The 115,343-nt window shown below is 59.7% G+C and carries 105 protein-coding genes and 2 pseudogenes (1 of these 107 running past the window's edge); 53 read left to right on the forward strand and 54 right to left on the reverse strand.

Annotated features, from left to right (window positions below; all coding sequences use genetic code 11):
• Positions 1-81: 81 nt before the first annotated feature.
• Together PI739_RS16205 and PI739_RS16210 are read right to left on the reverse strand one after the other, a co-directional pair.
• A complete protein-coding gene (locus tag PI739_RS16205; protein ID WP_176556720.1) occupies positions 82-1,305 on the reverse strand; it encodes a CaiB/BaiF CoA transferase family protein in 1,224 nt (407 codons plus the stop codon).
• Positions 1,306-1,314: 9 nt separating this feature from the next.
• A complete protein-coding gene (locus PI739_RS16210) occupies positions 1,315-2,496 on the reverse strand; it encodes an acyl-CoA dehydrogenase (protein ID WP_003368026.1) in 1,182 nt (393 codons plus the stop codon).
• Positions 2,497-2,649: 153 nt separating this feature from the next.
• On the opposite strand from PI739_RS16210, the gene PI739_RS16215 reads away from it, so the two are divergent.
• From PI739_RS16215 to PI739_RS16260, 10 genes are all read left to right on the forward strand, one after another.
• Positions 2,650-3,573 (forward strand): LysR family transcriptional regulator, encoded by a 924-nt coding sequence (locus PI739_RS16215; protein ID WP_054082243.1) that lies wholly within the window; start codon positions 2,650-2,652, stop codon positions 3,571-3,573.
• A gap of 405 nt (positions 3,574-3,978) precedes the next feature.
• Positions 3,979-5,100, forward strand: coding sequence for a Re/Si-specific NAD(P)(+) transhydrogenase subunit alpha (locus PI739_RS16220; protein ID WP_054082244.1), 1,122 nt, complete (start codon positions 3,979-3,981; stop codon positions 5,098-5,100).
• 10 nt (positions 5,101-5,110) lie between these two features.
• Positions 5,111-5,434 carry an NAD(P) transhydrogenase subunit alpha part 2 gene (locus tag PI739_RS16225; protein WP_002555867.1) on the forward strand — a complete coding sequence of 108 codons (324 nt, stop codon included), beginning with the start codon at positions 5,111-5,113 and terminating at the stop codon, positions 5,432-5,434.
• Entirely contained in the window at positions 5,431-6,885 is a 1,455-nt protein-coding gene (locus PI739_RS16230; protein ID WP_003432845.1) for an NAD(P)(+) transhydrogenase (Re/Si-specific) subunit beta, read from the forward strand. The genes PI739_RS16225 and PI739_RS16230 overlap by 4 nt, the downstream gene beginning before the upstream one ends.
• A gap of 179 nt (positions 6,886-7,064) precedes the next feature.
• Positions 7,065-8,558 carry a succinyl-CoA:acetate CoA-transferase ScpC gene (locus tag PI739_RS16235; RefSeq protein ID WP_003368016.1) on the forward strand — a complete coding sequence of 498 codons (1,494 nt, stop codon included), beginning with the start codon at positions 7,065-7,067 and terminating at the stop codon, positions 8,556-8,558.
• 320 nt (positions 8,559-8,878) lie between these two features.
• Positions 8,879-9,094: a DUF1127 domain-containing protein gene (locus tag PI739_RS16240; protein WP_002555870.1), complete on the forward strand. Its 216-nt coding sequence runs from the start codon at positions 8,879-8,881 to the stop codon at positions 9,092-9,094.
• 312 nt (positions 9,095-9,406) lie between these two features.
• Entirely contained in the window at positions 9,407-9,724 is a 318-nt protein-coding gene (locus PI739_RS16245; RefSeq protein WP_003368015.1) for a DUF2388 domain-containing protein, read from the forward strand.
• 86 nt (positions 9,725-9,810) lie between these two features.
• Positions 9,811-10,116 (forward strand): DUF2388 domain-containing protein, encoded by a 306-nt coding sequence (locus PI739_RS16250; RefSeq protein WP_003368014.1) that lies wholly within the window; start codon positions 9,811-9,813, stop codon positions 10,114-10,116.
• 38 nt (positions 10,117-10,154) lie between these two features.
• Positions 10,155-10,475: a DUF2388 domain-containing protein gene (locus PI739_RS16255; protein ID WP_003368012.1), complete on the forward strand. Its 321-nt coding sequence runs from the start codon at positions 10,155-10,157 to the stop codon at positions 10,473-10,475.
• Positions 10,472-12,433: a DUF7844 domain-containing protein gene (locus tag PI739_RS16260; RefSeq protein ID WP_054082245.1), complete on the forward strand. Its 1,962-nt coding sequence runs from the start codon at positions 10,472-10,474 to the stop codon at positions 12,431-12,433. Before PI739_RS16255 ends, PI739_RS16260 begins: the two co-directional genes overlap by 4 nt.
• On the opposite strand, the gene PI739_RS16265 is transcribed toward PI739_RS16260, so the two are convergent.
• The 5 genes from PI739_RS16265 to PI739_RS16285 form a co-directional block, all read right to left on the reverse strand.
• On the reverse strand, positions 12,434-12,811 hold the full coding sequence (locus tag PI739_RS16265; RefSeq protein ID WP_003432843.1) for an SCP2 sterol-binding domain-containing protein: 378 nt from the start codon (positions 12,809-12,811) through the stop codon (positions 12,434-12,436). It abuts the gene before it with no gap.
• Between the two features lie 165 nt (positions 12,812-12,976).
• Complete coding sequence (locus tag PI739_RS16270) at positions 12,977-13,420, reverse strand: hypothetical protein (RefSeq protein ID WP_003432842.1); 444 nt, start codon at positions 13,418-13,420, stop codon at positions 12,977-12,979.
• Between the two features lie 247 nt (positions 13,421-13,667).
• Positions 13,668-13,943, reverse strand: a complete 276-nt coding sequence (locus PI739_RS16275; protein ID WP_003316110.1) for an HU family DNA-binding protein — start codon at positions 13,941-13,943, stop codon at positions 13,668-13,670.
• 192 nt (positions 13,944-14,135) lie between these two features.
• A complete protein-coding gene (locus PI739_RS16280) occupies positions 14,136-15,284 on the reverse strand; it encodes an NAD(P)/FAD-dependent oxidoreductase (protein ID WP_054082246.1) in 1,149 nt (382 codons plus the stop codon).
• A 63-nt stretch (positions 15,285-15,347) separates the two neighbouring features.
• The gene (locus tag PI739_RS16285) at positions 15,348-15,515 is read right to left on the reverse strand and encodes a rubredoxin (protein WP_002555879.1); all 168 of its coding nucleotides are present in this window, start codon (positions 15,513-15,515) and stop codon (positions 15,348-15,350) included.
• A gap of 188 nt (positions 15,516-15,703) precedes the next feature.
• Here PI739_RS16285 and PI739_RS16290 point away from each other — a divergent pair, with 188 nt between their 5' ends.
• The 5 genes from PI739_RS16290 to PI739_RS16310 all read left to right on the forward strand — a co-directional run bounded on the left by PI739_RS16290 (position 15,704) and on the right by PI739_RS16310 (position 20,835).
• On the forward strand, positions 15,704-16,264 hold the full coding sequence (locus PI739_RS16290) for a chorismate--pyruvate lyase family protein (RefSeq protein ID WP_054082247.1): 561 nt from the start codon (positions 15,704-15,706) through the stop codon (positions 16,262-16,264).
• Positions 16,264-17,157: a 4-hydroxybenzoate octaprenyltransferase gene (ubiA, locus tag PI739_RS16295; RefSeq protein ID WP_054082248.1), complete on the forward strand. Its 894-nt coding sequence runs from the start codon at positions 16,264-16,266 to the stop codon at positions 17,155-17,157. The genes PI739_RS16290 and ubiA overlap by 1 nt, the downstream gene beginning before the upstream one ends.
• Before the next feature lie 164 nt (positions 17,158-17,321).
• The gene (gene phoB, locus PI739_RS16300) at positions 17,322-18,011 is read left to right on the forward strand and encodes a phosphate regulon transcriptional regulator PhoB (protein ID WP_002555882.1); all 690 of its coding nucleotides are present in this window, start codon (positions 17,322-17,324) and stop codon (positions 18,009-18,011) included.
• 96 nt (positions 18,012-18,107) lie between these two features.
• Positions 18,108-19,394, forward strand: coding sequence for a phosphate regulon sensor histidine kinase PhoR (phoR, locus tag PI739_RS16305; protein WP_230082027.1), 1,287 nt, complete (start codon positions 18,108-18,110; stop codon positions 19,392-19,394).
• Between the two features lie 100 nt (positions 19,395-19,494).
• Entirely contained in the window at positions 19,495-20,835 is a 1,341-nt protein-coding gene (locus PI739_RS16310; RefSeq protein WP_003367992.1) for a hemolysin family protein, read from the forward strand.
• A gap of 61 nt (positions 20,836-20,896) precedes the next feature.
• Here the strand turns inward: PI739_RS16310 and PI739_RS16315 are convergent, their stop codons facing one another.
• From PI739_RS16315 to PI739_RS16350, 8 genes are all read right to left on the reverse strand, one after another.
• Positions 20,897-21,799, reverse strand: coding sequence for a peptidoglycan DD-metalloendopeptidase family protein (locus PI739_RS16315; RefSeq protein WP_003367990.1), 903 nt, complete (start codon positions 21,797-21,799; stop codon positions 20,897-20,899).
• Positions 21,800-21,989: 190 nt separating this feature from the next.
• Positions 21,990-22,877 carry a response regulator gene (locus PI739_RS16320; RefSeq protein WP_003432838.1) on the reverse strand — a complete coding sequence of 296 codons (888 nt, stop codon included), beginning with the start codon at positions 22,875-22,877 and terminating at the stop codon, positions 21,990-21,992.
• Positions 22,878-23,081: 204 nt separating this feature from the next.
• Positions 23,082-23,843: a phosphate signaling complex protein PhoU gene (phoU, locus tag PI739_RS16325; RefSeq protein ID WP_002555887.1), complete on the reverse strand. Its 762-nt coding sequence runs from the start codon at positions 23,841-23,843 to the stop codon at positions 23,082-23,084.
• 70 nt (positions 23,844-23,913) lie between these two features.
• Positions 23,914-24,747, reverse strand: a complete 834-nt coding sequence (pstB, locus tag PI739_RS16330; RefSeq protein WP_003401255.1) for a phosphate ABC transporter ATP-binding protein PstB — start codon at positions 24,745-24,747, stop codon at positions 23,914-23,916.
• A gap of 66 nt (positions 24,748-24,813) precedes the next feature.
• On the reverse strand, positions 24,814-26,430 hold the full coding sequence (gene pstA, locus PI739_RS16335; RefSeq protein ID WP_271352174.1) for a phosphate ABC transporter permease PstA: 1,617 nt from the start codon (positions 26,428-26,430) through the stop codon (positions 24,814-24,816).
• Positions 26,431-26,499: 69 nt separating this feature from the next.
• Positions 26,500-28,785: an ABC transporter permease subunit gene (locus PI739_RS16340; protein WP_054082249.1), complete on the reverse strand. Its 2,286-nt coding sequence runs from the start codon at positions 28,783-28,785 to the stop codon at positions 26,500-26,502.
• 142 nt (positions 28,786-28,927) lie between these two features.
• Positions 28,928-29,926 (reverse strand): phosphate ABC transporter substrate-binding protein PstS, encoded by a 999-nt coding sequence (locus PI739_RS16345; protein WP_003367977.1) that lies wholly within the window; start codon positions 29,924-29,926, stop codon positions 28,928-28,930.
• A gap of 166 nt (positions 29,927-30,092) precedes the next feature.
• The gene (locus tag PI739_RS16350) at positions 30,093-31,382 is read right to left on the reverse strand and encodes an MFS transporter (protein WP_058416447.1); all 1,290 of its coding nucleotides are present in this window, start codon (positions 31,380-31,382) and stop codon (positions 30,093-30,095) included.
• Positions 31,383-31,813: 431 nt separating this feature from the next.
• Between PI739_RS16350 and PI739_RS16355 the strand changes: the two genes are divergently transcribed.
• Together PI739_RS16355 and PI739_RS16360 are read left to right on the forward strand one after the other, a co-directional pair.
• Positions 31,814-32,215, forward strand: a complete 402-nt coding sequence (locus PI739_RS16355) for an acyl-CoA thioesterase (RefSeq protein ID WP_003316086.1) — start codon at positions 31,814-31,816, stop codon at positions 32,213-32,215.
• Positions 32,216-32,306: 91 nt separating this feature from the next.
• The gene (locus tag PI739_RS16360; protein WP_003432833.1) at positions 32,307-33,218 is read left to right on the forward strand and encodes a D-hexose-6-phosphate mutarotase; all 912 of its coding nucleotides are present in this window, start codon (positions 32,307-32,309) and stop codon (positions 33,216-33,218) included.
• Positions 33,219-33,238: 20 nt separating this feature from the next.
• Here PI739_RS16360 and PI739_RS16365 read toward each other — a convergent pair whose 3' ends face one another.
• The 4 genes from PI739_RS16365 to purE all read right to left on the reverse strand — a co-directional run bounded on the left by PI739_RS16365 (position 33,239) and on the right by purE (position 36,030).
• Positions 33,239-33,781, reverse strand: a complete 543-nt coding sequence (locus PI739_RS16365; RefSeq protein WP_003367971.1) for a DUF3299 domain-containing protein — start codon at positions 33,779-33,781, stop codon at positions 33,239-33,241.
• Between the two features lie 83 nt (positions 33,782-33,864).
• Positions 33,865-34,110: a GlsB/YeaQ/YmgE family stress response membrane protein gene (locus PI739_RS16370; RefSeq protein WP_002555896.1), complete on the reverse strand. Its 246-nt coding sequence runs from the start codon at positions 34,108-34,110 to the stop codon at positions 33,865-33,867.
• A 336-nt stretch (positions 34,111-34,446) separates the two neighbouring features.
• Positions 34,447-35,529, reverse strand: a complete 1,083-nt coding sequence (locus PI739_RS16375; RefSeq protein ID WP_003349746.1) for a 5-(carboxyamino)imidazole ribonucleotide synthase — start codon at positions 35,527-35,529, stop codon at positions 34,447-34,449.
• 9 nt (positions 35,530-35,538) lie between these two features.
• Positions 35,539-36,030, reverse strand: coding sequence for a 5-(carboxyamino)imidazole ribonucleotide mutase (gene purE, locus PI739_RS16380; protein WP_003340324.1), 492 nt, complete (start codon positions 36,028-36,030; stop codon positions 35,539-35,541).
• A gap of 353 nt (positions 36,031-36,383) precedes the next feature.
• Between purE and PI739_RS16385 the strand changes: the two genes are divergently transcribed.
• Complete coding sequence (locus PI739_RS16385; protein WP_271352046.1) at positions 36,384-37,016, forward strand: zinc metalloprotease; 633 nt, start codon at positions 36,384-36,386, stop codon at positions 37,014-37,016.
• A gap of 43 nt (positions 37,017-37,059) precedes the next feature.
• On the opposite strand, the gene PI739_RS16390 is transcribed toward PI739_RS16385, so the two are convergent.
• Positions 37,060-37,971: a LysR substrate-binding domain-containing protein gene (locus PI739_RS16390; protein WP_003367967.1), complete on the reverse strand. Its 912-nt coding sequence runs from the start codon at positions 37,969-37,971 to the stop codon at positions 37,060-37,062.
• A 315-nt stretch (positions 37,972-38,286) separates the two neighbouring features.
• On the opposite strand from PI739_RS16390, the gene aspA reads away from it, so the two are divergent.
• The 3 genes from aspA (at position 38,287) to PI739_RS16405 (ending at position 42,479) form a co-directional block, all read left to right on the forward strand.
• On the forward strand, positions 38,287-39,711 hold the full coding sequence (gene aspA / locus PI739_RS16395) for an aspartate ammonia-lyase (protein WP_003367966.1): 1,425 nt from the start codon (positions 38,287-38,289) through the stop codon (positions 39,709-39,711).
• Positions 39,712-39,993: 282 nt separating this feature from the next.
• Positions 39,994-41,445 (forward strand): alanine/glycine:cation symporter family protein, encoded by a 1,452-nt coding sequence (locus tag PI739_RS16400; protein WP_003367965.1) that lies wholly within the window; start codon positions 39,994-39,996, stop codon positions 41,443-41,445.
• Between the two features lie 29 nt (positions 41,446-41,474).
• Positions 41,475-42,479: an asparaginase gene (locus PI739_RS16405; protein ID WP_271352047.1), complete on the forward strand. Its 1,005-nt coding sequence runs from the start codon at positions 41,475-41,477 to the stop codon at positions 42,477-42,479.
• Positions 42,480-42,534: 55 nt separating this feature from the next.
• Here the strand turns inward: PI739_RS16405 and PI739_RS16410 are convergent, their stop codons facing one another.
• The 3 genes from PI739_RS16410 to pdxR all read right to left on the reverse strand — a co-directional run bounded on the left by PI739_RS16410 (position 42,535) and on the right by pdxR (position 46,370).
• Positions 42,535-43,422: a bestrophin family protein gene (locus PI739_RS16410; RefSeq protein ID WP_003316074.1), complete on the reverse strand. Its 888-nt coding sequence runs from the start codon at positions 43,420-43,422 to the stop codon at positions 42,535-42,537.
• Positions 43,423-43,541: 119 nt separating this feature from the next.
• Entirely contained in the window at positions 43,542-44,753 is a 1,212-nt protein-coding gene (locus PI739_RS16415) for a YeeE/YedE family protein (protein ID WP_003432829.1), read from the reverse strand.
• Positions 44,754-44,807: 54 nt separating this feature from the next.
• Positions 44,808-46,370 carry a MocR-like pyridoxine biosynthesis transcription factor PdxR gene (gene pdxR / locus PI739_RS16420; RefSeq protein ID WP_072365330.1) on the reverse strand — a complete coding sequence of 521 codons (1,563 nt, stop codon included), beginning with the start codon at positions 46,368-46,370 and terminating at the stop codon, positions 44,808-44,810.
• A gap of 89 nt (positions 46,371-46,459) precedes the next feature.
• Between pdxR and PI739_RS16425 the strand changes: the two genes are divergently transcribed.
• Genes PI739_RS16425 through PI739_RS16435 form a run of 3 tightly spaced genes read left to right on the forward strand, consistent with a single transcriptional unit; the run spans position 46,460 to position 48,225 of the window.
• Positions 46,460-47,098, forward strand: a complete 639-nt coding sequence (locus PI739_RS16425; RefSeq protein ID WP_003367958.1) for an FMN-binding negative transcriptional regulator — start codon at positions 46,460-46,462, stop codon at positions 47,096-47,098.
• Positions 47,095-47,541 carry a GNAT family N-acetyltransferase gene (locus PI739_RS16430; protein ID WP_003367956.1) on the forward strand — a complete coding sequence of 149 codons (447 nt, stop codon included), beginning with the start codon at positions 47,095-47,097 and terminating at the stop codon, positions 47,539-47,541. The genes PI739_RS16425 and PI739_RS16430 overlap by 4 nt, the downstream gene beginning before the upstream one ends.
• Positions 47,542-47,556: 15 nt before the next feature.
• Positions 47,557-48,225 carry a GNAT family N-acetyltransferase gene (locus PI739_RS16435; protein WP_054082254.1) on the forward strand — a complete coding sequence of 223 codons (669 nt, stop codon included), beginning with the start codon at positions 47,557-47,559 and terminating at the stop codon, positions 48,223-48,225.
• A gap of 151 nt (positions 48,226-48,376) precedes the next feature.
• On the opposite strand, the gene oadA is transcribed toward PI739_RS16435, so the two are convergent.
• Together oadA and PI739_RS16445 are read right to left on the reverse strand one after the other, a co-directional pair.
• Positions 48,377-50,185, reverse strand: coding sequence for a sodium-extruding oxaloacetate decarboxylase subunit alpha (gene oadA, locus PI739_RS16440; protein ID WP_003432826.1), 1,809 nt, complete (start codon positions 50,183-50,185; stop codon positions 48,377-48,379).
• 11 nt (positions 50,186-50,196) lie between these two features.
• Positions 50,197-51,612: an acetyl-CoA carboxylase biotin carboxylase subunit gene (locus PI739_RS16445; protein ID WP_003367950.1), complete on the reverse strand. Its 1,416-nt coding sequence runs from the start codon at positions 51,610-51,612 to the stop codon at positions 50,197-50,199.
• 160 nt (positions 51,613-51,772) lie between these two features.
• On the opposite strand from PI739_RS16445, the gene PI739_RS16450 reads away from it, so the two are divergent.
• Positions 51,773-52,723, forward strand: a complete 951-nt coding sequence (locus PI739_RS16450; RefSeq protein WP_054082255.1) for a LysR family transcriptional regulator — start codon at positions 51,773-51,775, stop codon at positions 52,721-52,723.
• Here the strand turns inward: PI739_RS16450 and PI739_RS16455 are convergent.
• Entirely contained in the window at positions 52,677-52,862 is a 186-nt protein-coding gene (locus PI739_RS16455) for a PA3496 family putative envelope integrity protein (RefSeq protein ID WP_003316061.1), read from the reverse strand. The genes PI739_RS16450 and PI739_RS16455 overlap by 47 nt on opposite strands.
• 254 nt (positions 52,863-53,116) lie before the next feature.
• On the opposite strand from PI739_RS16455, the gene PI739_RS16460 reads away from it, so the two are divergent.
• Entirely contained in the window at positions 53,117-53,428 is a 312-nt protein-coding gene (locus tag PI739_RS16460; protein WP_003432821.1) for a hypothetical protein, read from the forward strand.
• A gap of 302 nt (positions 53,429-53,730) precedes the next feature.
• Here PI739_RS16460 and hexR read toward each other — a convergent pair whose 3' ends face one another.
• Positions 53,731-54,597, reverse strand: a complete 867-nt coding sequence (gene hexR / locus PI739_RS16465; RefSeq protein ID WP_003401299.1) for a transcriptional regulator HexR — start codon at positions 54,595-54,597, stop codon at positions 53,731-53,733.
• A gap of 307 nt (positions 54,598-54,904) precedes the next feature.
• On the opposite strand from hexR, the gene uvrD reads away from it, so the two are divergent.
• The 3 genes from uvrD (at position 54,905) to PI739_RS16480 (ending at position 58,671) form a co-directional block, all read left to right on the forward strand.
• Positions 54,905-57,088 (forward strand): DNA helicase II, encoded by a 2,184-nt coding sequence (gene uvrD, locus PI739_RS16470; RefSeq protein WP_003367943.1) that lies wholly within the window; start codon positions 54,905-54,907, stop codon positions 57,086-57,088.
• A 202-nt stretch (positions 57,089-57,290) separates the two neighbouring features.
• The gene (locus PI739_RS16475; protein WP_003432820.1) at positions 57,291-58,133 is read left to right on the forward strand and encodes a Tim44 domain-containing protein; all 843 of its coding nucleotides are present in this window, start codon (positions 57,291-57,293) and stop codon (positions 58,131-58,133) included.
• Positions 58,134-58,263: 130 nt separating this feature from the next.
• Positions 58,264-58,671: an SMI1/KNR4 family protein gene (locus PI739_RS16480; protein ID WP_003316056.1), complete on the forward strand. Its 408-nt coding sequence runs from the start codon at positions 58,264-58,266 to the stop codon at positions 58,669-58,671.
• Positions 58,672-58,709: 38 nt separating this feature from the next.
• Here the strand turns inward: PI739_RS16480 and PI739_RS16485 are convergent, their stop codons facing one another.
• Positions 58,710-60,473, reverse strand: coding sequence for a cation:proton antiporter (locus tag PI739_RS16485; protein WP_003432818.1), 1,764 nt, complete (start codon positions 60,471-60,473; stop codon positions 58,710-58,712).
• Between the two features lie 291 nt (positions 60,474-60,764).
• Between PI739_RS16485 and PI739_RS16490 the strand changes: the two genes are divergently transcribed.
• On the forward strand, positions 60,765-61,250 hold the full coding sequence (locus tag PI739_RS16490; RefSeq protein ID WP_003367933.1) for an acyl-CoA thioesterase: 486 nt from the start codon (positions 60,765-60,767) through the stop codon (positions 61,248-61,250).
• A gap of 46 nt (positions 61,251-61,296) precedes the next feature.
• On the opposite strand, the gene pdxY is transcribed toward PI739_RS16490, so the two are convergent.
• On the reverse strand, positions 61,297-62,163 hold the full coding sequence (pdxY, locus tag PI739_RS16495) for a pyridoxal kinase PdxY (protein WP_054082256.1): 867 nt from the start codon (positions 62,161-62,163) through the stop codon (positions 61,297-61,299).
• Between the two features lie 118 nt (positions 62,164-62,281).
• Here pdxY and PI739_RS16500 point away from each other — a divergent pair, with 118 nt between their 5' ends.
• Positions 62,282-62,674 (forward strand): DUF3301 domain-containing protein, encoded by a 393-nt coding sequence (locus PI739_RS16500; protein ID WP_003367929.1) that lies wholly within the window; start codon positions 62,282-62,284, stop codon positions 62,672-62,674.
• A 135-nt stretch (positions 62,675-62,809) separates the two neighbouring features.
• On the opposite strand, the gene PI739_RS16505 is transcribed toward PI739_RS16500, so the two are convergent.
• Positions 62,810-63,781, reverse strand: a complete 972-nt coding sequence (locus tag PI739_RS16505) for a CobW family GTP-binding protein (RefSeq protein WP_054082349.1) — start codon at positions 63,779-63,781, stop codon at positions 62,810-62,812.
• 52 nt (positions 63,782-63,833) lie between these two features.
• On the opposite strand from PI739_RS16505, the gene PI739_RS16510 reads away from it, so the two are divergent.
• Positions 63,834-64,208 (forward strand): hypothetical protein, encoded by a 375-nt coding sequence (locus PI739_RS16510; RefSeq protein ID WP_003367925.1) that lies wholly within the window; start codon positions 63,834-63,836, stop codon positions 64,206-64,208.
• Between the two features lie 3 nt (positions 64,209-64,211).
• Here the strand turns inward: PI739_RS16510 and PI739_RS16515 are convergent, their stop codons facing one another.
• Complete coding sequence (locus tag PI739_RS16515; RefSeq protein WP_054082257.1) at positions 64,212-64,862, reverse strand: DUF1826 domain-containing protein; 651 nt, start codon at positions 64,860-64,862, stop codon at positions 64,212-64,214.
• On the reverse strand, positions 64,862-66,070 hold the full coding sequence (zigA, locus tag PI739_RS16520; protein WP_054082258.1) for a zinc metallochaperone GTPase ZigA: 1,209 nt from the start codon (positions 66,068-66,070) through the stop codon (positions 64,862-64,864). Before zigA ends, PI739_RS16515 begins: the two co-directional genes overlap by 1 nt.
• Positions 66,071-66,210: 140 nt before the next feature.
• Here zigA and PI739_RS16525 point away from each other — a divergent pair, with 140 nt between their 5' ends.
• Complete coding sequence (locus tag PI739_RS16525) at positions 66,211-66,594, forward strand: hypothetical protein (protein ID WP_042930495.1); 384 nt, start codon at positions 66,211-66,213, stop codon at positions 66,592-66,594.
• 5 nt (positions 66,595-66,599) lie between these two features.
• Here the strand turns inward: PI739_RS16525 and PI739_RS16530 are convergent, their stop codons facing one another.
• Positions 66,600-67,826: an N-acetylmuramoyl-L-alanine amidase gene (locus tag PI739_RS16530; protein WP_054082259.1), complete on the reverse strand. Its 1,227-nt coding sequence runs from the start codon at positions 67,824-67,826 to the stop codon at positions 66,600-66,602.
• Positions 67,827-68,026: 200 nt separating this feature from the next.
• Positions 68,027-68,548 carry a DUF3617 domain-containing protein gene (locus PI739_RS16535; RefSeq protein WP_003367913.1) on the reverse strand — a complete coding sequence of 174 codons (522 nt, stop codon included), beginning with the start codon at positions 68,546-68,548 and terminating at the stop codon, positions 68,027-68,029.
• 169 nt (positions 68,549-68,717) lie between these two features.
• Between PI739_RS16535 and cls the strand changes: the two genes are divergently transcribed.
• Complete coding sequence (cls, locus tag PI739_RS16540) at positions 68,718-70,157, forward strand: cardiolipin synthase (RefSeq protein ID WP_054082260.1); 1,440 nt, start codon at positions 68,718-68,720, stop codon at positions 70,155-70,157.
• 46 nt (positions 70,158-70,203) lie between these two features.
• Here cls and cfaB read toward each other — a convergent pair whose 3' ends face one another.
• From cfaB to hflK (PI739_RS16565), 5 genes are all read right to left on the reverse strand, one after another.
• On the reverse strand, positions 70,204-71,391 hold the full coding sequence (gene cfaB, locus PI739_RS16545; protein ID WP_042930494.1) for a C17 cyclopropane fatty acid synthase CfaB: 1,188 nt from the start codon (positions 71,389-71,391) through the stop codon (positions 70,204-70,206).
• Positions 71,392-71,627: 236 nt separating this feature from the next.
• On the reverse strand, positions 71,628-73,592 hold the full coding sequence (locus PI739_RS16550) for a heavy metal translocating P-type ATPase (protein ID WP_103735949.1): 1,965 nt from the start codon (positions 73,590-73,592) through the stop codon (positions 71,628-71,630).
• Entirely contained in the window at positions 73,589-74,659 is a 1,071-nt protein-coding gene (gene hflK / locus PI739_RS16555; protein ID WP_044310261.1) for a protease modulator HflK, read from the reverse strand. Before hflK (PI739_RS16555) ends, PI739_RS16550 begins: the two co-directional genes overlap by 4 nt.
• Positions 74,656-75,693, reverse strand: a complete 1,038-nt coding sequence (gene hflC / locus PI739_RS16560; protein WP_003432786.1) for a protease modulator HflC — start codon at positions 75,691-75,693, stop codon at positions 74,656-74,658. The genes hflK (PI739_RS16555) and hflC overlap by 4 nt, the downstream gene beginning before the upstream one ends.
• 11 nt (positions 75,694-75,704) lie before the next feature.
• Entirely contained in the window at positions 75,705-77,651 is a 1,947-nt protein-coding gene (gene hflK, locus PI739_RS16565; protein ID WP_054082263.1) for a protease modulator HflK, read from the reverse strand.
• 528 nt (positions 77,652-78,179) lie between these two features.
• On the opposite strand from hflK (PI739_RS16565), the gene PI739_RS16570 reads away from it, so the two are divergent.
• The 3 genes from PI739_RS16570 (at position 78,180) to PI739_RS16580 (ending at position 83,454) form a co-directional block, all read left to right on the forward strand.
• On the forward strand, positions 78,180-79,799 hold the full coding sequence (locus PI739_RS16570; RefSeq protein WP_003432784.1) for a glucan biosynthesis protein D: 1,620 nt from the start codon (positions 78,180-78,182) through the stop codon (positions 79,797-79,799).
• A 391-nt stretch (positions 79,800-80,190) separates the two neighbouring features.
• Complete coding sequence (locus PI739_RS16575) at positions 80,191-81,474, forward strand: hypothetical protein (protein ID WP_271352048.1); 1,284 nt, start codon at positions 80,191-80,193, stop codon at positions 81,472-81,474.
• A gap of 96 nt (positions 81,475-81,570) precedes the next feature.
• On the forward strand, positions 81,571-83,454 hold the full coding sequence (locus tag PI739_RS16580; RefSeq protein ID WP_054082265.1) for an acyltransferase family protein: 1,884 nt from the start codon (positions 81,571-81,573) through the stop codon (positions 83,452-83,454).
• 129 nt (positions 83,455-83,583) lie between these two features.
• Here PI739_RS16580 and PI739_RS16585 read toward each other — a convergent pair whose 3' ends face one another.
• From PI739_RS16585 to PI739_RS16615, 9 genes and pseudogenes are all read right to left on the reverse strand, one after another.
• Entirely contained in the window at positions 83,584-84,222 is a 639-nt protein-coding gene (locus PI739_RS16585) for a response regulator transcription factor (RefSeq protein WP_003367896.1), read from the reverse strand.
• A complete protein-coding gene (locus PI739_RS16590) occupies positions 84,222-85,289 on the reverse strand; it encodes a sensor histidine kinase (protein WP_054082350.1) in 1,068 nt (355 codons plus the stop codon). Before PI739_RS16590 ends, PI739_RS16585 begins: the two co-directional genes overlap by 1 nt.
• Positions 85,290-85,340: 51 nt before the next feature.
• Positions 85,341-86,645 (reverse strand): ABC transporter ATP-binding protein, encoded by a 1,305-nt coding sequence (locus PI739_RS16595; RefSeq protein WP_176556722.1) that lies wholly within the window; start codon positions 86,643-86,645, stop codon positions 85,341-85,343.
• Positions 86,646-86,667: 22 nt separating this feature from the next.
• Positions 86,668-88,422 (reverse strand): ABC transporter permease, encoded by a 1,755-nt coding sequence (locus PI739_RS16600; RefSeq protein WP_003367892.1) that lies wholly within the window; start codon positions 88,420-88,422, stop codon positions 86,668-86,670.
• Between the two features lie 574 nt (positions 88,423-88,996).
• Complete coding sequence (locus PI739_RS24905; RefSeq protein WP_408637178.1) at positions 88,997-89,860, reverse strand: methyl-accepting chemotaxis protein; 864 nt, start codon at positions 89,858-89,860, stop codon at positions 88,997-88,999.
• A gap of 39 nt (positions 89,861-89,899) precedes the next feature.
• Positions 89,900-90,919 (reverse strand): annotated as a pseudogene (locus tag PI739_RS24910) (methyl-accepting chemotaxis protein); the annotation flags it as partial.
• A 181-nt stretch (positions 90,920-91,100) separates the two neighbouring features.
• The gene (locus PI739_RS24915; protein ID WP_373458264.1) at positions 91,101-91,970 is read right to left on the reverse strand and encodes a methyl-accepting chemotaxis protein; all 870 of its coding nucleotides are present in this window, start codon (positions 91,968-91,970) and stop codon (positions 91,101-91,103) included.
• Positions 91,971-93,131: pseudogene (locus tag PI739_RS24920) on the reverse strand (HAMP domain-containing protein); the annotation flags it as partial.
• Positions 93,132-93,545: 414 nt separating this feature from the next.
• Entirely contained in the window at positions 93,546-93,770 is a 225-nt protein-coding gene (locus tag PI739_RS16615; RefSeq protein ID WP_003316018.1) for a DUF6555 family protein, read from the reverse strand.
• A 429-nt stretch (positions 93,771-94,199) separates the two neighbouring features.
• On the opposite strand from PI739_RS16615, the gene PI739_RS16620 reads away from it, so the two are divergent.
• From PI739_RS16620 to PI739_RS16630, 3 genes are all read left to right on the forward strand, one after another.
• Positions 94,200-95,081, forward strand: coding sequence for a manganese catalase family protein (locus PI739_RS16620; protein WP_003367889.1), 882 nt, complete (start codon positions 94,200-94,202; stop codon positions 95,079-95,081).
• A gap of 35 nt (positions 95,082-95,116) precedes the next feature.
• Positions 95,117-95,314 (forward strand): hypothetical protein, encoded by a 198-nt coding sequence (locus tag PI739_RS16625; RefSeq protein ID WP_054082269.1) that lies wholly within the window; start codon positions 95,117-95,119, stop codon positions 95,312-95,314.
• A gap of 105 nt (positions 95,315-95,419) precedes the next feature.
• Entirely contained in the window at positions 95,420-95,917 is a 498-nt protein-coding gene (locus PI739_RS16630; protein WP_003367887.1) for a YciE/YciF ferroxidase family protein, read from the forward strand.
• Positions 95,918-95,985: 68 nt separating this feature from the next.
• On the opposite strand, the gene PI739_RS16635 is transcribed toward PI739_RS16630, so the two are convergent.
• A complete protein-coding gene (locus tag PI739_RS16635) occupies positions 95,986-96,504 on the reverse strand; it encodes a DUF4142 domain-containing protein (protein WP_003367886.1) in 519 nt (172 codons plus the stop codon).
• Between the two features lie 333 nt (positions 96,505-96,837).
• On the opposite strand from PI739_RS16635, the gene PI739_RS16640 reads away from it, so the two are divergent.
• The 13 genes from PI739_RS16640 (at position 96,838) to PI739_RS16700 (ending at position 110,019) form a co-directional block, all read left to right on the forward strand.
• The gene (locus tag PI739_RS16640; RefSeq protein WP_054082351.1) at positions 96,838-98,289 is read left to right on the forward strand and encodes an iron-containing redox enzyme family protein; all 1,452 of its coding nucleotides are present in this window, start codon (positions 96,838-96,840) and stop codon (positions 98,287-98,289) included.
• Complete coding sequence (locus PI739_RS16645) at positions 98,286-99,233, forward strand: methyltransferase (protein ID WP_054082270.1); 948 nt, start codon at positions 98,286-98,288, stop codon at positions 99,231-99,233. Before PI739_RS16640 ends, PI739_RS16645 begins: the two co-directional genes overlap by 4 nt.
• Positions 99,234-99,392: 159 nt before the next feature.
• Complete coding sequence (locus tag PI739_RS16650) at positions 99,393-99,806, forward strand: VOC family protein (RefSeq protein WP_003367882.1); 414 nt, start codon at positions 99,393-99,395, stop codon at positions 99,804-99,806.
• Positions 99,807-100,081: 275 nt separating this feature from the next.
• On the forward strand, positions 100,082-100,861 hold the full coding sequence (locus PI739_RS16655; protein ID WP_003367881.1) for an ABC transporter ATP-binding protein: 780 nt from the start codon (positions 100,082-100,084) through the stop codon (positions 100,859-100,861).
• Position 100,862: 1 nt separating this feature from the next.
• A complete protein-coding gene (locus PI739_RS16660; RefSeq protein ID WP_003367879.1) occupies positions 100,863-101,813 on the forward strand; it encodes an ABC transporter substrate-binding protein in 951 nt (316 codons plus the stop codon).
• Positions 101,810-102,853, forward strand: a complete 1,044-nt coding sequence (locus PI739_RS16665; protein ID WP_003367877.1) for a FecCD family ABC transporter permease — start codon at positions 101,810-101,812, stop codon at positions 102,851-102,853. The genes PI739_RS16660 and PI739_RS16665 overlap by 4 nt, the downstream gene beginning before the upstream one ends.
• 185 nt (positions 102,854-103,038) lie before the next feature.
• Complete coding sequence (locus PI739_RS16670; protein ID WP_054082271.1) at positions 103,039-104,367, forward strand: UDP-glucose dehydrogenase family protein; 1,329 nt, start codon at positions 103,039-103,041, stop codon at positions 104,365-104,367.
• Positions 104,364-105,359, forward strand: a complete 996-nt coding sequence (locus PI739_RS16675) for an NAD-dependent epimerase (protein WP_054082272.1) — start codon at positions 104,364-104,366, stop codon at positions 105,357-105,359. Before PI739_RS16670 ends, PI739_RS16675 begins: the two co-directional genes overlap by 4 nt.
• A gap of 11 nt (positions 105,360-105,370) precedes the next feature.
• The gene (locus PI739_RS16680; RefSeq protein WP_054082273.1) at positions 105,371-106,114 is read left to right on the forward strand and encodes a glycosyltransferase family 2 protein; all 744 of its coding nucleotides are present in this window, start codon (positions 105,371-105,373) and stop codon (positions 106,112-106,114) included.
• On the forward strand, positions 106,111-106,395 hold the full coding sequence (locus PI739_RS16685) for a lipid-A-disaccharide synthase N-terminal domain-containing protein (protein WP_003367870.1): 285 nt from the start codon (positions 106,111-106,113) through the stop codon (positions 106,393-106,395). Before PI739_RS16680 ends, PI739_RS16685 begins: the two co-directional genes overlap by 4 nt.
• A complete protein-coding gene (locus PI739_RS16690; RefSeq protein ID WP_054082274.1) occupies positions 106,392-107,921 on the forward strand; it encodes an ArnT family glycosyltransferase in 1,530 nt (509 codons plus the stop codon). The genes PI739_RS16685 and PI739_RS16690 overlap by 4 nt, the downstream gene beginning before the upstream one ends.
• Positions 107,922-107,962: 41 nt before the next feature.
• Complete coding sequence (locus PI739_RS16695; RefSeq protein WP_054082275.1) at positions 107,963-108,943, forward strand: SdiA-regulated domain-containing protein; 981 nt, start codon at positions 107,963-107,965, stop codon at positions 108,941-108,943.
• Positions 108,944-109,293: 350 nt separating this feature from the next.
• Entirely contained in the window at positions 109,294-110,019 is a 726-nt protein-coding gene (locus PI739_RS16700; protein WP_054082276.1) for an NAD-dependent epimerase/dehydratase family protein, read from the forward strand.
• A gap of 108 nt (positions 110,020-110,127) precedes the next feature.
• Here the strand turns inward: PI739_RS16700 and glmS are convergent, their stop codons facing one another.
• The 5 genes from glmS to atpD form a co-directional block, all read right to left on the reverse strand.
• Positions 110,128-111,963, reverse strand: coding sequence for a glutamine--fructose-6-phosphate transaminase (isomerizing) (glmS, locus tag PI739_RS16705; protein WP_003401403.1), 1,836 nt, complete (start codon positions 111,961-111,963; stop codon positions 110,128-110,130).
• 9 nt (positions 111,964-111,972) lie between these two features.
• On the reverse strand, positions 111,973-112,740 hold the full coding sequence (locus tag PI739_RS16710; protein ID WP_003367861.1) for a DeoR/GlpR family DNA-binding transcription regulator: 768 nt from the start codon (positions 112,738-112,740) through the stop codon (positions 111,973-111,975).
• A 333-nt stretch (positions 112,741-113,073) separates the two neighbouring features.
• Positions 113,074-114,441 (reverse strand): bifunctional UDP-N-acetylglucosamine diphosphorylase/glucosamine-1-phosphate N-acetyltransferase GlmU, encoded by a 1,368-nt coding sequence (gene glmU / locus PI739_RS16715; protein ID WP_003367859.1) that lies wholly within the window; start codon positions 114,439-114,441, stop codon positions 113,074-113,076.
• 125 nt (positions 114,442-114,566) lie between these two features.
• Positions 114,567-114,992 carry a F0F1 ATP synthase subunit epsilon gene (locus PI739_RS16720; RefSeq protein ID WP_003413751.1) on the reverse strand — a complete coding sequence of 142 codons (426 nt, stop codon included), beginning with the start codon at positions 114,990-114,992 and terminating at the stop codon, positions 114,567-114,569.
• A gap of 43 nt (positions 114,993-115,035) precedes the next feature.
• On the reverse strand, positions 115,036-115,343 hold the end of the coding sequence (atpD, locus tag PI739_RS16725) for a F0F1 ATP synthase subunit beta (protein WP_002555982.1). The gene runs 1,072 nt beyond the window's last position; 308 of the gene's 1,380 nt are visible here — the last part of the coding sequence; its start codon lies beyond the right edge, outside the window; it ends in the stop codon at positions 115,036-115,038.

The raw sequence follows: 115,343 nt of genomic DNA on the forward strand, positions 1-115,343 counted from the left end.
AATTTCAAAATCGCCGAAATTAACCTTAAAGGCCCCCTGGCTATATAGAAGAGCTCTTCGCAAACGCTTTCTTCTATATAGCTACAGCACCCCCGCCTCGCGCAGCACAGTGATCTCTTCCTCACCAATCCCCAGCAGCGCCTGCAGCACTTGCGCCGTATGCTCTCCCAGCAAGGGCGGCGCCCTTGTGTATTCGACTGGCGTTTCGGACAGCCGAATAGGGCTGGCCACCTGCGGAACACGCCCGGCCAGCACATGAGGGAGCTCTATGGCCAAACCCCGCGCCACCACGTGCGGATCGGCGAACACCTGAGCCAGATCATTGACCGGCCCGCAGGGCACACCGGCTGCCTCCAGCTCACTGACCCACTGGGCAGTGGCCTTGAACACTGTCACTTGGCGAATCAACGGAATCAGCTCGGCACGATGAGCTACTCGCAGTTTGTTGGTCAGGAAGCGAGGATCTTCCGCCCACTGCGGCTGCCCCGCCACAGCGGCAAACTTCCTGAACTGACTGTCATTGCCGACAGTCAGGATCAGGTCGCCATCGGCAGTGGGAAAATCCTGATAGGGCACGATGTTGGGATGAGCATTTCCCAAACGCTTGGGCGCTATTCCGGTAGTCAGGTAGTTCATGCCCTGATTGGCCAGACAGGCCACCTGTACATCCAGCAGCGCCATATCAATGTACTGGCCGATATCGCTTTGATCACGATGGGCCAGAGCGGCGAGAATGGCCGTCGTCGAATACAGACCCGTCAGGATGTCGGTCAATGCGACGCCGACCTTCACCGGCCCCGCACCCTCCTCACCATCAGGCAAGCCGGTAAGACTCATCAAGCCACCCAGCGCCTGAATCATGAAATCGTAACCCGGACGCCGCGCATACGGCCCGCTTTGCCCAAAGCCGGTAATGGAGCAATAGATCAGCCTCGGGTTGACCACCTTCAGCGACTCGTAATCCAGCCCGTAAGCCGCCAGCCCGTCGACCTTGAAGTTTTCGATCACGATGTCGGACTTCGCCGCCAGCTCGCGCACCAGCCTTTGCCCTTCAGGGCGCGTGAAGTCGATAGTGACTGACTGTTTATTACGATTGGCGGACAGGTAATAGGCCGCCTCGGTAGTGTTCTGCCCCGCAGCATCCTGAAGGAACGGCGGCCCCCATGAGCGAGTGTCATCGCCGCCCCCTGGGCGCTCGACCTTGATCACATCGGCGCCAAGGTCAGCAAGGATCTGTCCGGCCCATGGCCCGGCCAGGACTCTCGACAGGTCGAGCACCCGGATATGCGAAAGCGCGCCCATGATCAGCCCTCCTTAATAGAAAGCCTGAATGCCGGTCTGCGCACGCCCCAGAATCAACGCATGCACGTCGTGCGTGCCTTCGTAGGTATTCACAACCTCCAGGTTGACCAGATGCCTGGCGATGCCGAACTCATCCGAGATGCCATTGCCGCCCAGCATGTCGCGAGCCATGCGCGCGATATCCAGCGATTTGCCGCACGAGTTGCGCTTCATGATCGAGGTGATCTCCACGGCAGCCGTACCTTCGTCCTTCATGCGCCCCAGACGCAGGCAACCCTGCAAGGCCAGAGTGATTTCGGTCTGCATGTCTGCCAGCTTCTTCTGGATCAGCTGATTGGCCGCCAACGGACGGCCGAATTGCTGGCGGTCCAGGGTGTACTGCCGCGCGGTGTGCCAGCAGAACTCTGCAGCACCCAGCGCGCCCCAGGAAATGCCATACCGTGCCGAGTTGAGGCAGGTGAACGGCCCCTTCAGACCGCGCACGTCGGGGAAGATGTTCTCTTCGGGCACGAACACGTTATCCATGACGATCTCGCCGGTGATCGATGCGCGCAAACCGACCTTGCCGTGGATGGCCGGAGCGCTCAGGCCCGCCCAGCCTTTTTCGAGAACGAAACCGCGGATATCGCCGGCATCGTCCTTGGCCCACACTACGAACACATCAGCGATCGGGCTGTTGGTGATCCACATCTTGCTGCCGCTCAAGCGGTAACCACCCTCGACGCTCCGGGCGCGGGTGATCATCGCTCCAGGGTCGGACCCATGATCGGGCTCGGTCAGGCCGAAGCAACCGATCCATTCGCCAGAAGCCAGTTTGGGCAGGTACTTCTGTTTCTGGGCCTGCGTACCGAACTCGTTGATCGGCACCATGACCAGCGAGGACTGCACACTCATCATCGAACGGTAGCCCGAATCGATACGTTCGACTTCACGCGCGATCAGCCCATAACACACGTAATTCAGACCGCTGCCACCGAACTCTTCCGGGATGGTCGCCCCCAAGAGCCCCACCTCGCCCATCTCGCGAAAGATGGCCGGGTCGGTTTTCTCGTGACGGAATGCTTCCAGCACGCGCGGGGCCAGCTTGCTCTGGGCGAACTGCTCGGCCGTGTCGCGGACCATGCGCTCTTCTTCGGTGAGCTGTTGATCCAGCAACAAGGGGTCAATCCAGTTAAAGCTTGCCTTACCGCTCATGCCAGTTCCTCGCGTTCAGATGAAATCCTGCAGTGATCCTAGTCCTGGCCCATGCCAGCGACAAACGAGGTTTTATCAAGCGTGTGTGCTAATTTCTCACTCCGAGACACATAAAGGCGCTCCAAAACAAAAATACCAGTGAGAAGAAAGTACATGAGACGCAAGATACCCAGCACGACTGCACTGGTCAGCTTCGAGGCAGCCGCCCGCCACGAGAGCTTCACCAAGGCCGCTCATGAGCTGTCCCTCACGCAAGGCGCCGTGTGTCGGCAAATCGGCGGGCTGGAAGAGTTTCTCGGCGTCGAGCTGTTCCGGCGTTCGCGCAGGGGCGTAAAGCTCACGGAAGCCGGGCTTTCCTATAGCCGTCGTGTTTCCCAGCAACTGGACGCGGTCGAGCGCGACACACTGTCGGTCATGGGCCAACAAGGCGCCAATGCCATCGAGCTCGCCGTGGTGCCGACCTTCGGCACTCAGTGGCTGCTGCCGCGCCTGAAGGACTTCCAGCACAAGCATCCCGACGTCACGGTCCACCTGACCAACCGCACCCGCCCATTCCTGTTTGCCGACACCGACTTCGATGCCGCCATTTATTTTGGCGATGCGGACTGGTCCGGCACCCAGTCGCATCGACTGATGAGCGAAAACTCCATGCCGGTCTGCAGCCCCTCTTTTCTTGAAGGTCGCGACAGTCTGGGAGCACGTGAACTGGCCGAACTGCCGCTGCTGCAACAGACCACCCGGCCCTACGCCTGGCGCCAATGGTTCAATGCGCAGGATCTGGATGTCGCGCGCGACATGACCGGTCCGCGCTACGAGCTGTTCTCGATGCTGGCGCAGGCGGCCATGCATGACATGGGCGTTGCTCTGATTCCTCCCTTCCTCATTCAACGCGAACTGCAGGAAAAGCGTCTGGTGATCGCGAACACTCGGTCGCTGCCCGGCAGTAAGGCCTATCACCTGATGATTCCTGAGCGCAAAGTTGAATCGGCATCGCTGACTGCGTTTCGTGACTGGCTGATCGAACAGGCCAGGGCTTACCAGTTGCCCCAGGAAAAATCCGACCCATATCTCAGGTAGCCCATAGCTGTTGGCACCTACAGATATAAACTTATGTCGCCCTTAAATAACTTCCGATCGCGCACAGAAAACGGGACATAACCCTTTATTTATAGGGTCTATAGGTCGATACGGCGCATTTATCGGATTTTCGGCAGAAAAACTTTTATCACCTGTTTTTCGTAAGGAATATCGTCGCAGCCCATACAGACAAAGGGCCCTGTCGAATAAGTGCGACAATAGGTCACAGTGTGACTTGTAGTTCACCTATAGTTTCGTTACAGAATGTATTGAAGCCTGCAAACTTCGCCTGCAAAATGCCCCGCCCCTGCTGCAAAGGGGTGTGCTGATTGGCCAAGCCAGACGCACCAGCCGTAGTGCACTGGCCTACATACGAACGATAAAAAATCGCGCAGGAGATTTGTCGTGCACATTGGCGTTCCTCTCGAAACACAAGCGGGCGAAACCCGGGTAGCTGCTACTCCGGAAACCATCAAAAAGCTGATCAGCCAGGGTCACCGGGTTACGGTGCAAAGCGGCGCAGGCCTTCATGCCAGCTTTCCAGACAGCGCTTACGAGGCTGCTGGCGCGGTGATCGGTGACACGCACCAGACCTATGCGGCCGAACTGATTCTCAAGGTCGTCGCACCTGACGAAGAGGCGCTGAGCCTGATCAAAAGCGGCTCGGTGGTCATCGGCATGCTCAACCCCTTCAACAACGAACTGATCGGCAAGATGGCCGCACGTGGCATTACCGCGTTCGCCCTGGAAGCCGCGCCGCGCACATCGCGGGCGCAAAGCCTTGATGTGCTGTCTTCGCAAGCCAACATTGCGGGCTATAAGGCAGTACTGCTCGCCTCGCATCACTACCCGCGCTTCATGCCTATGCTGATGACCGCTGCCGGCACCGTCAAAGCTGCCCGGGTGCTGATCCTCGGCGCAGGCGTTGCCGGCCTGCAGGCCATTGCCACCGCCAAAAGACTTGGCGCCGTGGTAGAAGCTTCGGATGTGCGTCCGGCAGTGAAGGAGCAGATCGAGTCGCTGGGCGCGAAATTCATTGATGTGCCCTACGAGACCGACGAAGAGCGCGAATGCGCCGAAGGCGTTGGTGGCTACGCGCGCCCGATGCCGGCCAGCTGGATGCAACGCCAGGCCGCCGCCGTGCATGAGCGCGCGAAACTGTCGGACATCGTCATCACGACCGCACTCATTCCCGGCCGCAAGGCCCCGGTGCTGCTCGGCGCAGAAACCGTGGCGCAGATGAAGCCCGGCTCGGTGGTGATTGACCTGGCCGCTGCACAAGGCGGCAACTGCCCGCTGACCGTTGCCGATCAAGTGGTTGTCGAGCACGGCGTGACCATCGTGGGCCACACCAACCTGCCCGCTCTGGTCGCTGCCGATGCATCGGCGCTCTACGCCCGCAACCTGCTGGACTTCATGAAGCTGCTGTTCGACAAGGACGGCACATTCTCGATCAACCTCGAAGACGACATCGTCGCCGCATGCCTGATGTGCCGCGACGGGCAAGTTGTCCGCAAGAACGGCTGAGGACACACCAATGGAAGAGCTGATTTCCCCCGGCGTCTACAACCTGATCATTTTCGTACTGGCGATTTATGTCGGCTACCACGTGGTCTGGAACGTCACGCCTGCGCTGCACACGCCACTCATGGCGGTCACCAATGCCATCTCTGCCATCGTTATCGTAGGTGCCATGCTAGCCGCCGCGCTCACGGTCACACCGCTGGGCAAGACCATGGGCACGCTGGCGGTCGCACTGGCAGCCGTGAACGTGTTTGGCGGGTTTCTGGTCACTCGGCGGATGCTGGAAATGTTCAGGAAAAAGGCCCCCAAGGCAAAGGATGAGGCGCCCAAGTCATGAGCATGAATCTGGTTACCCTGCTGTACCTGATCGCATCGATCTGCTTCATCCAGGCACTCAAAGGCTTGTCGCACCCGACCACCTCGCGCCGTGGCAACCTGTTCGGCATGCTCGGCATGGGCCTGGCGGTCATCACCACGATCGGCCTGGTCTTCAAGCTCGCGGCACTGTCTACCGCTGAAGGGACCAGCGCGGGCATCGGCTACATCGTAGTCGGCCTGCTGGTGGGCGGAACCGCTGGCTCGATCATGGCCAAGCGCGTCGAAATGACCAAAATGCCGGAGCTGGTGGCGTTCATGCACAGCATGATCGGCCTGGCCGCGGTGTTCATCGCTATCGCTGCAGTCGTCGAACCTCAATCACTGGGCATCGTTCGCAATCTGGGCGATGCGATTCCGGCCGGCAACCGTTTGGAGCTGTTCCTCGGGGCAGCCATCGGTGCGATCACCTTCTCGGGTTCGGTCATCGCTTTCGGCAAACTCTCGGGCAAGTACAAATTTCGCCTCTTTCAAGGCGCACCGGTACAGTTTTCCGGCCAGCACACGCTCAACCTGGTCCTTGGCCTGGCCACGCTGTTCTTCGGCCTGACCTTCATGTTCACCGGCAGCCTCACTGCCTTTGCGATCATGCTGGCGCTGGCCTTCGTCATCGGTGTGTTGCTGATCATCCCGATTGGCGGGGCCGACATGCCGGTAGTGGTGTCGATGCTCAACAGCTATTCGGGCTGGGCAGCCGCCGGTATCGGCTTTTCGCTGAACAACTCGATGCTGATCATCGCAGGCTCGCTGGTGGGCTCCTCGGGCGCGATTCTCTCCTACATCATGTGCAAGGCGATGAACCGCTCGTTCTTCAACGTGATCGGCGGCGGCTTCGGCGGCGCAACGGACTCGGCAGGCCCGGCGGGTGCGAAGGAAGCACGCCCGGTGAAGTCCGGCTCGGCAGACGACGCAACCTTCTTGCTGACCAACGCCGACACGGTGATCATCGTGCCCGGTTACGGCCTGGCAGTGGCTCGCGCCCAGCACGCGCTCAAGGAACTGACCGAGAAGCTCGTACACCGCGGCGTCACCGTGAAGTACGCCATTCACCCGGTGGCCGGACGCATGCCCGGGCACATGAACGTGCTGCTGGCCGAAGCCGAAGTGCCTTACGACCAAGTGTTCGAGATGGACGACATCAACTCCGAATTCGGTCAGGCCGATGTGGTGCTGGTGCTCGGTGCCAACGACGTGGTCAACCCGGCCGCCAAGAACGATCCGAAATCCCCTATCGCCGGGATGCCCATCCTGGAGGCGTTCAAGGCCAAGACCATCATCGTCAACAAACGCTCGATGGCCAGTGGTTACGCAGGTCTGGATAACGAATTGTTCTACCTGGATAAAACCATGATGGTGTTCGGAGACGCCAAAAAGGTGATCGAGGACATGGTGAAGGCCGTCGAAAACGCCTAGCCTGACCCCGCTCCATTGAAGCCCCGGCTCGCTTGGCGACCGGGGCTTTTTACATTCCGCGTAACAGTGTTTTGCGCTGGAACCCGCTAATTAGAGCGGTCAAATGCGACCTTGGTAGCAGGACGAAGATCGGCCAAGGCTCTAGACTTGTCGTTCGCTTCTATCTACGAGACAGACCCATGTACCGTGACCGTATCCGCCGGCCCTCCCTGATGAGCAAGGTTATGAGCGCAGCCGACGCTGCCGCCTTGATTGAAGACGGCATGACCGTCGGCATGAGTGGCTTCACCCGTGCAGGCGAAGCCAAGGCTGTGCCCCACGCGCTGGCCGAGCGCGCCAAAGTGACGCCGCTGAAAATCAGCCTGATGACCGGCGCCAGTCTGGGCAATGATCTTGACAAGCAGCTGACCGAGTCCGGTGTACTGTCCCGGCGAATGCCCTTTCAGGTCGACAGCACGCTGCGCAAGGCGATCAACAACGGCACGGTGATGTTCATCGATCAGCATTTGTCCGACACCGTCGAGCTGCTGCGCAATCGACAGATCAAGGCGGTGGACCTGGCCGTGATCGAATGCGTGGCGATCACCGAAGAGGGCCATCTGGTGCTGAGCACCTCCGTGGGCAACTCGGCCAGCTTTGCCATCCTGGCCAAACAGGTCATCGTGGAAATCAACCTGTCCCAGCCACTCGAGCTTGAAGGTCTGCACGACATTTATATACCCAGCTACAGACCGACACGCCTGCCGATTCCAGTCCTGGAGGCAGATTCGCGTATCGGCAGCCACGCGGTGAAGATCGACCCGGCAAAAATAGTCGGCATTGTCATCAGCAACCAGCCTGACTCGCCCTCCACGGTAACGCCGCCTGACGCCGACACTCAGGCCATTGCCAATCATCTGGTGGAGTTCTTCAAGAAAGAAGTGCGCGAAGACCGGCTGACCGACAAGCTGATGCCGTTGCAGGCCGGGATAGGCAACATTGCCAACGCCGTGATGCACGGCCTGCTGGCGTCTCCCTTCACCGACCTGACGATGTACTCCGAGGTGCTGCAGGACTCGACATTCGACCTGTTCGATGCAGGCAAACTGACCTTTGCCTCGGGCAGCTCCATGACCTTGTCGGCGGCCAAGCACGCTGAGGTCTTTGCCGACTTCAATCGCTACAAATCCAGGCTGGTACTGCGCCCGCAGGAAATCTCCAACCACCCCGAGGTGATCCGTCGCCTGGGTATCATCGGGATCAATACCGCGCTGGAGTTCGACCTGTACGGCAATGTGAACTCCACCCACATCTGCGGCACACGCATGATGAACGGCATTGGCGGTTCCGGGGACTTCTCGCGTAACGCACACCTGGCGATCTTCGTCACCAAATCGATCGCCAAAGGTGGCGCGATCTCCAGCGTCGTGCCCATGGTCAGCCATGTCGACCACACCGAACACGATGTCGACATCCTGGTCACCGAGCAGGGCCTGGCGGACCTGCGCGGTCTGGCGCCACGCGAACGCGCCAGAGTAATCATCGATAACTGCGTGCATCCGGATTATCGCGATGCGCTGAACACCTATTTCAGTGCCGCTTGCGCCGTGGGCGGGCATACCCCGCACATCCTGCGCGAAGCACTGAGTTGGCACATCAACCTGGAAGAAACCGGGCGCATGCTGCCAGCCTGAACAGGACAGTTGGAAGTGAGCAAGCGCTTTTCCGATTCACTTTCAGCTGGCACCCGAGGGCTTATCGAAAAACTGTACTGCTGTACCGGTCATAAAACTGCCTTGAAAGGTCAAAATCACCACAATCGACCACAAAATGCACCCATAAAGTGCAGACCGGTACAGTTGCCCCATTTATGAACAAAACAGTGTCCAATCACAGTTAACTGAACCCTCACAATACAGGTGAACTGTGTCTATGGAAGCTGGACGCACGCGAGGAAAATGGGCACCAGTCAAGCAACTCACTTATCCCGCCACAAGCGGAAGGAAGTCACACCATGGAACGTACAATCAGTTCCGATCTGTTCAGCGAAAGCACCGTTACCACCGCAAAAGCCTCTCTGCCTCTGCGCGTATTCGCCAACCTGATGCTCTGGCAGCGTCGCCTGTCCAGCCGCCACCAGCTGGCCCGTCTGGATGCACGCCTGCTGGCTGACGCCGGTATCAGCGAATCCCAGCGTTACGAAGAGCTGAGCAAGCCGTTCTGGCGCTAAACATGCGCCCGCTGGTCCTTGACCTCTAGGTCTCCCACCAGCAACCCGAATTGCTTCATACAAAACCCGTCTCAGGCAACTGAGACGGGTTTTGTCGTTTCAGGGGCAGATTCAGAGCGCGCCGGCCAAACCAGTACAGATTTAACAAAATCAAAATACGGCAGGTACAGTCATCAAATATTGCAAACTGTGTAAGCCGAAACCGTCGACCTTCATGACAACTGCAGTATGGGTGGGATAGTCTAGCGCTCTACCTCAGCCCTTCGGCTTCACAGGCAGTCTGTGCCCACTTGTCCACAACGGAACTCGATCATGTCTCTGCTACGTAACCTTGGCGCTGTCTTTCTGTTGACCGCCGCAGCCGGTGCAAACGCCTCCAGCTTCATCGTCACCACTGACGCAGTGGTCGATGCCGTCAATGCATCGACCCGCGCGACCTCCAACGTGTCCTCTTCCCTGAAAGACGACAAGATCGTTCTTGCCGCCCGTGACGACGCCGCCAGCTTCGTGGCCAGCTCTGGCGACATCCGCAGCGCCCGCCTTGAAGGCGCGTTGCAGCACATCCGCCAGGTCCTGCCTGAACTGCAAGCCAGCGACAGCCAGCTGGCTCAGGCCATTCTGGCCATCTGACCGCTGCGCCCCGGCTACGTGCCGGGGTAGCTCTGGCCCGCGCATTGCGCTAGCCTTGGAGCCTGTTTTGCCGGTTCGTGAAAGTCATGCGTTTAGTGCACCTTCTGTATATCGCTCCCTTTGCCAGCCTGATGTACGTCAGTCAGGTTCAAGCGTTCGATACGACCACGCAAGGCCTGGTCAAGACCGCCTATGCCACCAGTCAGGTCTCGACAGGACCGTTCGATAACAAACTGATCATGGCTGCCCGGGACGATGCGGCTGCATTCATCGCCAGCGACGGAGAAATGCGTGGCGCCCGGCTTGAGTCAGCGCTGCACGCCCTGCGTCAGGCAGATGCAAAACTTCATGCCAGCGACCTTGAACTGGCGCAGGCAATCCTCGTCCAATAGCCACTTTCCCCTCTTCGCGTAACTGGAGACGTCACTACATGCGTACCCCGCTGATTGCTGCTTCCCTTGGCCTGCTCTTGCTGGCCGACTTTGCCCAGGCCCAGACTGTTGTGGCCACGAGCAACATCATCGTTCGTGCGTTCGGCCGTACCATCGATTTCACTTCCGACACCACCACATCGATCCGCGACTCCAAGGTCGTTCTCCAGGCCAAGGACGATGCTGCCAGCTACGTTGCCACCGGTGGTGATATCCACGGTGCCCAACTGGATGCTGCGTTCGACACGCTGCGTAGCCGCGTGCCGGAAGCGCGTGATGCAAGCGATCAGACCCTGGCTGAAGCAATCCTCGCATTGTGAGGCGGTTTCGCGCCTGGCTGCTTGCTGGCGCGCTGTCGCTGGTCGGTACGCATGCCTTTGCCAGCCTGAAGCTGGAACTGCACACCGACGGCCTTGATGCGCCCCAACAACAAGCCAGCCAGGCGCTGCTCGACGAAGCCCTGCACGCATTACCGCCCAGCTTCGTCGCAGCACTGGACCGCACCGTCGAGGTGAGCTGGTCCGCTGACATGCCGCAGAACGCCTACGGTCAGGCCGCCGGTCCCTATCAGCTGTACCTCAACAGCCACCTGCTGACGTCCTTGACGGACGGCTCGGCAGCCACCGCTCAGACGGGCCGGCCACACGGTACGGTGCGCCGGGAGCTGCTCGCTACTGTCCTGCACGAGCTGACCCACGTCTACGACCGCGCCCGCCTGTGGTCTCCCAGCGAGCGAGCGGCGATTTTTCGCTGCACATCACGTAGCAGTTCGCTGGGCAAGGTCGGTCTGCCTGACGACTGCCGCGGCCAGACCGAGCGCCGCTTCACCCTGAGTGACGATCCACGCCTGCTGGACCTGGCGGGCTGGCAGCAATATGTCGGACGTCGTGGCGAACGCGAGGAACATAACGGCCAGGTCGCCCGCAGCCCGGACATCTACGAAACCACCAGCCCGCTGGAGTTCGTGGCGGTGAACATGGAGTACTTCCTCCTCGATCCGGCCTACGCCTGCCGTCGCCCTGCCCTGTATGCCTATTACAAGGAGCGTTTTGGCTGGGCACCTGCAGCCCATAATGAATGCCCGACGTTTTACCCCTACCTGAATGCCGGCAGCGACTTCGGCCGAGAGCCACTGGGCAAGCTGGACCCGGAGCGGGTGTATGCGGTGGATTATCTGCTGGCCGAGGCGAACCAGAACTGGGCAAGCCGCTGGGGCCACAGCATGTTGCGCCTGGTGATTTGCAAACCCGGCCGCCCGCGTGGTCCGGATTGCCGACTGGACCTTGATCAGCACCTGGTGCTGTCGTACCGGGCGTTTGTCGGCGACGTGCAGCTGTCCAGCTGGGACGGCCTGATGGGGGCCTACCCGTCGCGCCTGTTCGTCCTGCCACTGGCGCAGGTCATCGATGAATACACCAAAACCGAGCTGCGCAGCCTGGCGTCGGTACCAATCAAGCTGTCGCGTCCGGAAATAGAAGGGCTCGTGCAGCACGCCGCCGAGATGCACTGGAGCTACGACGGCAACTACTACTTCCTCTCGAACAACTGCGCCGTTGAAAACCTGAAGCTGTTGCGCGCCGGTACGCACAACCCCAAGCTCGTCGGCCTGGACAGCATCTTGCCCAACGGTTTGCTTGAAGTCCTTGAAGGCCGCGGGCTGGCTGACACCAGTGTATTGGACGATCCCAAGGAAGCGCTGCGTCTGGGCTATCGGTTCGACTCCTACCGGGATCGCTATCAGGCGATGTTCGAAGTGCTGAAGAAGCACCTGCCGATCAAACAGAACAGCGTGGAAGACTGGATGGCACTGCCCGCCAGTGAGCGCAGCCAGTGGTTTGCTAAAGCAGACCTGCGTACCAGCGCTGCGATTCTGCTGCTGGAGCAGGCCAGCCTGCGCAGGCAACTGTTGTTGGCCCAGGACGAAGTGAAACAGAGCTATCTGGGTGCACGGGAGTTGAAAGACGGCAAGGTTTCCAACGCCACCAAAACGCTGCAGGAGATCCTCGCCAGCAGCGGGTTCCTCAGTCGGCCTGCCGAGCTGCTGGGCAGCGACGGGTACGGTTTGCCACAGGCAGGAGAATGGCAGCGTCTTGAAGCAGAAAGCAGTCAGCGCCAGAAGCAGCTCAAGCGCCTGACCGGTGATCTCGACAAGGAGGTGCGAGCCCTGCTGGAGCCTGAGCGCGCCAAAGAGATTGCCGCCAACGAAGCCAACCTCAAACAGGTGTCGGAGCACCTGAGGGCGTTGCACAAGGCTGCAGGCGGGCTGCAGCTGCCGTGATCAGGCTGCTTTCTTTTTCGGTTTGAGGTATTTGACCAGGCCCTGGAACCAGATCACCAGGGCCGGGTTGCCCTTGATCTGAATATCCTTGTCCTGAATGCCCTTCATGAACGCCAGCTGCTTGTTCTTCGCCTGGAGAGTATCAAAGCCAAAGGCTGCATCACGAAACACGATGGCAAAGGCCGGCTCTGCAACCGTACCACTTGCACTGCGGATCCGTTGCTCATGGACCACGAAGTGACGTGAAATCTTGCCATCTGCAGTCTGCAACTGAAAGGTCAGGTCCTTGCCAGCCAATTGCTGCTGGAACGCCGGATTGTTACGACTGGCGCGGGCCATCAGCAGGCCCAGCATCCACAACAGGAAACGAAATTTCATACACGGCCTCTGAACACGCGGGTTCCGACTCGGAATCGGCGTAGCAGTGTAGCGGGTTATCGGCGCAAAACCTGTAGGACAAAATGGATTTCGAGGGAGATCGGCACAAAACAGCCCTCGAATATGAGGATGCTGCTCCGCGTGGGGAGCAGCATCACACTGACATCAACGAATGCTGTTGATGCTGCCTTTGTTACCCGTGACCTTTACATCGACCTTCTTGAAGATGAAGTAGTCTTTGACGCTGACTTCGTAGCGCGGCGCAACAATCAGGTCGGCACCGGAGGATTTAACCGCCTTGAAGGCAGCTGCCGCTTTGGTCGTCGAGACAGGATCAGGCAACGCCAGACCCAGGCCGCCACCGCCAGCTGCACCACCGTAGGTCACGCCGTCGGCGAACTGATTATCGCCGCCGAAGCTCAGGAAGTTGAACAGCACGTTGGTGGACGACTCGCCGCTGATAGTGCCGCCAACCTTGACGTCAGCCTTCAGGTCGGTTTTGACCGTGCCTTCCAGCGGCGCGCTTGGCTGACTGACGTTGTAGCTCACACAACCGCTGGTTGTGGCGATCAGAGCCGCAACAGCAGCAAACTTCCATGGCTTTTTCATTCTGGATTTCCCAAGAGTAATTGAAGGGGTGCAGCAGGGGCGGCACTCTAAGGGAATCAGCAACAAGAAAAAGTCAGGCAAAGCTGGGGCTTTGGAAGGCAATTACACGCAATGGAGTAGGACAATTCTCACAGGGAGCGAGAGGCATCATCGGCGTCATACGGCAGAAACAAGAAACGGGCACCCAATCCGATTGGTGTGCCCGCCTGTGGGTCGTGCGCCTCCCGCCGAGGCGCACACCGGGGTATCAAGGGTTGACGCTGTCTTTCAGGGCTTTCCCCGGCTTGAAGGCAACCGTGTTGCTTGCCTTGATTTTGACCGGCTCCCCGGTCTGAGGGTTCTTGCCAGTGCGGGCGCCACGGTGGCGTTGCAGAAAAGTACCGAAACCTACCAGCGTGACACTGTCCTTGCGGTTCAGTGCGCCAGTAATCTCTTCAAGAATGGCATTGAGAACGCGATTGGATTGCTCTTTGGTGAGATCCGCCTTTTCAGCGATGGCGGCTGCAACTTCTGGTTTACGCATATGAAGCCTCTTTTACGGTTTTTTGTTTTTATGTCCCGCGCCGCTTTTGTAAAACAACGGCCACAAGGCGCCGCGACAGCTCTACGTAGCGGCAGACAAGACCGAGGATGGCATGCCGAACTGACCCGCGCCAGTGCATGAGCGCGGTTTATTGGCAGAAATACGGGGTCAATCCGACAAAATGACGAGAAATCACGCCAATAACGCGGGCAGCACCTTGTTGAGTGCGAGTTTTTCCATAACCGCAGCGCCTGTCAGGGCATAGCCCAGCAGATGGCCGTCGGCGTCGTGACACAGCGCTTTGATATCAGCGCCCTGCCCTTCGACGCTCCAGTGGCCATCGCTGCCACGCGGCGGCGGCGAAACCACCAGCGGGCAGGCTGGCGTCTTCACGGTGATCGGCATGGGCCCGTATTTGACTGAGGTCGGGTTTCCGGCCAGCGTCTGGGCCAAGGCACGAGCGCAGCTCATCAACGGCATCACGTAGAGCAGGTTGAGACCATCGACCTCAGCGCAATCACCCAGCGCGTGGATGTTGGCGTGGGAGGTTTGCAGCAGGCGGTCGACCAGAATGCCGCGCCCGGTCTGCAGGCCGGCAGCAGCGGCCAGCTCGATGCGAGGACGCAGGCCGATGGCTGAGACCACCAGATCGCAGTCAATCACCTGCCCGTCCGACAAGTGCGCTTGCAGGCCCTCGCCATTGCGATTCAGACGGGTCAGCACCGGCCCCAGATGGAAACGTGCACCCAGGCTTTCAAGGCCAGTTTTCACCGCAGCCGCCGCCTCAGGGGGCAACAGGGTCGGCATGACCTGTTCGCACGGCGCCACCAGATCCACTTCATAGCCGCCCAGGATCAGGTCGTTGGCGAATTCACAGCCAATGAGCCCTGCGCCGAGAATCAGCACCCGACGCTTGCCCGACGCAGCCGCACGGAAACGGGCGTAATCCTGAAGATCGTTGATCGAAAAAATCGCGTCGCCTGCATCGCCTTCCACCGGTACACGAATGGCTTCGGCGCCCCAGGCCAGCACCAGATCGCGGTAATACACCGCCTCTTCGCCGATCCACAGGCGTTTGTGCCCGGCATCGATCCCGCTGATGCGCGTGTGCGTGCGGATCTCGGCCTTGAGCTGATCGGCCATGGCGCCGGCTTCAGCCATGCTCAGGCCGTCGGCTTCCTTGTTTTTGCCAAAGCCGGTAGAGAGCATCGGCTTGGAGTAGGAACGGCCATCATCGGCCGTGATCAATAGCAGCGACGTGTCTGCGTCCAGCTTGCGAAACTCCCGAGCAAGGTTATACCCCGCAAGGCCGGTGCCGATGATGACGACAGGTGCGCTCATTGTCCTTTCCTATTTCACTGTGCCTGGTGCTCGTTGTTGCCAGCCCTTGTCTGCAGGCAGCAATCAACCGATTTCGATCATTTCAAAGTCCATCTTGCCCACGCCGCAATCCGGGCACAGCCAGTCTTCCGGCACATCCTGCCAGAGGGTGCCGGGCGCAATTCCGTCATCCGGCCAGCCATCGGCTTCGTTATAGATCAGGCCACAGACGATGCATTGCCATTTCTTCATGTCAGGTTCTCTCGTTTATCAGGCTCAATAGCGTACGACGGTCGGTTGCCGTCTTCTGAAGGGGCGTTGTACTGATCGACAGGCGCGGATGCAAGTCTGATTCTATAACTCAGGCTCTACCGACCGTCGGTCGAAACCGGCAATCATGCTAAGCTCGCGGCCTCGTTGGCTGCCGGAACTGGCTTACCGTGACCCAGCAATCCCCCGCATTCATTGGCCCTGTCTGGTTTGAGCGCGAGCAATTGATCGACGTGCCGGACCCGGTAATGCTCGACTGGTTGTTCAATCAGGACTCCCTCACTCGCCGCTTGGACCGTTTGTCTGATGGTCGTTTCAGCGTATTTCCGCAGTTTGAAGGCTGGCAGCCGTTGCGCCCTGATGAGTGCCTGGCGCTGGGCCTGCCAGAGGCTGGCGAGGGCTGGGTGCGCGAGGTGTATTTGCGCGGCAACGGCAAACACTGGGTGTTCGCGCGCAGCGTCGCCGCCCGTAGCGCCCTGCAGGATGGCGGCCTGAATATGGATGAGCTGGGCACTCGTTCTCTGGGTGAGTTGCTGTTCAGCGACCCGGCGTTCGTGCGCGGCACACTTGAGGTGTGTCATTACCCCGAGGCCTGGCTACCCGCTGCCGACGCAGCGCGCGGACTGTGGGCACGCCGCTCGCGATTCGATCGCGGCGCATTGAGCGTGCTGGTCGCCGAAGTTTTCCTGCCAGCCCTGTGCACTGCGATCCACGACAAGGACCACGCCTGATGTACCTGTCCCTCCTCAAATCCCTCAATCGTCTGAGCCCGCGCGCCTGGGACTTCATCCAGCTGACACGCATCGACAAGCCCATCGGCGTCTACCTGCTGCTGTGGCCGACCCTGTGGGCGGTCTGGATTGCAGGCAAGGGCGCTCCGTCGCTGCAGACCGTGTTCATTTTTGTGCTCGGCGTGTTTCTGATGCGGGCGGCAGGCTGTGTGATCAATGACTTCGCCGACCGCAAGGTGGACGGCCACGTCAAACGCACCGAGCAACGTCCGCTGGTCAGCGGCAAAGTCAGCTCCAGGGAAGCGCTGGTGCTGTTTGCGGTGCTGGTCGGCCTGAGCTTTGTGCTGGTGCTGTTTACCAACGCGACGACCATCTGGCTGTCGTTCGGCGGTCTCGCCCTGGCGGCCAGCTATCCGTTCATGAAGCGCTACACCTATTACCCGCAAGTGGTGCTGGGTGCTGCGTTCTCGTGGGGCATGCCGATGGCCTTCACCGCCGAAACCGGCGAGTTGCCCGCTGCAGCCTGGTTGCTGTACATCGCCAACCTGCTGTGGACGGTGGGCTACGACACCTACTATGCCATGGTCGATCGCGACGACGACCTGAAAATCGGCGTGAAATCCACCGCAGTACTGTTCGGCGATGCCGACCGGGTCATCATCCTGACCCTGCAAGGGCTGGCACTGGGCTGCCTGATACTGGCCGGTGCGCGCTTCGAACTGGGCGCGTGTTTCTACATCGGCCTGCTGGCAGCGGCAGGCTGTTTCGCCTGGGAATTCTGGAGCACCCGTGAGCGCGGGCGAGACGCCTGCTTCAAGGCCTTCCTGCACAACCACTGGGCCGGGCTGGCGATATTCCTGGGCATCGTCGCCGACTACGCGGTGCGCGGATAACGGCCACTGCCAGCCTGCGCACGACTGAAATAAATTCATGATCGCGAGGCCTGCGGGCCCCCGCAGCCTGTCAGCGTGCTAGCCTCATTCAGACCTGTCACACGACTGCAATAATTCCGTTATCTAATGCGCCCCAAGACAGTTAAATGACAAGAGGTTCGAGCATGGCTGGCAGGAGCATCCTGATCGTTGACGACGAAGCGCCAATTCGCGAAATGATCGCCGTTGCGTTGGAAATGGCTGGATACGACTGTATTGAAGCCGAAAACTCTCAGCAGGCCCACGCGATCATCGTGGACCGCAAGCCTGACCTGATTCTGCTCGACTGGATGCTGCCTGGCACATCCGGCATCGAACTGGCCCGGCGCCTCAAGCGTGATGAACTGACCGGGGACATCCCGATCATCATGCTCACCGCCAAGGGTGAAGAGGACAACAAGATCCAGGGCCTGGAAGTGGGCGCCGACGATTACATCACCAAGCCTTTCTCGCCCCGCGAACTGGTGGCGCGCCTCAAAGCCGTGCTGCGTCGTGCCGGCCCGACTGACGGCGAAGCGCCCATCGAAGTCGGCGGCCTGCTGCTCGACCCGATCAGCCACCGTGTCACCATCGACGGCAAACCCGCCGAAATGGGCCCGACCGAATACCGTCTGCTGCAGTTCTTCATGACCCACCAGGAGCGCGCCTACACCCGCGGTCAGTTGCTGGATCAGGTATGGGGCGGCAACGTCTACGTCGAAGAACGCACCGTCGATGTTCACATCCGCCGCCTGCGCAAGGCCTTGGGGGATGCGTATGAAAATCTGGTACAAACCGTGCGCGGCACTGGCTATCGTTTCTCGACCAAGAGCTGACAACCGCTGCGTCGATGCAAGGCAATGGCCAGTGCAGACCAGACAAGGATTTACCCCTAATTGAATCAAAATTGGCACGGCACTCTGATACGCCACATGTTGTTGCTGGTCACCGCCTGCCTGTTGGTCGGTCTGATCAGTGGGCAGTATGCCTGGAGCCTGGCCGCCGGACTGGGACTGTATCTGGCCTGGACCCTCAAGCAACTGTTACGCCTGCACGACTGGCTGAGCAGCCACAAGGCTGACGAGCCGCCTCCGGACGGTTATGGTCTGTGGGGCGAAGTCTTCGACAGCATCTACCACCTGCAACGTCGGGATCAGCGCGTCCGTGGCCGCCTTCAGGCCGTTATTGACCGCGTGCAGGAGTCCACCGCCGCGCTGCGTGATGCAGTGATCATGCTCGACAGCGATGGCAACCTGGAGTGGTGGAACCGTGCCGCTGAAACCCTGCTGGGCCTGAAGACGCCACAGGACAGCGGTCAACCCGTGACCAATCTGGTGCGGCATCCACGCTTCAAGGAATACTTTGCGCTGGGCGACTACAGCGAACCGCTGGAAATCCCGTCGCCAACCAACGATCGCCTGCGCATTCAGTTGCTGATCACCCGTTACGGCAACAACGAACACCTGATGCTGGTCCGCGATGTGACGCGCATCCATCAGTTGGAGCAGATGCGCAAAGACTTCGTCGCCAACGTGTCTCACGAGTTGCGGACACCGCTCACGGTGATCTTCGGCTATCTGGAAACGCTGCTCGACAACGTCGACGAGGTCAATCCGCGCTGGGTACGTGCGCTGCAACAGATGCATCAGCAAGGCGGGCGCATGCAGACGCTGCTCAATGATCTGCTGTTGCTGGCCAAGCTCGAGGCCACCGATTATCCGTCGGACAATCACCCGGTGGTCGTCAATACACTGCTCAAGACCATCACCGCCGATGCCAACGCGTTGTCGGGCAGCAAGAACCAGCAGATCCACCTCAGCCTGGAAAGCGACATGCGCCTCAAGGGCAGCGAAAGCGAGCTGCGCAGCGCGTTTTCCAACCTGATCTTCAATGCCGTGAAATACACACCGGCCGAGGGCGTGATCCGTATTCGCTGGTGGGCCGACGAACGGGGCGCGCACCTGAGCGTGCAGGATTCAGGGATCGGCATCGAGACCAAACACCTGCCGCGCCTGACCGAGCGCTTCTACCGGGTCGATACCAGCCGCGCGTCCAATACCGGCGGTACAGGGCTCGGTCTGGCCATCGTCAAACATGTGCTGCTGCGCCATCGCGGCAACCTCGAGATCAACAGTGTTCTCGGCAAGGGCAGTGTTTTTATCTGCCACTTTGCCAGCGCTCAGTTGTCCAAACCCGCGAGCGACGATTCAGACTACTAGGCAATCCTGCTTCGAGCCGCTACATTGCCGGGTTCATGGCGTCTTCTCTGACGTGACACGACCCTCTTCCTGATTAATACGGACCCTGCAAAACCCCATCATGGACCCTTCCCCTAGTTTTAACCTGTCTTCACTCTTCGCCGATTTCGGCATGATTCTTTTTGCTTTGTTCCTGGTCCTGCTCAACGGCTTTTTCGTTGCGGCAGAGTTCGCCATGGTCAAACTGCGCTCGACCAAGGTTGAAGCCATTGCCGACAAGAACGGCTGGCGCGGGCACATCCTGCGCAAGGTCCATGGCCAGCTGGACGCCTACCTTTCGGCCTGCCAGCTGGGTATCACCCTCGCCTCTCTGGGTCTGGGCTGGGTCGGTGAACCGGCCTTCGCGCACCTGCTGGAGCCGTTGCTCGCGGCGATGGGCGTGGACACGCCGGAATTGATCAAGGGCGTGTCGTTCTTTACCGCCTTCTTCATCATTTCCTATCTGCACATCGTGATCGGCGAGCTGGCCCCCAAATCCTGGGCGATCCGCAAGCCGGAGCTGCTGTCGCTGTGGACAGCGGCGCCGTTGTACTTCTTCTACTGGTTGATGTACCCGGCCATCTACCTGCTCAACGCCAGCGCCAACGCCATTCTGCGCATCGCTGGACAGGGTGAGCCCGGCCCGCACCATGAACACAGCTACAGCCGCGACGAACTGAAACTGATCCTGCACTCCAGCCGTGGCCAGGACCCCAGCGATCAGGGCATGCGCGTGCTGGCGTCGGCAGTGGAAATGGGCGAGCTGGAAGTGGTCGACTGGGCCAACTCCCGCGAAGACATGGTGTCGCTGGACTTCAATGCGCCGCTCAAGGAAATCCTCGCCTTGTTCCGCCGTCACAAATTCAGCCGTTATCCGCTGTATGACGCTGAACGTGGCGAGTTCGTCGGCCTGTTGCACATCAAGGACCTGCTGCTGGAGCTGGCAGCGCTGGACCATATTCCGGAGTCGTTCAACCTCGCCGAGCTGACCCGCCCGCTGGAACGTGTTTCCCGGCACATGCCTTTGTCACAGTTGCTCGAGCAGTTCCGCAAGGGTGGCGCGCACTTCGCCGTAGTAGAAGAAGCCGACGGCAAGATCGTGGGCTACCTGACCATGGAAGACGTGCTCGAAGTACTGGTGGGCGACATCCAGGACGAACACCGCAAGGTTGAACGCGGCATTCTCGCCTATCAGCCCGGCAAACTGCTGGTACGGGGCGATACGCCATTGTTCAAGATCGAGCGCCTGCTGGGCGTCGACCTGGATCACATCGAAGCCGAGACGCTGGCCGGTCTGATCTACGACACGCTCAAGCGTGTGCCGGAAGAAGAGGAACAGCTGGAAGTCGAAGGCCTGCGCATCATCATCAAAAAGATGAAAGGCCCGAAAATCGTTCTGGCCAAGGTACTGAAGCTGGACTGACCCGATCAGCGCCGCCTGCCCAAGGGCGGACGCAGGGCGTGGAGCTATGAATAGCTCCCCCTCAATTCCCGCCGACGGCGAAGTTGGGCAGACTCTGTACCGGTGTGGCGAATTCGTAGGGGATCGAGACCAGTTCGTTGCCCGAGTTGCGCTGCACGACGAAGTGCAGGTGCGGGCCGGTGCTGTTGCCGGTGTTGCCCGAACGTGCCAGCGCTGTTCCAACACTCACCCGTTGACCTTCCCTGACACTCACCGAGCCGCGCATCAGGTGCAGGTAGACGCCCATGGTGCCGTCGTCGTGCAGAATGCGCACAAAGTTGCCTGACGCATTCGAGCCGCGCCCTGACTGACTGTTTTCGATCTTCACCACCGTGCCGCCGCGCGCGGCAATGATCGGCGTGCCCTCCGGCATGGCGATGTCCATTGCATAGCGCCCCTTGACGCCGTAATGGCTGTATCGGCCATTCGGGCCCTGCGTCAGGCGAAACGGCCCGCCAATCCACGGCAGCGGGTATTTATAGGCTTGCACCGAGCCCTTGGGATCACCCAGGGTTGAAGTCAGCACCGAGGCGTAGTTCATCGGCTTGCTCCCCACCTTGGGGCTCAAGACCACCACGCGCTGGTTGCTGCGCGCAGGGATCGTGCGACGCAACGTTGCCGACGAGCCAGAGACCCCCAGCACGTTGGTCACACTGGAAAGCCTGAGTTCAACTTCGACCGGGGCGTACAGATCGTTGCGCACATACAGGCTGTGTACGCCCTTTTCACGCCTGACACTCAAGTGCACCTGGCCGTCGATACGCTCGACCATGCGGTCCCGAAACACCATGACCGATGCGCCGGGCGTCGGCCGGTCCGAAAAGGACACCACGCCATTGGCATCGGTGAATTTATAAATCGTGACAGCCCCGGCCGACTGCACAGTCAACGTCAGGGCAAACAGGATAAGCAGGCGTTCAAGCATCGGAGATGTTCGGGTTCAAGGGCACTGGGTGCCAAGCCTAGCAGCCTTGCAGGCAGAAGAGGACGCAAGGGTATCAATCGGACATGAATGAAGCGTCAAGGAAGGCGCGCCAGAGGCTCGGTACGCGGTGTCGTGTAACACCGCGCAAGGCTGACGCGCATGGGCATGCCACTCAGCTCAGAGGCAGGTATCAGGCGCCCGGGATGAAGTGCTTCTGCGCCGTGCCACGAGCAATCAGACGCGACAGGTAATCAAGCTTCTGCGCGTCGTGATCGACAAAGCGGAAGGTCACTTGCAACCATTCGCTGTCGGGCTTCTGCTCGAACGCGGCAACAGAGTGCAGATAGCCGTTCAGGCGTGCGACCTCGTTTTCCTCGCCCTGCTCCAGGTCCAGCACCGCGCTATCGAGTACCTGTGGCAGGTTTTCGCTGACGCGAATCACCAGTGTGGCGTCTTTCAGGGTGAGGGCCTTGATCACACACGACTGAGTGCCGTTGGGCAGGCGCAACTGGCCCTGGCCGCGACCGGTCGGCTCTGCCGATCTGACGGGTGCAGGGGCTGGCTTGGGAGCAGCGGCGGCGGCAACAGGCGCGGCACGAACCACTTCGGCCTTGCCACCGGTCAATGCGCTCAGCGAGTCATTGAGCGGCGAGTTCATGCGTGCCGGGGCTGTGGACATGACGGCGTCGAGCTTGCCGACTTTTGCCAGTGCTTTCTTGACCTTGGTCAGCAGCTGTTCATTGGTGAACGGCTTGCCGACAAAATCGGTCACACCGGCCTGAATGGCCTGCACAACGTTTTCCTTGTCACCACGGCTGGTCACCATGATGAACGGCACGGTTCTCAGGTAATTGTCTTGCTGACGGCACCATGTCAACAGCTCCAGGCCGGACATTTCTGGCATTTCCCAGTCGCACAGAATCAGGTCGAACGCCTCTTTGCCCAGCAACGTCTGAGCCTTGCGACCATTGACCGCGTCCTCGGTATGAATCCCGGGAAAATAATTGCGCAGCCCTTTCTTGACCAAGTCGCGAATGAAAGTCGCGTCATCCACCACCAATACACTGACCTTACTCATCGACGCTCCTGCGGGCGTGTTCACCTGGAGGCGAACTGCGGTATGCCAACACGCCCTTTGTTTCGGCAAGCATAGCGTTGACCGATAGCCAACTGCCATATTGATTGACTGCGCCGCGACATTTAATCCGCAGGCGACGGGAAATACTGATCTGCGTAACGAAAAACGCCCAGCGCGTGCTGGGCGTTTTTCTCGCAGGCAATCTTACTTATCGTCAGCGTCGCCCGGAACATTAGCGGTTTCGCTCGATATACCCTGCACTTCTTCCTTCATGCGCTTGAGACCCATGTGCCGCACGTCGGTCCCACGCACGAGATAGATCACCAGCTCGGAAATGTTGCGCGCATGGTCGCCGATTCGCTCCAGAGAGCGCAGCACCCAGATGACGTCCAGTACCCGGGAGATCGAGCGTGGATCTTCCATCATGTAGGTCGCCAGCTCGCGCAGGGCCGTCTTGTACTCGCGGTCGATGGTCTTGTCGTACTGCGCCACCGACAGGGCCAGCTCGGCGTCGAAACGGGCGAACGAATCCAGCGCATCGCGCACCATGTTGCGCACCTGATCGCCGATGTGACGTACCTCGACGTAGCCGCGTGGTGCCTCGCCCTCTTCGCAGAGCTTGATGGCACGGCGCGCGATCTTGGTCGCTTCATCACCAATGCGCTCCAGGTCGATCACCGACTTGGAAATGCTGATGATCAGGCGCAGGTCGGACGCCGCAGGCTGACGACGAGCCAGAATGCGCAGGCATTCCTCGTCGATGCTGCGCTCCATCTGATTGATCCGGTCGTCGACCTCGCGAACACGTTGGGCTAGACCGGAGTCTGCCTCGATCAGCGCTGTGACCGAATCGTTCACCTGCTTCTCGACCAGGCCACCCATTTCGAGCAAATGGCTGCGAACGTCTTCGAGTTCAGCGTTGAACTGTTGGGAAATGTGATGCGTATGGCTGTCTTTGTGGATCATGCTGGGTGTCCTTGGAACGTCCGGTTAATTGCGAAAACGCAGCGGTGGTTCAGGGCTGACGAAGCACGTACTACCCGTAACGACCGGTGATGTAGTCTTCTGTCTGTTTTTTTGCCGGGTTGGTGAACAAGGTATCCGTATCACCAAACTCGACAAGCTTGCCCATGTACATAAACGCGGTGTAATCCGACACCCGAGCCGCCTGCTGCATGTTGTGGGTAACGATCACAATGGTGTATTTCGATTTCAGTTCGTAGATCAGTTCTTCGACTTTAAGGGTCGAAATCGGATCGAGTGCCGAACAGGGTTCGTCGAGCAGCAGGACTTCCGGCTCCACGGCGATCGTTCGGGCAATGACCAGACGCTGCTGCTGCCCCCCGGACAAACCCAATGCCGACTCATGCAGTCGATCCTTGACTTCATCCCAGAGCGCAGCGGCTTTCAGCGCCCACTCGACAGCTTCATCGAGCACGCGCTTCTTGTTGATCCCCTGAATACGCAGCCCGTAGACCACGTTTTCATAAATCGTCTTGGGGAACGGATTGGGCTTCTGAAACACCATGCCGACGCGGCGACGCAACTCGGCGACTTCCTCGCCCTTGGTGTAGATGTTGTGCCCGTACAGGTTGATCGCACCCTCGACCCGGCAACCATCGACCAGGTCGTTCATGCGGTTGAAGCAGCGCAACAACGTCGATTTGCCACACCCGGACGGACCGATGAACGAGGTCACCTTCTGCTTCGGGATATTCAGGGCAATATCGAACAGCGCCTGCTTGTCGCCATAGAACAGATTCAGGCCCGGCACTTCGATGGCCACGCTCTCGTCGGCCAGATCCAGACGTTGCTTGTGACGCCTCAGGGCCGACATGTTCATGCCACTCGTCGGGCTTTCATGCTGCATGGATTGCTCCTGTGCGAACTGTTCGCGTCATCGCACGGCCGCGTTTGCCAAAGGGCGAATTCGGGATCAATTGTCGAGCGCCTTGTACTTTTCCCGCAAATGGTTACGGATGCTCACCGCCGACAGATTGAGCAAGGCGATGACCAGCACCAGCAGCAGCGCGGTGGCATACACCAGCGGGCGTGCGGCCTCGACGTTGGGGCTCTGGAAGCCGACGTCGTAAATGTGGAAACCCAGGTGCATGATCTTCTGATCGAGGTGCAGATAAGGATAGTTGCCGTCCAGCGGCAGCGACGGCGCCAGCTTGACGACGCCCACCAGCATCAAGGGCGCAACTTCCCCGGCGGCACGCGCTACCGCGAGGATGAGCCCGGTCATCATCGCCGGGCTGGCCATTGGCAGTACGATTTTCCACAGCGTCTCGGCCTTGGTTGCACCCAGTGCCAGCGAACCTTCACGCAGGGTCAGCGGAATGCGCGCCAGCCCTTCTTCCGTCGCCACGATCACCACCGGCACGGCAAGCAGTGCCAGGGTCAGCGAGGCCCATAAAAGGCCCGGCGTACCGAACGTCGGGGCCGGCAGCGCTTCAGGAAAGAACAGCCGATCCACCGAGCCGCCCAGCACATAGACGAAGAATCCCAGGCCAAACACGCCGTAGACAATCGCAGGCACACCGGCAAGGTTGTTCACAGCGATGCGAATCAACCGGGTAACCGGCCCCTGGCGCGCATACTCACGCAGGTAGACCGCCGCCAGCACACCGAACGGCGTGACGATCACGGCCATGATCAGGGTCATCATCACCGTGCCGAAGATCGCCGGGAAGATACCGCCCTCGGTGTTGGCTTCGCGTGGGTCGGCGCTGAGAAACTCCCACAGTTTCTCGAAGTAGAAGCCAAGCTTGGTCACCGTGCCCATCGCATTGGGCTGATAGGCACGCACCACTTTGCCCAGGCTGAGTTCGATCTCTTTGCCGTTGCCATCGCGCGCGGTCAGGCTGTCGCGATCAAAGGCCTGGTGCAGCCCGTCAAGGCGCGCCTCGATCACCTTGTAACGCGCATCCAGCTCGGCCCGCTCGGCAGCCATGTCCGCTTGCGCGGCGGCATCCAGTCGGCCATCGAGTTCCAGCTTGCGGGCCTGCAGGCGCAGGCGCTCGATACCGTGATTGATGGCACCAATGTCTTTCTTTTCCAGGCTGTAGAGCTCGTCAGCCAGCTTTTCGACGCGTTTGATGCGCTCTTGCAGGACCGGCCATGCCGCCTCGCCTTCGGCCACGACACGCCCGTCTTCCTTGACGTTGACCAGATAGCCGTAGAAATTGCCCCACTCGCGACGCTCCAGCGTCATCAGGTCTGCAGGCCGGCTCTGCACGGTCAGCCATTCGCCTACCACCCAGTTGAAGTCACTGGGGTTGAGATCGCGATTGCCGACCTTGAACAGCTCGCGGGTCATGAATTCCGGCCCTTGATCAGGCACCGGCAGGCCCGCGCTTTTCAGGCGCGCACGAGGTACTTGCTCCTGCTCGACCCGCTCGCCGACCAGAACGTTCGATTCCTGATTGGGCACCGCGTACTGCGCGCTCACCAGATCGGCGGGCCAGAAATGCCCAAGGCCACGCACGGCGATCACCGCCAACAGGCCGATGGTCATGATCACAGCGATGGATACGGCACCCGCACTCATCCAGACGCCGGGGGCGCCACTTTTGAACCAGTTCCTGAGGGAGTTCCGCTTCACCAACGCCTACCTTCCTTACAGCGACGAGTATTGCTTGCGCAGACGCTGACGAATCAGCTCTGCGAGGGTGTTCATCACGAAGGTGAACATCAACAGCACCAACGCCGCGAGAAACAGCACCCGATAATGGCTGCCGCCCACTTCCGACTCCGGCATCTCCACCGCGACATTGGCCGCCAGCGTACGCATGCCTTCAAACAGGTTCATGTCCATGATCGGCGTGTTACCGGTCGCCATCAGCACAATCATGGTTTCCCCCACGGCCCGGCCCATGCCGATCATCAAGGCGGAAAAGATGCCGGGGCTGGCGGTCAGGATCACCACCCGCGTCAGGGTCTGCCACGGCGTCGCGCCCAGTGCCAGCGAACCCAGCGTCAGGCTGCGCGGCACGCTGAACACGGCGTCTTCGGCAATCGAATAAATGTTGGGGATCACCGCGAATCCCATGGCGATGCCGACTACCAGTGCATTGCGCTGATCGTAGGTGATACCCAGGTGGTCACGAATCCAGGTGCTCATGTCACCCGCGAAGAACCAGTTCTCCAGATGCGGGCTCATGCTCAGTGAAAACCAGCCCACCAATAGCACGACCGGAATCAGAATCGCGCCTTCCCAGCCATCGGGAATACGCAAGCGAAACGAATCAGGCAGGCGGGTCCAGAAAAAGCCCACCAGCAAAATGCCGATCGGCGTAAGCAGCAACAGGCTGAAGATGCCGGGCAGATGCCCTTCCAGATATGGGGCCAGAAACAATCCGGCAAAAAAGCCGAGAATCACCGTCGGCATCGCTTCCATCAATTCGATCACCGGCTTGACCTTGCGGCGCATGCCCGGGGCCATGAAGTAGGCGGTGTAGATCGCGGCAGCCACGGCCAGCGGCGCGGCCAGCAGCATGGCGTAGAACGCCGCTTTCAGCGTGCCGTAGGTCAACGGCGCCAGGCTCAGCTTGGGCTCGAAGTCGGAGTTGGACGCCGTGGACTGCCAGATGTACTTGGGTTCATCGTAATTCTCGTACCAGACCTTGCCCCACAGCGAACTCCAGGAGACTTCCGGGTGCGGGTTGTCCAGCGTCAGCGGCAGCAGCTTGCCAGCGCTTTCAATCAGAATCCGGTTGGCGCGTGGCGATAACGCCAGAATACCGGGCCCCTCGGCGACCTTGTCGATCAGCAGGGTGCGGTGCGCTGTGCTGTGGAATACGCCCAGCTTGCCGGAAGCATCCAGAGCGATGAACCCCTTGCGGCGCTGCTCGGCCTTGATCTGCGCGATCGGTGCGCTGCCCAGGCTGAAATCGCGGATGCGCATCAGGCGCTGCTCACCGTCAGTGTCCCGGGCCATGAACCACTGGGACATACTGCCTTTCGAGTTGCCGATGATCAGCGAAATGCCGCCGACCAGTTGAGCGCTCGCCGTGATCTCGGCGTTGCCGTCTTCCAGCAATTTATAGCGGCCATTGAGGCTGCGATCGCGCAGGCTGAACACATCCGCCTGCGCGCGCCCGTTGATGACATACAACCATTGCTGACGCGGGTCGATGTAGATCGCCTTGACCGCTGCGGACATCTGCGGCAACTCGACACGCGTCTGCTCGCGGGTCATCTCGCCGGTCATCATGTTTTCTTTCTGTTCGAGCGAGATGACATGCAACTGAGTGCCGGTAGACCCTGCCAGCTTCAGGCTGTCGCCATCGGCACTGACGGTGACATGCTCGACCGCACGCCCGGCCTCATCCAGTACCAGGGGCGCTTCGCCGTAAGGCCAGGCCACGCTCGGGGTGATGGTTTTCTGATCGTTCGGGTAGGTCGTCAGGTAAGAATGCCTGAACACCAGCACCTGACCGTTGGACAAACCCAGGGCTATCAAGGGCGCGCCGGGCTGATCCTTGCCGATGGACGCAACGGACACGCCCGCAGGGAGCGGCAAGGCAATGCGCCGCAGCTCTGCGCCGTCCTCGCTGTTGAAAAAGACCACTTCGCCCTTGTCGGAAATGCGCATGCCGATCTGGTTCTGCTCTTCGATGGTAATCATCAGCGGAGCGCCGGCATCCTGCAGCCAGGCGGTATTCAGCGCAGGTTCGGCGGTCAGGCTGGCGCCTTTGAAGAGCGGCGCAACGACATAGGCCAGGTAGAAAAAGATCAGCGTAATGGCAGCCAGCACGGCAAGGCCGCCAATGGCGACGTACCAGTGAGTGAGCCGGTCGGTAAACGCACGGACACGACGCTTGCGCACCATCGCGGGCGTATTGAAATCAATACGCGCTGGAGGCGAGCTCTGGTCCATCGTCGATTTGAACAGCTCATTCATGCGCACACACCGTAGACGCCTTGTATGACAGAAACATTACAGCAAGGTGACGCAAGAAAGCCCGCTGCCTGCGAAACCGGCGGCGGACTGTTCAATTTGTATGCAGGCCAGTCCATTGAGCCCCGCTCCAACGCGTACGTGACTACTTTACCGCCACGCCGCCCGCGCCCTGCAGGCCAAGATCGGCCAGCGTCTTCTCGACGACACGGGCGGGCAGCGGGATGTAACCGTCCTTCATCACCACTTCCTGGCCCTGCCTCGACAGCACCAGTTTTACAAACTCGGCCTCCAGCGGCGCCAAGGGCTGGTTCGGCGCCTTGTTCACGTAGACATAAAGGAAGCGCGACAGTGGATAACTGCCGTTCAGGGTATTGGCTTCGCTGTCTTCGACAAACTCGCCCCCTTCCTTCTTCGCCAGCGGCACAGTTCTGACGTTGGATGTCTTGTAACCGATGCCCGAATAACCGATGCCGTTAAGCGAATTGCTGATCGCGCTGACCACCGAAGCAGAGCCGGGCTGCTCGTTGACGTTGGCCTTGAAGTCGCCTTTGCACAGCGCTTCTTCCTTGAAATAACCGTAGGTACCCGACACTGAGTTACGACCGAACAACTGGATCGGTTTGCCTGCCAGATCGCCGGTCACGCCGACATCGCCCCAGGTTTTCGCATCTGCCCTGGCGCCGCACAGGCGGGTCGCGGAAAAGATCGCGTCCACTTGCTGCAGGGTCAGGCCCTTGATCGGGTTGTCCTTGTGCACAAAAACCGCCAAAGCATCCACCGCGACCGGGATGGCAGTGGGCTTGTAGCCATGTTTCTGCTCGAAAGCCGACAGCTCGCCGTCCTTCATCCTGCGGCTCATCGGGCCCAGATTGGCCGTGCCCTCGGTCAGCGCGGGTGGCGCCGTGGAGGAGCCGGCCGCTTGAATCTGGATGTTCACGCTCGGGTATTCTTTCTTGTAGGCCTCGGCCCACAGGGTCATCAGATTTGCCAGGGTATCGGAGCCGACACTGGAGAGATTGCCCGACACACCGGAGGTCCTGGTATAGGCCTGGATGGCAGGGTCGACCGCAGCCAGCGTATTGGCTGCCGTCACTCCGGCGGCAACCAATGTCAGTGCAGTCATCAAACGCTTGAGTGTCATCCTTGCGCTCCTGGCAGGGTGTGTAGGTGTCCACGAGCCTTTTTGGGCCAGTCTTATGACTACTCTATGAATTGATTATGACAATAAGATGAAAAGGCTATCGACCTGTGCAGGTAGATAGCCTTTGGCTGTAGCGGTGCCCGAGCGATTCAGCAGCGGCTGATGATCAGCGCTTTCGGCTCAGCAAAAACACACCGATGGCCATGCCCAGACCGCAGAGGATCGCGACGTACCACGCCGGCCCCATCGGACTGCTCTTGAGCATGAAGGTCACGACCATCGGCGTCAGACCGCCGAAGATCGCGTACGCCAGGTTGTAGGAGAACGACAGCCCCGAGAAGCGCACCACAGGCGGGAATGCCTTGACCATGACGTAAGGAACTGCGCCGATCGTACCGACGAACAGACCGGTCACGGCATACAGCGGGAACAGCACTTCCGGATGGCTGCCGAGGATGTGATAGAACGTCCAGGAACTGACCAGCAAACCTGCGCTGCCCAGCAGAAACACCCAGCCTGCGCCCAAACGATCCGCCAGCGCGCCCGCAGCGATGCAACCCACGCTCAGGAAGACAATCGCCAGGCTGTTGGCTTTCAGCGCGGTAGCGGCCGGAAAGCCATAGATGGTTTGCAGGATGGTCGGTGTCATCAGGATCACGACGATGATGCCGGCAGACAGCAACCAGGTCATCAGCATCGACAGCGCCACGGCGCCACGATGATCACGCAGTACCGCCTTGAGCGGCACCTCTTCGGCCAGTGCCTTGCGCAGTTGCAGCTCGGCAAACACCGGCGTTTCATGCAGCAGGCGACGCAGATACACCGACATCAGGCCGAACACGCCACCCAGCAGGAAAGGGATACGCCATGCGTAATCCGATACCTCGACGGGGGTATAGATGCTGTTGATCGCCGTGGCGACCAGCGAGCCCAGCAGGATGCCCGCTGTCAGGCCCGCGGTCAGGGTGCCGCAGGCATACCCGACACGCCGTGCAGGCACATGCTCGGACACGAAGACCCACGCGCCAGGTACTTCACCGCCGATGGCGGCACCTTGAATGACGCGCATCAACAACAGCAGAATCGGCGCCCACATGCCGATCTGTGCGTAGGTCGGCAGCAGACCCATGATCAGGGTCGGCACCGCCATCATGAAAATGCTCAGCGTGAACATTTTCTTGCGCCCCAGCAGATCGCCGAAGTGCGCCATGATAATGCCGCCCAGGGGTCTCGCCAGATAACCGGCGGCGAAAATGCCGAACGTCTGCATCATGCGCAGCCAGTCGGGCATGTCCACCGGGAAAAACAGTTTGCCGACCACCGCCGCGAAAAACACGAAAATGATGAAGTCGTAGAACTCCAGCGCGCCACCCAGGGCCGACAGCGAAAGGGTTTTGTAATCGCTGCGAGTCAAAGGCCGCGCAGGCTGCGTGGAACTTGGAGGAACAGATGACATGACAAGGCTTCTCTTTACGTGTTCTTTGAAAAGGGGCGAGCGACAGCAACGCTGGCTGCTGCGGGGTGCCGTGCAGAAGCGATTGTCGGGAGCAACGGCGCAGATAGGCACCAAAATTGCGTGTACAGGCAGTCTTGTCACCTGTAGAGGTCCAGCAAGATAGCAAATTGCTACAAAAAACACATGGCAGAACTGCCACTGACACAAAATGAAGACCCCACGGTCGTTCTATGACGCAACGCCCGATATACTCGCAAGTCGTCAACAGCCTTGGGAAGTTGTGCGAAAACGTCTGAATCAGCGGGTTTCGCAGAGTTTCCCTTTGGGCCACACCGGCGCTGAACACATAATGTTCATGCTCATGGTTTTGAATGGCACCTGTTAACCGCGGCATACAATAATGAGAGTCATGGGTCAGAGGCACCCTAGGCATGATCGAGCTCGAACAAGAAGATCCAACCCCGCAAGGCGACCTTGCACTGCAAATCACCGCCCTTCCCCGCGAAACCAATGGCTTTGGCGACATCTTTGGTGGCTGGCTGGTGTCCCAGATGGACCTGGCAGGCACAGCTATGGCCAGCAAAGTCGCGGGTGGCCGCGTGGCGACCGTGGCCATCGATCGCATGGCATTTCTGGTCCCGGTCGCGGTCGGCGAACAGCTTTCCTTCTATACCCGCACCCTGGAAGTCGGACGCACCTCGATCAAGATGATGGTCGAAGTGTGGAGCGACGACCCGCTCACCAGCGAATGGCGCAAGGTCACCGAGGCCGCGTTCGTATTCGTGGCCATAGATGCCAGCGGCCGGACGCGCTCGGTTCCCGCGCGACGGTAAATTGTCGCTCGGCTACAGGTTGGCTGCCCGGTTAAACTCGCCCTGCATGAAGCGGTCTATTTTCGTCACGGTCATTGAGTGAGAACTTTGCATGCCAACATCCCCGGTTGAACCCACCGTTGAATCCATCCTTTACGATGAGCTGAACTGCTGGCGTATTTGCCACGGCGAAGCAGAGCTGCTGGTTGCGCAACAAGGCGCACACATCCTCAGCTATCAAGTGGCCGGGCAGCAGCCGCTGGTGTGGCTGAACGAAGAGGCCGTTTTCAAGCGCGGCAAACCCATTCGTGCAGGCATGCCGATCTGCTGGCCGTGGTTCGGCAATCTGGAGCGCAACCCGCAAAGCGTGCAGGCCATGCGCGACAGCAGCGAACCTGCCAAGGCACATGGCGAAGTGCGAGCGCTCGACTGGCAGTTGCTGGGTATCGGCGCAGATGGCGATGCACTGCTGGTGGAGTTCGTCCTTCCCGAGGCCGAAGGCCACTTGCCGGGCTGGCCGCACAATGTAGCCCTGAAACTGAGCATTCGTCTGGACCACGCACTGAATGTCAGTCTGGTCAGCTACAACTGTGGCACTGAGCCTGTGGTGATCAGCCAGGCGCTGCATACCTATTTCGCAGTCAGCGATGTACGTCAGGTCAGCGTCGAAGGGCTCGACGGCCTGCGTTACATCGAAACCCTGGCAAACTGGGAAGAACGCGAGCAGACCGGCGACCTGACCTTCACAGGCGAAACCGACCGCATCTACAAGGACACACCAGGCGTGCTCAGCATCGTTGACCCGCAGTGGCAGCGACGCATCCACATCCGCAGCACGGGCTCGAACTCAGCCATCCTATGGAACCCGTGGATCGAGAAGACCGGCAAGTTCACCGACATGGCAGCAGACGGCTGGCAGCGCATGGTCTGCGTCGAAACCGCCAACGTGCTGGACGACGTGGTCACCCTGGCACCGGACCAGATGCATGTTCTGGGAGTGAGTATCTGGAGCGAGGCGCTCTGATCAGTAATTGATCAAGCCCATCAAAGGTCCGACTCAACCACCACGCGGACCTTTGACGCATCCATCGCATACGCAGCATCGGCAAGGTCGTTACTGACCTTCTCGATTTTCAGGGTGCCTTCTACCCACAGTGGTGTGTAGATATCATCCAGTTTCAGCCCCTTGGGGTAACGCACCAGCACCAGCTGGTTAGGCGGCGGTGGTGGAACGTGAATGCAGGCGCCTGGATAAGGCACAATGAAGAACAGCGTGCTGCGGCCCTTGGCGTCGGTTTCGAGAGGCACAGGGTAGCCGCCAAGACGAATCGTCTTGCCGTTCATTGCCGGGACGGTTTTGGTCGAATACATGACTGCAGGCAAACCCTTGCTCTGCTTCAGTCCACCCTTGCTGTCGAACGTGCCCATGGCTTCCGGAGAATTGTGGTCAATCTCGGGCATGGCTTCGAGGGCTTTTTGATCGGACTTGGGCATCAGCTCAAGCCAGTCGGTTTCCGGCAACTGGGCGTATGCGGGACCGCAGAGCGCGGATAACAGCAGAAGAGTCATCAACAGGAAGCGACGCATGATAAAGCTCGGCAAAGGGGTGGAAAGTTGCCGAGCATTCTAGCCCTCTGCGCACTGTAAAACAGAGGGCTGACGCCTAAGCGTTATTTCTTTTTGATCATGCCGTAGATAACCAGCAGGATGATTGCACCTACCAGCGCGCCGAGGAAACCTGCACCCTCGCCTGCCTGATAGATACCCAGCGCCTGACCACCGTAAGTGGCTGCAAGCGAACCGGCGATACCCAGCACGATGGTCATGATCCAGCCCATGCTGTCGTCGCCCGGCTTCAGAAAGCGAGCCAACAGACCAACGATCAGGCCGATAAAGATGGTTCCAATGATACCCATGCCATTTCCCTCTGTATTAAGTGAATACGCCCGGGCTGACAGCAGCCCCGACCTACTGCTATCTGAGAACGACGAGAGGGAATGGTTCCGGCGCAATGGCCAGTTTGCTTCGGGGTGGAGAATTCTTCATGAATGACGGGGCTGAACCTACCTGAACGGAGGCCACGCGTCTCGAACAGTGCTTCAACGCGACGCATCGGCACGACAGTTAGAAACGCTCGTTGCGCACGCTCTGCGTGGGAATGCAGTTCTCGACGCTCCGCGTCGCAAAAGGACGCGGAGTGTCCTGAAACTGCGTGCCAACGCGGAGCATCGGCACGCTAGCCGTGGGCCTGATCAGCCTTTGATCAGCGCTTCTACCAACTTCACCTGACGATCCAGCGTTGCGCGGTCAGCGCTGCGAACCGTGGCGTGTCCGACCTTGCGGCCAGCCTTGAACGCCTTGCCGTAGTGATGCAGGTGGCAGTCTTCGACAGCGATGACCTTGTCCACTGCGGGCACTTCACCGATGAAGTTGAGCATGGCGCTTTCACCGACCTTGGCTGTAGAGCCCAGCGGCAGACCGGCAACCGCCCGCAGGTGGTTTTCGAACTGGCTGCACTCGGCGCCTTCGGTGGTCCAGTGACCGGAGTTGTGGACGCGCGGCGCAATCTCGTTGGCTTTCAGGCCACCGTCGACCTCAAAGAATTCGAATGCCAGCACGCCCACGTAATCCAGCTGCTTCAGGACGCGGCCGGCGTAGTCTTCGGCCAGTGCCTGCAAAGGATGATCAGTGCTGGCGATGGACAGACGCAGGATGCCGCTGTCATGCGTGTTGTGCACCAGCGGGTAGAACCGGGTCTCGCCATCACGCGCGCGCACGGCAATCAACGACACTTCACCGCTGAACGGTACGAAGCCTTCCAGCAGGCACGGCACGCTGCCCAGCTCGGCGAATGTGTCGACCACATCGGCTGCCGAACGCAGGACCTTCTGGCCCTTGCCGTCATAACCCAGGGTGCGGGTTTTCAGCACGGCAGGCAGACCGATGCTGGCTACTGCAGCATCCAGGTCGGCCTGCGACTGGATATCGGCGAATGCCGGCGTCGGGATGCCCAGGTCCTTGAACATGCTCTTTTCGAACCAGCGGTCACGCGCAATGCGCAACGCTTCGGCGCTCGGATAGACCGGTACGAACTGTGACAGAAACGCCACGGTCTCGGCCGGAACGCTTTCAAACTCGAAGGTCACCAGATCGACTTCATCCGCCAACTGACGCAGATGATCCAGATCGCCGTAATCGGCACGCAGATGCTCGCCAAGTGCCGCAGCACAGGCGTCCGGCGCAGGATCGAGAAAGGCGAAGTTCATGCCCAGCGGCGTACCTGCCAATGCCAACATGCGGCCCAGCTGGCCACCACCGATTACACCGATCTTCATGGAAAAACCTCAGGCGTGGCGTGGGTCTGGATTGTCCAGGACGCTGTCTGTCTGTTCAGTGCGAAATTTCTTCAGCGCTGCGTGGAATTGCGGGTGCTTTGCGCCGAGGATGCTCGCTGAAAGCAGCGCTGCGTTGATTGCACCCGCCTTGCCGATCGCCAGGGTCGCGACCGGGATACCGGCCGGCATCTGCACGATCGACAACAGCGAGTCGACACCCGAGAGCATTGAAGACTGCACCGGAACGCCCAACACAGGCAGGTGGGTCTTGGCAGCGCACATGCCCGGCAAGTGAGCGGCACCACCAGCACCGGCGATGATCACTTCAATGCCACGGCCTTCCGCTTCGTCGGCGTACTGGAACAGCAGATCCGGTGTGCGGTGCGCTGACACCACCTTGACTTCAAAAGGGATGCCGAGCTTTTCCAGCATATCGGCGGTGTGGCTAAGGGTGGACCAATCGGACTTGGAGCCCATGATCACGCCAACCAGTGCGCTCATCGTCGTGCCTCTCATCGGGCGCCCGCAGGCGCGTCTGAAAACAACAAGCCACGCGGGGGGACCGGCGTGGCTTGTTGTACGAATAATGACCGGTTTAACCGGCCAAAGGCCGCGCAGTATACCGCAAAGCGCCAGGATGACAGCCCCCATACGCTCAACCGTCCAGGTTTTTATAGCGGGAGGCAGCACGGAAAAATCCGGCAGAGAATCGGCACTTGTACTGCACACCAATCAAACAAGGGCTACTGCGATAGATGTTGATCCTGATTTCCTGTCAACGCCAGTTGCTATTAGATCTCCGGCACCGGGCTACACACGGCCGGCCACAATCCACCTACTCAAGGATGAGTGCGATGATCAAGAAATATACAAGCTGTCTGCTGCTATGCGCGCTGGCGCTGAGCCATGCGGCATGGGCCAACAATAGCGCCTCCAGGCAACCGTTGACCCTGTACCTGGTTCTCCACAACGACACGTCACATCACGGCACCCAGGAACTACGCCAGGACTACTTCGCTTGGCTCATAAAAGATCTGCAAAGCTTCACGGGTCGTTATGTGCGATTGGCGTTCATTCGCGACGTCCCGGGCCTTACTGACTTCGCTTATCAGAGCGACGATGTAGACGAAACCTATTACGCCTGGAAAAACAGGATGGATCGGTATGTCATCGACAACGGCCTGGAGCGCAACGCGACCACCAAGTACCTGCTGTTGACTCAGAACAGGATCAACTCAAAGACTCTGGGCGCCAGCACCGACAAAAGCTACACAGTCATAGCCTCACTGGAAACATTCGCAATCCCCGCGCACGAGCTGGGCCATATGCTCGGCGGCACTCATGAGGCCGCAGAGGTTATCTATAAGGGGGGATGGTGGTGTCAGACGAATATCATCGAAAGCCACGAAAAAATACGCTCCAATTGCTATGTCTACAGCGACGCCAACAAGCAAATCATTGCTGATCATCTGAACAGATTTCCCTGAGCAGACCAGGGTCGCTCTCCGGCATCGCCAGGAGCGGCGCTTGTCACCGGGAATCTGGCGCCGCCGCACCTTCAAGCTTGCGCCACAACAGGCGCACGTTGGCCTTGCGCACCAGTGCGCAGCGGTACAGGCGGATCTCCAGCGGCACATGCCACTGCGGTCCGCCACACACCACCAGTTCACCGCGCGCCAGCTCGGCGCGCACACTCAGTTGCGGCACCCAGGCAATCCCCAACCCTTCCAGCGCCATGCTTTTCAAGCTGTCGGCCATGGCCGTCTCGTAAACCGTCGTGAAGCGCAGATTGCGCTGACGCAACAACAGGTTCACCGACCGCCCGAGAAAGGCCCCGGCGCTATAGGCAAGCAGCGGCACACTGCCCTCGCCTTCCATATCGAATAACGGCCGCCCCTCGGCATCGGCGGCACAGACCGGCAACATCTCGGTGTGGCCCAAATGCAGCGAGGGAAAGATTTCGGCGTCCATCTGCAGCGCGGCATCGGGATCGTAGAACGCCAGCATCAGATCACAGCCACCTTCGCGCAACGCATGCACCGCGTCGCCGACGTTGGTTGCCACCAGCCGGGTGGCAATGTTCAGCCCTTCGTTGCGCAATTGGGCGATCCAGCGCGGAAAGAACCCCAGTGCCAGAGAGTGCGCCGCAGCCACCTGCATGACCTCGCCCTGCCCGCCTTCCAGGTGATGCAGATGACGCACGACTTCGCCCAGTTGCTCGACCACGGTACGGGCCGTGACCAGAAACAATTGTCCGGCAGCGGTCAACTCGATGGGCGTACGCGAGCGATTGACCAGTGTCAGCCCCAATGCCGACTCAAGACTGCGAATACGCCGGCTGAATGCCGGCTGAGTCACGAAGCGACGCTCGGCGGCCTGAGAAAAGCTGCGAGTGGCCGCCAGGGCGCTGAAATCCTCCAGCCATTTGCTTTCCAGATTCATCAGGTCCTCCCGGACAATGGATGACGGCTTCGACAGGCAATTGCGCGTGCCCTGCGGCACCAGTTTGCAGCGTCCTGGTGGGACGCCCGGCGAAGCGAGGCGGATACATACCCTGACGGCGCAGCAAATGTGACCGAAGAAGCGCACCGGTGCGACATTTTGCCCCCTTTACGCACTGAACGGAATCCAGGTCACGCGCTGATTATGCCGTTATTGCATAGGCCAGCGTTTAACAGCATTGGTCAATCGAAGACGGCAAGCCCACTATTCGTGGCGTTCCGGCATTGTCCGTGCCTTTTTGAGACTTTTTTTATCATGTCCTCGCCTGCATCATCGCGCATCGAAAAAGACCTGCTTGGTGTTCTCGAAGTACCTGCCAACGCTTATTACGGCATCCAGACCCTGCGAGCGGTGAACAACTTTCACCTCTCCGGCGTGCCGCTTTCGCACTACCCGAAACTGGTAGTCGCGCTGGCCATGGTCAAGCAGGCGGCAGCAGATGCAAACCATCAGCTCGGACACCTCAATGACGCCAAGCATGCGGCGATCAGCGAGGCCTGCGCCCGCCTGATCCGCGGCGACTTCCATGATCAGTTCGTGGTCGACATGATTCAGGGCGGCGCCGGCACGTCCACCAACATGAATGCCAACGAAGTCATCGCCAACATCGCTCTGGAAACCATGGGTTTCGAGAAAGGCGAATACAAACACCTGCACCCCAACAACGATGTCAACATGGCGCAGTCGACCAACGACGCCTACCCCACCGCGATCCGTCTGGGTCTTCTGCTGGGTCACGACGCCCTGCTCGCCAGCCTGTCCAGCCTGATTCAGTCCTTCGCCGCCAAGGGCGAAGAATTCAACCATGTGCTGAAGATGGGCCGCACCCAGTTGCAGGACGCCGTTCCAATGACCCTGGGTCAGGAGTTCCGCGCCTTTGCCACCACCCTGACCGAAGACCTCAACCGCCTGCGCAGCCTGGCACCCGAGCTGTTGACCGAAGTGAACCTGGGCGGAACCGCCATCGGTACCGGCATCAACGCCGACCCCGGCTATCAGAAGCTGGCGGTCGATCGTCTGGCGCTCATTAGCGGTCAGCCTCTGGTGCCTGCTGCCGATCTGATCGAAGCGACCTCCGACATGGGCGCCTTCGTGCTGTTCTCGGGCATGCTCAAGCGTACCGCGGTCAAGCTGTCGAAAATCTGCAACGACCTGCGCCTGCTGTCCAGCGGCCCGCGCACCGGCATCAACGAAATCAACCTGCCGGCACGCCAGCCAGGCAGCTCGATCATGCCCGGCAAGGTCAACCCGGTGATCCCGGAAGCGGTCAATCAGGTTGCTTTCGAAATCATCGGCAACGACCTGTCGCTGACCATGGCTGCCGAAGGCGGACAACTGCAGCTCAACGTGATGGAGCCGCTGATCGCCTACAAGATCTTCGACTCGATCCGTCTGCTGCAGCGCGCCATGGACATGCTGCGCGAGCACTGCATCGTCGGCATCACCGCCAACGAACAGCGCTGCCGCGAGCTGGTCGAGCATTCGATCGGTCTGGTCACCGCCCTGAACCCCTACATCGGTTACGAAAACTCCACCCGTATCGCCCGCATCGCGCTGGAAACCGGCCGCGGCGTGCTGGAACTGGTGCGTGAAGAAGGTCTGCTAGACGACGCCATGCTCGACGACATCCTGCGCCCGGAAAACATGATCGCTCCGCGTCTGGCCCCCTTGAAGGCCTGACAGGGAATGACCTGCGCAACCTGCTCACCAGATTGAGGGCCTAGACACCCCTCAATTTTTTGAGGGTCTGGGAGTGATTCTCCAGACCCTTTTTTTTGCCCGCAGCAAAGGGCTCCGACACTGGACCCAGAGCCTTCGGCACACCACTTTTGCGGAGCCATCCGTGGAAGTATTCATTCATCGTCGCGAATGAAGAATCAGCCGTACAAGAAAGCGACTACAGACGTAAAAACTTTGCACCGGTATAGTGCGCCCCCTCAAAAGTAGCGAGGAATAACAAAAATGCTGGAAATGATTAACGACTTTCTCTCCGGTAAAGTACTGATCGTACTTATCGTAGGCTTGGGTAGTTACTTCACGATCCGCTCGCGTTTCGTTCAGTTTCGACACTTTTTCCACATGTTCTCGGTTTTTCGCGACAGTCTGCGCAGCAGCGCGGGCCAGTTGAGTTCGTTTCAGGCCCTGATGCTCAGCCTTGCGGGCCGCGTCGGTGCCGGTAACATCGCAGGCGTCGGCATTGCCGTCACGCTCGGCGGTCCGGGTGCCGTGTTCTGGATGTGGGTGACCGCACTGGTCGGCATGGCCAGCAGCTTCATCGAGTGCTCCCTCGCTCAGCTCTACAAGCGCAAGGATTCCGAAGGCCAGTTCCGTGGCGGTCCGGCGTTCTACATCCAGCACGGTCTGGGTAAACGCTGGCTGGGCATGGTCATGGCCGTACTGCTGCTGGTGACCTTCGGTTTTGCCTTCAACGGCCTGCAATCGCACGCTGTGACCGACTCGCTGAAAAGCGCGTTCAACGTCGACACCCGAACCACCGGCATCTGTCTGGTCGTGCTGCTGGGCCTGGCCTTCGTTGGTGGCATCAAGCGTATCGCGGCTATTTCCGACCTGCTGGTTCCGGTCAAGACCCTGATCTACATCGCGGTCACCATCTACGTCATCGTCCTGCAGATCGACCACGTTCCCGGCATGCTGATGACCATCGTCAGAAGCGCCTTCGGCCTTGATCCGGTATTCGGCGGCCTGATCGGCAGCGCGATCGTGATGGGCGTCAAACGTGGCGTCTTCGCCAACGAAGCCGGTCTGGGCAGTGCGCCCAACGTGGCTGCCGTGGCACACGTCGAGCACCCGGTAGCGCAGGGCGTGGTTCAGGCGTTCAGCGTGTTCCTCGACACCTTCGTAATCTGCACCTGCACCGCCTTGCTGATTCTTCTGTCCGGTATCTACGACATCGGCTACGACGGCAACGGTATCGTTCTGGCACAGAACTCGCTGGCAGCCGTAGTCGGTGACTGGGGCAGAATCTTCATCAGCGTGGCGTTGGCCCTGTTCGTCTTCACCTCGATTCTCTACAACTACTACCTGGGCGAAAACAGCCTGCGGTTCCTGTTTGGCGAGAAGATCCAGACCATCATCATCTACCGTATCGCGGTGCTGGTATTGATCATGTGGGGTGCCGTCGTCGACCTGAAAGATGTACTGGCGTTCGCCGACATCACCATGACCATGCTGGCGTTCGTCAACCTGATCGCGCTCGCAATGCTGTTCAAAGTCGTCAAGCGCATTTTGAACGACTACGATGCGCAACGTCGGGCCGGGGTCAAGACGCCGGTGTTCGATTCCAGCCAGTTCCCTGATCTGGACCTGGACCGCAACGCATGGCCGGCCAATCCGACGCGTCAGTCGACACAGGACGCCGAAGCGGCAGCCAAGCCTGTACCCGAAGCACGATAACCACCGCGACACTACGCCGGAGTAGAGCCATGCCTCATGACGCACAACAACCAGCCCAACGCGTAATGGTTCTTTACACCGGCGGCACCATCGGCATGCAGGCCAGCGCCAACGGCCTGGCACCGGCCTCCGGTTTCGAAGCGCGAATGGCCGGGCAACTGGCCGAGCACCCGGAACTGGTGGTGCCGCAGTGGCACTTTCGCGAGATGTCGCCGCTGATCGACAGCGCCAACATGACGCCTTCCTACTGGTTGCGTCTGCGCGAGGCGGTAATCGAGGCGATTGAGGTCGACGGTTGCGATGCGGTGCTGGTTCTGCATGGCACCGACACCCTGGCGTACAGCGCAGCGGCGATGAGCTTCCAGTTGCTGGGGTTCAGCGCACCGGTGCTGTTCACCGGCTCTATGCTGCCTGCCGGCGTGCAGGACAGCGATGCCTGGGAAAACGTCAACGGCGCCCTGCTGGCGCTGGGGTCGGGTCTGGTGTCAGGCGTTCAGTTGTATTTTCACGGGCAACTGATGACACCTGTACGCTGCGCGAAAATTCGCAGCTTCGGCCGTCAACCGTTCGCACCGCTGCAACGCTCGCGTGGCGGCCATGCGGTGGTTTCGCTCCCTGACGCATTGAACTATCGCCAGCCGAAGACACTGGCAGAGGTCGCAGTATTACCACTGTTTCCGGGTGTCGGTGCTGCTCAGCTGGACGGTTTGATCAATAGCGGTATCCGCGGTCTGGTGCTCGAGTGCTTCGGCAGCGGCACAGGCCCAAGTGACGATCCGCAATTTCTGGCCAGTCTGGAGAACGCCCGAGCGCTGGGTGTCTGTGTGGTCGCGATTACCCAGTGCCATGAGGGCGGTGTCGAACTGGATGTCTACGAAGCGGGCAGCCGACTGCGTGGTGCAGGCGTGCTCTCCGGTGGTGGCATGACCCGTGAGGCCGCGCTCGGCAAGCTGCATGCGCTGCTGGGCGCACGCCTGACGACCGAGGAAGTACGGCGCCTGGTCGAACTGGACCTGTGTGGCGAGCTGCGTTAAGCGGCTACTTCTGCTTTACCCGAGGCGTCACGCACTCGCGCGACGCCTCACCCCTTCATGAAGCCTTGCATTCTTCCTGCGCGCCCCTGAGCATCGAATCCAGATTGCGCTCGATGTTTTCGCACAACGCCGTCATCTGAATCTCATGTTCACTGGCACGGAACGGGCTCTGCAGGTCAGTACCGATCTTCTCGATCGCCAACAGCATGAAACCCACCACCGTCGACGCCAGCGGCGTGAACCAGCCAAGGGTCTCCACCAGACCAATCGGTACGATAAGGCAGAACAGCGTGATGAACAGGCGCGGAAAGGCTACGTACGGATAAGGCAACGGTGTATTGGCAATACGCTCCATGCCGCCCTGGCAATTGGAGATGTCCACCATGGTCGACTCCAGACGTGCCAGACGAATGCTGTCCAGCCGCCCGGCCTGATACTCCTTGGCCAACAGCGCAGCCGACGTATTGAGCAGGTCGTTGGGAAAGTTGTTGGTGTCGTGACGACGTTCAAATTCCTCGCGAGGAATCAGCATCTGAACCTCATCACCACATTTGGCGCCCTTCAGGTGCGCAGACAGGCACTTCACATACGCGACATGGCGACGCAACAGTGTGGCCTTGACCGGGTTGATCCCGTCGTCATCCTCGACCAGCGTCAGCACTTGCCGAGCGAAGCTGCGTGAACTGTTGACCAGCGCACCCCATAGCGTCCTGGCTTCCCACCAGCGGTTATAGGCACTTGAGTTGCGGAAGCTGGTCAGCACCACCAGCGCCGAGCCCAGCAGGGTCAACGGCATGGACGGCAAGGTGATCTTGCGTTCCAGGTAGAGCATGAAGTCGACCGTGACAATCACGTCCCAGATCAAAAGCCAGAAAAGCGACCATCCTACGTAGCCGATGGTCTTGCCGAGAAAACGGATTTTCGAAATGATCGTTTGCTGCAAAAGAACCACCCCATCGAAAAATAAGCGAACCGCATACGCACAGTTACCGCATGGCCTTTGAATACGAAACCGGCAGTTGGTTCGCAAGCGGCCCGCTTGTCTCGGGGTTTCAGACGTTTTCAGCAGCCATTAAGAGCCACCTGTGGACGCTCGCCGGTGAAGAAAATCGGCCGCAGGCGGACACCAACGACGTTACCGGCGTAGGCCGCTACCAGCCACAGCCAGCCGTGCAGGCTGCCGGATGCGATACCGCTGAAGTACGCACCAATGTTGCAGCCGTAGGCCAGTCGCGAACCGTAGCCCAGCAGCAAGCCGCCGATGACCGCCGCCACCAGCGAGCGCGTGGGGATATCGAGGCTGGGTGCAAAACGACCTGCCAGACCTGCCGCCAGCAAGGCACCGAGCATGATGCCGATGTCCATCACACTGGTGATGTCTTCCCACACCGGAGCCGCCAGCGCCTTGGCGTTTGCAGCGCTCTGCCAGAACACCCAGCTGCCGACGTCTACCCCCAGCCCGCTGGCCGCTTTTGCACCCCACAGCGCGAACGCCGAGGTGATGCCCCACGGACGACCGGCCAACGCCAGCGTTGCGTAATTGAGAAGCGCCAGCGCGACAGCGCCCCAGACCAGAATCCACGGCCCGCGCAGCACACGACTCAGACCGCGATGGTCCGTGGCTGGCGGCGTTTCAAGCTGGCCATGACGGCGCTTTTCGAGCTTGACGGTCACCAGGGCGATCAAGCCGAACAGCGCCAGATTGACCAGCAGCGCAGGCAGCACGCCGAAGGTTTTGACCACCGACACCGCCGGGAACGAAGGCAGGGCAAACCACCAGTCGACGTGATGGGTGGCAATCAGTGAGCCGAGGATGAAAAACAGCAAGGTCACCAGCATCCGCGCATTGCCACCACCGGCAGTGAACAGTGTGCCGGACGCACAGCCACCGCCCAGCTGCATGCCGATGCCGAAAATGAACGCGCCGACGACAACCGAAATCCCGACCGGAGCAACCAGACCAGTGACTGGCTGGCCAAACAGCGTGCCCGCGCCCAGTGCCGGGAAAAACAGCACAACGGCGACCGCCAGCATGACCATTTGCGCGCGCAGGCCTGCACCCCGCCGCTCGCGGATGAACACCCGCCAGGCCGAGGTGAAACCAAATGCCGCGTGATACAGCGTTACGCCCAACGCCGCGCCGACGATCCACAGCATCACCTGACGGGTGCCGACACTGAGCAGAAGGAACTGGGCGCCCATCAGCAGCAGGAACAGCGCGGCCAGCGGCGCGCCGAACTTGCGTCCGGGTGTTGCAGTAAGAGAGTTGTTCATGGGTATCTCAAGGACAGGTAACAGAAAGCACAGATTATACGCCTGCCAACGGGACTACTCGGACCAGACCTCGCGCAGCCTGTTCAATGCCTCGACCATCTCGTACTCGGGCACTGCGGCAAACCCCAGCACCAGCCCGGCCCGGTTATCCACAGGCTCAGTGGAATCAGGCAGCCAGTAATCACTCAGGGCATTCATTTCGACCCCGACGCCATTGGCCTTGGCAATCAGCGCCTGCTCACGCGCCACGCTGTCGACCTTGACCATGACATGCAGCCCGGCAACCCCTCTGGGCATTGTCGCGCATCCCGGAATATCGGCAGGCCAGTTATCCAGCAGCACATTGCGCCGACTGAGCGCCGCGCGCCGCATGCGACGTATGTGTCGCTGGAAATGACCCGACGCAATAAATTGCGCCATGACCGCCTGAACGCCAATTTCAGTATGGCGCATGTCCACGGCCTTGCGCTGGCTGAACATCGGCACCAGTTGCTCTGGCAAAACCAGATACCCGAGGCGCAGCGCCGGGAAGGCGATTTTGCCGAACGTCCCGACGTAGAGCACGCGCGCGTTGCGGTCGAGCGCGGCCAGAGGCGCCAATGGTGAACCGCTGTAGCGATACTCACCGTCGTAATCATCCTCGACAATCCAGCCTTGGTGTTTCTCGGCCCAGGCCAGCAATTCCAAGCGCCTTGCCAGGCTCATCACCACGCCGGTCGGGTACTGGTGTGAAGGTGTCACGTAGGCCAGGCTGCAGTCTGCCTGCTCGAGGTCGGCGCAACGCATGCCTTCGTTATCCACAGCCACCCCGTGCAATCGGGCACCTGCCAGTGCAAACGCATGACCGGCCGCCCGATACCCCGGATTCTCAACGGCGACGCCCTCGCCCGGGGCAAGAAGCAACTGTGCACAAAGGCTGATCGCATGCTGTGCACCACTGGTGATCACAATTTGCTCAGCACTGCAATGCAGCCCACGCGATGAGCGCAGGTAGACCGCAATCAGTTCACGTAACCGCGAGTCTCCCGCCGCTGACCCATAACCGAGCTGAGCAAGGTCCGGCTTGCGCCAAAAAGCGGCATACAGCTTGCCCCACAAGGCAAAGGGGAAAAGATCGAACGCCGGTACGCCTACCCGAAAGGCCCGCGGCCTACCCGTTGGTGGTTCATGCAAACGATGCTTTTCGAGCAGCGCGCGTGTCGGGTTGTGGATAACTTCACAGGAGGAATCTGACGGCATTTCAGCCGCGATTGTGGACAAACCTGTGCGTAACCCTGTGGATACACCTGTGGGTAAGTTGGTGGATAGTTTTTTACGGCTTGCCCGTCGAGGCGAAGCGTTTGCTTCAGAGAGCTGCGCGACATACGTGCCGTCGCCAACGCGCCCTTCAATGAAGCCCTCGGCATACAGCTGGTCGTAGGCCCGTATCACGCTGTTACGGGAGATGCCCAGTGAATGTGCCAAATCGCGGCTGGCTGGCAGGCGCGTGCCGCTGCTCAGGCGCCCATCGAGGACCTGCTGGCGCAACAGGCTATAAAGCTGCTTGCTCAGGCCCTGATTCGGGTCCAGCGCGATACCGGTGAGCGTGGACGGAAACGCAACGGGGACATCAGGCATGCATTGGCCCTATTGAAACTATCAAAAATGGATCTTACATCAGACCAATGCCTTGCCTACGATCCGGTCATCAGCCAAGGATATTCCCCATGTACATCCCCGCCGCTTTCAAGGACAACGACACACCGAGCCTGCACCAGCAGATGGAGCAGACGCGCCTGGCGATTCTGGTCACTGACGGCGCAGAGGGATTGCAGGCGACCCACCTGCCGCTGCTGTTGCGCCGCGATGAAGGCCCCCGAGGCACACTTTACGGGCATCTGGCCAAAGCCAATCCACAGTGGCAGCAGTTGAGCTCCGGCGCCGAAGCACTGGTGGTTTTTCCTGGCGGCGATGCCTACGTCAGCCCGTCGTTCTACCCAGGCAAGGCAGAGCACGGCAAGGTCGTACCCACATGGAATTATGTGGCCGTGCATGCCTATGGGCAGGCCGAGGTTTTTACCGACGCCGCGCACTTGCATCAATTGCTGGCTGACCTGACCCATCGCCATGAATCCGGCCGGGCGCAACCCTGGTCCATTGACGATGCGCCGGCGGACTACATCGCAAAAATGCTTGGAGCGATTGTCGGATTCGCCATTCCGGTGCAGCGGCTACAGGGCAAACGTAAACTCAGTCAGAATCGCAACGCTGCGGACATCGCCGGTGTGCGCGACGGCCTCGCCGCAAGCCAGGATGCAAATGACCAACTGATCGCTCGCTTGATGAGCGAAGGAAGCAGCTCATGACCGATGTGCGAATTCGCCCCGTTAGCGTCGACGATCATCACGCGTGGCTGCCTCTGTGGCAGGCCTATCTGCGCTTCTACAACACCGAGCTGGCCGAAGGCGTCAGCGACACCACCTGGCAACGCCTTGTGGACCCAAACGAACCGACTCACTCGGCGCTCGCCTGGCTGGGTGACGAGGCGGTGGGCATGGTGAACTTCATCTACCACCGCTCCAACTGGAGCATCAACAACGCCTGTTACCTGCAAGATCTGATCGTCGCACCCGAAAAACGCGGAACAGGCATCGGCAGGCGACTGATCGAGTTTGTCTATGCCACTGCCAAGGCAGACGGTTGCGACAAGGTGCACTGGCTGACCCACGAAACCAACGCCACGGCCATTCAGTTGTACGAGCGAATCGCCGAACGGCCCGGCCTCATACAATTTCGCAAAGCACTCTGAAACAGGAAGTGACTGATGTCTGACACCCTGCTGGACTGGCAAGCCGCTGCATTGCCCACGCCCCATACACTGACAGGCCGTTTCATTCGCCTGGAAAAACTCGATGTCGCGCGTCACGCCGATGACTTGTGGACGGCATTTGAAGGCCCGAATGCGGACCCGAAGCTGTGGGATTATCTGCCTTACGGGCCGTTCATCGACCGTAGCGCCTTCGATGCGTGGCTGGCCGGGCATCAGGCAGCCACCGATCCGTGGTTTTACACTGTGGTCGATCAGCAGACCGATAAGGCCAAGGGCGTCATCAGCCTGATGTCGATCGTCGCTGCCCACGGGCGAATCGAAATAGGTCATGTCACCTTCAGCGCCGCCATGCAACGCACGCCCAAAGGCACCGAAGCCATTTACCTGCTGGCCAGAGAGGCCTTCGCACTGGGCTATCGCCGCCTGGAATGGAAGTGCAACGCCAACAATGCCCGCTCCAAACGCGCTGCCGAGCGATTCGGCTTCAGCTACGAAGGCACCTTCCGCCAGCACATGGTGGTCAAAGGCCAGAGCAGGGATACCGCGTGGTACTCGATCCTCGACAGCGAATGGCCTGAATTACGAAAGGCATTTGAAAACTGGCTGGCTGTGGATAACTTCACTGACGGGCAACAGATCAAGGGGCTTGAGGCGTTTCGCTGATCCTGAGGACGCAAGGCGCCCAGAACTGCATTTCCACGTTGGAGCGTGCGGAACGATAGTCGTGACCACTGGGCCCGCCTGCCAGAATAAAAAAAGGGAAGCCACGAGTGCTTCCCTGAGGTAAACCTTTGGATGATGCGCAGGTGTCAGCTCAACCTTCGATCTCGATCAGCACTTCGCCCGGATTGACGCGGTCGCCCTTGGCGACGTGGATGGCGACGACCTTGCCTGCGACCGACGCCTGAACCTCGGTCTCCATCTTCATCGCTTCAGTGATCAGCACTGCCTGACCGGCCTTGACCACATCGCCCTCCTTGACCAGCACATCGACGATGTTGCCGGGCATGGTCGTGCTGACGTCGCCCGGTGCATGGGCTTGCTTGCGTTTACTGGCCCCGCCGCCGACGAATTCGTTGAGCGGCTCGAACACCACCTCTTCCGGCATGCCGTCTATGGTCAGGTAGAAGTGGCGCTTGCCCTCAGCCTTGACGCCCACACCGGTGATGTCGACCCGATAAGTCTCGCCGTGCACATCAATGACGAACTCGGTCGGTACGCCCTCACCGCCTGCCTTCGCCACGCTTCCGGCTTCGGGAATCGGCAGCAGCACTTCCGGCGCCAGCGTCCCGGCAGCGCGTTCCTCCAGGAACTTGCGGCCAATGTCCGGGAACATGGCAAACGTCAGCACGTCCTCTTCGGACTTGGCCAATGCGCCGATATCGGCCCTTAGCTTGGTCATCTCCGGTTTGAGCAGGTCGGCCGGACGAACATCGATCAGTTCTTCATTGCCGATCGCCTGGCGACGCAGCTTCTCATCCACCTGCCCCGGCGCCTTGCCGTACCCGCCCTGCAGATACAGCTTCACTTCATTGGTGATGGTTTTGTAACGCTCCCCGGCCAACACGTTGAAGAACGCCTGAGTACCGACGATCTGCGAAGTCGGAGTTACCAATGGCGGATAACCGAGGTCTTTGCGCACGCGCGGAATTTCAGCCAGTACTTCGCTCATGCGGTTGAGCGCCCCCTGCTCCTTCAGCTGATTGGCCAGGTTGGAAATCATCCCGCCCGGTACCTGGTTAACCTGCACCCGAGTGTCGACTGCAGTAAATTCGCTCTCGAACTGATGATATTTCTTACGCACCGCGTAGAAATACAGACCGATTTCCTGCAGCAGTTCCAGGTCCAGCCCGGTGTCGAACTCGCTGCCCTTGAGCGCGGCCACCATCGATTCGGTGCCCGGATGGCTGGTGCCCCAGGCAAAGCTGGAAATCGCCGTGTCGATATGGTCCGCGCCGCTTTCGATCGCCTTGAGCTGACACATCGCGGCCAAACCGGCCGTGTCATGCGAGTGGATGAACACCGGCAACGACTGCTCGGCCTTCAGCGCCTTGACCAGTTCACCCGTGGCATAAGGCGTCAACAGGCCGGCCATGTCCTTGATCGCCACCGAGTCACAGCCCATGGCTTCCATCTGCCGGGCCTGCGCCACGAAGGCCTCGATGGTATGCACCGGGCTGGTGGTGTAGGCGATGGTGCCCTGTGCATGTTTGCCCGCCGCTTTCACCGCCTCGATGGCAACCCGCAGGTTACGCACATCGTTCATGGCATCGAAAATACGGAACACATCAATACCGTTGACCGCCGCCTTGGCGACGAACGCCTTGACCACGTCATCGCTGTAATGCCGATAACCCAGCAGGTTCTGGCCACGCAGGAGCATCTGCAACCGGGTATTGGGCAAGGCCGCACGCAGCTGGCGCAGACGTTCCCAAGGGTCTTCCTTGAGAAAACGCACGCAGGCATCGAAGGTGGCACCGCCCCAGACTTCCAGCGACCAGTAGCCGACCTGGTCGAGCTTGTCGCAGATCGGCAGCATGTCTTCGGTACGCATGCGCGTCGCCAGCAACGATTGATGAGCGTCACGCAGGATGGTGTCGGTTACGAAAATCTTCTTGGACATTTCACTGTTCCTTACAGACCGGCGTGTGCGGCAATGGCGGCGGCGATGGCCAGGGCCAGCTCTTCGGGTTTGCGTTTGATCGAATAATTGGTCAGCTCGGGGTGGCTCTCGACAAAGCTGGTGTTGAACTCACCGCTGCGGAACTCCGGGTTGCGGAGGATTTCCTGGTAATAGGCAGCCGTGGTCTTGACCCCTTGCAGGCGCATGTCATCGAGCGCACGCAGGCCGCGGTCCATGGCCTCCTCCCAGGTCAACGCCCAGACAATCAGCTTCAGGCACATCGAGTCATAGAACGGCGGAATGGTGTAGCCGGTATAAATCGCCGTGTCGGTGCGCACGCCAGGTCCGCCGGGCGCGTAATAACGAGTGATCTTGCCGAAGCTGGGCAGGAAGTTGTTCTTCGGGTCCTCGGCATTGATCCGGAACTGCAGGGCAAAACCGCGATGGATGATGTCTTCCTGCTTGACCGACAGCGGCAGACCGGAGGCAATACGGATCTGCTCGCGAACGATATCAATGCCGGTGATTTCTTCGGTGATGGTGTGCTCGACCTGCACCCGGGTGTTCATTTCCATGAAGTACACCTCGCCCTCGGCGAGCAGAAACTCCACGGTGCCAGCGTTCTCGTAACCAACCGCCTTGGCCGCACGTACCGACAGATCGCCGATGTAGGCGCGCTGTTCGGGCGTCAACTGCGGGCTGGGGGCGATTTCGATGAGCTTCTGATTGCGTCGCTGAATCGAACAGTCGCGCTCGAACAGGTGCACCACATTGCCAAAGCTGTCGCCCAGAATCTGCGCTTCAATGTGCTTGGGATTGACGATGCACTTCTCAAGAAAGACTTCTGCCGAACCGAAGGCCTTGGTCGCTTCGGAAATCACGCGCGGGAAGGCCTGCTCGAGTTCTTCGCGGCTGTTGCAGCGGCGGATGCCACGTCCACCGCCCCCGGAAGTGGCCTTGAGCATCACCGGGTAACCGATACGCTCGCCCTCGGCCAGCGCCTCGTCGATATCTGCCACGTTGCCTTCGGTACCGGGCGTGACCGGCACACCGGCCTTGATCATGCTGCGTCGGGCCTCGGTCTTGTCCCCCATGCGGCGAATCACTTCGGCTGAGGGACCGATGAATTTGATCCCTCGTTCGGCACAGATATCGGCCAGTTCGGCATTCTCGGAAAGAAAGCCGTAACCCGGATGCAGCGCATCGCAGCCGGTTTCCACTGCCAGATTCACCAACTTGCGCGGGTTCAGGTAACCCGCCAGAGGTTCGGCACCAATGCTATAGGCTTCGTCGGCACGTTTGACATGCAAGGCATGCCGGTCAGCGTCGGAAAAGATCGCCACCGAGCGAATGCCCATCTCGGCGCATGCACGCACGATACGAACGGCAATCTCCCCGCGGTTGGCGATCAGAATTTTTGTTATCACTGGCGTTTCCCTCGACCCACACTTGTAACCGTGTATGTGACTGAATGTCGCAGAGCCACCCTATGCCGAATCAAGGATTAACAAAAATGAGTAAAAGTTGGGAGGTGCATAAGTAAAAGCTTATAGTTAGCGCTTCGGTTGGATCGGGGAGCTTTTGTAAATGCGTAAGTCATTGATGCGTATGACATTGCGTCAGTTGCGCATTTTCAATGAGGTGTGCGATCTGCGCTCCTACAGCCGTGCGGCTGAAGAAATGTCGCTCACACAGCCCGCTGTCAGCCTGCAGATTCGACAGCTCGAAGAGCTGATCGGCCAGCCGCTGTTCGAATACGTCAGCAAAAAGCTCTACCTGACCGAAGCGGCGCAAGCCCTGCAACAGGCCAGCCGGGATATTTTCGGGCGCCTGGAAAGCCTGGACATGCAGCTTTCCGATATGCAGGGCTCACTGCAAGGCCAGTTGAAGCTGGCAGTCGAATCGAGCTGCAAGTACTTCATCCCCCACCTGTTCGCCGCCTTCAAGCGCCAGCACCCGGAAGTCAGCCTGAGCCTGATGGTGGTCAATCGCGCGCAAGTCATCAGGCGCCTGGCAGATAACCGCGATGATCTTGTGGTGATGTCGGCAGTGCCCCTGGACATGGGCCTGGAGTTCTTGCCGTTCCTGAATAACCCGATTGTCGCCGTGGCACCGCCTGACCATCCGCTGAGCACCCGCACGGCGCTGAACCTGAAAGACCTGGAGCCATGGCCGTTGCTGACCCGGGAAACAGGATCGGGCACGCGACGGGCCTGCGAGGAGTTCTTCAAGGAGAAGCGCGTGCACTTCACGCAGACGCTGGAAGTCTCTTCCAGCGAAGCACAACGTGAATGCGTGGTTGCCGGGCTGGGCCTGGCGATGCTGACCCGGCACGCGGTCTGCCAGGAACTCGCCACAGGCGCCCTGATTGAGCTGCCCGTGGCGGAGTTGCCACTGTATCGAAGCTGGTGCGTGGCTCAGGCCGGGGACAAACGCCTTTCACCCGTGGCACATGCGTTTCTTGCGTTCATCCGCACCGAACGTGCGCAGATCAGCCAGCTTGTCGAGCGTTTCGACGGTCGACCGCGGGCAACTTGATCGTCTGCCAGACAGCGTTATCCATGCCATCCATGTAGTCACACAGCTCCTGATTGAGCTGACGTGCCTCACTGTAGCTTTCAATTGCCCGACGAAACTCCATGCGACGCTGATCTTCCTGCTGACGGCGGGTTTTCACGGTGCTGGTAGGTAAATCATCGTAATGCCGAGCCATATCCTGTCTCCCAATACGTTTTGTGGGAGCACCAGAATGGAGCGTGACAGTGACAATCAGACGGCACGCAGGTGACAGATCGATGAACTTTCGTTCAGCGCTCATCAAAAAAATTTCAAAAAATATATATGTATTGCCGCTCGCTGACGCGCCACACACAAACTTGCCCTGCTGAAAGCAACTCACTCATTAAATAATTACTAGCAAGGAGCTACCCAATGACGACCAAAGACAAAAACTGGATCGCGCGTGATGACAGAACGCCGGAAGTTAATACGCTGACCGTGGCTGGCCTGGTGCCTACATCCGCCAGTCACTCTCTCCCATGGCTGAGTCTGCGCAACATACCGAGTGAAGCGGGCCAATTGAATCTGGACCTCAACTACTACGCGACAGGTCTGGGGCCGTGGACAGGACGCGAGACACCCGCCGTATACGCCCAGCCCAGCGATGCATCCATCACCTCCGTCCGTATCTATCAAGACGACGAGTTGCTGGTAAGCATCGATGAGCTGACCGTTATACAGTGATCAACAAGTAACAGATTCAGTAAAGCCCTCGCCAGACGCCTCAGGGTTTCCGGGGAGGGCTTTCTTCGTTGCGCAAGCTGACTGCAGCGAACACATGACAGTCTGGTTAATTCTTGTAACGTGATAGCCGGAAAAAAACGCCAAAAATATACAATTAACGCATCTCGGAAGCCGAATCGATAGAAACTGGCCCTGCAGGATGCAATTCACTCATTACCTCAATTAATCCAGTCGCGGGCCCCTCCCAATAACCGCAGGTCATTGGCGGGACTCTTGACGTCGTTTTCAAATTGAAAACGACGTCAATCTTCGTGAGTCTTGATCGACTTCGGCGACAGGCGCAAACCACGCAGGCTGCGCTTGACGCTTTTGAGATGGTTCACCAGACCGGGGCCGCGCGCCATTGCAACGCCCATTGCCAGCACATCAATGACCACCAGGTGGGCAATGCGAGAAGTCAGCGGCGTGTAGATTTCGGTGTCTTCATGCACGTCGATGGCCAGATTGACCGACGACAGCTCGGCCAGCGGCGTCTGACTGGGGCACAGGGTGATCAGCGTCGCGCCGCTCTCGCGGACCAGATTGGCGGTGATCAGCAGATCCTTCGAACGCCCTGACTGCGAAATGCACACCGCGACATCGGTCGGCTTGAGCGTAACGGCTGACATCGCCTGCATGTGCGGATCGGAATACGCCGCAGCGGTCAGCAGCAAACGAAAGAACTTGTGCTGCGCATCAGCAGCTACTGCACCGGACGCGCCAAACCCGTAGAACTCGACCCGATTGGCTCCGGCCATGGCCGTGACCGCCAATTGCAACGCATGGGGGTCGAGGTTTTCACGCACTTCCATGAGCGTGTGCAGCGTGGTGTCGAAAATCTTCAGGCTGTAGTCGGCGACCGAATCGTCTTCGTGAATCGCGAACTGCCCAAAACTTGCGCCCGCCGCGAGGCTTTGTGCCAGCTTCAGCTTGAGGTCCTGAAATCCGGTGCAACCGATGGCGCGGCAGAAACGCACGATGGTCGGCTCGCTGATACCGACGCTGTGCGCCAGGTCTGCCATGGAACTGTGCATCACGGCCGCAGGGTCGAGCAGCACATGGTCGGCTACCTTGAGCTCCGATTTGCGCAGCAAATTACGTGACTGGGCGATGTGTTGCAGCAGATTCAAGGGGCAGACTCGGCAAAAGAGAGGTGGGCTGGGTTGTAGCTTTCTTGTAGTTATACTACATGACCCGCCAGCCGCCCAGTTAAACGAAGCTGGAACGTGCCGTGCGGGCGTTATCAGCGGCAATTGTGGGAATAATCCTACATTAGGCCGAATCGCCCGTCAGATACTGCCTGCTCACAGGTAAAGGTAGACGCAACGCATTCGCTCCCGGCAACAGGCGACGACCGGTCGTCAGCGCCCCGCCATTTTTATTGCCTGACGCAAAGCATGGTTTGCCCGTCATCGCGCGGCACCCTAGAATGCGCTGATGCGCGATGATCTCTCTCTTCTTCTGAATTCCCTCAACGATGCCCAACGTCAGGCCGTAGCCGCCTCTCTGGGTCGTCAGTTGGTCCTGGCTGGTGCTGGCTCCGGCAAAACCCGTGTGCTGGTGCATCGCATCGCATGGCTGATGCAGGTCGAGCAAGCCTCCCCGCATTCGGTCCTGTCGGTGACGTTCACCAACAAGGCGGCTGCCGAAATGCGCCACCGTATCGAGCAGCTGATGGGCATCAGCCCGGCTGGCATGTGGGTAGGCACCTTCCACGGTCTGGCCCACCGCTTGCTGCGTGCGCACTGGCAGGAAGCCGGGCTGGTACAGACCTTCCAGATTCTCGACAGCGATGACCAGCAGCGTCTGGTAAAGCGCGTGATGCGCGAGCTGGGTCTGGACGAACAACGCTGGCCTGCACGCCAGGCCCAGTGGTTCATCAATGGTCAGAAAGACGAAGGCCTGCGCCCGAAACATATTCAGGCCAGCGGCGACCTGTTCCTGACCACCATGAAAAGCGTCTACGAAGCCTACGAGATCGCCTGCCAGCGGGCCGGCGTCATCGACTTCTCCGAACTGCTGCTGCGCGCACTCGACCTGTGGCGCGATAACCCGGGCTTGCTGGCGCATTATCAGCGCCGCTTCCGTCACGTCCTGGTGGACGAGTTCCAGGACACCAACGCCGTGCAGTACGCATGGCTGCGCCTGCTCGCCCAGGGCGGTGACAGCCTGATGGTGGTCGGCGACGACGATCAGTCCATTTACGGCTGGCGCGGCGCGAAGATCGAGAACATCCACCAGTATTCCTCTGACTTCCCGGACACCGAAGTCATCCGCCTTGAGCAGAACTACCGCTCCACAGCGAGCATTCTCAAGGCTGCCAACGGCTTGATCATCAATAACAGTGGTCGCCTGGGCAAGGAGTTGTGGACCGACGTCGGTGATGGCGAGCTGATCAATCTGTACGCCGCGTTCAACGAGCACGATGAAGCGCGTTACGTGGTCGAGACCATCGAGAGCGCGCTGAAAACCGGTATTTCGCGCAACGACATCGCCATTCTGTACCGCTCCAACGCCCAGTCGCGGGTACTCGAAGAGGCCCTGCTGCGTGAGCGTATTCCGTACCGCATCTATGGCGGACAGCGCTTCTTCGAACGCGCCGAAATCAAGAACGCCATGGCCTACATGCGTTTGCTGGAAGGCCGTGGCAACGATGCGGCGCTGGAGCGGGTGATCAACGTTCCGGCGCGCGGCATCGGTGAAAAGACCGTCGAAGCGATTCGCGAACATGCGCGTCATGCCGACGTTTCAATGTGGGAAGCCATGCGCCTGCTGGTGGCCAACAAGGGCCTGACCGGACGCGCCGCCACTGCCCTGGGCGGGTTCATCGAGCTGATCGAGAACCTCGCGGCCAAGGTCATGGAAATGCCGCTGCACCTGATGACCCAGACGGTGATCGAACAGTCCGGGCTGATTACCTATCACGAGCAGGAAAAAGGCGAGAAAGGTCAGGCGCGAGTAGAAAACCTTGAGGAACTGGTCAGCGCGGCCCGTGCTTTCGAGAATCACGAAAGCGAAGAAGACCTGACGCCACTGGCAGCGTTTTTGGGGCATGCCTCGCTGGAAGCGGGCGACACCCAGGCGCAGGAGCATGAAGACAGTATTCAGCTGATGACCCTGCACAGCGCCAAGGGCCTGGAATTCCCGCACGTGTTTCTGGTGGGCATGGAGGAAGGGCTGTTCCCGCACAAGATGAGTCTGGAGGAACCGGGCCGTCTTGAAGAGGAACGGCGCCTGGCTTACGTCGGTATCACCCGGGCCATGAAACAGCTGGTGATGACCTACGCCGAAACGCGTCGCCTGTACGGCAGCGAAACCTACAACAAGGTCTCGCGTTTCGTACGCGAGATTCCGCCTGCGCTGATTCAGGAAGTCCGACTGTCCAACAGCGTCAACCGTCCGTTCGGTGGCACGCCGAAATTCAACAGCAGCAGCCTGTTCAACGGCACCGGCATTCCGGAAACCGAGTTCACCATGGGCCAGCGCGTCCAGCATGCGGTGTTCGGCGAAGGCGTGATCCTCAACTTCGAAGGCGCTGGCGCCCAGGCCCGGGTGCAGGTCAACTTCCCCGAGGGCAGCAAGTGGCTGATGATGGGCTACGCGAAGCTGGTGCCGTTGTAGGCCGGTCGATCATTGTCCGTGCGCCCATGACTATCGTTCCCACGCCGTAGCGTGAGGAACGATAATCCTCGTACACATCTTACGAAGCGCGTAGAAAAGTCCTACGCTGTTTATGTAAAAGTCCGAAACACTAACGCGCTGGTCATGTCGCCATCCGCTGTGCAACATGGCGCGCGTGCAATCACAAAACGGGAATACCCTTATGCAACGTTTTCTAAGCATCGCGATGGCGCTGTGCATCGGGCTCACCATGAGCCTGGATGTGAACGCCGCGCGCTTCGGTGGCGGCAAGAGCATGGGCTCGGCGCCTACGCACCAGACACGTCAGGCCGCCCCCTCCACACCTGCGGCAGCGCCTAACGCTGCGGGCCGTCCTGCCCCTGCGGCAAGCGGTGCTTCGCGCTGGCTGGGCCCATTGGCCGGTATCGCTGCCGGCGGCCTGCTCGCGTCGATGTTCATGGGTGACGGCTTCAATGGCCTGCAACTGTTCGACATCCTGATCATGGGCCTCATCGCCTTCCTGATTTTCCGCTTCATTGCGCGTCGTCGTCAGCAGCAACAGCCGAAAATGGCCGCTGCCGGTGCGCCGTACCAGCGTGAAACCAGCCAGCCTGCGCAGAACCCGATCTTCGGCAGTTCTTCCCCGGCCTCCGCTGCGCCAGTGATCAACGCACCGGCCTGGTTCAATGAACAGCGCTTCCTGGACGCTGCTCGCGGCCACTTCCAGTCGCTGCAGCAGCACTGGGACGCCAACGAAATGGACAAGATTGCCGAGTTCGTCACTCCGCAAATGCTGCAGTTCCTGAAAAAGGAACGTGCGGACCTGGGCGACGGCTTCCAGTCGACTTACATCGAGAACCTCAATGTCCAGCTGGACGGTGTGGATGACCGGGCCGACAAGACCATCGCCACGCTGACGTTCTCGGGCGTGTCCAAGACCTCGCGTTTCGACCAGGGCGAAGTGTTCAGCGAAAGCTGGAACATGGAACGCCCGCAAGGCGATAACCAGCCCTGGCTGGTGGCAGGAATTCGCCAGAACGGTTGAACCAGAACCCGTTCTCGCGTTCAGAACCCCGGATATGTCCGGGGTTTTTGTTTATCCGTTCGGATAGTTATTTTGAGAAAGGCTTTACGCTACTGTATAACCCGCGCCATCAAGTGAGAGGATCTGTGTCGTGGAAGAAGTCATTGAACAACTGCGTGAAGCAAATGAACCGGTTCCGGTTCCGCTTGAGCTGCCTGACGAAGACCAACTGGTCGAGATCGAGGAACAGCTGTTCATCAACATTCCGTTTGTCTTCAAGGAATTTCTCCTGACAGTCAGCGATGTGGTGTATGGCAGCCTTGAACCCGTCACGGTGACCGACCCGCAGTCGCACACCTACCTCCCAGACGTGGCCGCCACGGCCTGGGATCTGGGCGTGCCGCGCGAGCTGATTCCGATCTGCCAGGACGGTGACGATTATTACTGCGTCGAGGAAGACGGCACGGTGCTGCTGTGGTCCGCCGAGGAAGAACTGGTTACCGAAGACAGCTGGGAATCGGTGTGGCACTGGGCTCGGGATGTCTGGCTGGAAAGCTGAGACACCCCTGCTGCGCAGTATTCAAGAATCTCCGGGCCTCAGTGCCCGGAGTTCTCTTGATGGTTACCCAGTGTTTCCAGTAACGCAATCTGCATCCGCGTATGCACGCGGATCAGCCAGCGCCACAGCAACGCGGCGACCAGGGCGGCTATCAGTCCAACCACCAGCAGCAGTTCGTTGGCCGGCAGAATGCTTGCCGACAATGCCGCCAGCATCACGAAAATCACCACCAGCGATAACAGCGGAATCACCTCGGCCACGACCTTGCGCACGCGCACGGTATGCCGGCCCGCCATCTCGGGTTTCACCCCCATCTCGGCCAGCAGCATCGACAGCGCCTTGAGCTTGCGATAAGCGGCAATCAGAAACGGCAGTGACAGCAGCAGCGCCGCGCCGCAGATCCAGGCTTTCTGATGGCTGATGTCGGCCACCCACTCGCTCATGTAGCCGCCAAGACGCTCGGCAAAATAGCCACCGCTGAAAAAGATCGCCATCACCAGCGCCAGGTTGACGCCGACCTGCAAGAGAATCCGCCTGATCATCCCGGCAAGGACTGCACTCTGGCCTTGCGGCTGAATGCTGCGCAACCACTCGCCGTACATGCCGAACACCCGGGCAACGCGCCGAGGCATGATCGCCGCCAGCTTGAGCGACAACGGGTCTGCGCCGCGAATCAGATACGGTGTCAGCAGGGTGGTGATGGCGGACACGGCGACTGCCACCGGGTACAGAAAGTCACTGGTGACCTGCAGGGTCATGCCCAGCGCCGCGATGATGAAGGAAAACTCGCCAATCTGTGACAGTCCCATGCCCACGCGCAGCGAGGTACGGCCATCGTTGCCTGCGATAAAGGCACCCAGACCGCAGGACAGCATCTTGCCCAGCACCACGGCAACGGTAATGACGGCGATCGGCCAGGCGTATTGCAGCAGGATGCCCGGATCGATCATCAAACCGATGGCCACGAAAAAGATGGCACTGAACATGTCGCGAACCGGCTCGATCAGGCGCTCGATCTTCAGCAGCTCACGCGACTCGGCCATGATTGCGCCGATCAGGAAGGCACCCAGTACCATGCTGTATTCCAGCTTGACCACCAGCAGACAGAAGCCGAAACACAGGCCCAGCACGGTGATCAGCAGCATCTCGTTGCTTTCGAACCTGGCGACATAGGACAGCAATCGAGGCACCACGAGGATGCCGACCACCAGCGCCACGATCATGAACAGCGACAGCTTGCCGACGGTGGAGAACACTTCCCCGGAACTGACCGAGCCGCTGACGGCGATGCCGGACAACAGCGCGATGATGCCGATGCCGAGAATGTCTTCCACGATCAACACGCCGAAGATCAACTGGGCAAAGCGCTGGTTCTTCATCTTCAGGTCGTTGAGCGCCTTGACGATGATGGTGGTGGAGGAGATCGCCAGAATCGCGCCGAGAAACAGCGAGTCCATGGTTTTCCAGCCAAAGAACTGCCCGATCTCGTAACCGATCCAGATCATCAGGGCAATTTCCAGAAAGGCCGCGATGAACGCCGTAGCGCCGACCTTGAACAGCTTGCGCAGGCTGAATTCCAGCCCCAGGCAGAACATCAGGAAGATCACCCCCAGTTCGGCCAGAATTTTGATGGTTTCTTCGTCATGGATCAGACTGAACGGCGGAGTGTGCGGACCGATGATGAACCCGGCAACGATATAGCCCAATACCACCGGCTGCCTGAGGCGATGGAACAGAATGGTTACCACGCCGGCCACCAGCATGATCACTGCCAGATCCTGAATGAAATTGATGGCATGCATGGTGGCGAAGCTCCTTGTGATGATGACGTTGCAAACCGATATTGCCGTGCCCTACAGGGCGACAGCCATCCTTTTCGTCATTAAAATCCGATAAAGACGCAGGAAAAACCCCGATCCACAGGTTTTTGCAGGTTAACACCGCCCCCTTCGACATAAAGGCGGTGCAATATATGGAAACAGATAGTTATGACGCGTGACGGCCGCCTGTTGGCCAGCGTCCCGATAACTGTCACAAGCCCCTTGAGCGCCAGCATAGGCGCCCCTTGAACACCTTGACCGTGTGAGTACGCTATGGAACCCGGAAACGCCCAGCTGTCGATGACTGTATTGATGACCCCGGACATGGCCAACTTCTCTGGCAACGTACACGGTGGCACGCTGCTCAAGTACCTGGACGAAGTGGCCTATGCATGTGCCAGCCGCTACGCCGGACGCTACGTGGTGACGCTGTCGGTAGACCAGGTGATTTTCCGTGAGCCGGTGCATGTCGGCGAACTGGTGACCTTTCTCGCCTCGGTCAATTACACCGGCAACACGTCCATGGAGGTGGGCATCAAGGTGGTCACCGAAAATATCCGCGAGCGGTCGGTACGCCATTCCAACAGCTGCTTCTTCACCATGGTTGCCGTGGACGACAATCGCAAGCCCGCCAGCGTGCCGCCCCTGGAGCCCGAATCGGCCGATGCCAAGCGGCGTTTCATCCAGGCGCAGCAACGCCGCCAGATCCGCCAGGAACTGGAAAAGCGTTATCAGGAGATCAAGGAAGAAGCGTTGTAATTTTCTGGCTCGGGCATCGATGCCCGAGCCTTTGAGGGTATGGCGCTTACAAACGCACGGCTTCGAACTTTACCCGTGGGTGCGCGATGCGATCCTGAGCGCGCACCAGTTCCAGCTCGTAGCTGCCACAGGCCTGGGTTTCCAGCAGCACCTCATGGACGGCGGCCGCAGCGAACTCGAATGCTGCAACCAGATCGTCGCCCAGCAGCACACGCGACAGGAACAACCCGGAGGTCAGATCACCCACGCCGACCGGCTGACGCGGAAACGCCAGTAACGGGCGGCGCAGGTGCCAGCTGGCCTCGGCGGTGACCAACAGCATTTCAAAGCCATCGGCGGCCTTGCCGGGGTAATCGAGGTGTTTCACCACCACCGCTTTGGGGCCACGCGCCAGCAAAGCCCGCGCCATCGCCAGGCAGTCGTGCAGTGATTCGGGCTTGCGCCCCGAGAAGCTGTCCAGCTCCAGTTGATTGGGGCACATGAAGTCCGCCATGGCCGCCGCTTCCTGCAGCAGGAAGTCACTGACTTCAGGCGCTACGATGCAGCCTTTTTCAGGGTGGCCCATCACCGGGTCGCAGAGGTACAGCGCCTTCGGATTGGCCGCCTTGATGCGTGCCACGCCGGTCAGAATCGCCCTGCCCTGCGCCGCACTGCCCAGATACCCCGACAGCACCGCGTCACAGTTGCCCAGCTCGCCAATGGCGGCAATCCCGTCGATCAGCGCAGGAATCTGCTGCGGAGCCAGCACTTCACCGGTCCACTGCTTGTATTGCGTGTGGTTGGAGAACTGGACCGTGTTGAGCGGCCAGACGTTAACCCCGATACGCTGCATCGGGAACACCGCTGCGCTGTTGCCGGCGTGGCCGAATACCACATGGGACTGGATAGCGAGCAAATGAGGCGTACGTTTCATGGGGAGCGGAATCCTGAACACGATGCAAATGCAATAATGAGAAATATAAGTCGCGCAGTATGGCTGTAAATCACTCAGGACAGTTAAGCTGACGACTCCTACGCTGGAGCACTCCGTCATGCTGACCCTGGGAAACATCTTCGTGCTGATGCTGTTCGCGAGCGCCGCGGCCTGGTGGTGGCACGCCCATGGTCTGCGCGAAAAAGCGCTGGCACGCGTCAAGCAGCACTGCGAACGCCTTGAGCTGCAACTGCTGGACGACGCGGTTGCCCTGCGCCGCCTGACCTTCGCGCGCGACGCTCAAGGCCGCAAACGCCTGGCCCGCGTGTATGGCTTCGAGTTCACGGTGACCGGCGAGCAACGTCACCCTGGCACGATCACCCTGTTCGGCGCGCACACTGCGCAAATCGAACTGGCACCCTACCCGTTTGAAATCAAAACACCACCGCCCAGCGCTGAAGTTATTCAGATGAGCGAATGGCGTCAATCGCATCAGAAATGGAAGCAGTAGCCGAGCACGACGCTGGCTGCCGCGATTCAGCGCTCATCCTTACACAAGTGCGCTTTGACTATCGTGCCAATGCTCTGCGTTGGCATGCCGTTCCGGACGCTCTTCGTCCTGCCTTCAGCTATTAACTGGCAGCTGTCACACCAGGCATCCCGCCATCTGCGCCTGCAACGTATCCACATCCTGAGCGGTGGCAAAGATCAACTCGAGGCGTGAGTCCTGACGCCATTCGCTGACTTGCCAGGCCAGCGGAGCCCCATCAACCACGTTGCCGGAATACCAGCCGCCCTCGCTGTGGATAACCATCTTCGCCCGCCGCCAATCAAGGCTTTCCAGCCAGTGCAGGATGCGCTGCAGATCGAAGCGCTGCGAGGGATGCCAGCGCCAGCCGATGCTCCAGCCGTCGGCACTGACCTGACTCAGACAGATCGGCACCTTAGGGTCGGTCCATAGCGCGGGCAAGTGGCCGACGCCGTTGGGCAGCATCAGCTTATCCACAGCCTGTTTATCCATAGCAGTACCGCTGGCAAACCCCGGCACACGGTTCAGGAGCAGCTCCCCATGTCGGGTCCAGATCAAGGCGTGTGGCAGCAACTGTTCGGCCAATGCCTGGCGAGAGACATCATCCAGTTGCTCGGACTTGTTCATGACCACCAGCCCGGCATGTGCCAGCGCTTCCTGCTGAGTACTCGGCAACGGCTGTCCGGCGAGCATTGCCTGCGCGTCCAGCACCACCACGCCGGGCTGCACATCCAGGACGCCGCGCCACGGCGCTTCGCGCAATTGCGTCATCAGTTGCGCGGGATGGCCCAGCCCTGAAGGCTCGATCAATAAACGATCAGGCCGCGCCTTGCGCAATAAACGCCCCAGGCCGATCTGGAACGGCACGCCATTGACGCAACACAGGCAGCCGCCAGCCACTTCGCCAAGTGCGATACCATCGGCATCCGTGGTCAGCAGCGCGGCGTCCAGGCCGATCTGCCCGAATTCGTTGATCAATATGGCCCAGCGCTCATGGGCAGGCTTCTGCGCCAGCAGGCGCTTGATCAGGCTGGTCTTGCCGGCGCCCAGCGGGCCACCGATGACATGCGTCGGTATGTTTTGCAGCATGAGATCACTTTTGGCGAATGCGTGGTTCATTGAAGAGCAAGGAAGGATAACGATGCAAGTAATGCGGCTGCCTGCCCGCCTGGTGTTGATGTTGCTGACAGTGTCTTCCGGTTCGGCGTGGGCCGAAGCGTGTCTGGTCCACAGCCAGGCCGAAAGGCTCGACGTGAAGGTCTGCCAGGAAAATATCAACATCCCGGCAAACCTGTTTCACGACAGCTTCTGCCAGCCGCAACTGGCCGGGCAGAAGACCGAGACCACTTACTCGCAACAGTGCCCGGCAGGTGCCTTCGGTGTCTGCCGCAATGCGCAGGTTGCCAATATGCCGTATCGCGAGCATATCCACTATTACGGCGTCGCCGGTGACGCGCTGTACCTCAAGCCCTTCTGCGAAGGCCAGAGCAAGGGGCAGTGGATAACTCCTGACTGATCTTCAAGCCAGCCAGTCCAGCGTCAGAATCAACCTGCGCTCGTTGCGCAGCAGTTGCGGCGAGCGATGGATCAGGCCAAAACCTTCATTGCCGTGCCAGCGTTCGCCCTTGAGCAGCGCCACTTCACCGCTGTTGATCTGCTGGATACGGGCAGCATCCGTCGGCTCGGCGTCCAGACACCCCAGTTGTTTACGGTCCATCACCCCTTCATGCAGCCATTGACTGCCAACCCCGCCATAAGTGGTGATAAGACGTACCGGCACATGATCGACATGGAAGCGCGGGCACATGGCCTTGTCGAGCACCCGCAAACGCAGGCCAACGCACTCGGCACCCAGCAGACAGGCATAGGCGCCGACCAGCCAGGAAACGTCGGCAACGAACCCCTGATAGCCCAGCAGATCGGAGTAGCCCGATGCCAGCGCGCTCAAGTCAGGCTCGACCTCACCGCCCCGCACTTCCAGGGTCATGGACTCGGCCAGAGGCTCGTTCATCGACAGTAGCAAGGCGCCGAAGTCCTCTATGTGCGCAGGTAATTGACGCTGCCAGAGCGCAAGGTTGACGCCGTCCTGCAGAATCTCGCTCAACACGTCGGGCGTATCACCGTGTGCCTGGCGGACTGCGGTTTCAGGTTTAAAACGATAAGCCAGCATCAGGCAGCCACCTCTTCGTACCAATCGCCAAACGGATCGGCCAGCGCACGCCAACGCTCGACACCCGCCTCCATCTCCGCATCAGTGAGCAGGCAGTTATCCAGCTCGGCGGTCAGCCGCACAAAATCGATGTTCTGGCCGATGAACACCAGTTCCTGCCGACAGTCGCCGGTTTCAGTCGACCAGTTCTCTAGAATGGATTTGACGCTTTCCTTGTCCTCGGGCCAGCTGTCTCGGTTCACGAAACGCCACCAGCGTCCGGCAAAGCCATGGCGCATCAAGCCGCCTGCCTGCGACCAACTGCCTGCGTCCTTGTATTTGCTGGCCAGCCAGAAGAAGCCTTTGGAGCGCAGCAGCTTGCCGTTGCCCCAGGGACGATTGATGAAATCGAAAAAGCGCTCCGGATGGAACGGTCGGCGAGCGCGATAGGCCGTTGATGCTATGCCGTACTCTTCGGTTTCCGGCGTGTGTTCGCCGCGCATTTCCTTGAGCCAGCCCGGTGCCTGGGAAGCGCGCTGGAAGTCAAAACGCCCGGTGTTGAGAATCGTCGCCAACGGCACCTGGCCCATCACCATCGGCACAATCTCGGCCTCCGGGTTGAGGCGCTTGAGGATCGCCATCAGCTCTTCACGCTCACTGGAGCTGATCAGGTCGATCTTGCTGAGCAGGATGACGTCGGCAAACTCGATCTGCTCGATCAGCAGGTCGGTGATCGAGCGATCATCGTCTTCACCCAGGGTTTCACCGCGTGTGGACAAGCCGTCTGCCGCCTCGTAATCGAGCAGGAAGTTCACGCCGTCGACCACGGTGACCATGGTGTCCAGGCGCGCCAGGTCCATCAGGCTTTTGCCGGCCTCGTCGCGGAAGGTGAAGGTTTCAGCCACGGGCAACGGCTCGGAGATTCCTGTGGATTCGATCAATAAGTAATCAAAACGACCGTCCTGAGCCAGACGGCTGACCTCTTCGAGCAGGTCCTCGCGCAGGGTGCAGCAGATGCAGCCATTGCTCATCTCGATCAGCTTTTCTTCGGCACGGTTCAAGCTGACATCACGCTGAACTTCGCTGCCGTCGATGTTGATCTCGCTCATGTCATTGACGATCACCGCAACCCGCAGGTTTTCACGGTTGCGCAGCACATAATTGAGTAAAGTGCTTTTACCGGCCCCGAGAAAACCGGACAAAACGGTAACGGGTAGAAGATTTGCCATCAGGACTCTCCAGGCAGCTGCAAGGCTTGAACCTTGTTCATATCGGCTGCGACGAATCCCTCAGGCAGCCAGCTCTAATCACATTCGGATGTTATAGTATAACAACCAAAAATAGCTATGGCCTTGGTGAAGGGATCTTCATGAGACGGGTTTCAACAGGTTTGATGGCGATGCTGATCAGCGCGCATGTGATGGCTGCACCTCCAAACCCTTCCGCCGACCTCGCCACCTGTACGCGTAGCGCGACGGTATTGGCGTGCAGCGATGCGCAGGGCAACAGCTACAGCGTGGCCACTGCCGGATCGACGACCTGGTTGAAGGGATACGAAGTGCTCGACAAGCGCCGCTGGGCGCAGACCAACAGCCGCTATGGTCAATTGACGTTTTTTACCGGGTTGGCTTCTGATGGCGAGGCTTGGGCAGGCACTGTGCAGCGTGTGGGCTGGACGACCATCACTCGGGTATCCAGCTCAAGCGGCACGCGCAGCAAGATCACCTGCAGCCGCTTGAATGGCTGCCGCTGAGCCGATCAGACCGGCAGTTCCTGCTTCTGCGCCTGCAGCCAGGCCATGTGCGAGTCCACTGGCGGGTTACGCTGAAAATAGCGCTGCAGGCCATCGAACAGGCCATCGGCAACGGCTTGTTGATGACGCGCAGTGACCAGGCGCTGGCTGTCGCGGCTGTTGGAGATAAAGCCGGTCTCGACCAGAATCGACGGCACATCGGGTGATTTGAGAACGGCGAAACCGGCCTGTTCAACGCGCTTCTGATGCAGCGTGGTGATACCTTCGAGACTGCCCAGAACGGTGTGGCCCAATTGCAGACTGGCTGCAATAGTGGCGTTCATCGACATGTCGAGAATCACCCCGGCGAGCATCGGGTCCTTGTCCTTCAGATTGAGCAGCGACGTGGCACCCAGCAGGTCCGCGCCGTTTTCCCGCTGAGCCATGAAGCGCGCCGTTGCCGACGTTGCTCCGCCTTCGGAAAGGGCAAACACCGACGCACCCGATGCCGTCAGACGAGGCGCAGCATCGGCGTGCACGGAGATGAACATGTCGGCGTTGGACTTGTGCGCGAACTCGACGCGCTTGCGCAGCGGTACGAAAAAGTCATCGTTGCGCACCAGACGTACGTCGAAGCCTTTCTCGCGCTTCAAACGTCTGGCCAGCAACTGAGCGATGGACAGCACCACATCTTTTTCGCGTTCACCCCGCGAACCAACAGCGCCAGGATCCTTGCCGCCATGACCGGCATCGACCACCACCATGATGTCGCGTCCGGTGTGCGCCTTGCTGGTCGGGATTGGCACAGGCACCGGCGGCGGCAGCTCAGCCATCTGCACCGGCGCATGGACCGTGGAACTCATGTCCAGGACCAGCCGATGCCCCTGCCCGCCTTCCGGGCCGAGCAGGAAACTGTTGAGCTGTACCGGTGCGGTGAGGTCCAGCACGATACGTGTGTCGTCACCCTGGCCGTAATGCCCGGAGCGAATCGATTTTATAACGGTACGGTCCAGCGCCAACTGACTGAAGTCGCCGGTCAGCCGCGAACCGCTGACGTCGATGATCAGGCGGTCGGGGGCTGTCAGGGTGAAAGTCTTGTATTGCACCGGGCCGCTCAGGTCGAGGACCAGTCGCAGCTTGTCGTTGGTACGCCAAAGGCGGGCGTTACGAATTTGCGTGGCATAGGCACCCAACGGCAACGTCAGGGCCGCGCTGGCAAGCAGCATGTTGAGCAACACTTGGCGTCGGTGCATGGAACGTCTCAAAGAGCAAATTGAGCATCCCGGCTCACGAAGGGTTCATCCACATCATTAGTAACAATATAACATGCAGTTACGGACGAAAGATGAGGTCCTTCATGAAGATTAAGTTACCTGCCACACCATCAGAGGTGACAAAAAATCATCACCTCTGCGCAGCGTGTTCCACGTGGAACATAACTCTATGAATTTGATCAGGTACGTGGGGCGACGTTGCCACATTGCGGCCCGAGCCAAACCGCGCGGGTGTCCATGCTGCCGTTCTGTTGCTGCCCGGTGGCATTGAACGTGCCCACCACGTTGGTAGTGAACTCGCGATCACTCAGGAACTGCGCCTGTCCGGTGCCCTTGGCTTTTGGGCAGCTGAACTGGAAGTTCCAGGTCTTGCCGTTGCGCGCAGTAATCTTTTGCGTGCATCCGGATGCCGGGTCAGTCAGCGGAATGTCGTCCGACTGCACCTGCGCCTGAGTCAGGCAGGCCCTCACGCCTTTGCCGCCAAGGGTGACGCCCTGCTTCTTCATCATCTGTTCCATCATCGCACGCTGCTCGGGCGGCAGATTCTGCAACTGTCCCAGCATCAACTGCATGTCCGGCAGCTGTTGTCCGTCCACTTTCATATTGCTGGACGTCAGCTCCCACAAACCCGGTTGCAGCATCTGCGCCTGAGCCATAGGAGCCGCCAGACAAAACATCCAAGCCAACATGCGTTTGTTCATTTCAAGATTCCTGATCGGGCACTGCGGATGAAAACGAGACTGGAATAATCCAGCCAAAAGATAAACCTTAGACGGCACACATGTCGCCCAGTTGCACCCGGAATTAAATAGCGACATTCCTGTTCAGCTGTGGTCTGTTAGGCAGCAAAGGCGAGGAGCATTGTTCCACATGGATTATCACGACCCGTACTTTTTCGGTTATGTCCTGGGTTTCATTCATTTACTCGGTACAGGCGCCGCCATCCATGCGTTGCTGACTGTGCGCACCTCCCAAGGCGCGATTGCCTGGGCGATGCCGCTGCTGTTCATTCCCTATTTCACCCTGCTGCCTTACCTGGTGTTCGGCCGAAGCTCATTCGACGCGTACATCAAGGCGCGTCGCCAGGCCAACCAGGAAATGCGGATCGCGATCGGCAGCCTCAACTGGCGGCCGTGGATGGAAGAAGCCGTGGCTGCGCGTCGGTCAGATGCCTATGCGGCGCTGCGTGCAATGCCCAAGCTGGGCAACATGCCGGCGCTGGCCAACAACAAGGTCAAGTTGCTGATCAATGGCGAGGAAACCTTCGGAGCCATTTTTCAGGCTATCCGAGAAGCGAAGAAGACCATCCTGATTCAGTTCTTCATCATTCATGACGACAAACTCGGGCGCGAGCTGCAAGCGCTGCTGCTGGAGAAAGCGGCAGAAGGTGTGGCGATCTTTGTACTGTACGACCGCATCGGCAGCCACGCCTTGCCAGGCAGTTATATCGATAAGCTACGCGACGGTGGCGTGCAGATAAAAGCCTTCGCCACACGTGGCGGCTGGCTCAATCGCTTTCAGATCAACTTCCGCAACCACCGCAAGATCGTCGTTGTCGATGGCCTGAAAGGTTATATGGGCGGTCACAATGTGGGTGATGAGTACATGGGCCTGAAGCCGCCGCTGGCTCCATGGCGCGACACCCATGTGCAAGTCATCGGCCCGGTGGTCGCCTGCTTGCAGGAGTCGTTCGCCGAGGACTGGTTCTGGGCCACCCGCGAACTGCCTCCGTTAAGCCTGCCTGATGAGTTTCCCGAAGACGGTGTGCTTTGCCAACTGTTGACCAGCGGCCCGGCTGACGCGCAGGAAACCTGCTCGCTGTTCTTCGTTGAAGCCATCCACGCAGCCGAAGAGCGCGTGTGGATCACCAGCCCCTACTTCATCCCTGACGAAGCCGTGACCGCTGCGCTGACCCTGGCAGTGTTGCGCGGCGTGGACGTGCGCCTGCTGCTGCCGTCGCGCCCCGACCATTACGTGGTCTACGCCGCTTCAAGTCTGTACGCCTTCGACGCCGTACGTGCCGGGGTCCGAGTGTTCCGCTACGAGCCGGGCTTCCTGCATCAGAAGGTCGTCCTGGTCGACAACGAGATCACCGCCATCGGCAGCGCGAACCTCGACAACCGCTCGTTCCGCCTCAACTTCGAATTGATGCTGCTCACGGTCGACAGCGACTTCTCCAGCCAGGTGGAATCCATGCTCACCGCCGACTTCAACCTCGCACGTGAAATCTCCGTGCAGGAAAGCCACGAAACACGGCGTCTGCATCAGTTGGGCATGCGTGTGGCGCGGCTGATTTCACCGATTCTGTGAGACCTCTGTGCACTACGCTGCCTGTCTTGAAGAGACGAGCGGGACTTCACCCATAAATATCCTCGCGCGTCAGTGGCAGTCCGGTGTTGCCGTCGGCGAAGGGTTTCACGGCGAGTATCTGGTGCAGGTTGATCCAGCCCTTGGTGAATCCATAGGCGCAGCCTGCGAGGTATAGCCGCCAGATCCGCAGGGTCTGTTCGGGTACGATTCGCGCGGCTTCGTCGAGTCGGGATTCCAGTCGTGCGCTCCAGTGCTCCAGGGTTTTCGCGTAGTGCGGGCGCAGGCTTTCCACGTCGACCACTTCAAGCCCGGCTTCGCTGATATGGGCGCTGATCATGGCCATGTGCGGCAGCTCGCCATTGGGGAAAACATAGCGGTCAATGAACTCGCCGGCACCACGCCCCACAGGACGACCGTCGGTGTGCCGCGCGGTGATGCCGTGATTCATCACCAGGCCGCCCTCCTTCACCGCGCCGAACAGGCGTTGCGCGTACAACGGCAGGTTGGCGTGTCCGACGTGCTCGAACATGCCGACACTGACCACTTTGTCGAAGCGCGCATCCTGCGGCAGGTCGCGGTAGTCGAGCAATTGCAGGTCGACCTTGTCCTGAAGACCTTCGGCTTGCACGCGTTCGCGGGCCAGTGCCAATTGTTGCTGGCTCAACGTGATGCCAAAGACCTTCACGCCGTATTCGCGAGCCGCAAAACGCGCCAGCCCGCCCCAGCCGCAGCCGACGTCCAACAGGTATTCACCGCGCTTTAGCCGCAACTTGCGGCACAGGTGGTGGAATTTATCCTGCTGCGCCTGCTCCAGCGATTCGTCCCCTGTCTTGAAATACGCGCAGGAGTAGACCATCTCCCTGTCGAGCCAGAGCTGGTAGAAGTCGTTGGAGACATCATAGTGATAGGCAATCGAGGCCGCGTCAGTGTCCTTGTCATGCTCGACCCGGATCGGATTGCCAGCGCTGTCGTCATCGTCCACCAGCGCGTGGGTCAGTTCATCGCAGACCCGGACCACTTCGCTGATGGAGCCCTCCAGTTCCAGCCGCCCCTCCACAAACGCGCTGCCGAGCAGGCCCAGACTGGGGTGACTGAAGTCGGAGACCAGCTGCGGGTCCTTGACGACTATCGTGATGCTGGGCGCAGGCCCGAGGTCCATCTGATGACCGTCCCAGAGCCGGAGCCGCAACGGCAGATGAAGGTTCTGCAAGGTCGTTGGAAGTTGTGTAAGCATTTCAAAATCACCCCCTTATCCAGAAACTCAAAAAAGAGTAATCCAGCAAAGGCCCCGCAAAAGGGCCTGAAAAGGCATTGGCGACGGCAAAACTGCTATGAATCAACTGCGGGGGAACAGCCCTGTGCCCTCTGATTCGAGCCGAGAGTCAGCCTGAATTTGGATCACACAATGAAACACAGCGCTTAATCTGTAACAGAATTAGTCAAAGCTCAAGCCGTTTGACGCACTGATCATCAGTGCAGGCGTGAGACCTGATGTTGCACACCCACGTCTTCGAGCTTGAGCAATGGCTCCTGAAAGCGCAGCAAACGTCCGGCGTTGCCCAATACCAACAGGGTGCTTAGATTGTGCAGGATAGCTGCGACCATCGCGCCCGCAGCGCCAAGCAGACCAAAGGCGGCCAGAGCCACGATGGCCAGCGTCCAGCCCAGCCCAATGATGACGTTGACCTGCAAGGTGTGACGGCACTGGCGGCTGAGTCGCACACAGGTGCCCAGGCGGCGCAGATCGCTGCCGATCAGCACGATGTCGGCGGATGCCAGCGCGATATCCGCCCCACCCGCGCCCATCGCCACGCCGACCACGCCCGCCTTCAGGGCCAGCGAATCGTTGACCCCGTCGCCGACCACCATTGGCCGGAAACCACTGGAGATCTCGCCCATGACGCGGTTGAGTTTGTCTTCAGGCAGCGCCTGCGCCTGAACGTCAGCGATGCCGATATCGTGCGCCAGATTGTCGGCCACGCTCTGCCGGTCACCGGTCAACAGCAATTGTCGGCCCAGGCCCAGGCCGCGTAATTCAAGCAGCGCCGCCTGAGCTTCGGGTTTGACACTGTCGGCCAGCAGCAGCCAGGCCAGAAAAACCCCGTCCAGCGACAGACCGGCCAGCGGGCCGTCATGTGCAGGGACAGCAGGCGTGACGATGCCCATCTGTGCGAATAACTCCGGGCGGCCCAGTGCTGCATCGCCCTGCCCGGTCGAGGCCACTACACCCAGGCCCTGGCGCTCACGGGTGTCGGTCAGCGGCAGCAGTCGGGCATTATCCACCAGCCCGGCCAAGGCCCGACTCACCGGGTGACTGCTGGCAGACCCGAGGCTCGCAGCCAGCTCCAGCAATTGTGGATGCTGCGAACCGTCAGCCTGCACGGACTGCAGACGCAGACGGCCGTAGGTCAGGGTGCCGGTCTTGTCCACAACCAGTGAGTTGAGGTCAGCCAGTTCTTCAAGAAACGCCGAACTGCGGATCAGAATCCCGTGCCGCGCCGCGACCGCAATACCTGCAATGGCGGTGGCCGGGGCCGAAAGCACCAGCGCACAGGGACAGGCTGCGACCAGCACTGCCAGCATCGCCTGGGCATCCTGAGTGATAAACCAGGTCAGCGCCGCGATCAGCAAGACCAGCACCATGTAACTGCCTGCGTAGCGCTCCAGCAGACGCGTGATAGGCGGCTTGGAACGCTCTGCGCTCTGCATCAGCGCGATGACCTTGCCCAGCGTCGACTGATCGCCGATGCGGGTCACTTCGATGCGCAGCAGGCCGTCGAGGTTGATGGCGCCACCGAACACCTCGACCCCGACACTGGCTTCCAGCGGGACCGATTCGCCAGTGATCGACGACGTATCCAGACTGGCTTGCCCGGACAGCACCCGACCGTCCGCCGGAACGCGGTCGCCCGCCCGCACTTCCACCTGATCGCCGGCTTTGAGCGTCGCGTTGTCGACCTCGCGCACGCTGCCGTCGGCGCCGAGCAAACGCGCCTGGCTGCGAGTCAGGCGTCCCAGCGCTTCGATGGCCTCCTGCGAGCCGATCACACTGCGCTCTTCCAACACATGACCGAAGATCATGATGATCGGCAGCAACGCGGCGGTCATCAGGTCACCGGTGGCCCAGGCACCGAGCATCGCCAGTGCGATCAACTGATCGGTGATGCCGTGCAGGCTCGGATGCCGCAGGCTGTGCCAGCCGGCGCTGATCACCGGTATCGCCACCAACAGTGACGCAGCGCCCAACAGCAACTGGCTGACACCTGCCTGCTCCGGGGCGAAAAACCGCCAGACCAGTCCCAATGCCAGCAAGCCCAAGGCCAGCATCGCGAGGGTCAGTTGCCGGGCGGCACTGCGCTGTTCTGCGCTGCTCAGCAGACTGCCAGGCGCTTGCGGTTGACCAGCGTCGTGGGTGTGAACGGCTTCGCCACTCATTGTGGTGCTCCCTGAATGATCAGGCGGGAATCGTCTTTGGGATCGACCGTGGTCACCGAACCCGCCTGATGCAGAATGACCGGTACGCGTTCACGGTAGAGACGTTGCATCAGGCCGGGATCGCTGCGGGTTTCGGCTGATTGGGTGAGGCTGACAACGGTTGCGGTAGCCGACTGCGCCTTGGCCAGACGCTCGGACGCCTGTGCATGCGCCACTTGCAGGGTTCGGTCGGCCTGTTGATTGGCGGTCTGGGTCAGCTTTTCGGCCTCCGTGCGCGCGTTGGCCACGGCCTGATCGGCCTGCTGACTGGCCGTCAGCACAGCATTGAAAGCGTTGACTGCCGAGGTCGGCAAGCTCGACTGCACATCCACCCGAGCGACCTCGACACCGATGCCCATGCCGGTCGCCTTGAGCTCGGCCAGACGCTGATTGATGCCGCGCACAAGATCGCCACGCAGCCGCTCACGGCGCTCGGCGGCCTGGCTGTCAGCACCGATCAGCTCGGGACGGGCAACCAGAATGGTGTCCAGATCCCGCGCCGCCGTTAGCACCACAGCGCTGCGATTGACCAGCCGGTCCAGCGCGGGCAATACATGCTCGCCCTGCAACACGAAGGCAGTGGGGTCAGTCACTTTGTAAAACACCGTGACGTCCAGTTGCACCACACCGGCATCGCCAGTCAGCAGAAAACCGGAGCCTGCCAGTGCATCGCTCATGGGTGCCGACAGGGTCGCGACTTCATCGGCTTTCAACGCGGCAGGCGAACGCAGCAGGGTTTCCACGCGCCGCTCTATCACCCGATCAGCCGAAGGCAGCAGCACCACCTGTTCGAACGGCTGCGGCCAGGCTATCAGCAGCCCTGCGTTCTGAACCCGCTCGATCGCGCCGAAGTGCATGACCACCGCGCGGTTCTGTGGATCGATCTGGCGTATGTTGGACGTCGCCCAGGCAAGCGCGGCGAGCAATGTCACGCCATACAGCCCCAGAAACGCCAGACGGCTCGCCTGCAACCAAGGGCTGTTTACCGGCGGGCGCTGCGCCACGGCTTCGTCGACCGGCTGGCTCATGGCTGCGTTCCGCTCTTGCCATCCAGCGTCGGCGGGCCGTCCACCAGCACGCGGAACGGCGCCGCGTCGGTGCGCAGTATCAGGCGGGTGCCGGGCGTCACGATAGTGCCCAGCGTATCCAGCGAGCGCAGCAGGTTGTAGAGCTGCGGCGAGCCCGCATAGGCACGGCCATAGATCTGCGCGGCTTCAACCCGCGACTGTGCTTCGATATCGGCCGCCTTGACCGTGGCATCGGCTTCGACAATCCGTGCATCGCGCTCGGCGGCCGAACGAATCTGCGCCGCCTCACGCTTGCCCACGGCGGTTCGCTCGGTGGCGATGGTCTCGCGCTCGGCGCGCATGCGGTCCACGGTAGCGTTGAGCGTTACCGAAGGCAGGGTCAGTCGTTCCACGCCGACCTGCAGGACACGCACCCCATAAGTCGCCAGCAGTTGCTGATCGATCTGCTGGCGCAGCTGATTTTCGAAGGCAGTGATATTCACCTTGCTGGCGTCGGTATTCACCAGGCTGGAGAGGTCGAAACTGCTCGCGGTGGTTTCCAGCGCCGAGCCGACAAAGGTACGGATCTGCCGCGCCGCCTCGTCGGGCTGGTTCTGTACCGCGCGCATGAAGCGCTGCACGTTGTCGGCGTCGCCCTGCACCTGCCACGCCACGTAGGCCTGAACGATGATGCGCAAGCCATCGCGGGTACCGACGTCCTGCAGACCGCTGGAAGTGGTTCGCAGGCGCAGATCCACCGGGATGGTCGCCTCGAACGGTGCCGGCCAGCGCCAGTTGAGGCCCGGCTCCAGCAGGACGCGGGACGGGTTGCCGAAGCGTGTGACGACGGTCGCCTCGCCCGAACGCACCTGCACCAGGCTCGCTGCTGCAATCGCAAACGCGATCAGCACCGCAGCCAGGCTTGCCCGCCGCCAGGGGAACGCTGCCGGGCCGCTCGCGCCATGATGATGGTGGTGATGACCATGGCCGCCATGGCCGTGACTGTCATGGCTATCGTGGTCGGCGTGATCGTGATGATGATGGAACAGACTCAAGGGACGACTCCTTACTGAACGGCTTTACGCGGCGCCGTTGGGTCTGCCGGTGGGGTGAAGGTACGCAGGTCGATGGTCGGCGCACTGTCGCCGCCCAGACGGTGGTCGAGTATCAGCAGCTTCGCATTGCCCAGGCCCTCGGTCAGTTGGGCCAGGTATTGCTCCAGCAAAAACGCCTGGCCTGCCTTGGCATAGGCCTGACGTTCGGCACTGAAGCGCAGGTCTGCACCCTGTGCGCCGGCCAGAATCTCGCGGGCGACGGCACTGGCCTGATCACGCGCCACGCTGGCATTGAGCTGCGCCTGATTGGCCCTGTCGCTGGCCGCGCCGCGTTCGCGAGAGATCAGCGCCTGTGCACCAATCTGCGCAGCCTGCACAGCATGATAGGCGTTGGCCGCACCGGCAGGCGGGTGGATGGCTTCAACCACCGTAGCGAGCAATTCGACGCCGCTGTCCAGCCGCTGCAAGTCGGCCTGCACGGCCTTGCCGATGTCATCGGCCAGCTCGCTGCGCTGTTCGCCGAGCAGTTCATCCAGCGTGCGCGAAGCAAAGTCATGCACCAGCACTCGGCTGGCCGTGCTGCGAATCAAGGCTGGGATGTCAGCGCTGTTATAGGTCGACGCCATGGCTGCGGCATCTGTCAGGCCGATACGGTAGACGAACCGCACGTCCATATTGACGATCTGAAAGCTCTGCTTGTCGCCTGCACTGCTGGCAATGACCTGGGATTTTTCGTTGATATGGCTGGCATCCCATAGACGGTTGGCGCTACCCGGTGGCGGGCCTTCGGCCGGGTCCAGCGTTTGCTCGGCCGTGTCGGCAGCAGAAACGCTGGTCGCCAGCTCATGAACCACGCCGTTTTCAACGGCCAGCACACGCCCGAACGGCCAGGGCAAACCCACGTGCAGACCGGGCCCGAACACGTCGACCGGCTTGCCGAAGCGTTCATAAATGCCCCGCCCCTGCATGGGAATTTCATGCACGCCGCTCAGCACCCAGCCCAGCGCTGCGACCACCGTCAGCACCGGCAAAAAGGCGCGACGCATGTAGGTAAAGGCCCAGATCTGGCGCAGATCGATGCCAAAGCGGTTGTGCAGTTCGTGCTGCAAGGCGAGCAGCGGACGCGGCGGCCAGCGCAACAGGTCGGCGATGAAACTGGCGGCCAGCAGGCGCGGTTCGCTGCGTGGGTTGCGCGGGCTGAACACCGACAGCACAGCGCGCAGCAGAAACTCCAGCGCCACGCCAAACGGCAGCAGGCCGATCAATACCGCCAGCCGCGCAGGCCAGACACGTTCTGCACTGGAGAAAAACAGGCACAGCGCGCCGACCAGCAGGACGATCAGCGTCATGCGCACCAGTTGCGCCAGCGCACCGGCCTCCGGCGACTGACTGTCGGACTCGCTGCTCAGTTGTCGCTCGATGACCAGCAGCCCGAATGCCAACAACAGCATGACGCTGCCGGCCAGGCTACCGGCCGTGGAGAGGTCGACGCCGGACAGCGCCAGGTTCCAGAAGGCACGAACGACGATCAACGCCAGCACCGCCCAACCGGCAAGCCACAGGGTCGAGCTGCCCACGTGCCTGACCAGCGATTTGCCGGAGTCACTCAGCCGTTCAAGCAGGCGCTCGTACCAGCCGCTCTCGTCGCCAGCAGACAGGTTTTCGTCGAGGGTGTCTGAGTCCGGCGAACGCAACGCGCGAGCCCGCCACAGCGCGACATGCCGCGCCGACTGCAAGCCCGCCGTGAGCAGAAACAACGCCGCCGAGGCGTTGCACAACACGGCCATCCACAAAGAGCCGGGGGAAAACAGATCGATGGACAACGCCAGCAGCAGCCCGAACGCCCCTGCTCCACCGGTCACATACATCAATCGTCCCAGACGCCGAACCTGTTGCACCGCCATTTGAAAACGTGGCAGGCCTTCAAGGCCTTCGTGCTCATCCAAATCAACCCGCATCACTACCCCGGCACCCACTGATTTATCGCCCTTTGGAGAGCCCTGCATTGGCATCTGAATGCCAGTGAATCATAGCGTTACGATATAACACGCGGAATGAAACTTTCGTCAGGACTATTAGCTGAACGGATGTGAGATAGCGGTGCTGCCCAGCGGGCGAATCGACCTGAAGTCGGGCAGAGAGCGAGCCCGCGCGCCAGCAAAATGATTGCTGAATATTGCCTGGCGAAAAAAGTTTTCGTGCGGGTCGAAGACGTCGAGTTGATCAGCGTTTCTTGCCCCGATCGTCTGGAAGCCTTGCGCCAAGCGGCGATGCGCTTAATCGATTAGTCTGCAGCGACGCAAAAATCAGCGTTATAGCCGCCAACACGCCGGATTCATTAGCCATGATCGGCGTTTTTTTTTGGCCGATTTCCGAACCGTATCTCGTCTTTGTTATCTGTTGTGGGTAGTTTGCGTTCGGCAAGGAGTCGTTGGCGCGCCATTTTTTGTGCAGGACGCACAGAATTACTCAGAGGCTTCACCTTTATGAATCGCAGAAATCTCCTGAAAGCGTCCATGGCGTTAGCCGCCTACGGCAGCGTATCGGCCTCAGGGCTTTTTGCTGCGCGGGCACTGGCCGCCGCAGCCGATGGCGAGATCGAACACTTCGATTTTGCTGAGTTGCAGGCGCATGCCAAGAAGCTTGCGAGCAAAGGGTATGTGAGCAACAAGCAGGTGCTGCCACCGGTACTTGCGAACATGACGCCGCAGCAATTCAATGCCATCCGCTACGACCCGAATCACTCGCTGTGGAAAGACGTCCATGGCCAGCTCGACGTGCATTTCTTCCACGTCGGCATGGGCTTCAAGACGCCCGTGCGCATGTACAGCGTCGATCCGCAGAGCAAGCAGGCGCGCGAAGTGCATTTCCGCCATGACCTGTTCAACTACGAGAACAGTGGCATCGACAAGAACCTGGTCAAGGGCGACCTGGGCTTTGCCGGTTTCAAACTGTTCAAGGCGCCTGAAATCGCCATCAATGACGTCGTTTCGTTCCTCGGCGCCAGCTACTTCCGCGCCGTGGACAGCAACAAGCAATACGGCCTCTCGGCCCGCGGCCTGGCCATCGACAGTTACGCCAAACGTCAGGAAGAATTTCCGGACTTCACGAAGTTCTGGTTTGAAACGCCGGACAAGAACGCGACACGCTTCGTGGTTTACGCACTGCTCGATTCGCCGAGCGCGACCGGCGCCTATCGCTTCGACATCGACTGTCAGGCCGGCCAGGTGGTCATGGAAATCGACGCGCACGTCAATGCGCGTACCGATATCCAGCAGCTGGGCATTTCGCCGATGACCAGCATGTTCAGCTGCGGCACTCACGAACGCCGCATGTGCGACACCATCCACCCGCAAATCCACGACTCGGATCGCCTGTCGATGTGGCGTGGCAACGGTGAGTGGATCTGCCGTCCGCTGAACAACCCGGCCAAACCGCAGTTCAGCGCGTTCTCCGACACCGATCCGAAAGGCTTCGGGCTGGTACAGAGCGATCACGAATTCTCCAGCTATCAGGACACCGTTGTCTGGTACAGCCGTCGTCCAAGCCTGTGGGTCGAGCCGATCACGGCGTGGGGCGAAGGCGAGGTCAGCCTGCTGGAACTGCCGACCACGGGCGAAACGATGGACAACATCGTAGTGTTCTGGACACCGAAGACGCCGGTCAAGGCCGGGGACTCGATGAACTACGGCTACAAGCTGTTCTGGAGCCCGCTGCCGCCGGTAAGCACGCCGCTGGCACAGGTCCACGCGACACGCTCAGGCATGGGCGGCTTCCTCGAAGGCTGGGCACCGGGCGAGCATTACCCGAAAACCTGGGCACGCCGCTTCGCGGTGGACTTCAACGGCGGCGGTCTGGATCGCTTGCCGGAAGGCACTGGAATCGAGCCCATCGTCACGGTCACTCATGGCAAGGTGCAGGACTTCAACATCCTCGTGTTGCCGGACATCAAGGGCTACCGCGTCACCTTCGACTGGGTACCGGACAGCGACTCGGTCGAGCCGGTTGAAATGCGCATGTTCATCCGCACTGGCGACCGTACGCTGAGCGAGACCTGGCTCTATCAGTACTTCCCGCCTGCACCGGACAGACGTAAATACCCGTAATCCGCAGATGGGTGACGCAGAGCGTCACGAAGGGCATTCCCACGCGGAGCGTGAGGAACGATAAATGTCTGGGCTGGAGCGTGAGGAACGATAGGTGTCTGCAGGGTCGCGTCCGCAAGAACACCATCGTGCCCATGCTCCGGCGTGGGCACGCCGTTCTGGACGCTCCGCGTCCTGTCCTGGGTACTAAGTGCAGCGCATAACCATTAACCCCGACTAATTAATTGACAGTTGCCCCAACTGCGACTGATATACCTGTTGTCATGCCGTTGCGAGCGTCCGCTCCAGACCCTCATCTCCCAAAGCCTGCCTGTGTCGACACGTCCCCGTGATCGTCGGGCGGTAGCTTTGTCCGCGAAATTCCCCTGACGTATTTCACAAGGCAGCCAGCATGGCGTTGAATACTGCGAACGGCGTCGACGCCAGGTCGTCGTTGATGTCCTTTGACAAGTCCACGGTGGTGGTGTGGGTCGCCATCAGCCTGATTCTGGTCGAGACCTTTTCCGGAGCCTTGCGCTTCTACTTCGACCAGGCAGGCATAAGCCCCCTGCTCTATCTGCCCAAGGCCGCCTGCATACTGCTGTTTACGCTCGAACTGCGCACATTCAGAGCCGGGCGGTTGTTCTGGACGTTCACGATCCTGTGGCTGATTTCCGCGCTGCTGGCCATGCTGCATCGCGCCAGCGCGCACAACCTGGCGTTCAGTCTGTTCGCGCTGAGCCCGCTGGTGTTCGGCCTGGTATGTGGCCGGCACCTGCTGTATCGCCGCAAGCTGTTGTACCGCGCCATTGCTTTCTGCCTGCTGGCCTCGCTGTTGGGGATTGCCCTGGACAAGCTCACCTCCGTGCCATGGAAGGGCTACAGCTACAGCGCCGGTGAAACCCAGTTGAGCGCCAATACCTCATGGAGCGCGGACGAGGTGGACCGCATTGCCGGTTTCGCCAGGGTGTCCAACGTGCTGTCGATCATGATCGCCTTCTACACGCTGTACCTGATCATGTTCCTGCGCTCGCGCCTGATGATGATGTTGCTGAGTGCGGTGGCGCTTTACGCCATCGTGCTGACCACCAGCAAAGCGCCAGCCGCGGCCTTCGCGCTGACCATCGTGCTGCTGTTATTGCGGCGGATGAGCTGGACCTGCAGGGCAGTGTGCACCGTGGTGGTAGGCATCGGCCTGCTGTTGCCGGCACTGGGCCTGATTGTGAGCCCTGACGCTTACGCGGTCAGCAGCGGCGGCTCTCTGGCCTCGCTGTATGACCGGCTGATCAACACCTGGCCCGGCCTGATCGATGCAATGAGTCGCGAAGGCTGGATGATCAGCGGCGCAGGCTTCGGCATGGTCGGCAGCACGATGGGGTTGTTTCCGGTGGACGGTGCCGGGGTATTTCTCGGCATGGACAGCTCCGCCCTGTACCTCTGGGCAATGCTGGGCGTGCTCGGCCTGCTGCTGTATGCGCTGCAGATTCCGCTGTTGTTCCGCCTGATCGATGATCAGACCCGTGTTGGCCATATGCTCCTGGCGATCAGCTTTTGCTGGTGCCTGATCAGCTGGACCACCGACATGTTCGAGGTCGCTGTCGCCAACCTGTTCATCGGCCTGGCCATTGGTCATGTGATGGCCGGCAAAGAATCTTCTGCGGGCCATGCGCCCGGGCTGACGTCGGCTGCACGCTGATCAACCAGCACAATCACCACAACGCTGGCTGCCGATAAGCTTCGGCTGATCCCCGGCCCCTCCCCCTCATGATCAGCCAACGGATGGCTTTCTCAAATGGACTTCAGAAAAGACATCAATGGCCTGCGCGCCATCGCAGTGATCGCAGTGCTGCTCTTCCACTTCCACCCCGACTGGCTGCCTGGCGGCTTTGCCGGTGTCGACGTGTTTTTCGTGATCTCGGGGTATCTGATCACCGGCATCATCCTGCGCGGCTTAAGGAGCGGTAAATTCAGGCTGGCGGCGTTCTACACGTCACGGGCCAGACGCATCGTCCCGGCCCTCGCCGTGCTGTGTTTTGCCTTGCTGTTGCTCGGCTGGTTCGCTCTGCTGCCGCTGGACTACAGCGCGCTGGGCACACATGTGGCGAGCAGCCTGGGGTTCGTTTCCAACTTCGTCTATTGGCGTGAGGCCGGGTATTTCACCGCCAGCGCCCATGAGAAGTGGCTGCTGCATACCTGGTCGCTGTCGGTGGAATGGCAGTTCTACCTGCTGTACCCGATTGCGCTGCTGATGCTCAGTCGCTTCGTCGCGCTGCACAACCTGCGCTGGTGGGTACTGGGCGCAAGCCTGACAGGCTTTGTGGTGTGCGTATCTGCCTCCTCGCAATGGCCGGAGGCGGCGTTTTACCTGCTGCCGACCCGCGCTTGGGAGTTGCTCGCAGGTGGCGTGGCCTGCCTATTCCCGCTGCAATTGAAGGCCCTGCAGCAGCGCGTTCTGGAACACTTAGGACTGACGCTGACCGTGGCCGGCTTCTTTCTGCTGTCCGTGCAGGACACGTGGCCGGGTTATCTGGTGTTGATGCCGGTGCTGGGTGCGTTCGCGGTGATCGTCGCCGCACGCAACGACTCGCTGCTGACCTGTAACCCGCTCGCCCAATGGGCCGGCACACGCTCGTACTCGTTGTACCTGTGGCACTGGCCGGTGGTGGTGTGGATGAATGACGCCGGGTTACTGGGCGAGACCCGCGCAGTGCTGGTGGGCATCGGCGTGGCCGTGATGCTGGGTCTGGTCTCATGGCGGCTGATCGAGCAGCCCGTCAGCAGGCCGTCGTCTGATCAGCGCAGCAGACGTGCCACGTTCGGCACGCTGATCGCTCTGCTGTTCGTCGGCGGAACGCTGGTGAGTGCAACCGGCGGCGTGGTTTCTCCTCTGCGCCCGGTGAGTGTTTCGGACAAGGCGCGTTTCATTCAGGAGTACGCTGATCGCCAGCACAACCTGTACGAGCCCTACTGGCTGAAATGTGACGCCTTCTCCGCCCTGACCCAGCGCGGCCAATCAGGCATCGATGAAGCCTGCACCCGCAAACAAGGGGTGGGGGGCGTGTTCCTGTGGGGCGATTCTCATGCACAAGCGCTGTCGCTCGGCCTGCGTACCTTGCTGACACACAGCACGCCCTTCTATCAGGTCGCCTCGGCCAGTTGCCGTCCTGCTCTGAGGGACCAGCAAGGGCGTACCTCTGCGACCAGCAGGGCCTGTGACTACTCCAACAGAACGGCCCTGCAGGGCATCGAAAGGCTGCGTCCGGACATCGTGGTCATCGCGCAAAAGGACGGGCACGACAAGACCGACTGGACGCAGATCGCGGTTCGGCTCAAGGGCCTTGGTGTGAAGCACATCGTGCTGATCGGCCCGGTTCCGCAGTGGAACCCGTCGTTGCCCAGCGTCATCGCCAACCGTCATTGGGGGCTGAGCGAATCGTACATCCGCGATCCGGCTCTGGATCAAAGTGTCATGCTGGTGGATCAGGCAACCCGCGCACTGGCCGCATTGGCAGGCATCCAGTTTGTGTCGCTGATCGACAAACTGTGCATCGCCGATGCCTGCCGGGTACGCCTGGAAGACAACCGCTCTCTGCTGCAGATCGACTCGGGGCACTTGAGCGCAGAAGGTTCGCTGTACGTCGTGCGCAACTACGTACTGCCGCGGCTGGTGAATTAGTCAGCCGCTGAGTACAAATGTCCTGTTTCTGGAGGCTGTAGCGGCCTCTTCGCGCCTACTCCTACCGCCGCCGGCCAGAATCAAAAGCGGACTTGTGTATAACGATGAGGGCTCGGCGTGGGCCGGTGATCAGTGCAGCTCTTTGAGGCGCTCGGCAAACTTGACGAGGTCGGCCAGGGAATCGGCTTCCATCTTGCGCATCACCGAGCCACGGCGGACCTTGACGGTGATTTCACTCACGTTCAGCCGGGCTGCAATCTGTTTGTTGAGCAGGCCGCTGACCACCAGCTCCATCACCTGCCGCTCACCGGAATTGAGGCTGGCGTGGCGGCGCTGCAGTTCGGCTTCGACCGCGGCACTTTTGCGTCGACTGCGATCCTGCGCCAACCCCTGCTGAATGGCGTCGAGCAAGTCCTGATCGCGAAAGGGCTTGGTCAGAAACTCCACCGCACCGGCCTTCATGGCCCGCACGGACATGGGAATGTCGCCATGCCCGGTGATGAAAATGACCGGCAGGGAAATCCCCGACCTGGCCATATGCTCCTGGAAGTCCAGACCACTCATTCCAGGCATGCGAATGTCCAGAATCAGGCAGCCCGGCGCGTCAGGACGCGGCGTGTCCAGGAACTCGCGGGTCGAGCCGAACAGCATGCTGCGCAACCCGACCGAGGCCAGCAGATCCTCCAGCGAGGAGCGCACCGACAGGTCGTCATCAAGGACGTAGATGATCGGCTCTTCGGCCTGTGATGCGGCGGCAACTGTGCTCATCAGGTTTCCATCTTTCCGGTGGGCAGGGTGAAGTGAAACGTAGCACCGATTGCAGGGTTGGGGGTGACCCAGATGCGCCCGCCATGAGCTTCGATGATCGAACGACTGATCGCCAGACCAATCCCCATCCCTTCCTCCTTGGTGGTGTAGAAAGCATCGAACAACCGATGGATGTTTTCCGGTGGCACGCCGATACCGTTGTCGCTGACCGCAAATTCGATATCACCGCCGTCATGCCAGCCCACCAGAATCTCCAGTTGCGCCTGATCCGCCTCGAGCTTTTTCATCGCATCGACACCATTGAGCATCAGGTTCAGCAACACTTGCTGGATCTGCACCCGATCAGCCAGCAGCGGCGGCAGGCCCTCCGGAACGTCGACCAGCAGTGCGACGCCCTGCCCCTCTATCTCGCTGTGTGCCAGCGCCACGATCTCGGCGACGGTATCGGCCACGCTGATCCACTCCTTGTGAGTGGACGAACGCTTCGCCAGCGCGCGCACCCGGACGATGATGTCACCGGCGCGGTTCGCGTCACTGATCATGCGGTCGACGGCCTGCCGGGCCTTCTCCAGATTGACCGGCTCGGTGGCCAGCCAGCGCTGGCAGGCATTGCCGCTGGTGACAATAGCCGACAGCGGCTGATTGACCTCGTGAGCAATGGACGCCGTCAGTTCACCCAGTTGATTGACCCGTGCGATCCGCGCCAGCTGTGAGCGCGCTTCATGTACCGAGCGGATGGCCAGCGCCATGCGCAGCGCCAGCCAGGTGGTCATGGCGATGGCCGCCAGGCTGATGATGCAATTGATCAGCCCGGACGCCTCACTGCCTCTGGAGGTCGTCATCTCATAACTGATCACGGTCAGCACCATGCACAGCAACGCCATCGCGATAACGCCTGTGGACGGCAGGAACCTGACCGCCAGCAGCACCACAACAATCTGGAATACGCCCACGGCGATTTCCAGGTCGGTCAAGGTGTCGGCAACTGCAATGACCAGCGCCAGCATGAGCAACGCGATCAGCCGCACCGCCATAGCAGCCTTGCCGTAGGATTCCGGTTCACGCATGCGCATCATCCCGCTGGTTGCAAAAGGCCTGTTGAGTATGTCCTACAAACCTCAGGACGGGTTGTCCAGGCTGAACTGATCGGCCAGTTCGTCATAGGCGAACAACTCCGCGTAGCGCCCCCATTGAATCACTGCGTTGAGGGTCTGCATGGCATCGCTTTCAGACATGAAGTCTTCGAGTTGATCACGAAAGCGCCGTGCCGGTGCCGTGTGCGTGGGACGGTCATCCAGCACCCGACGGATATGCGCCACCAACGGCACAAAGCTAAGCAGGTGCTGGGCGAACAGTTGCTTGCGCTCGTCGACATCCGCCAGCGCATAGCGATTAGCGGCAGGCAGCAGGCGAATGTCGCCGCCCTTCAGTTCAGCGAAGCGCAATAGTTGCAGCACCTCGGCAATCGGGAACAGCTCGTCGGCGTTGTAGTGCAGCGCAGCGGCCAGCTCCGGCAGGTCGGCTTTGAGGCTATAGGGCGGCGCGTGAATCGCCTCGATCAACCCTGCCAGTGCGTTGGTGGAAACCTGTGGCAACACCATTCCCAGCCCGGTGCCCGGAAACACGCCCTGACGAATCTCGCCGGCGTCGTTGTCCTGGGTCATCAGCACGTAGATCTCTTCCACCAGCGCCCGAAAGATCGGGTCCTGGCGGTTGCGCGGCTGGGGCAGATCGACCTTGATCTCGCTGATCACCCGGCCAGGATTGGAGGAGAACAGCAGGATGCGATCGCACATCAGCACGGCTTCGGCGATGTTATGCGTCACCATCAGGATCGACTTGATGGGCATGCGCCCCTCGCTCCACATGTCCAGCAAGTCAGTACGCAGGGTTTCGGCGGTGAGCACGTCGAGCGCGGAAAACGGTTCGTCCATCAACAGCACGTCAGGATCGATGACCAGCGCGCGTGCCATGCCGACCCGCTGACGCATGCCTCCGGACAGCTCTTTGGGGTAGGCGCTCTCGAAACCGTCCAGGCCGATCAGATCGATGGCCGCCAGTGCGCGCTTGCGGCGTACGGCGGCAGGCACACGTTGCGCTTCGAGGCCAACTTCGACGTTTTCCAGCACCGTCAGCCAGGGAAACAGCGCAAAGCTCTGGAACACCATGCCCACCGACATTGCCCGTCCTTGCACACGACGAGGGAAATTCACCTCACCTTCGGTAGGCACCACCAGCCCGGCGATGGAGCGCAACAGGGTCGACTTGCCCGAGCCGGACCGGCCCAGCAGGCCCACTATTTCGTTCTCATTGAGCGTCAGGGTCACGTCATCCAGCACCAGGCGCTCTTTGCTGCCTTTGCCGTACACATGTCGGACTTTCTGAACATCTACCAGGCAACGCGTTTCGACAGCCATCATGATGGCGCCCTCCCCTTACACAAGATCAGACAAGACTCAGACGTCGCTCGGCGAACCCGTACAGCGGGCGCCACAGCAACCGGTTGAACGCAATCACGAAGACCGACATGACCACGATGCCCAGCGCAACGCGCGGAAAGTCACCTGCCTGGGTCGCATTGGCGATGTATGACCCCAGGCCTGCCGCTTCCAGATGCTGATCGCCCCAGGAAACCGCTTCGGCAACGATACTGGCGTTCCACGAACCACCCGACGCGGTCAGCGCACCGGTGATGTAGTAGGGAAACACGCCAGGCAGCGCGACACGCCGCCACCACTGCCAGCCGCGCATGTTGAACATGGTCGCCGCTTCGCGCAGGTCAGTCGGCAAGGCGCTGGCCCCGGCGATCACGTTGAACAGGATGTACCACTGGGTGCCGAGCACCATCAGCGGCGACAGCCAGATGTCCGGGTTCAGGTGCAGGCCGACAATCGCGATCACCGCAAAAGGAAACAGAACGTTGGCCGGGAACGCCGCCATGAACTGCGCGATTGGCTGCAAGCGTTCGGCCCAGACCGGACGCAAGCCGATCCAGATACCGACGGGCACCCAGATCAGGCTCGCAATGACGATCAGTACGATCACACGCACCATCGTCGCCAGGCCCAGACCAAAGGCAGTGACCATGTCGCTGACGCCCAGAGAGGCTTCGATGAACCTGAACAGGTACACGCTGCCAGCCAGGCAGGCGGCCATGACCAGGCCCAGCCACGCGTAGTCGAGCACGCGGACGACGCCTGGGGTGAGCTTCACTTTCCACAGCCGGGAGAACACGCGCCAGTCGATCAGCATCAGGCATTTCCACGGCGCAGCCAGGATCGAACCCAGCATCGGTGCCACACGGGAGCGGCCCAGCACGCTGTACATCCACGAGCGCGGACGCTTCGACGATGCGGTTTGCTCGAAGCGGAATTTGTCCGCCCAGGCGACGATCGGCCTGAACAGCAATTGGTCATAGGCCAGAATCACCAGCGCCATTGCGCCCACTGCCCAGGCAATCGCCGCCAGGTTTTTCTGCTCGATGGCCAGCGCCAGCCAGGAACCGATGCCCGGCAGATTGACGGTGGTGTCGCCGACCGAAATGGCCTCGCAGGCGACCACGAAAAACCAGCCGCCGGACATCGACATCATCATGTTCCACACCAGCCCCGGTATGGCGAACGGCAGTTCCAGGCGAGTGAAGCGCAGTACCGCAGACAGCCCGAACTGACGGCTGACCTCGTTAAGGTCACTCGGTACGGTGCGCAGTGACTGATAGAAACTGAACGCGAGATTCCAGGCCTGGCTGGTGAAGATGGCAAAGATCGCTGCGCATTCGACGCCCATCTGCCGACCGGGAAACAGGCCCATGAAGAAGGTCACGGTGAACGTCAAAAAACCCAGCACCGGCACCGACTGAAGAATATCCAGCGCCGGGATGATCACTTGCTCGGCCTTGCGGCTTTTGGCGGCCAGCGTGGCGACGACAAAAGTGAAGATCAACGAAGCGGCCAGCGCGATGAACATACGCAGTGTGGTGCGCAATGCGTATTCGGGCAGGCGCGCCGGGTCGAGGCTCATGGGACTCGAATTCAGCACCGCGAGCGGCTGCATCATCTGGCCAAGGCCGTAGATGAACAGACCAATGAACAGGGTCAGGATGGCCAGGCAAATACCATCGGCCCAATAAGGCGTGCGTGCACCGGGTTTTACAAAACGGGGCGTCCGCAGGCTTTTACCGAATTCAGATATCGAATGCATTGCTCACCTCAAGCCGGCCGCGCAGGCGCAGACCCACCTGCTTTATAAACAAACAGGCAGTCAGCGATAACAGATAAAGGCCGTGAGTTAATAGTTGCCGGACAGTGAGGTAAAGCTTATAGCGTTTCGATCAACAGTAGAAACCTGCAAAAGTAGCTCATGTTTATCTGTCAGTATGAGTGAGGTATACCAACGTATAGTTATATAACTATCACCCCGTTATTCAGGCCAGTTAAGCGTCGCGCAAAAGAACATTATCGTGCCCATGCTCGGCGTAGGTATGCCGTTCCGGACGCTCCGCGTACTCCCTTGAAGAAGCGGTGCGACCTGGAGATGTGACGCGGAGCGTCACGAAATGCATTCCCACGCTGGAGCGTGAGGAACGATAGGTGGCCGGCTGGACTATCGTGCGACGCTCCGCGTCGCATGCCGTTCCGGACGCTCCGCGTCCTCCCTTGAAGAAGCGGTGCGATCTGGAGCTGTGACGCGGAGCGTCACGACATGCATCCCCACGCTGGAGCATGCGGAACGACGGGTGTCCGAGTACTCCGCGTGGGCACGACCGTCGGGTGGATCACACCCGGAAGTGGCTGACCATCATCTGCAGCTGGCCACCAAGGCGTGCCAGTTCGACGCTGGAGGCTGCGGTTTCTTCGCTGGCTTCGGCGGTCTGTTCGGATACATCGCGAACGTTGACGATGCTGCGGCTGATTTCGTCGGCCACCGAGCTTTGCTGTTCGGCGGCGGCAGCGATCTGCTGGTTCATCGCCTGGATGCTCGACACCGTACGGGTGATGCTTTCCAGCGACGTACCGGCCCTGCGCGTCAGTTCGACACTGCTGTCTGTCAGCGTGCGGCTGCCGAGCATGATGCCCGACGCTTGGCGCGTGCCGTTTTGCAGCGCCGCCACCAGCCCTTCGATTTCTTCGGTGGACTGTTGGGTACGCTGCGCCAGGCCACGAACTTCGTCGGCCACCACGGCAAAACCCCGGCCGGCTTCCCCGGCACGTGCTGCTTCGATGGCGGCATTGAGGGCCAGCAGGTTGGTCTGTTCGGCGACCGCCTTGATCACATCCATGACCTTGCCGATCTTGTCACTTTCCTGCTCCAGCACGTTCATTGCGTCGGACGAGCGAACCACTTCAGCGGCCAGTCGCTCGATCTGCTGGATGGCCTCGCCCACGACCTTGTCGCCATCACGCGCCTGTTTGTCGGCATCGGAAGCCGCCACGGACGCCTGTTCGGCATTGCGTGCCACTTCATGCACCGTCGCCGACATTTCATGCATGGCCGTGGCCACCTGGTCGGTCTCGACTTTCTGGCTGTTGACCCCTGCACTGGTCTGCTCGGTAACTGCCGACAGTTCTTCAGCCGCGCTGGCAATCTGGGTAACGCCGTCGCGAATACCGGAGATCAGTTCGCGCAGGGTTGTCCCCATGCGCTGGATGCCTTGCTGCAACACACCCAGTTCATCGCGTCGGGTGACCGCTTCGGTGTGTGTCAGGTCGCCGGATGCAATACGTTCGACGATGGCCAGCGTATCGCGCAATGGGCGAGTGATCTGACGCGTAATGACCACAGCGGCAAGAATGCCCAGTAACATGACCAACACCACACACCCTATCTGCAGGCTGCGCGCCTGAGCAGTGTCTTCCTTGCCCATCTGCATCTGCAGGCCATACAGCTCTTCGCCCAGTTTGACGATGGTCGCGCCTTGAGTGGTCAGATCCTTGCGCACGCTCGCAGCTGTCTGAGTGGTTGCCTTGAAGGCATCGACCGAGCTGCGGTAATTGCGCAGAGCGCTTTCAAACTGTGCGATCTGTTCGCGATTGGCGGAACCAAAAGCAGCCTTGAGCCTGTCCAGACGACTGATCGCGCTATCCAGTTGCTGGAAGGCTGCTGCCTCGGTCTTGTCATTCGGGTTGCCGGTATAGCCGCGCACTTCATAACGCACGAGGATCAGGTCTTGCCGAGCGCTGTTCGCCAACTGGGCCAGATCGAAGCGTGCCGGATCAGAAGGATCGATATGCATGACCGCCTTATTCAACGACTCGACAGCCTGCATGGCCGCTGTCCCATTGGCGGTCATCTCGTTGCGCACTTTGGCCCCGGCCTGGTACACGGCGCGCATGCTGTTCAGGGATGCTTCATAGTCGCGAGTGACATCGGCCAGTTCGCGCAGCGGCTTGAGGTTGACCGGATTGTTGAAGCTGACGAGCAGTGATTGCTGCTGCGCCTTGAACACATCCAGCTTGCCTTGCATGTTCTGTGCTGCGGTTTCATCGCCGTCAGTCAGCATGTATTGCAGACGCGCGATTCGCAGGTTGGTCAGGTTGTCACTCAGCTCGGTGATATCGCCGATTCTGTCGGTGCGATTGATGAGCTTGTCGAGGCTGGTCCAGCCAACGAGGGCGAGCACTGCCGTGAAGAAAAGAACGGTCCCAAAGCCCAATGCCAACTTCATGTTGACGCTGATATTCGCAAATCTGCTGTTCATAAAATCTCCTGAAAATGCTTTTTTGTGCGCAACGAAAGAGCTGAGATTTGTTTTTATAGACAGCAAACCCGCGCGCCAGAGCTATCGGCCGCAGAAGAGCAAAACTTGATCGGAAAAAGGCAATCCGCGCGAAAGCGCCGATTCGGGAGGGAAATCGGGGGCTGAACAGCCCCCGACTCAATCAGGCAATCAGTTTGAAACGTGCCACAACATTGCGCATATCGCTGGCGACGCGCGCCAGTTCATCGGCGGTAGCCGCGTTATTGTCGATCCCCAGCATCAACGTCCCGGAGCTGTTACGAATCTCCATGACATTGCGGTTGATGTCTTCGGAGACCGCATGCTGCTGCACCGCAGCACTGGCGATCTGCGTGTTCATCTCGACAATGCGCTCCACGCCCTGACTGATGCTCGACAGGCTGCCCGAAGCATCACTGGCGGCACTGATGCACGCATGAGCCTTCTGCTGGCCGGCCTGCATCTGTTGCACGGCAGCATCGGTCGCACCTTGCAGTTGCTGGATGATGCCGCGAATTTCTTCGGTCGACGCCTGAGTGCGCGAAGCCAGCGTGCGGACTTCATCAGCCACCACGGCAAACCCGCGACCCTGCTCGCCCGCCCGCGCTGCTTCGATGGCGGCATTGAGGGCCAACAGGTTGGTCTGATCGGCAATGGTGCTGATGACCTGGATAACGCCACCAATCGACTGACTGTGCAGGGCCAGCGCCTGCACCTTCTGAGCACTGACTTCCACTTCTTCGGCCAGAGCCTGAATGGTCGAGTGTGCCTGGTGCATGATGCGCAGACCGTTACGTGACGCGGTGTTCGCTTCATCAGCGGCCAGTGCGGCACCTTCAGTGTTCTGCGCCACGTCGGCGACGCTGGCGGTCATCTCGTTGATCGCGGTCGCCACTTGCTCCGTTTCAGCCTGCTGCGCGTTCATCGACTGCTTGGCCAGGCCGATGGATGAGCCCAGACGGGACGCTACATCAGACAGTTCGTAAGAGGTGCGGTCCATGTGCGAGATAGAACTGGCGAAGGCCTCGGCCATCAGGTTCAGGCCATTGGCGATATCAGCCACTTCGTCCTTGCTGACGACCGTTACGCGTGCACTCAGATCGCCCTCGCCCAGACGGCGGGTGACGCCCAGCAGGCTGTCGATGGTCAGGCGCAAGGCACGGTAAATGCTGCAGAACGCGTAGAGCAGCAACAAACCCATGATCACACACATGGCAATGACTATTTCGCGCTGCAGCACCAAGGCGTCGTAGCGCGCATTCAATTCATCCTGAAGCGCAGTCTGAATTTCGTCCTGAGCCTTGTAGAGTCCCGAGACAACCCCGTTGCCGCGCGCGCTCAGCGACTGCCCCTGCTGCACCGAAAACTCTGTGCCCTTTATGTACGCGTGCAGGTCGCTGCGAAAGCTGTCCATCGCTGCAGTAGCGGCAGTGATCGGGTCATTGACGCGCGTTGCGAGCTCTGGCGAGCGGCGCTTGAGCAGTCGAATACTTTGCTCCAACTCGGCCCGAAATTGCAGTTCGATCTTCAGCAGGCTCTCGAGCGAGCCGCGCATCGATACACTCAGCCCCTGGCCGGTCATCAAACCTGCCGTGATGCCGCGGATCTGACCGGCAACGTTGATTTCCCGGGGCATACGAATGGTGCTCAGATCAATCAGAAACAGCGAGGCGTAATCTTCGTCCAAGACCATGCCCGAGGTAGCCGAGACGTAGTAGATAAAGTTGAGTGTCTGGGCCAGTTGCTCATTCCACTGGGCGAACACGTCATCCTGAGAGAGGCCTGGCTTGATACTGTCCATCAGGGAACGGGCGCTTTCACGCAGGCGCTGTACGCGGTTCTCGGTTTCCAGTTGCTGCCCCTGTCGTGCATCAATATCGGCAAGGTTGGCAAGCGCGGTTTCAAGCTGAGCGCGGTTGCTGATCACATCCTGAGCGGCGGAGGCATCGCCGGCCAGCAGACGGTTGCTGGCCGCGCGCTGCAGCATGGAAAATCGCAGAACGGGCGTGGTCATTTGCAGGTACTCACGGCCAACGCGCTCTTGCGCGACCGTGTCGATGCTTGCATTCAGACTGTTGAAAACCCGAAGACCGAGAACGATCAACGGGATGACGATAATAATGGCTAAAACGACAAACTTGGCAGGGAAACGCAGGCGGTTGGTGAGGTAGATACCAGGCGAAAGGATGTTCATAGCATTCTCTTTTTAATTAGGGTGTCCGATCCGGGCGGAAAAGCTCCTTTCTTTGCATCACGGGTAATACGGGCAGCTATGCCGCGCTGAACGAGGTCATCCGTTCAGATGGAGGCATATTGCCATCACTTCAGAGCAATGGCTTTTCAGGAAGTTCAATGGGTGCCATAGCCTGATAGTCCGGCTATCGGCCAGAGCACGTTTAACATGAGGTCATGGGCATCGGGCAAATGAAGAAAGGGAGAGACTTGCGGGTACGAGGCTTGCGGCAGGCATATCCGAATGAGGGTATTCAGGCGGGAAACAAAGGCTCATCTGACGGATCTGGCGACCGTAGACTTTTCAAAGGTAATACCGTCGTGCGGCATCGTGACGCACGACGGCAGGCGTCGTATCGAGGTGATTCGAGGGCTTTCAAGCCCTCGCCCACTCCACGTTCGACAGACCGAGCTTTTCAGCCTGAGGCTTGCTCAGCTTGGGTACCGGGTCGGAACGGTACTTGGGGATCGCACCGAACCCGGCATCCACTGAAGCCCAGTGCCAGGCCTCTTTGTTATCCATGGCACCTGCTCGTATGTAGAACGTCTTGTAACTGCCATGCAGCAGGTAATCGATACGGTAGTGTTTTTCATCAGCCATTGTGTTGCTCCTGCTTTGTCGACTTGCAAAACAGATCGCAGCAGTTTCAAAAAATTCAAAATATTAATGCCATAATCTAAATGATGTCATGCTGCCATCTTATGATGTATGTTTATACCTGAACCGAACGGTTTAGTTAGCGATAGAGTTTGTTTATAACTGCACTTTTTACGCTTTTTTCCTGCGTAAAACAGCAACGGCCTCCAGCCCCATCCAAACAGGCTTCTTCGCCACTATGAACGAACATTCAGCCACGCAAGGGGAATAATCAAATCCTATTGAACGGTGGTTTTAACACCGCCGGTCCTCTTTAAAAAAGTTAGCAGTAACGATCGCGCTCCTGAGTCTCTCATAACCTGTGACTGCGTTGAATCAAGCCCATGCACATGGGTTGACGCTTCCCGAGAGATCAAAGCCTGAGGATACGACATGTTCATGTATAACAAGCGACTTCAATACACCGTCCGTGTAGCAAGACCCAATCCTGGACTGGCCAACCTTCTGCTTGAGCAGTTCGGCGGGGCTCAGGGTGAACTGGCCGCGGCCGGACGGTATTTCACTCAAGGGCTGAGTGAAGATGATCCAGGCCGTAAAGACCTGCTGATGGATATTGCCACTGAAGAACTAAGCCACCTTGAAATTGTGGGCTCCATTATTGTCATGCTCAATAAGGGTGCCAAAGGTCAATTGGCTGAAGGTATTGAAGAAGAAGGCGAGTTGTATCGCTCTATCAACGGTAACGGCAATGACTCACATATCACCAGCCTGCTGTACGGGTCCGGTGCGCCGTTGACCAACTCTGCCGGCGTGCCTTTTACAGCGGCTTATATTGATACTATCGGCGAACCGACAGCAGACTTCCGTTCCAATATCGCCGCAGAATCCAGAGCCAAGATTGTTTACGAGCGCTTGATGAACGTGACCGATGATCCGGGCGTTAAAGAAGCGCTGGGGTTTCTCATGACTCGGGAAATCGCGCACCAGTTGTCTTTTGAAAAAGCCCTCCACGCCATCCAGCCCAACTTCCCACAGGGCAAACTGCCGGGCATGCCGGAATTCACCAACAAGTACTTCAACATGTCCGGCGAACCCAATGTACGCGGTGCGTGGAATCAGGGTGGTGACTGGGAATATGTGGAGTCGCCACAAGCGGCCGTCGATGGCGGCGAAGGCACGGCCTCGGTCACGCTGGATGAAAAGGATACAGAGGTGCTGGAAATGTTGAAGGAGCGGACCCAGTCCGATCCGGCCGCCAATCCGATTACCGGTGCGGATCTGGGTTCTGGCTTTGTCCAGGGCAAAGATGCCTGAAACGGCAACCCTTGTTTTGTTCAGGAGAATGAATCATGAAAAAGCTCAGCTCCCGTCAACCTCTCACGCCTCGCGACGAGTTGGATAGCGCGTTGACCGACAGGGTATTTGTAAAAGGGCTTCGTGCCTTCGAGGCGCAGGCGCTGCTTGCGCGCAGAGGCTTTCAGGTGGTGATGGCAACCAAGGGTTTCGGCGTTGGAACCCAGCTTGAAAACAGCCTGCCACGGCGCTGATCACACCGATCATCAACGCTACGCGCTCCATCAAACTTGTCCACAGGTCGGCAGACAATCAGCCCGCGTGTGGACAAGTCTCTCTTCGCTGAAAAGGGTAAGAACATGACTCGCACGACCATAGAAGATTTGTTCATTCACGAACTTTCAGACGTTTACAGCGCTGAAAAGCAAATTACCAAAGCACTCCCGCGTCTCGCACGCGCTTCGACCAATCCGCTTCTGGCAGAAGCCTTCAAGGCGCATCTTGAAGAAACCCAAGGTCAGATCGATCGTATCGATGAATTGGTGGAAGGTGCTGGTCTGAAGCTGAAACGCATGAAATGCGCAGCCATGGAAGGTCTGATCGAAGAAAGCAAGGAATTGCTGGAAGAGATCGAGAAAGGCGCAGTACTCGATGCGGCCCTGATCGGGGCATGCCAGAAGGTCGAGCATTATGAGATCGCCAGTTACGGCACACTCATCGCCATGGCCAAACATCTGAATATGAAAGAAGCCGCCGCTCTGCTGAGTGCCACATTGGCAGAAGAAAAAGGCGCGGACGAAAAGCTGACGGCGATCGCTGAACAGGGCGGAACCCAGGCGGCCACTTCGAAAAAGTAATGATGATTTCCAGCGGTACCCACATGACGGTCTACAGGGTGTAGATCCCGTCATGCGGTGTAGTGGATTTACTTTTTGGCAGCATCACCGCCATGCGCAGCAGCGAGTTTTTTCGCGTGCTCCAAATGCTTCTCCAGCGTAGGCAACGTCGCCTTTGCAAAGGCCTTCAGCTCTGGATCCTTGCCATTCTCGGCCTCTTCCTTGTATAGCTTGATCGCCTGCTCATGTGCGGAGACCTGATTGTTGGCGTATGCCTGATCGAACGACTTCTCGCGCATCTCCAGAATCATCGCCTTGGCCTTGTCCATCAGCATAGGGTCTTCGGACACTTCAAGGTTCTTGCTTTTTGCGATCGCAGCCAGCTTCTCATTGGCGGCGGTGTGGTCCGTGACCATCTGCTTTGCAAATTCCTTCACATCTGCAGAGACGCCTTTCTCATCCTGTGCGAGCTTGCCAACCTGAACTTCGGCGATGCCTTTAGCAGAGGCATCTTCCACAAAATCATCAGCGTCCTGAGCAGCAACAGCCATTTGCGAACCTAGCGAAAGTGCCAGGGCAATGGCGCTCATGCGAAAATAATTGTTCATTTTCGGTCATCCTTTTATGGGCTGAATACATCATCGTTATCGATGACATGAACGTTACGACCTGCTTCAAATACCTGCGTTCAGCCTTTTTGATCGGACACGGCATACGCCGATACCACGGTCACCTGTTGCGGATGTAACCCGGACCGGCAATGCATTTTTTCCGCGCGACCATCGCCCCTTGGAATAAGCGCGATCACCACCTATCGGTGCCGGGGAAATTACGCTGAATTTCCCTGTATCGAGGCACTCACTTATCTACGTTGCACAAAAAAACAGAAAGTCCCGAATGACCGCGTCAACGTGATGTTCAACTGCCGAGGTACGATTTTCATGACGTCTCTTCAAGTGATGACCGGCAACGCCGTCGTCAAAACCGTCGTTGAAGAAGCCCGTTCAAAAACCGTCTATCAATCATGGATGAATGAACGTGCTCCCGAACATCAACACGATGCGGTCCTGTTTCTGAATCACTGCCTGGCCCTGGCCGAGCGGGAACACTGCGACCTTCCGGCCCGGCCCGAAGCGCTTGAACAGTGGATGGAGCAGAACGTAGGGGTCGTGGCTGATCAATATGCACTCTATCTTGAGCAACGCCGCGCTGGAAAACCGAGACGGTTTTTCAAGAACAAAGCGCACGCGATGTATTTCATTCAGCAGGTCGCACCGACCAAAATGGTCGACGGCGCCTGGCTATACGGATTGCTGCCGCGCTGGGCAGACTACCGCTTTCACGGCCTGATTCGGACCTACCTTGAAGAGCTTGGTGACGGCGAACAAGCACAGAATCATGTCTCGCTGTACCGGAAACTGCTGGCGGATCTGGACTGCGATACCAGCGCGCCACTGGCAGACGATGCCTACCTGCAAGGTGCGATTCAGCTGTCACTGGGGCAATTGAGCGAGCAATACCTTCCCGAAGTCATTGGTTACAACCTGGGCTATGAACAGTTGCCGCTGCACTTGCTCATCACATCATTCGAGCTGAATGAACTGGGCATTGACCCTTACTACTTCACCCTGCATGTGACGATCGATAATGCCAGCACCGGCCATGCGCGCAAGGCTGCACAAAGCGTCCTTGAGCTGATGCCTGTTGGCCAGGAGCGCGACGAGTTTTATCGTCGTGTCGCCAGTGGTTATCGCCTCAATGAGCTGGGCATGGGTTCAACTCAAGTGATCCAGTCGTTCGACCTGGAGCAGGAAGTGATCGCCATGCTCGAGCGCAAGCGCACGTTCGGGCAGCACATGCATTCCGATTACTGCCGTCTCGACGGCAAGACCGTCAACGAGTGGCTCGCCGAGCCCGACCAGATCCCGGAATTTCTTGCCGTGCTGCAGAACAGAGGCTGGATCAAGCGTCATGAAGATCCCCTGCACAGCCGTTTCTGGAAGCTGTTCGAAGGCGCCGGTGCGCCAATGTTCGGCGTCTTCAACGGTTATGAAAAGCAACTCGTGCACGACTGGATCGCCGGCGACTCACTGTCCGATGGCAGTGCTCAGCCCACGGTCGGCAAACGGCTTCCGGAAGCCTTTCGCTCGCGTTTCCGCAATCTGCAAGACGGTGCTCAGCCCTCCCCCGCGCTTGCGGTGCCTGCTTCAGCAGATGCTGATCCGGACGTGCGCGAACTGCACATGAGGCTGGAGTCTGCGGCCTCCTCCGAGAAGATGACTACGTTGATCGAAAGCATGTCGCCAGCAAGACACGCAACGGCTGCCGGTCTACACGCGACGCGTCTGTTTGTGAGCAGCATGGCCGAGCGAATGACGGGAGCGCACGCATGAGTCATGCCCTCCCCGACAGCGCCGCGCTCATTGCCCTGGCGCAGCGCCTTGAAACCAGCGGCTATCGCTTTATCACGCCCACCCCTTTGACCCATCAATACGTCAATCAACGCTCGGGAAATCGTCTTGCCGCGTCGCTACGCGATGTGTTCGGCTGGAGCCGGCTGATACCGGAATCCATGCTGCCGGTCGAAGAGGCTCAAGGCCTGCTGGCTGCCGGTATTCTGGAGCGCAAGGAAGACGGCTTGAAAAGCCGGGTGAGATTTTCCAGCCTGGATGATCTGCTGCTGGTGCATTCGGCGTTTCCTACCGCAGATGAAGACTCGGTATTTTTCGGTCCGGATACCTATCGCTTCGCGCAGTCCATCAATCGTCACCTGCAAGGCACGTCGCACCCGATCAACCGCGCCGTCGACATCGGCTGCGGTACGGGTGCCGGCGCCATGTTGATTGCGGTCGCCCGTCCGCAGGCTCAGGTGCATGCCGTCGACATCAACCCTAGGGCACTGCATTTCGCGCAGACCAATGCCGCGGTTGCCGGGCTGAAGAATATGGAGTGCTGCCACAGCGATATTCTCTCGGGCCTGAACGGAAACTTCGACCTCATCGTCGCCAACCCGCCCTACATGAAAGACACCAGGCAGCGGGCCTACCGCCACGGTGGTGATGCGTTGGGCGCGGACCTGTCCGTGCGCATCCTGCACGAATCACTGGACCGCCTCACTCCGGGCGGTTCGCTGGTGCTTTACACCGGCGTGGCCATGGTGGGCGAGCACGATCCTTTCTTCGAGGCGGTGCAGGCCGATATCGACCATGCGGCACTGGCATGGACCTACCGTGAACTGGACCCGGATGTCTTCGGCGAAGAGCTGCTTGAAGAGGGCTATGAGGACGTGGACCGTATTGCAGCGGTGGAGTTGGTGGTCACCCGACGCTCTGCATGACCCGCCGAAATAGCTTCGATAGTTCATGCTTATAGCGCGCATAAGAACCGAGCATTGGTCAGCCTCTCGGCATCCCGGTGAAACTTGTCACGAGCCGTCGATCAACACCTCACTGTTGATCGATGCAGGCTCGTCGCACACCGAAAAGGATGACGACACATGCCACGCCTGAACAGGATTATCGAAACAGCCCTCTACGTAGAAGATCTGGCGAACGCCAGGGAATTCTATGCCGACACCCTTGAACTGGAAGTGATGTTCGAAAGCGCGACATTGGTGGCGTTCAACGTCGGAGGTGTGAGCACCTTGCTGCTGTTCAAGCGCGGCGCTTCACTGCAGACGCAGTACCTGAGCGGCGGAGAGATACCGCCCCACGATGCCCAAGGCCGGATTCACGTGTGCTTCGCCATCAATGCCGACGAGATGCAACTCTGGGCTGATCGCCTTGCCAGAGCCAGCGTCGCCATAGAGGGCCGCACAGAATGGCCCAAGGGCGGATCGAGCATCTATTTCCGCGACCCTGACGAAAATCTCGTCGAACTCCTCACGCCCGGCTGCTGGGCGATTTATTGAATCGTCAAGGTCACAGGTTGCGCTGCAAAGGTGGGTCGATAAAGCGGGGCAATCGAATGTTGATACGCGGGTGTGCTGCGCCTCAAATGTTATGTTATAACAATTGAGCATTTTTAACTCAGCCTCCTCCAGCGATCTTCCCACGCCATGATCAACCCTGTTTTCCAATTCCTCCCGGTAACTACCAGACACGCCATGCAGGCCGGTCAACACATTCGGCAATGGATACCGGTTGAGCCGCCCTCGCTGCACGTCATTATAGGCCCGCGTGTTTGATGCTGGCGCTGGAACGCCTCGCGTGGGCACCGGAACAGACGTCAGTCTGCACGCACGAACACTTTGCCTTGAAGGATATCGACCTGCAGATCGCCGCAGGCGAGTTCGTCGGCCTGATCGGGCCCAACGGCAGCGGCAAAACCAGCCTGCTGCGTTGCGCATTCCGCTACAGCCGCCCGCACAGCGGCAAGGTCGCAATCAATGCTCGCGATATCTGGTCCTGCAGCCCGCGCTGGTGCGCCCGGCATGTGGCGGTGGTTGCCCAGGAGTTTCCCGATTCATTCGGCCTGACGCTGCTGGATGTGGCAAACATGGGTCGCGCTCCCCATCAGGGATTCTTTGCCGCAGACAGTGACCACGACCGCGCGATTGTACAAAACGCGCTGAACGCCGTCGGGCTGGCGGGCTATGAGCAGCATCGGTTCGACACGCTCTCCGGTGGCGAAAAACAGCGTTGTCTGCTGGCAAGGGCGCTGGTGCAAGAACCCCGATTGATGGTGCTGGACGAGCCCACCAACCACCTCGACCCGCGCCATCAACTGGAATTGCTCGGGCTGGTCAAACAGCTCGGCATGGCCACGCTGGCCAGTATCCATGACCTGAACCTGGCGGCGGCATTCTGTGATCGCCTGTGTGTCATTCATCACGGCCGGCTCATTGCGCAAGGCACGCCGCAGGAGGTGCTAACCCCGGAAATGCTGCTCAGTGTGTTCGGCGCCAAGGCGCTGGTCGACAGCCACCCTCTGCGTGACTACCCACGCATCACCTGGATACCCTGACATGAACTGCCTGTCCGCCCGCCTGGCATTGGCAACGCTGCTATGCAGCCCGATGGTGCATGCCGCCTACCCCGTCACCGTGCAAAGCTGCGACCGCTCAGTGACGTTCACGGCTGCGCCGCAGCGTGCCGTCAGCAACGATGTGAACCTCACCAAAATGATGGTTGCCCTGGGTTTGCAATCGCACATGGTCGGCTACAGCGGCATCACCGGCTGGAACAAGCCCGATCAGGCGCTCTTACGCGACCTGGGCAAACTGCCCGAGCTGTCCAGTAAATATCCGTCTCTGGAAACGCTGCTCAATGCCAACGCCGACTTCTATTTTGCCGGCTGGAACTATGGCATGCGCGTGGGTGGCGATGTTACGCCGCAAAGTCTCGCCCCGCTGGGCATCAAGGCCTATGAACTGACCGAATCCTGCGCCCAGATAATGCCCCGCACCGAAGCGACGCTGGAGGATGTCTACAACGACCTGCTCAATCTGGGCCGGATATTCGACGTGCAGACCCGGGCCGAAACACTGGTCGCGCAGATGCGCCGCAGCGTGACCGACGTCGAGAAAAGCGTGGCAGGCAAATCGCCGCCCAGGGTATTTCTGTATGACAGCGGCGAAGACCGGCCGATGACCGCCGGGCGCCTGGCGATTCCTCAGGCGTTGATCAGCGCTGCAGGCGGCCGCAATGTCATGGGCGACATCGCAGCCAGCTGGACCCACGTCAACTGGGAGTCGGTCGTGCAAAGCAATCCCGAGGTGATCGTGATCGTTGACTATGGCGAAGTCAGCGCTGCGCAGAAACAGCATTTCCTTGAAAGCAATCCGGCACTGCAATCCGTGGACGCGATCCGCAACCGACGTTATGTCGTGCTGCCCTATGTGGCGGTGACGCCCGGCATTGACAATGTCACGGCCATCGAGACGCTTGCAGCGGCATTTCATGACGTGAAGCGATGACGCTGGCGCAGTGGCTGACTGAACGGCCGCGTCGTTATCTGGGCCTGTTGATCGCTCTGACGCTTTTGCTGTTGGCGTCGTGCCTGGTGTGCATCACCTTCGGCGCGGCCCCTGTGCCCTTGAGCCGGGTGATGGCTATCCTGATGTTCAAAGTCTCGGGTTCTGCCGAACATCCACCGCTCTGGACCGCGGGTCAGGAAACCATCGTCTGGCTGATACGTACGCCCCGCGTATTGCTGGGCGCGCTGGCAGGCGCAGGACTGGCGCTGATTGGCTGCGTTCTGCAAGCCGCGACCCGCAATCCGCTGGCCGATCCGCATTTGCTGGGAGCGACCTCGGGCGCCACGCTTGGCGCAGTGATCGTGGTCATGCACGCGGGCGAAGTGTTTGGCACGCTGACATTGCCACTGGCCGCCTTTGTCGGCTCGCTGGTCAGCCTGTGCCTGGTGCTGTGGCTTGCCATTCACCAAGACAGGCTGGACAGCCAGCGCTTGCTGCTCGGCGGCGTGGCCGTGTCCTTCGTGATGATGGCAATCGCCAACTTGTCATTGTTTCTGGGCGACCACCGCGCCAGTTCCTCCGTGCTGTTCTGGATGCTCGGCGGGCTGGGTCTGGCCCGCTGGGAGTTGCTTGCGGTGCCGTTTATCACGGTGCTGTGCGGTTGGGTCCTGCTGCAAGGGCTGGGTCGCTCACTGAACGCGCTGATGGGCGGCGACCAGACCGCCGTGAGCCTTGGCCTGCAAGTGCGCAACGTGCGCCTGCTGGTTTTTCTGATCGCCTCACTGATGACCGGCGTACTGGTTGCCCTGTGCGGCTCCATCGGTTTTGTCGGCCTAATGGTGCCGCACATGGCCAGACGTCTGGTGGGCTCGGAACATCGACGATTGTTGCCTGTCGCCACCCTTCTGGGCGCATTGTTGATGGTCTGGGTGGACGTCATCTCCCGCACGCTGATCGCCCCCGAAGACCTGCCGATAGGCATAACCACCGCCTTGTTGGGAGGGATTTTTTTCATTTTCATGATGAAGCGCGGTCAGTGATTGGCAGTCCTGCTTGCGGCGGGCAAACAGGACTGCCCGCCGCCCTTCCTGCTACATGACAAACTCGTGTCATCGTTTCTTAACACCTTTATGACATTTATTTTGCGCTGGTTATCTCAGGCTGCCGAGGCACCTGAAGACAAACTGGCTCATCCATTCATGTCATGAGGCGGAAGGAGCGACACTTGAAAGTGACAGTGTTCGGAACCGGTTATGTGGGGCTTACCCTTGCCGCCTGTCTGGCTGAGGTAGGTCATACCGTTTGTTGCATGGATGTCGACAGCAAACGCATCGACGCGCTGCGCGATGGTATATGTCCGATATTCGAGCCCGGTCTTGGCGAACTTCTGCGCAACGGCCTGGACTGCAAGAGACTCAGTTTCACAACCGATGAAGTACACGCCAGTCGCTTTGCAGAGTTGGTATTCATCGCAGTCGGTACGCCAGCGCAAGCCGATGGCAAGGCGGACCTGAGCCAAGTGTTTGCCGTACTGGGTTCGGTAATCAGACACGCCGAAAGTGCCCGGATCATTGTCAACAAGTCGACCTCGCCAGTGGGCACCGTTGACCGCCTGCTCGCTGAGATCGCTGCCAGTCCGCGACGTGATGACGGCTTTGAAGTGATCAGCAACCCCGAGTTTTTCAAGGAAGGCTGCGCGGTCAGTGATTGCCTGCGTCCGGATCGCATTATCGTCGGCGGCGCCAGCCCGCGGGCACTGGAGCAGATGCGCGAGTTGTATCAGCCCTTCAGTCGCAACCGCGAGAAGTTTGTGGTCATGGATGCGCGCAGCGCAGAGCTGTCCAAATACGCTGCCAACTGCCTGCTGGCGACCAAGATTTCGTTCATCAACGAGATCGCCAACCTCGCTGAACAAGTAGGTGCCGACATAGAACAGGTGCGGCTAGGCATCGGCTCCGACCCGCGCATTGGCTATGACTTCATCTACCCGGGCTGCGGTTTCGGTGGCTCATGCTTTCCAAAGGACTTGCAGGCGCTGATCGGCACAGCCAGCGAGCACGGCGTGGAAACGTCGTTGCTCAACGCCGTGGAACACGTCAATCGCCGCCAGAAGCACCGTCTGTTTGAAAATATCCACACGCATTATCGCGGTGATCTCAGGGGCAAGGTGTTCGCCGTCTGGGGACTGGCCTTCAAGCCCAATACCGATGACATTCGCGAGGCCTCCAGCCATACCCTGCTCAAAGCACTCTGGGCAGCCGGTGCCAGGGTTCAAGCGCACGACCCTCAGGCGATAGAAGCGGTCAGGCATCATTACGGCGAGCGAAACGACCTGAAACTGGTGCACTGCAAGCAAGATGCCCTGGAAGGCGCAGACGCTTTGGTGGTGGTAACCGAATGGCAGGACTACCGAGTGCTGGATCTGGACCGGCTCGGCGAAAAGCTCGGTGATCGCGTGGTGTTCGATGGCCGCAACCTGTTCGATCCGTCGCAACTGCATGAGGCGGGCTTTACCTACTACGGCATTGGTCGTGGCCGAGCGGCTCAACCATGACGGTACTGGTGACAGGTGCTGCCGGATTCATCGGGTTTCATGTCGCCAAGCGTCTGTGCGAGCTCGGTGTGGAGGTCGTCGGCATCGACAACCTCAACGATTACTACAGCGTCGCGCTCAAGCAATCGCGCCTGGCCATCCTCCAGCGCCTGCCAGGGTTCACGTTCCACAGGCTGGACATCACCGATGCCGAAGGCCTGGCCGCGCTCTTCGCGCAAAACGCCTTCGAACAGGTCATTCATCTGGCGGCTCAGGCCGGTGTGCGTTACTCGCTTGAACAGCCAAATGTTTACGCCCAATCCAATCTGGTCGGCTTTATCAACGTGCTCGAGGCCTGTCGGCAGCATCGACCGGCGCACCTGATCTACGCGTCGAGCAGCTCAGTCTACGGCGCCAATACGCGCATGCCGTTTCAGATTGAGGATGCCGTCGACCGGCCGCTGTCCCTGTACGCCGCCACCAAGCGCGCCAACGAACTCACTGCCTACAGCTATTGCCACTTGTACGGCCTGCGCGCCACAGGGCTGCGCTTTTTCACCGTCTACGGCCCCTGGGGCCGGCCGGACATGGCGCTGTTCAAGTTCACAAAAGCCATGCTGGCCGGGCAGCCTGTTGATATCTACAACCACGGCGAAATGGCGCGCGACTTCACCTACATCGACGACATTGTCGAAAGCATCCTGCGCCTGCGCCTGCTGCCACCCGACACGGTTGGCAGCGAGCCGCCCCATCAACTCTTCAATATCGGCCGGGGCCAGCCCGTCAAGCTGCTGGAGTTCGTCGATTGCCTGGAGGCCGCGCTAGGCATGCGCGCCGAGCGGCGCTACCTGCCCTTGCAAGCGGGCGACGTGCTGCAAACCTGGGCTGACGTCAGTGCGCTGAGCCAATGGATCGACTTTCAACCACAGGTCTCGGTCGACACCGGCGTCAGGGCCTTCGTCGACTGGTATCGGGAGCACTACCAGGCCCGGCTCCGTGTGCCACTTCAATAACAAGGACTTCCATGACCACGCCCACTTTTCTATCCGTCGTGATCCCGGCCAAAAACGAAGCCGATAACCTGCCCAGCCTGATCAAAGAGATTTGCACAGCGCTGGACGGAGAACGCTACGAGATACTGGTCGTTGACGACGGCAGCACAGACGACACCTTGAAAGTGCTGACGCACCTCAAGGACAGCGGGCTGACCGTGTTGCGGATCTTGCGCCACGAGCGATCACTTGGGCAGAGTACCTCGGTCTATCACGCGGCACTGGCGGCCAACGGCACCTGGCTGGCGACCCTGGACGGTGACGGTCAGAACGACCCGGCGGATATTCCCGGGATGTTGGCGCTGGTACGCGCTCACGCAAACGGCTCCGGGGCGATACAGCTGGTGGCCGGCCACCGAGTGAATCGGCGCGATACCGCCAGCAAACGCTGGGCCTCGCGCTTCGCAAACGGCCTGCGCAGCCGGCTTCTCAAAGACTCGACCCCAGACACCGGGTGCGGCCTGAAACTGATCGAGCGGGCCGCGTTTCTGCGCCTGCCGTACTTCGACCATATGCACCGGTTCATTCCAGCACTGATTCAGCGACATAACGGCCGTATGGTCACGCACCCCGTCAACCACCGCCATCGCCAGGCCGGCGTGTCCAAGTACGGCAACCTGGACCGCGCGCTGGTGGGCATTCTTGATCTGGTCGGCGTCTGGTGGCTGATCCGCCGGACTCGGCTGGAGGTTCAGGCACAGGAACTGCGGCCATGAAGCCGGACAACGAGACCTTCTGGCTGATCCTCGGCTTTGTCGGGCAGGCCGTATTTACCGGCCGCTTTGTCCTGCAATGGCTGTACAGCGAATTCAAGAAGCGCAGCATCATCCCGGTGGGCTTCTGGTACCTGAGCATGCTGGGCAGCACGATCCTGCTGGCCTACGCCATTTACCGACAGGACCCGGTCTTCATCGCCGGCCAGGCCTTTGGTCTGCTGGTGTACATGCGCAACCTGCAGCTGATCAGCCGACAGGCCAAGACACCTGAGGAGCAATGACGGTGCGAACTCACCTTTCGCCTCGCCTTGAGGGATGGCTACTGGTCGCGCTGGCCGTTTTACTGGTCGGGGGCGGCTTGGGCGTGCGTCTGCCGCAGAACGTGGATGAAGAGCGTTTTCTCGGCGTTGCCCTGGAAATGCTGCAGAACGGCTCATGGTTCGTCCCGCACCGGGCCGCGGAGATCTATGCCGACAAACCGCCGCTGTTCATGTGGGCGACGGCATTCTTCATTTGGCTGACGGGCAGCCCGAACATCGCGCTGTACCTGCCTGGGCTGCTCTCTGCAGGCGCGACCACCGCAGTCCTCTACGATCTGGGCAGCCGCCTGTGGAACCGGCGCATCGGTCGGTACGCCGCCTTGTTATTCCTGGCGACCTATCAAACCTACAGCATCCTGCGCACCGGACAGATCGACAGTTTTCTGTGCCTGTGGATTGCGCTGGGCTTCTACGGCCTGGTTCGCCATGTGTTGCTCGGACCGGCCTGGGGCTGGTTCTATTTCAGCTGTGCGGCGATGGGCCTGGGCATTATCACCAAGGGCGTCGGTTTTGTTCCCGCGTTGATGCTGATCCCTTACGCCTATGCCGCGCGTAAAGGTTGGCACGGTGTGGTGGCGATGCCTGGACAGGCCGCGCGCTGGGCGCTGGGGCTACTGGCGTTATTGCTGGCCTGCTGCCTGTGGCTGGTGCCGATGATTATCTCGGTCGTGCGTGACGGCGGCCCGGAAGGGTTCGCCTACGTGCAGGAAATACTCTTGCACCAGACAGCCAATCGATACGCCAGCGCCTGGGATCATCGCGAGCCCTTCTGGTATTTCTTCGTCAAAGTCATCCCGCAGTATTGGCTGCCGCTGGTGTTGGTGCTGCCCTGGCTGATCCCGGCCTGGCGCCGACAGTTGAGCAAGCGCGATGGCCGGGTTCTGGTACTGCTCGGCTGGGTGTTGCTGGTGCTGCTGTTCTTCAGCCTCTCCAGTGGCAAACGCAAGATCTACATCTTTCCAGCGCTGCCCGGCCTGGTACTGGTGGCTGCCCCCTTACTGCCCTGGTTGTTGAAACGCTGGTTCCACGACCGCGTCAGGGCTCGGCGAATTGTCCCGGCGGTGGTGGTTATCTGGCTTGGTCTGTGGTTCGCCAGAGGGTTCGTCGAACCCGTCATAGAGGGCCAAAACCCACACAAGGAACTGATGGAGCAGGCCGCGTACGTCACTCAAGGTGCCGATCTGGTGCTGGTCAACTGGCGCGAGGGGCACTGGCTCTATGCACGCCAACCCATTGTGCATTTCGGTTTTGCCAAGCCGTCGGCAACCGAACAGGCTGCCCGTTGGCTAAGAGAACACCCCGGCACCTTTGCGCTGGTGCCAGGCGAGCAACTGGCCAATTGCTTCTTGCCGGAAAAAGCCCGGCCGCTGGGCCAGACCTCCAGAGCTGACTGGTTCATCGTCGATGCCGATGCAGACAACGGCCGGTGTAAACCGGAAAGTCCTATGCAGGCCTATCGCTTCGCGTGGCAGCAAAATGTTGATTAATCGCCCGCCCAGCCGCCCAACACGCGGGAGTGTCTGACGCCATGCAGCTGGAAACGATCAAGGCAAAGCGCCTGACGTGGTCGAACGTCGCACGAAGGCAGGTATCACTCGCACAACTCGTGCTGAGTGCAGCTGCTCTCGGGCTGCTGATCCTGGCCTATGCCGTGTCGACACACTTTCAGGTCCACCAACAGCTGTATCAGTACGGTCGCACCTGGTTAAAGGGCAATACGGCAGCCGACAAGAATATCTGGCTGCCGGATTTCCATGTGGTTATCGACGCCAAACCACTTGCCCCGGACGTCGCCAATATCTCCGGGATCACCTACGACTACGACAATGACCGACTGCTGGCAGTGACCAACAAAGGCCCCATGCAGCTGCTGGCACTGGACGCGAACGGCGACATAATCGCCCGCTACCCATTGATCGGTTTCGACGATACCGAAGGTGTGGCTTATCTGGGCAACGGTCGCATCGTGCTGTGTGATGAAGATCTCCAGCAACTGGACATCATCACGTTGCCGACGCAGGCACGCCCCATCCACGTCGAGGAAGCTCAGTTCATTGCACTACTGATCAACCCCAGTATTCATAACAAGGGATTCGAAGGCGTGACCTACGATCCCGCCAACGACCGCCTGTTCGCGATCAAGGAACGCGATCCACGGCAGATGTTCGAAGTTTCCGGCGTCCTGCACTCCATCGATCAGGGCCGCTTGCAGATCAAAGTTGCCGACCGGCTGGACTGGATCACGAAAAGTGTCGCTGCACGCGACCTTTCAGACGGCTACTACGACCCGCGAACCGGCCATTTGCTGCTGCTCAGCGACCAGTCGCACTCGATCACGGAACTGGACAGCAAGGGAGGATTCGTCAGCATTCGATCCCTGCTGGCTACCTTCTCCGACCTCAAGCACAGCGCCCCCCAACCCGAAGGCCTGACCATGGATCGCGAAGGCAACCTGTACGTCGTGAGCGAGCCGAATCTGTTTTACAAGTTTTCGAAAGTGCCGGAATAGGTAGTGAAGAAACCTGGCCTTGAGGATGACTTTCGGGGAGTGGGGGTAGGGTCTTTTTTGGGAGAGCTAATGGAATTCGGAAAAATGTGCCAGTTGCTCAGGACGTGAGCCGTGACAGATCGGGTTTCGCGATAGTTGCCATGATGAAATGCTCCTGATTGTCACTCGATTCAAAGTTAATCACAGTAAATAATCTAGCCTCCTCAAGCGCGCTGTCAGGTCGAGCCTATTCCTAGGCCTAGTCGATAACCGACCCGATAGAATCCACGGCTTTTATTAGAGAGCATCGACACAGTATCAGGCGAGTGACTGCCTTGCTTCTGCAATGAAACCTCAAGGAGATGAGTGCAATGTCGCGTAAAGTTTTTGTAGCCGGCGCATCCGGTGTAATCGGCAGAGCCCTGCTCAAGCTCTTGGTGGCTGCGGACTACAGCGTGTATGGCGCTACCCGTCGCACCGAAAAAGTGAAGGACATAGAGGCCGCAGGTGCTACGGCAGTAGTGGTCGACGTCTATGACGCCGAGCGTTTAAACGAAGAGTTGGTCCGCATCCAGCCATGGGCTGTTATTCATCAACTGACAGATCTGCCTCGTGGCCTAAGTCCCGAATTGATGGCAAAAGCGGTCGAGAACAACGCACGTATCCGTACAGAAGGAACGCGTAATCTGGTAGCCGCCGCTCGAGCTGCTGGCGCTATCCGTCTGATAGCTCAAAGCATCGCCTGGGCCTACCGTCCAGGCGACACCCCTTATCTCGAAACATGTCCTTTGGACGTGGAGGCACAAGGCAGCCGTGGCATAAGCGTGGGGGGTGTGGCGGCCTTGGAAAAGCAAGTGCTCAGCGAGCCTGCATTGAACGGAACCGTCTTGCGCTATGGCCAGTTATACGGACCCGGCACTGGCACTGACGAGCCGACAGGCACCAGCCCTGTGCATGTAGAAGCCGCTGCACGCACCGCACTGCTGGCGTTGCAAACAGAGCAAAGTGGTATTTTCAATATCACTCAGGACAGCCCGACCGTCAGCAACGAAAAAGCCAAGCGCATACTGGGGTGGTCTCCTACCGTGGAGGCTTGACGCCCCAACGCAGCTACTCCGTACGAAGGAGTGACGACGTTAGGACTTATTTTGGATAAATCTGAGTCTGCTCTAAGTTACCGCCCCCCCCCCCACCCTGTGGATAACTCACTCCACCGTCACCGACTTCGCCAGATTCCGCGGTTGATCCACATCCGTCCCTTTCAGCACAGCCACGTAATACGAAAGCAACTGCAGCGGGATGGTGTAGAGAATCGGTGCCAGGGCATCGATGATGTGTGGCATGGCGATGACGTGGGTGCCCTCGCCGTTCTTCATGCCGGCCTGCTCATCCGCGAACACGATCAACTCGCCGCCGCGTGCGCGCACTTCCTGCAGGTTGGATTTGAGTTTCTCCAGCAGTTCGTTGTTCGGTGCGACGGTGACGACTGGCATGTCGGCGTCGACCAGCGCCAGCGGGCCATGCTTGAGTTCGCCGGCCGGGTAGGCTTCGGCATGGATGTAGGAGATTTCTTTGAGCTTGAGTGCGCCTTCCATTGCCACCGGAAACTGTGCGCCGCGCCCAAGGAACAGGGTGTGGTGCTTCTCGGCGAACAGTTCGGCGACTTTCTCGACCGTGCCGTCCATTGCCAGCGCTTCGCCGAGGCGGGTTGGCAGGCGACGCAGTTCTTCGACCAGCTGCGCTTCGACGCCCTCCTCCAGAGATCCCTTGACCTGACCCAGCGATAGGGTCAGCAGCAACAAGGCGACCAATTGGGTGGTGAAGGCCTTGGTCGATGCCACGCCGATTTCCGGACCGGCCTGGGTCAGCAGGGTCAGGTCGGATTCCCGCACCAGTGAGCTGATGCCGACGTTACAGATCGCCAGGCTGGCCAGAAAGCCCAGTTCCTTGGCGTTGCGCAGCGCTGCCAAGGTGTCGGCGGTTTCACCGGACTGCGAAATCGAGACGAACAGGGTGTCCGGCTGAACCACTACCTTGCGATAGCGGAACTCGCTGGCCACTTCGACCTGGCAAGGGATGCCGGCCAGGCCTTCAAGCCAGTAACGCGCGACCATGCCGGCGTGGTAACTGGTGCCACAGGCCACGATCTGAACATTGCGTACTTTGGCGAACAGCTCGGCAGCCTGTGGACCGAATGCGTGGACCAGCACTTGCTGCTGCCCCAGACGACCTTCGAGGGTGCGCTGCACAACCTTGGGCTGCTCATGAATTTCCTTGAGCATGAAGTGACGATACTCACCCTTGTCGGCGGCTTCGGCGCCTTCGTGGTATTGCACCACTTCGCGCTCAACCGACACACCGTCGACGTTCCAGATCTGCACGCTGTCGCGACGGATCTCGGCGATGTCGCCCTCTTCCAGGTACATGAAACGGTCGGTGACCTGACGCAGCGCCAGTTGGTCGGAGGCCAGGAAGTTTTCACCCAGGCCCATGCCGACAACCAGCGGGCTGCCACTACGGGCGGCCAGCAGGCGATCCGGCTGCGCGGCATTGATGACCGCAAGCCCATAAGCACCGTGAAGTTCTTTCACCGCAGCCTTCAGGGCAACCGCCAGATCGGCGGTGTCCTTGAGCTTGTGGTGCAGCAGATGGACGATGACTTCAGTGTCGGTATCGGATGCGAAGACGTAACCCAGGCCTTTCAGCTGTTCACGCAGCGCTTCGTGATTCTCGATGATGCCGTTGTGGACAACTGCCAGCGTGTCGGCCGAGAAGTGTGGGTGGGCGTTACGCTCACAGGGGGCGCCGTGGGTCGCCCAACGCGTGTGGGCAATGCCCAGACGACCGATCAGCGGCTCGCCGGCAAGTGCCTGTTCCAGCTCACTGACCTTGCCAGAGCGACGGCGGCGCTCAAGGGTGCCTTCGTTGCTGAAGACTGCCACGCCCGCGCTGTCATAACCGCGGTATTCAAGGCGCTTGAGGCCTTCGAGCAAAATGGCCGTGATATTACGTTCAGCAACGGCGCCGACGATTCCACACATGGTTATCTCCTAGCTGACAGCAGCACAAATCAGATTGATGCCGCGGGCCTGTATCTGATCGCGTGCCTCACTGGGCAGGCGATCATCAGTAATAAGGGTGTGGATACTGCTCCAGGGCAGTTCCAGATTGGGGATCTTGCGACCGACCTTGTCGGCTTCGACCATGACCACCACTTCCCGGGCGACTTCCGCCATGACCCGGCTCAAGCCCAGCAGCTCGTTGAAGGTGGTGGTGCCACGAATCAGATCGATGCCGTCGGCACCGATGAACAGCTGATCGAAGTCGTAGGAGCGCAGTACCTGCTCCGCGACTTGCCCCTGAAAAGACTCCGAGTGCGGATCCCACGTTCCGCCCGTCATCAACAGGACCGGTTCGTGCTCCAGCTCGGTCAGGGCGCGCGCAACATGCAGGGAATTGGTCATGACCACCAGGCCGGGTTGCTGGCCCAGCTCAGGAATCAATGCCGCCGTGGTGCTGCCACTGTCGACGATGATTCTGGCGTGCTCGCGAATCCTGGAAACCGCAGCGCGAGCGATGGCCTGTTTGTAACGGGAAACCGGCTGACTGCCATCGCTTATAAGCTCGTGAGGAAGCGGCACTGCGCCCCCGTAACGGCGCAACAGCAGGCCGTTGGTTTCAAGCGCAGCCAGGTCCTTTCGAATCGTAACTTCGGAAGTTTCAAAGCGTCTAGCCAAGTCGTCCACACTGACTTCACCTTGCTCGTTGAGCAGGGCGAGAATGTTGTGGCGACGCTGCGGTGTATTGCGCTTCGACATGACTGCCTTAAGTTTCGTTTCGAAAGATAACGAAGGCAATCAAAACCTATTTTTTGGTTTTGGTCAAGGTTTCGGTATGGGGCGGCGCAATTTCTACCGGATACTCGTGACATCGGCTTTTGAGCCTGGGGTGTGACGCGGAGCGTCACGAACGGCATTCCTACGCTGGAGCGTGAGGAACGAGAGGTGATCTCAAGATCATCGTACCCATGCTCCGCGTGGGTATGCAGTTCTGGACGCTCCGCGTCCTGGCTTGAGTGTCAGGTGTGGATAGTTATGGACGCGTGCCAATGTTAAGCATTGGCACGCGGGGCATCATGGACTGTGGATAACTCAGTCTTTCCTGATTTTCACCGGCCGCTTCCAGCCTTCGATGTTGCGCTGGCGGGCGCGGGCTACGCCGAGTTGTTCAGCAGGCACGTTTTGCGTGATGGTCGAGCCAGCTGCAGTCGTCGCGCCGTCCAGGATATCCACAGGCGCAACCAGAGAGTTGTTGGAACCAATGAACACGTCTGCACCCAACGTCGTCTTGTGCTTGTTGGCACCATCGTAATTACAGGTGATGGTACCGGCGCCGATATTGGTGCGTGCGCCGACCTCAGCATCACCAAGATAAGTCAGGTGGCCAACCTTGGCCCCCTCGCCCAGGTTCGCATTCTTGAGCTCGACGAAGTTACCCACATGCGCCTTGGCACCCAGCACGCTGCCTGGTCGCAGGCGTGCAAACGGGCCGGCATCGCTGCCCTCCCCCAGAATCGCACCGTCGATGTGGCTGTTGGCTTTGACGACGACACCCTTGCGCAGGGTGCTGTCCTTGATGACACAGTTCGGACCAATGACCACGTCATCCTCGATCACGACCTTGCCTTCAAGAATCACATTGATATCGATCAGCACATCGCGCCCGACGCTGACTTCACCGCGCACATCGAAGCGCGCAGGGTCACGCAGGGTCACGCCAGCCGCCATCAGACGACGGGCTTCACGCATCTGGTAATGACGCTCCAGCTCGGAAAGCTGCTTGCGATCATTCGCGCCCTGCACTTCCATCGCGTCGTGGGGTTGCTCTGTGGCAACCACCAGGCCGTCATTAGCTGCCATGGCGATCACGTCGGTGAGGTAATACTCGCCCTGGGCATTGTTGTTGGACAGCCGCCCCAGCCAGTCAGCGAGATGAGCAGCAGGCACCGCGAGAATTCCGGTATTGCCTTCGGTGATAGCCTTCTGCGCGTCGCTCGCGTCCTTATGCTCGACGATGGCACAGACACGATTCTGCTCATCGCGAACGATACGGCCGTAACCGGTAGGGTCATCCAGCGTAACGGTCAACAGGCCCAGTTGCCGTAGGTTGACCAGTTTGAGCAGGCGCGAAAGCGTCTCTACTTCGATCAACGGGACATCGCCATAAAGAATCAACACGGTGTCAGCCGTCAGCGCGGGCAGCGCCTGAGCAACCGCATGGCCGGTACCGAGTTGCTTGTCCTGCATCACGAAATTCAAGTCATCGGCTGCCAGCTGTTCACGAACAGCATCAGCGCCGTGTCCGATCACGACGTGTATTCCACTTGGGGATAACTGGCGCGCGCTGTGGATAACATGACCCAGCATGGAATTGCCGGCCACGGGGTGCAGGACCTTGGGCAGCGCGGACCGCATCCGGGTACCTTGGCCAGCAGCGAGAATAACGATATCGAGAGACATGATAGGACTACCAACTGAGCGGCAACCGGACCGAAGGCGGGCTGACTTGAAAGAGGAAATCTGAAAAAAGAAAAAGGGTAGCCGAGGCTACCCTTTTTCTCAATCGCGCATCGAGTGCAGCGGGGTTAGCCGCCGAACTTCTTGCGAATTTGCTGAACGGTGCGCAGCTGAGCTGCAGCCTCGGCCAGACGAGCAGTTGCAGATCCGTAATCGAAATCTGCGCCCTTCTCGTTCAGGGCCTTCTCGGCAGCCAGTACGGCCGCCTGAGCAGAAGCTTCATCCAGGTCGGCAGCACGTTGCACAGTATCGGCAAGCACCTTGACCATGTTCGGCTGAACCTCAAGGAAACCACCGGAGATGTAGAACACCTCGGCTTCCCCACCCTGCTTGATCAAGCGGATCGGGCCCGGCTTCAGATCAGTGATCAGCGGCGCGTGGCCTGGAGCGATACCGATATCACCCAGGTTGCCGTGCGCAATCACCATCTCGACCAGACCGGAGAAGATTTCCCCTTCCGCGCTGACGATGTCGCAATGGACTGTCATAGCCATTTGCTTGCCTCAACCTAATAGCGCCCGTTGCCGGGCGCCGGGATTACAGTTTCTTGGCTTTCTCGATCGCTTCTTCGATGCCGCCGACCATGTAGAACGCTTGTTCTGGCAGGTGGTCGTAGTCACCGTTGAGGATGCCTTTGAAGCCAGCAATGGTGTCTTTCAGGGAAACGTATTTACCCGAAGCACCGGTGAAGACTTCTGCCACGAAGAAAGGCTGGGACAGGAAGCGCTGGATCTTACGAGCACGGTTAACCAACTGCTTGTCGGTCTCCGACAGCTCGTCCATACCCAGGATCGCGATGATGTCTTTCAGCTCTTTGTAGCGCTGCAACACGTACTGAACGCCGC

Source organism: Pseudomonas cerasi (genome assembly GCF_027983475.1).
GTDB lineage: Bacteria > Pseudomonadota > Gammaproteobacteria > Pseudomonadales > Pseudomonadaceae > Aquipseudomonas > Aquipseudomonas cerasi.

Bases quoted from the DNA above. Each gene is read 5' to 3' on its own strand.
- PI739_RS16210 (WP_003368026.1), bottom strand. From the start codon at position 2,496: ATGAGCGGTAAGGCAAGCTTTAACTGGATTGACCCCTTGTTGCTGGAT.
- PI739_RS16215 (WP_054082243.1), top strand. From the start codon at position 2,650: ATGAGACGCAAGATACCCAGCACGACTGCACTGGTCAGCTTCGAGGCA.
- PI739_RS16225 (WP_002555867.1), top strand. From the start codon at position 5,111: ATGGAAGAGCTGATTTCCCCCGGCGTCTACAACCTGATCATTTTCGTA.
- PI739_RS16230 (WP_003432845.1), top strand. From the start codon at position 5,431: ATGAGCATGAATCTGGTTACCCTGCTGTACCTGATCGCATCGATCTGC.
- PI739_RS16235 (WP_003368016.1), top strand. From the start codon at position 7,065: ATGTACCGTGACCGTATCCGCCGGCCCTCCCTGATGAGCAAGGTTATG.
- PI739_RS16240 (WP_002555870.1), top strand. From the start codon at position 8,879: ATGGAACGTACAATCAGTTCCGATCTGTTCAGCGAAAGCACCGTTACC.
- PI739_RS16245 (WP_003368015.1), top strand. From the start codon at position 9,407: ATGTCTCTGCTACGTAACCTTGGCGCTGTCTTTCTGTTGACCGCCGCA.
- PI739_RS16250 (WP_003368014.1), top strand. From the start codon at position 9,811: ATGCGTTTAGTGCACCTTCTGTATATCGCTCCCTTTGCCAGCCTGATG.
- PI739_RS16255 (WP_003368012.1), top strand. From the start codon at position 10,155: ATGCGTACCCCGCTGATTGCTGCTTCCCTTGGCCTGCTCTTGCTGGCC.
- PI739_RS16265 (WP_003432843.1), bottom strand. From the start codon at position 12,811: ATGAAATTTCGTTTCCTGTTGTGGATGCTGGGCCTGCTGATGGCCCGC.
- PI739_RS16270 (WP_003432842.1), bottom strand. From the start codon at position 13,420: ATGAAAAAGCCATGGAAGTTTGCTGCTGTTGCGGCTCTGATCGCCACA.
- PI739_RS16275 (WP_003316110.1), bottom strand. From the start codon at position 13,943: ATGCGTAAACCAGAAGTTGCAGCCGCCATCGCTGAAAAGGCGGATCTC.
- PI739_RS16280 (WP_054082246.1), bottom strand. From the start codon at position 15,284: ATGAGCGCACCTGTCGTCATCATCGGCACCGGCCTTGCGGGGTATAAC.
- PI739_RS16285 (WP_002555879.1), bottom strand. From the start codon at position 15,515: ATGAAGAAATGGCAATGCATCGTCTGTGGCCTGATCTATAACGAAGCC.
- ubiA (WP_054082248.1), top strand. From the start codon at position 16,264: ATGTACCTGTCCCTCCTCAAATCCCTCAATCGTCTGAGCCCGCGCGCC.
- phoB (WP_002555882.1), top strand. From the start codon at position 17,322: ATGGCTGGCAGGAGCATCCTGATCGTTGACGACGAAGCGCCAATTCGC.
- phoR (WP_230082027.1), top strand. From the start codon at position 18,108: ATGTTGTTGCTGGTCACCGCCTGCCTGTTGGTCGGTCTGATCAGTGGG.
- PI739_RS16310 (WP_003367992.1), top strand. From the start codon at position 19,495: ATGGACCCTTCCCCTAGTTTTAACCTGTCTTCACTCTTCGCCGATTTC.
- PI739_RS16315 (WP_003367990.1), bottom strand. From the start codon at position 21,799: ATGCTTGAACGCCTGCTTATCCTGTTTGCCCTGACGTTGACTGTGCAG.
- PI739_RS16320 (WP_003432838.1), bottom strand. From the start codon at position 22,877: ATGAGTAAGGTCAGTGTATTGGTGGTGGATGACGCGACTTTCATTCGC.
- phoU (WP_002555887.1), bottom strand. From the start codon at position 23,843: ATGATCCACAAAGACAGCCATACGCATCACATTTCCCAACAGTTCAAC.
- pstB (WP_003401255.1), bottom strand. From the start codon at position 24,747: ATGCAGCATGAAAGCCCGACGAGTGGCATGAACATGTCGGCCCTGAGG.
- pstA (WP_271352174.1), bottom strand. From the start codon at position 26,430: ATGAGTGCGGGTGCCGTATCCATCGCTGTGATCATGACCATCGGCCTG.
- PI739_RS16340 (WP_054082249.1), bottom strand. From the start codon at position 28,785: ATGAATGAGCTGTTCAAATCGACGATGGACCAGAGCTCGCCTCCAGCG.
- PI739_RS16345 (WP_003367977.1), bottom strand. From the start codon at position 29,926: ATGACACTCAAGCGTTTGATGACTGCACTGACATTGGTTGCCGCCGGA.
- PI739_RS16350 (WP_058416447.1), bottom strand. From the start codon at position 31,382: ATGTCATCTGTTCCTCCAAGTTCCACGCAGCCTGCGCGGCCTTTGACT.
- PI739_RS16355 (WP_003316086.1), top strand. From the start codon at position 31,814: ATGATCGAGCTCGAACAAGAAGATCCAACCCCGCAAGGCGACCTTGCA.
- PI739_RS16360 (WP_003432833.1), top strand. From the start codon at position 32,307: ATGCCAACATCCCCGGTTGAACCCACCGTTGAATCCATCCTTTACGAT.
- PI739_RS16365 (WP_003367971.1), bottom strand. From the start codon at position 33,781: ATGCGTCGCTTCCTGTTGATGACTCTTCTGCTGTTATCCGCGCTCTGC.
- PI739_RS16370 (WP_002555896.1), bottom strand. From the start codon at position 34,110: ATGGGTATCATTGGAACCATCTTTATCGGCCTGATCGTTGGTCTGTTG.
- PI739_RS16375 (WP_003349746.1), bottom strand. From the start codon at position 35,529: ATGAAGATCGGTGTAATCGGTGGTGGCCAGCTGGGCCGCATGTTGGCA.
- purE (WP_003340324.1), bottom strand. From the start codon at position 36,030: ATGAGCGCACTGGTTGGCGTGATCATGGGCTCCAAGTCCGATTGGTCC.
- PI739_RS16385 (WP_271352046.1), top strand. From the start codon at position 36,384: ATGATCAAGAAATATACAAGCTGTCTGCTGCTATGCGCGCTGGCGCTG.
- PI739_RS16390 (WP_003367967.1), bottom strand. From the start codon at position 37,971: ATGAATCTGGAAAGCAAATGGCTGGAGGATTTCAGCGCCCTGGCGGCC.
- aspA (WP_003367966.1), top strand. From the start codon at position 38,287: ATGTCCTCGCCTGCATCATCGCGCATCGAAAAAGACCTGCTTGGTGTT.
- PI739_RS16400 (WP_003367965.1), top strand. From the start codon at position 39,994: ATGCTGGAAATGATTAACGACTTTCTCTCCGGTAAAGTACTGATCGTA.
- PI739_RS16405 (WP_271352047.1), top strand. From the start codon at position 41,475: ATGCCTCATGACGCACAACAACCAGCCCAACGCGTAATGGTTCTTTAC.
- PI739_RS16415 (WP_003432829.1), bottom strand. From the start codon at position 44,753: ATGAACAACTCTCTTACTGCAACACCCGGACGCAAGTTCGGCGCGCCG.
- pdxR (WP_072365330.1), bottom strand. From the start codon at position 46,370: ATGCCTGATGTCCCCGTTGCGTTTCCGTCCACGCTCACCGGTATCGCG.
- PI739_RS16425 (WP_003367958.1), top strand. From the start codon at position 46,460: ATGTACATCCCCGCCGCTTTCAAGGACAACGACACACCGAGCCTGCAC.
- PI739_RS16430 (WP_003367956.1), top strand. From the start codon at position 47,095: ATGACCGATGTGCGAATTCGCCCCGTTAGCGTCGACGATCATCACGCG.
- PI739_RS16435 (WP_054082254.1), top strand. From the start codon at position 47,557: ATGTCTGACACCCTGCTGGACTGGCAAGCCGCTGCATTGCCCACGCCC.
- oadA (WP_003432826.1), bottom strand. From the start codon at position 50,185: ATGTCCAAGAAGATTTTCGTAACCGACACCATCCTGCGTGACGCTCAT.
- PI739_RS16450 (WP_054082255.1), top strand. From the start codon at position 51,773: ATGCGTAAGTCATTGATGCGTATGACATTGCGTCAGTTGCGCATTTTC.
- PI739_RS16460 (WP_003432821.1), top strand. From the start codon at position 53,117: ATGACGACCAAAGACAAAAACTGGATCGCGCGTGATGACAGAACGCCG.
- uvrD (WP_003367943.1), top strand. From the start codon at position 54,905: ATGCGCGATGATCTCTCTCTTCTTCTGAATTCCCTCAACGATGCCCAA.
- PI739_RS16475 (WP_003432820.1), top strand. From the start codon at position 57,291: ATGCAACGTTTTCTAAGCATCGCGATGGCGCTGTGCATCGGGCTCACC.
- PI739_RS16485 (WP_003432818.1), bottom strand. From the start codon at position 60,473: ATGCATGCCATCAATTTCATTCAGGATCTGGCAGTGATCATGCTGGTG.
- PI739_RS16490 (WP_003367933.1), top strand. From the start codon at position 60,765: ATGGAACCCGGAAACGCCCAGCTGTCGATGACTGTATTGATGACCCCG.
- pdxY (WP_054082256.1), bottom strand. From the start codon at position 62,163: ATGAAACGTACGCCTCATTTGCTCGCTATCCAGTCCCATGTGGTATTC.
- PI739_RS16500 (WP_003367929.1), top strand. From the start codon at position 62,282: ATGCTGACCCTGGGAAACATCTTCGTGCTGATGCTGTTCGCGAGCGCC.
- PI739_RS16505 (WP_054082349.1), bottom strand. From the start codon at position 63,781: ATGCTGCAAAACATACCGACGCATGTCATCGGTGGCCCGCTGGGCGCC.
- PI739_RS16510 (WP_003367925.1), top strand. From the start codon at position 63,834: ATGCAAGTAATGCGGCTGCCTGCCCGCCTGGTGTTGATGTTGCTGACA.
- PI739_RS16515 (WP_054082257.1), bottom strand. From the start codon at position 64,862: ATGCTGGCTTATCGTTTTAAACCTGAAACCGCAGTCCGCCAGGCACAC.
- zigA (WP_054082258.1), bottom strand. From the start codon at position 66,070: ATGGCAAATCTTCTACCCGTTACCGTTTTGTCCGGTTTTCTCGGGGCC.
- PI739_RS16525 (WP_042930495.1), top strand. From the start codon at position 66,211: ATGAGACGGGTTTCAACAGGTTTGATGGCGATGCTGATCAGCGCGCAT.
- PI739_RS16530 (WP_054082259.1), bottom strand. From the start codon at position 67,826: ATGCACCGACGCCAAGTGTTGCTCAACATGCTGCTTGCCAGCGCGGCC.
- PI739_RS16535 (WP_003367913.1), bottom strand. From the start codon at position 68,548: ATGAACAAACGCATGTTGGCTTGGATGTTTTGTCTGGCGGCTCCTATG.
- cls (WP_054082260.1), top strand. From the start codon at position 68,718: ATGGATTATCACGACCCGTACTTTTTCGGTTATGTCCTGGGTTTCATT.
- cfaB (WP_042930494.1), bottom strand. From the start codon at position 71,391: ATGCTTACACAACTTCCAACGACCTTGCAGAACCTTCATCTGCCGTTG.
- PI739_RS16550 (WP_103735949.1), bottom strand. From the start codon at position 73,592: ATGAGTGGCGAAGCCGTTCACACCCACGACGCTGGTCAACCGCAAGCG.
- hflK (WP_044310261.1), bottom strand. From the start codon at position 74,659: ATGAGCCAGCCGGTCGACGAAGCCGTGGCGCAGCGCCCGCCGGTAAAC.
- hflK (WP_054082263.1), bottom strand. From the start codon at position 77,651: ATGCGGGTTGATTTGGATGAGCACGAAGGCCTTGAAGGCCTGCCACGT.
- PI739_RS16570 (WP_003432784.1), top strand. From the start codon at position 78,180: ATGAATCGCAGAAATCTCCTGAAAGCGTCCATGGCGTTAGCCGCCTAC.
- PI739_RS16575 (WP_271352048.1), top strand. From the start codon at position 80,191: ATGGCGTTGAATACTGCGAACGGCGTCGACGCCAGGTCGTCGTTGATG.
- PI739_RS16580 (WP_054082265.1), top strand. From the start codon at position 81,571: ATGGACTTCAGAAAAGACATCAATGGCCTGCGCGCCATCGCAGTGATC.
- PI739_RS16585 (WP_003367896.1), bottom strand. From the start codon at position 84,222: ATGAGCACAGTTGCCGCCGCATCACAGGCCGAAGAGCCGATCATCTAC.
- PI739_RS16590 (WP_054082350.1), bottom strand. From the start codon at position 85,289: ATGCGTGAACCGGAATCCTACGGCAAGGCTGCTATGGCGGTGCGGCTG.
- PI739_RS16600 (WP_003367892.1), bottom strand. From the start codon at position 88,422: ATGCATTCGATATCTGAATTCGGTAAAAGCCTGCGGACGCCCCGTTTT.
- PI739_RS24905 (WP_408637178.1), bottom strand. From the start codon at position 89,860: ATGGGGACAACCCTGCGCGAACTGATCTCCGGTATTCGCGACGGCGTT.
- PI739_RS24915 (WP_373458264.1), bottom strand. From the start codon at position 91,970: ATGGCCGAGGCCTTCGCCAGTTCTATCTCGCACATGGACCGCACCTCT.
- PI739_RS16615 (WP_003316018.1), bottom strand. From the start codon at position 93,770: ATGGCTGATGAAAAACACTACCGTATCGATTACCTGCTGCATGGCAGT.
- PI739_RS16620 (WP_003367889.1), top strand. From the start codon at position 94,200: ATGTTCATGTATAACAAGCGACTTCAATACACCGTCCGTGTAGCAAGA.
- PI739_RS16625 (WP_054082269.1), top strand. From the start codon at position 95,117: ATGAAAAAGCTCAGCTCCCGTCAACCTCTCACGCCTCGCGACGAGTTG.
- PI739_RS16630 (WP_003367887.1), top strand. From the start codon at position 95,420: ATGACTCGCACGACCATAGAAGATTTGTTCATTCACGAACTTTCAGAC.
- PI739_RS16635 (WP_003367886.1), bottom strand. From the start codon at position 96,504: ATGAACAATTATTTTCGCATGAGCGCCATTGCCCTGGCACTTTCGCTA.
- PI739_RS16640 (WP_054082351.1), top strand. From the start codon at position 96,838: ATGACGTCTCTTCAAGTGATGACCGGCAACGCCGTCGTCAAAACCGTC.
- PI739_RS16645 (WP_054082270.1), top strand. From the start codon at position 98,286: ATGAGTCATGCCCTCCCCGACAGCGCCGCGCTCATTGCCCTGGCGCAG.
- PI739_RS16650 (WP_003367882.1), top strand. From the start codon at position 99,393: ATGCCACGCCTGAACAGGATTATCGAAACAGCCCTCTACGTAGAAGAT.
- PI739_RS16655 (WP_003367881.1), top strand. From the start codon at position 100,082: ATGCTGGCGCTGGAACGCCTCGCGTGGGCACCGGAACAGACGTCAGTC.
- PI739_RS16660 (WP_003367879.1), top strand. From the start codon at position 100,863: ATGAACTGCCTGTCCGCCCGCCTGGCATTGGCAACGCTGCTATGCAGC.
- PI739_RS16665 (WP_003367877.1), top strand. From the start codon at position 101,810: ATGACGCTGGCGCAGTGGCTGACTGAACGGCCGCGTCGTTATCTGGGC.
- PI739_RS16675 (WP_054082272.1), top strand. From the start codon at position 104,364: ATGACGGTACTGGTGACAGGTGCTGCCGGATTCATCGGGTTTCATGTC.
- PI739_RS16680 (WP_054082273.1), top strand. From the start codon at position 105,371: ATGACCACGCCCACTTTTCTATCCGTCGTGATCCCGGCCAAAAACGAA.
- PI739_RS16685 (WP_003367870.1), top strand. From the start codon at position 106,111: ATGAAGCCGGACAACGAGACCTTCTGGCTGATCCTCGGCTTTGTCGGG.
- PI739_RS16690 (WP_054082274.1), top strand. From the start codon at position 106,392: ATGACGGTGCGAACTCACCTTTCGCCTCGCCTTGAGGGATGGCTACTG.
- PI739_RS16695 (WP_054082275.1), top strand. From the start codon at position 107,963: ATGCAGCTGGAAACGATCAAGGCAAAGCGCCTGACGTGGTCGAACGTC.
- PI739_RS16700 (WP_054082276.1), top strand. From the start codon at position 109,294: ATGTCGCGTAAAGTTTTTGTAGCCGGCGCATCCGGTGTAATCGGCAGA.
- glmS (WP_003401403.1), bottom strand. From the start codon at position 111,963: ATGTGTGGAATCGTCGGCGCCGTTGCTGAACGTAATATCACGGCCATT.
- PI739_RS16710 (WP_003367861.1), bottom strand. From the start codon at position 112,740: ATGTCGAAGCGCAATACACCGCAGCGTCGCCACAACATTCTCGCCCTG.
- glmU (WP_003367859.1), bottom strand. From the start codon at position 114,441: ATGTCTCTCGATATCGTTATTCTCGCTGCTGGCCAAGGTACCCGGATG.
- PI739_RS16720 (WP_003413751.1), bottom strand. From the start codon at position 114,992: ATGGCTATGACAGTCCATTGCGACATCGTCAGCGCGGAAGGGGAAATC.